The sequence below is a fragment of the Rossellomorea vietnamensis genome (assembly GCF_001305855.1).
Taxonomy (GTDB): Bacteria; Bacillota; Bacilli; order Bacillales; family Bacillaceae_B; genus Rossellomorea; species Rossellomorea vietnamensis_A.
In genome coordinates this window covers 173,015-288,357 of sequence record NZ_LIXZ01000001.1, presented here as the reverse complement: position 1 = coordinate 288,357, position 115,343 = coordinate 173,015, and the positions used below count along the sequence as shown (strand labels likewise).

The following is a 115,343-nucleotide window of genomic DNA, read 5'->3' as shown; positions in this document are numbered from 1 at the left end:
TTATTAATTGCCCTACTTCAAGAAGGACACGTTCTATTGGAGAGTGTCCCCGGGACAGGTAAGACTTTGCTCGCCAAAACATTCAGTCACTGTATCGATGGAGCATTTAAAAGGATCCAATTCACACCGGATGTATTACCGAGTGATGTGACAGGTATACAGTTTTTTAATCCGAAAACACAGGAATTTGAACTAAGGACAGGACCCGTAGTCACGAACGTCCTCTTGGCAGATGAGATTAACAGGGCCACTCCGAGAACGCAGGCGAGTTTACTCGAAGTAATGGAAGAAAAACAAATCACCATAGACGGTGAAACCGTCCCATTAGAGCCACCGTTTATCGTGGTTGCCACTCAGAATCCGATTGAATCCCAGCAGGGAACTTTTCCTCTGCCTGCGGCTCAGCTGGACCGATTTTTATTGAAGATTCCGTTTACGTATCCTGATTTTGAAGAAGAAAGAGGAATATTAAATCGCTTTAAATCAGCCGAACCATTAAATACAGTCAACAAAGTGTTAAGTCTTGATGAGTTACAATCATTGACCCGCCAAGTTAAAGAAGTACATATATCCGAGGATATCGAAACATATATCCTTCAAATTACGAGGGGAACAAGGGAACATGAATGGGTGGAGGTAGGTGCAAGCCCACGAGCGAGCCTCGCACTTCTCAAGGCCTCTCAGGCTCAAGCATTCCTCGAAGGCAGGGATTTTGTAAGACCGCAGGATATTGTAGCCGTTGCCCCATATGTACTGCAACACCGGATCCAATTAACGATAGAGTCTTCCTTAACGAGAACGGCCGAAGAAGTGATCGAGCAAATTGTAGAAATGTCCGTTACTCCTGTAGAAGCGAGGCAAGCTTAGTGAAGTGGAAACGTGACATTGTCGAAGATCCCTATATATCCTTGACTCTGGTCCTGCTTGTCATCGTTGGGGCAGCAAGCTTTTATGTACATTCCTATGTAGGATTAGGTATTTTTTTGTTGATGATCCTCTATTTCAGGGTCCATCAATGGTATCTATTGAAAGTTGGTGAAGGCATCAGCATTGGAAGGACCACGAAGAGAATTAGGCTGCATTGCGATGAGGAGCAAAAGTGGGAATTTCAACTTCAAAACAAAGGCATGTCCATTTGGGGTGCGACGTTGAAAATCACATTTAAAGATATCGTCATCCCCACTATGCACCCCTACTCGTCAGGGGTGGAGGAAAAAATTGAAGTGTCCATCCCATTCTCCATCCGCAAAAATGATGAAGGAAGCATCTCCATACCAGTTCGAGGAAAAAGGAGGGGATTATGCAAGATTACCAATATGCAGTTAGAAATCCCCCACTTATTCGGAAGTGGTAAAGTACTCTTGGATTTACTCGATAATGTCCCGTCCACCATTATCGTATTCCCTGCAGATTCTCCCGTGAAAATGGCTGAGCAACAGCTCACATGGAAACAGGGGGACGTCCCCATCCAACATTCATTATTTCATGATGTCTTTCATCAGATAGGGACAAGGGATTACATCCAAGGAGACCGCTTTCAGGATGTTCACTGGAAGGCAACTGCCAGAACCGGCAGCCTTCAAACGAAGATCTATGCACCAGCTACCCAAAAAGAGTGGATGATCGCCATCAATCTATCTGATCGCTATGCCATCACAAACCAGCTCGAAGAAATCATACAATATGCCTCCTATATGATGAGGCTTGCGGTAGAACAAAATATCACTTTCTCCCTTGTCTTAAACGTGAGATCCCAGGGCGGGACCCCGTACTATTATCTTCCGCCCGGAATAGGAAGGGTTCACAGGCAGAGAGGGATGGAAATGCTTTCTACTCTATCGACAGATGAGTTTACAATCCCATTCCATATTGTTCTGAAGCATTTATACCTCAGACAATTGGTTCCTTCTGTATTTATTGCTGCAGGGGCACTGGGGGCACGTGAAGAAGCTTTATTGATAAAGATTGAGAAACAGAAAATCCAAGTTTACAAGTTGAATTCAGAACAAAAACAAGGAGTCGTCACACTATGGAAACGTTCGCTGAAAGTTCCTTCTTGATCAAACATAAACAAATGCTCATGGTGAAAATGGGGCTGCATGTCGGGATCGATATTTTATTCGCCCTATTAATGACCACATTCCTTTTTGCCAAAGAAGTACTATTAAGCACCTACGTCCCGGCCCTTTGTATGGTACTTGTCATAGTAATGACATTTCTCATACTAAGCACGATAAAACCATCCGTATATAAACTATTGTTAGGGGCACTCGCTATTTCTCTAGTTCTAAGCATCTACTTCTTCTCTGCCGCATGGTGGGTGATGTTAGCTGTATTGGTTTTTTTACATTGGAGAATCACGTCTTATTCCAAAAATAAAGATGCATCCATCGAAGTGAACAGTGGATCTGTCCTGATATTTTTATTTATCGCGTCGGTTTCATTATTGACAGGTTCCATAAGAGACATGGGAAATACGTATATCATCTACAGCCTATTATTCATCTTATTTTCAATCATCATCACGCTCACGCCGATTCAAAGAATGCTTGGCGATGTAAGAAACGGCCATAAAAGAGTGCTGTTGAAACCAATGGGACTCTGGTTCTTAGTAACATTGGCGGGAGGCCTGATAGCGGTATTCAGCTCGTTGGCCAGTAAAGGGATCTATTGGGGAGCAGAGAAGGTGTTTTGGGTATTTTCTTTCTTGGTGGATCCAATTTATCATCAGTTAATAAAATTAAGAGACATGTTCTTAAGTACGAGGGATGCTCAGGAGGGAGATGGAAGCGAAGTTCAAAAACAGGATTTCGGAGAGGCACAGAATTTTGAACTTAGTCAGGGATTATCATTTTCCTGGGTGAATGAAGTTCTGCTGGGATTACTGGTCATAGCAGTCATCATTTATTTAGTGAAGAAACGGAAATCCTCCTTTGACATGGCAAGGGAGGCAGAAAATTCTCCAACGATGATGACTCAAAAGATCGTAACCCCTGTCGAGGATGATGAAAGGGATCGAATTTCGTATTCAAAAGCAAGGGACGTAATCCGGCTATCGATGGAGAAGCTCGAGGGGGAAGCTCACATATGGGGAGCGGGAAGACAACAGAATGAGAACGTTCAATTATGGTTCAAACGAATCGGCCTCAGTGAATCTGAACGATTTTTCTCTCTTTATGAACGCGTTAGATACGGTCAATCCGTTCCAAGTCAGCAAGAAGTCGATTACTTCACAAATCAGATTGAACACCATATCGGTGAGTTGAAAGAACGGGAAGATCTATAGAAGAAGCCAGTGCTTACACGAGTCGTTTTTGTAAGCATTGGCTTCTTTAAATTCTGTTCGGTGGGGTATGATAGAGGAGAGGAGGAATCGTGTATGTTGTATGAATTAAGAGATGTGCATTATAAAGATATATTACAAATTAAGGAGATGGACATTTCTGAGCACCAGACGACCTGCCTTGTAGGGGAAAGCGGTGCCGGAAAATCTACTCTATTAAAATTGTTGAATAAAATGAATATACCAGATAGCGGTCATATCCGTTATAAAGGGAATTCCTTGAATAAGGTGGATCCGGTGGAGCATAGGAGAGAAGCGGTCATGATTTCTCAAACACCTCTTCTTTTTGGAGAAACAGTGGAAGAAAATCTTCAGAAAGGACTTGTCTTTTCAGAAAAGCACCTGGCAAACCGGGAGGAACTATTGAAGATATTGACCATTGTCAAGCTGGATAAACCATTGGATGCTCCTGCTGAACAGCTGTCTGGCGGCGAACGCCAGCGATTATCCCTCGGCAGGGTGTTAGCCATGAAACCTGCTGTCTATTTATTGGATGAACCCACGTCGGCTCTTGACGAAGAAACAGAGATCGAAGTGATGAAAAGCTTTATTACATGTGTAAAAGGGCATGGAGGGACCATCATCATGGTTACCCATTCGACAAATGTGGCCAAACAATACGGAGAAGAAATCATTACGATTTCAAAATAGCAAAAGGAGAGTTTGTCATTGGAAAAAGGAATTATCGATATAGAATTATGGAGATTTATTGCAGCGTATGTCTTTGTTCTTCTCTTGTTATTCATCGTGAAATGGAGGGGGATCTCCAGGGAAAAACAAATCATACTCGCTTCATTCCGGATGACCATTCAACTGATAATCGCTGGATATATCCTAACGTATATTTTTGATCATCCGAGCCCTTGGCTTACCTTGAGCATCATAGTCGTAATGGAAGCTTTTGCTATCAGGAATATATTCAAGCAGGTCAAGTATGAAATGGATCAAAAGCTGAAAGGGATTACAGCCTTATCTTTATGCGCAGGAACCCTGATCAGCTTGATTTATTTCAATATGGTCGTCATCCACTTCTCCCCATGGTATGAACCAAGATACTTCATTCCGATTGCAGGGATGATTGTGGGGAACGCGATGACGGGCATAACACTTGGAATCAATACCCTACTCGGGGGATTGATAGATCAGAGAGAAAAAGTAGAAGGTGCATTGATGCTGGGGGCAACCCCTAAAGCTGCCTCTAAGACCTATTTGGATAACGCATTTGATTCTGCCATCCTCCCCACTCTAAATAATATGCTTGGGATGGGCATCATTTTTCTGCCTGGAATGATGACAGGGCAAATTCTTTCAGGAGTTAGCCCCCTGGTGGCCATTGAATATCAAATTGCCATTCTGTTAGGCATTGTCGGAAGCGTTGCATTGACTGTCGTCCTATTTATTTTAATGGCATATAAGCGGCTATTTACAAAGGATGCCCAATTGAATATTTGATAGTTTTTCCCGTTCTAATCTAGTTTCCTCGGCATATGCTAGAGAAAGAATGATAGGAAGGGGAGGGTTCAATTTGAAATACGAAATAGAGCAGGCACTTCGGGTTAAAAGCCTTGCCATCGATGTGATGGAAGAACTGATGAAAGAAGACAGGAAGTATAGTGTACAAGAATTAAAGCAGCTGTCAGAATTATTCTCCCGATGTATTTGTGACTTGGTAAATGTATACTCAAATATCTCCGAAGATCATGAAATGACATTGAAAGGGACGGTCATAAAAGCAAAGATCGGCTATAACCTCATGAAGGCAGAAGTGGTTGAAAAAGAATAGTATGACAATGAAAAGACTGACTCATACTAAAGGCTCCATCTCCAATAGATATGGGGTCTTTAGAAGTCGTTTTTTCTTTGTGTTTTAAAATAAATCATCAAATTTTACATAATTAGGTTCATAACAGTGGCAAATTTATGAAATACTAAAAAAATCAAGCTTTACAATTGTGTATATGCTCATTGCATGCTATTCTTTTTTATTGAACAGCTTTATAGGAATATTGGATTAATCACTAGAAATAGTTGACGTTTTATTCATAATCCATTACTTTTATGAAGCAACTAAAAACAAGATAATTGAAGGAGTCGATTCACATGGCACAAAAAACATTTACAGTTACAGCTGAAACAGGAATTCATGCTCGTCCGGCAACTCTACTGGTTCAAACGGCAAGCAAATTCGACAGCGATGTACATCTAGAATACAAAGAAAAGAAAGTAAACTTAAAATCAATCATGGGTGTTATGTCTTTAGGTGTTGGTAAAGGTGCAGAAATCACAATCATTACTGAAGGTAGTGACGAGGAAGAAGCGTTAAACAGCTTACAGGAAACATTGAACAAAGAAGGTTTAGCTGAGTAATGTCCAGTCTCTTAAAAGGAATTGCGGCATCAAATGGTATTGCCATCGCGAAAGCGTATCGCTTAGTCGAACCTGACCTGAGCTTTGAAAAGAAGAGCGTAGACAATGCAGAACAGGAAGTTTCACGCTTCCGGGATGCCATTGCGACATCTAAATCAGAGCTTGAAGCGATCCGTGATAAAGCGAGAGTTGATTTAGGGGAAGACAAAGCTCAAATCTTTGAAGCGCATCTTCTTGTCTTAAGCGATCCAGAACTACTGACACCTATCGAAGACAAAGTAAAATCAGAAAATGTAAACGCTGAATTCGCCCTTAAAGAAACAGCGGATATGTTCGTAGCCATGTTTGAATCCATGGATAACGAGTATATGAAGGAACGTGCTGCGGATATCCGTGACGTGACGAAGCGTGTCCTATCACACCTCCTGGGCGTGCAGATTGCAAACCCTAGCATGGTAACAGAAGAAGTGATCGTGATTGCAGAGGATTTAACTCCTTCTGACACGGCACAATTAAATCGTGAATTCGTTAAAGGATTTACGACAGATATCGGTGGAAGAACATCACATTCGGCCATTATGGCCCGTTCAATGGAGATACCGGCTGTAGTGGGGACGAAATCCATTACTTCCTCTGTTGAAAATGGTGACATGATCATCGTTGACGGATTAAATGGAGAAGTACATATTAATCCGACACCGGAAGTCATCGAAGAGTACAAGAAAGAACATGCCCGTTATGAAGAGCAAAAGGCTGAATGGGCGAAGCTCGTTGACGAACCTACGGTTTCTAAAGATGGGGAGCATGTTGAACTTGCTGCCAATATCGGGACACCAAAGGATCTTGAAGGGGTAAAGAATCACGGCGGAGAAGGTGTAGGACTGTATCGTACAGAATTCCTATACATGGGTCGTGACGAATTACCGTCAGAAGAAGAGCAATATGAAGCTTATAAGGCTGTATTAGAAGGAATGGAAGGGAAACCCGTGGTGGTTCGTACCCTTGACATCGGTGGGGATAAAGAGCTTCCTTACTTAAATCTGCCGAAAGAAATGAACCCTTTCCTTGGGTATCGTGCAATCCGTCTTTGTTTAGATGAACAGGATATCTTCCGTACCCAGCTTAGAGCGTTATTGAAGGCAAGTCCATTCGGAAACTTGAAAATCATGTTCCCGATGATTTCAAATCTTCAAGAGTTCAGAGAAGCGAAAGCGATCCTGGAAGAAGAGAAAAAAGCCCTTCTTGAAAATGGGACAACAGTAGCTGATCACATTGAAGTGGGGATCATGGTGGAAATCCCTTCAACTGCTGTAATGGCGGATGTCTTTGCCAAGGAAGTTGATTTCTTCTCAATCGGGACAAATGATCTTATTCAGTACACAATGGCTGCCGACCGCATGAACGAGCGCGTTTCCTACTTATATCAACCGTATAACCCTGCCATCTTACGTCTTGTGAAAATGGTGATCGATGCGGCTCATAAAGAAGGAAAATGGGCAGGCATGTGTGGAGAAATGGCTGGAGATGAGATTGCAGTACCGATCTTACTTGGATTAGGTTTGGATGAGTTCTCAATGAGTGCAACGTCCATTTTGAAGGCACGGTCTCAAATCCGTCAGTTGAATCGTTCTGAAATGAAGGAACTGGCTGAACAGGCACTTCAATTAGACACCAATGATTCGGTTATTTCTGCAGTGAAAAAAGCGACATCAATGGAATAAATTTAGGTTTAGATGATGGAAATGAGGGTAATATATCTGTGAAGAATAAGGCACACACCCTTTGGGCCTTTTTATTCTCATTTCCCCCTTTCTTGTGGATTGAAGGAACGCTTGGTTCTTTCAATCCCTTTTTCTTTTTAAAAGGGGATTATACAAGTGGTTACCATTTTACAAACCACGTTCAAACTTCATTCCCGAATTCACTTGTTTATTATACTGTATGAAAGCGCTTTTTTAAAGTGTTTTACTAAAATAACTTTTTCGGGCACCGGTTGTGTTTGGAAGGTCCATAAAATAATTATTGAGCGGTGTTCCGCAAACAAAAAATTTTTTTTAAAAAAATAGAAAGATGGTTTATCATCTTTAAAAGCGGGTATTCTATAATTAAGCATGAAATTGGAGATTAATTTCTCACTAACACCCCCTTTTCCTTTTTTTATTGAACTAACTCAGTTAACTGTGTTGGTTCTTTTTTTTGGGAATTTGTCCATTGAATAGGACTTGAGGTGAAGATGAATAATAAGTAGGCTGATCTTTCAAATGGATTAGCAGATCATTAAAGGGGGAGATCATCAATGGCAAAAAGGACAAAGAAAAATGATCCACAGCAAAAAAACAAAAAAGGCTTTGATTCTTCAAAGATCAATGCTGAATTTGCCCATGAAATCGGGAGTGCAGCCACCAATAAAATCCACAACGACAAAGCGAAAAAAGAAAAAGCACCTAACAACAATGGTGAATATAAAGGGTAATGATAAAGAGGGACGGACCTTGATGCAAGGTCCGTCCCTCTCATTAGGATTGGATGAAGGATTGAAGCCGGTCGAGTCCTTCTGTCAGTTGATCCATGGAACAGGCGTAAGATAGACGGAAATAGCCTTCTCCAAGTGGGGAAAAGGCGTCCCCGGGAACGACAGCCACCTTTTTCTCCTGGGCCAGGGCCAGGGAGAAATCAAATGAGCTTAACAGTATGTTATCCGGTATTTTCACGAAAAAGTAAAAGGCGCCGTGGGGTTTGACGATTCCTTCAAATCCCATATCCACAAGTCTGTCGTATACATAATCCCTTCGTTTCTTATACTCTTCCTTCATATCTATAGCATCATCTTTTCCGGCTGTCAGAGCTTCATAAGCTGCTTTTTGGGAGATGGACGAAGCGCAGGACACATTATATTGGTGTACCTTCAATAGGTGCTTTGAAATGGCTTCAGGAGCGAAAATCAGGCCGATCCGCCAACCTGTCATACTATGTGACTTTGATAATCCATTCACGATGATCGTTTGCTCTCTTAAATACTCTGCAATGGAATGATGTGAACCATCAAAGGTAAGTTCACTATATATTTCATCAGCCAATACAAAAATGTCGCGGCTCTTGAGTATTTCGGCAATTTCCTTCAGTTCTTCCTTTGATAAGCTGACCCCTGTTGGGTTCGAGGGGTAAGGAAGGATGATGCATTTGGTTGAAGGGGTCAGGCTGCCCTCGATCAATGCTGCATCTAGTTTAAACTCATTCTGGGTAATATCGATGTGGACCGGATTGGCACCACATAGTTTGATGATGGGTTCATAACCGGGATATACGGGCCCTGGAAGGAGACAGTCGTCACCCTGGCAAAGAATCGTCCGAAGAATCACATCGATTCCCTGGGACGCACCATTTGTGACTATGACTTCTGTTGCAGGGTCATAGTCCACATGATATTTTTCTTTGACGAATGAAGCAGCCGCTTCACGTAATTCGATATATCCAGCATTGTGGGTATAAGAAGTGAAATCTCCATCAATGGCCGCTTTCCCTGCCTCTTTTATATGTTGAGGGGTAGGGAAGTCAGGTTGACCGATGGTAAGGGAGATCATATCGTCAATGTCTGACACCATGTTGAAAAATCGTCGTATACCAGAAATTTGTATATCCCTGACCCTGGGGTTAATATGCTGTTCCACTATGTACACCTACTTTGATCGTTTGATTCATATTTTAACATTAAATTGAATGGTTACGCAGGGATTTGTTTGAATGAAGGAGAAAAAGGGAAAGGATAAAAAATGAAAAAAGACAGTTAGGGAGAGCCTTATGATCCGAACAAGTATAATCATGGAAAACGGGGAAATCCAAAGTGATGTTCCTTTATCAAGAATAAAAGAAAAAGATGTAAAATGGTACTGGGTGGATTTCTCTGAGCCTTCGAGCAAGGACATCAGATTACTTAAGTTGTATTTTCGATTTCACCCCCTTGCGATCGAGGATTGTTTGGACGATTTCAGTCAACGTCCCAAGCTCGATTTCTATAATCAATACATCTTTGTACTCATGCACGGAATCAATTCAAAAACCCTTGATTCCCATGAGGTGAATATGTTTGTGAATTCAAGATTTATTGTTACGTTCCATAAAGAACCTGTCAGTCCATTAAATCAAATATGGGAGGAAATGAAAGAAGAAGGGGCCCAGCTCAGCCCGTTTAAAATCATGCACAGAATCGTTGACCGGCTCGTGGATGATTACTTCCCCCTTGTGTATAAGATAGAAGACCGCCTCAATACGATTGAAGACAACACGAATGAAGAAGCCGACAGTGACCTAATGGATGAGTTATTTGATATCCGACATGATATGTCAAAGCTCCGTCGCACCCTGGTGCCGATGAGGGATCTATTGTATCGCATCAGTAACTCGGGCAGATTGAATGCACTGAAGGAAGAGCAGCTGTATTTCAATGACGTATATGATCATTTGATAAAGCTTGTTGAAATGCTTGAATCTTATCGCGAATTCTCATCGGATATACGTGATAATTATTTATCGATCAATTCCGATAAAATGAATAACATCATGATGACATTGACAGTCATCACGACGATTTTCATGCCCCTTACCTTTATTGCAGGTTTATATGGGATGAACTTTGTCAACATGCCTGAACTCGATGAGCCCAATGCTTACTTCATCGTCCTCGGGGTCATGGGACTCATCGCACTGATCATGTTTGGCTTCTTTTTGAAAATAGGCTGGCTGCGTTTCGGCTCGAAAAAGAGAAGGAAGAGAAGAAGGCTCCTTCGTTTAAAATAGTCAGACAGCTGTTATTACGGTGATTTCTGAATAAATTGTTAGTGAAATGTAGATTTTTTTATGAAAAAACGTTATATTGGTTGAGGACAATAGAAGAAGAATTGGGATGAAGGACGACTCCCGAGAGGTTCTAGCACAACCCTCTATAAAAAACTAAGGAAAACGGCATCCTTAGGTGTCGTTATTTTTTGTTAGTGGCAATGTATTGCCGATATTATAGAGTCTTACAGAATCTCTTTCTTCTTTTCATGGCAAAAGAGCCTGTAGAAAAGAAAGGAGAACCATATATGAACACAGAGAAAGCGTTAGTCGTATTCAGCGGAGGTCAAGATAGTACAACGTGTTTATTTTGGGCAAAGAAAGCATTTAAAGAAGTAGAAGCAGTGACATTTAATTATGGTCAGAGACATGTTGCGGAACTGGACTGTGCACGAGAGATTGCAGAGGATTTGAATGTGCCTCACCATGTATTAGATATGAGTTTATTGAATCAACTGGCACCAAGTGCATTAACAAGAACGGATGAAGAAATCACACAAAAAGAAGGGGAATTGCCTTCTACTTTTGTTCCGGGAAGAAATCTATTATTCTTGTCATTTGCCGGGATTCTGGCAAAGCAGATCGGGGCGAAACATATCGTGACCGGTGTATGCGAAACAGATTTTAGCGGCTATCCTGACTGCCGGGATATTTTTGTGAAATCCTTGAATGTTTCCCTCAATCTTTCCATGGATGAACAGTTTGTCATTCATACTCCCCTTATGTGGATCAATAAGGCAGAGACGTGGGAAATGGCCGACGAATTAGGAGCGTTCCATTATATTCAGGAAAATACCCTTACATGTTATAACGGGTTGAAAGGGAGCGGGTGCGGGGAATGCCCGGCTTGTGAACTTAGACAAAAGGGATTAGATGAATATATAAATGAAAAAAAAGGAGGAGAGGGTCTATGATTCAACAGATCTATCCGACTCCCGACCATCCTTATGAATTTGAATTAAATAAAGATATGCATTTTGCAGCTGCCCATTACATTCCACATGCTGATGCGGGAAGTTGTCAGGAAGTGCATGGTCATACTTACTTCGCCAATATCACGATTGGGGGAGACCAACTCGATGATTCTGGATTCCTTATTAATTTCCAGCACATAAAAAAACTGATCCATAAACGATTTGATCATACCATCATCAATCAGGATGAAAGGTTTTCTTCTGAGAAAGGGATGGAATTTCCTACAACTGAAGTGGTGGCAAAGGTGATGTGGGAAATCATTCAGGATCATTTAGACACACTTCCTCACAGGCCACAGTGTCTTCAAGTATTTTTAAGGGAAACTCCTACCAGCTATTGTATTTACAGACCAAAGGGGAAACGCTCATGAAGAAAATTCCCGTTCTGGAAGTGTTCGGTCCAACCATCCAAGGGGAAGGGATGGTCATCGGCCAAAAAACAATGTTTGTCAGGACTGCCGGGTGTGATTACAGCTGTGCCTGGTGTGACTCAGCCTTTACGTGGGATGGGTCTGCCAAAGAAGATATCGTGCTCATGACAGCACAGGATATTTGGCATCGCTTGCTTGAAATAGGAGGAGATCGATTCTCCCATGTAACGATTTCAGGTGGGAATCCTGCTCTATTGGCCAGCTTGAAGGAACTTATTGACATTTTCAAAGAAAATGGGATAGATTCAGCCCTAGAAACACAGGGAAGCCGGTGGCAGGATTGGTTTTATGATATCAGTGATCTGACCATATCTCCCAAGCCTCCAAGTTCAGGCATGGTGACGGAATTTGAGAAACTTGATGAAATCGTTCATCGATTAAAAGAGAATCGTTCACAGTTCAGTTTAAAAGTGGTGGTGTTTGACGATTTCGATTTAGAATATGCCACTCGCATCCATCATCGCTACCCCGGTGTACCGTTTTATATCCAAACAGGCAATCCTGCCGTTACAGAAGGTGACACAGCCAAGCTCGTTTCAGATTTGCTGTTGGATTATGAAACACTTATAGATAAAGTGTGTGAAAGAGCAGATTTAAATAATGTTCGTGTGCTACCTCAACTCCATACGTTGGTATGGGGGAACAAGCGAGGGGTATAGAAATGAAAAGCGATTGATGGACTTCCATACAATCGCTTTTTTCTATTGTGTCGAGCCAATCAAGGTCGGGGATCTTCATCCGACTCATTCCTGCGCTTTTGTCCTTCAATATAAGACAGTTCATCCGGTTCATCCTTGCCTTCTGAATTCTTCCCGAGAGCAATCAAGGGAAGATTGTTCTGTGCAGGCAGAATATGGTCAGTAATATCATCAAAATCAGGCAGGCCACTATCTTCATAACCTCTACGATCCCTCATAACAACACCTCCTGTTCATAGTATGGATCCGGAATTCATTACTAGTCAGTTATTTTTCTTGTCCGCATGTAAAGAAGTTCCTGGTTTGTTCGATATAAGTAGGGAGGGCAATAATGTATGGAAGGACGAAAATCATTGAATCAATCAAACGGAATACTTCTCGAAAGCGGTACAAATGAACTTGAAATCGTTGAATTCGAGGTTCAAAACAATAAATTTGGGATTAATGTCATAAAAGTGAAGGAAATCATCCAGCCTGCTGCGGTGACACCGATTCCCCACTCACACCCCCATGTGAAGGGACTTGTTCAATTAAGAGGTGAAGTGCTGCCGGTCGTTGACATGGCCAGGGTGCTTGGGGTGGAAGAAGAAGAAACACCGAAGTCAAAATATATTGTAGCTGAATTCAATCAGCAGAAAGTCATCTTTCATGTTCATAACGTCACTCAGATTCATCGCATTTCATGGAATCAAATCGAGAAACCTTCAGACATGTATTCAGGTGTCCATTCGGGAATAATCGGGGTGATCAAGCGGGAAGACACCATGATCCTTCTTTTGGATTTTGAGAGCATCATGCTCGAGATCAATCCTGAAACAGGAATCCGTGTAGATCAAGTGAAAAAATTAGGTCCAAGAGAGAGAAGGAACAAGAAAATAATTGCAGCTGAGGATTCCCCATTACTTCGGAAGCTGTTGAACGACACCTTGAAAGAAGCGGGATATGAGGATGTAGAGTTCTTTGAAAATGGTGCCGATGCATTTCAATACTTAGAATCCATTGTGGATGGAAACCAGGACGTGAAAGAAAGCGTACATCTTGTACTGACGGACATTGAAATGCCACAGATGGATGGACATCATTTGACCAAAAGAATCAAAAATCATCCGAAGCTTAATACACTCCCGGTCATCATATTTTCATCTCTGATTACAAACGATTTAAAGCATAAAGGCGAGATGGTAGGGGCGGAATATCAGATCAGCAAACCCGAAATCGCTGAGCTTATTTTAAAAATCGATCAGTATATTCTGTAATCCCACTATAAAAGGGTTTTGACAATTGTCAAAACCCTTTAGAGGATATATGCGTTACTGTACTAAAATCAGTGGGTATTAAAAGAAGCTGTCGCCCAATTTTTTGAATACAGGCTTTTGATATTGATTCTTTCCCGTCTTTCGGATCTGATCGGTATGATCTGACATGCCTGTATACTTTTCCAGAATCCCTTTTGCCTGTTGCAATCCCATTTTACATTTCGGGTTTCGCAGGCTTTGGTCGAGGGATCCCAAATGTGGAAGCTCTTTGAAATCTTCCTTTGCAGGAGGGAGATGAAACGTATATTCTCCGCAATCAATCAAGACATCCGATTGTTGTTGACTGTTCTTAGGGTTTTTAGAGAAGTGAAGTCCCACTTTTTTGGCCTTGCCTTCCCTGATCATTTTTATTAAGGCTCGTTTTTTTAATGAATATAAGTATTTTGGGTTACCTGCTGTTTTCGCATGACGATTCACAGTGAAAATAGCTTGAGAGAGGGTGATGACAGATGTGGAAGAAGGGGTGGATTTACTAGTGTTTCTCAAGTTATTGGCTCCTTTCTAGTGTATTCTTCTCTATTATACCCCCTTTCCCTATGATTGGAAAGGCTACCGAGGGGAGTTTATTGTTTAAAGTCTCAGGGACGTGCGGTGGGGAGAACTGAGAGGAAGTGCAATGAAGGCTCTGCCTAAACAATGTAAGGTTAGGCGAGCCCTCTGATTATCGTCCGGGGTATATATTAATATTCTCAGTAAAGTTATTCGGTGAAGATTGGAAACTGTTGACACCATAGGGTTGTGGATAGCCGGGATAAGCATACCCTCCGTAAGGCGGATAAGGCGGGTAGCAACCATAGCAAGGTCTGTTGAAAAGCAAAGGACTGATGGCCAATCCTGCTAAACCTCCTGCTAAGAATGGTAATCCAAAGAATGGGAAGAAACGCTGATCGCCACCTCTGTAAGGCGAATAGCTTGGATGTGGGTAATATGCATATTGGTACATAATTAAAGAAACCTCCTCTCTCTAATCATTCTATGGTTCATGATCAACCTGTGCGCCTGTCCCTTATAGATTGGGCTGATACTGTGCACTTTCGGGGGAATACAACGAATATTCTTACAGTAATGTAGGGAAATCAAGAGCGAACTAGTAAAATGGAATCAGGATGCATGATACAGATAAAAACATAAGCATAAAAGGATGAAGAATCCATGAAATGGAAAGATATTACCACCACCATCAGTCAAGCACAAGCACAGAAGTGTATCGACACAGTCTTGAAGGAATTAATATTAGACCATATACACGATATGATTTTCATTATGAAGGTAGAAGAAGGGAACATTTTCAGGTACGCCTATGTCAATGAATCTGCTAAGAGGTACACATCCATCCAACAGGAGGATATGGGGCGCTTATTGGAGGAAGTTATGCCTTTGGAAGTGGCACTCGACTTACAGAAGAGATATACGGAATTAGTGGAGACTGGTGAAAGTATTACCTATCAGGACTCATTTAATGCAATGGATGGAAATCAAGTAGTGAATGAGTCCATCCTGACACCAATTACGAATGAAAGTGGACAAGTGGAATATGTCGTTTCCATTACAAGGGATATTACGCCTTCAATAGAAGAAAAGATGAAATTGAAGAAAGCAAAGGAACGATACAAATCCATCATAGAACATAATCTAGACGCGATTTTTATGTTGGATGCACAAGGAATCATTAAGGATTCGAATAGAGCAGGATGTTCACTATCTGGATATTCAAAAGAGGCACTCACCAACATGAATATCTTTGATTTAATGAAGGCTCAGAATCGCAAGGTATTGGATGATGCCCTTATACGAACGTTATCTGGGAATCCATCTTCCATAGATTATTGTCTTTTTTTGAATGAAAGAAGCGAAGAAAGAATCACCCAATTGAAATTGGTCCCCATCGTCGTAAACCAAAAATGTGACGGATGTTATATCATCGTGAAAGATATCACCAAGCATCATGAACAAAGTGAAATGATCCATTATATGGCCCTTCATGACCAACTAACGGGAATATGGAACAGGAAGGCATTGGATGATCATATCCCTTTGATCATTCACAATATGGAAGAAAGGGGAGTAGAACTTTCCCTTTTATACCTGGATCTGGACCGGTTTAAATTTGTGAATGACACATTGGGGTTAAAGGGGGGCGACCGTTTTCTGAAAAGGATCACAGAGCGACTGATCACTCTCACCAATGAGGATTGCTTACTGTACAGGCAAGGTGGAGATGAATTCATCTTCCTCTTGAAAAATAGCAGCTTTGAAATTACAAAGACGAAAGCAAAAGAGATTCTTGCATTATTTATCGACCCTTTTACAATCGACAGTCAGGAATTTTATATATCCCCCTCCATCGGCATTAGTCGTTATCCCGCAGACGGCTATGATTCCAATTCCCTCATTCAAAAAGCCGCCCAGGCTCTGTTTGAGGTGAAAGAAAAAGGAAGGGCACATTATCGTTTTTACCAAACCCATATGAAATCAAGTTTTCCAAACTATATCATTATGGAATCTCATTTGAGAAAAGCGATAGAAAAAGGAGAGTTATATGTCCATTATCAGCCACAAGTAAATTTATCGACTGGAAGCATCGACAGTTTCGAAGCTTTGATTCGCTGGAATAATCGTAAATTTGGATTCGTGTCACCTGCCCAATTCATTCCGCTTGCTGAAGAAACAGGTCTGATTCATCAAATTGGCGAATGGGTGTTGGAGCAGGTTTGTATCCAGTTACAAAAGTGGAGGGTCAAGGGATACAGGTCGGTGCGGGTGGCCATCAACATTTCCCCGAAGCAATTTTTGCAGGAGCAGTTAGTGGAAACCATCGACTTCTATTTATCCACGTATAGTATCCCCGCTTACTGCATAGAAATTGAAATTACGGAGGGAGCTATGCAAGATACCCAGCAAACCTTGAAAATGCTGAAAAAACTGAAAGACCTTGGAGTATTCATATCTGTGGACGACTTCGGCACGGGTTACTCTTCCCTTCATTATTTAAAGCGATTTCCCATTGACGTATTAAAGATCGATCAATCGTTCGTCAAGGAAATTGGGATGAATCATAAGGACTCAGCTATCACGACAACGATCATCCATCTTGCCCACAGTCTGGGTCTTGAAGTCATAGCAGAGGGAGTGGAGCGTGAGGGTCAAGTCGACTTTTTGAAGAAGGCAAATTGTCAGAAGGCTCAAGGGTATTTTTTTAGTAAGCCGATAGGGCCAAAAGAAATTGAGCAGCAGCAATTCGTCCTCATGTAAATCTATAAGGTCTTAAAGATAATCCAGAGTATCACCTTAAATGTTTGACAGAGTAATTCCTATGACTTATTTTAAAGTGAGGAGAGTAATAGGTTCATAGAAGGATAAGGGAAGGATCCCCATTCGATTGAATCACGGTTCCTAATGCTTTATGAAGGAGAGGGATTATGAAAAAGACAAAACGCATGGAAATCCTCTTTCTCCCTACCGAAAGAGGAACGATCAGAGTGTATGTATACGGATTTAAATCTCCTCGATCTTTAGGTCAGGTAGTTGTTTCATATAATGATGTTTCAGTTGAAGCAAAAGGATATAAGCGAAATAAGACAATCATTAAAGCACTTGCCCAATTACACGAGCTCATCGTAAATAATCCGGATGGTTAGCACTAAGACTGATTTTTAAGAAAAAGATATTTTCTTAAAAATCAGTCTTTTTTTTACGGTAATCGTGGTTGCAGAGTATTGTTGTATGGTAAAATATGAGTGAGTATTCATTCATTAATAGGGGGAGTTACATATGGGAGAAGAACAAGTTGTCATCGTAACAGGCGGTTCGAATGGTATGGGGAAATATATGGCAAAGCACTTCGTAGAAACAGGTGCAAGTGTCGTTGTCACGGGGAGGAATGAGGAGAGGCTTCAATCTGTGAAGGAGGAGTTCTCATCTCTCAAAGGGAAAATTGAAGTTTTTCAAATGGATGTAAGGGAGCAGGAACATGTGAAGGCCATGGTCGAGTTTACGGCAGAAAAATTCGGCAAAATTGATGTTCTTATCAATAATGCAGCGGGAAACTTTATATGTCCTGTAGAAAAGCTCACTCCAAATGGGTGGAAGTCCGTCATTGATATTGTTTTGAATGGAACATTCCTATGTTCCCATGCTGTCGGGAACTATTGGATCGAACATGATCAAAAGGGATCGATCATCAATATGGTTGCAACATATGCCTGGAATGCAGGTGCTGGAGTCGCTCATTCAGCAGCGGCTAAAGCGGGTGTTTTATCGTTGACAAGAACCTTGGCCGTTGAGTGGGGTCATAAGTATGGTATCCGCACGAATGCGATTGCACCGGGACCTATCGAACGTACCGGAGGAGCAGAGAAGCTGTGGATCTCAGAAGAAGCTGCCAAAAGGGCCATCGACAGTGTACCATTAAAACGTTTGGGAACACCGGAAGAAATTGCAGGACTTGCCTTTTTCCTTGCCTCTGACAAAGCGGCCTATATTAATGGAGAATGCATCACGATGGATGGAGGCCAATGGCTGAACCCGTTTCCATTTTGATCTCTCATGTTCATAAAGAGCGCTCATCCTAAAAAGCTTTCCCCCTTCTTGTTCAAGTGACAGGAAAGGGAAAGCTTTTTGGGTTCTTCTTTTTTAATTCATCTGAATAGTTGTGTTATAATTATGCAAAAAAATATGAGTGATGGTGGGGGAGTGCTGAATGGACGCATTAGAGATATTATCCAATATAGAGAAAGTAATTCCGTACTTTCAACCGATCTTCAGTGCAGATGAACATAAAATCATCGGTTACGAGGTATTTGGAAGAATGGATATGGGGAATGAAGAAGTCGAAAGTCTTGGCCCATTCTTCGGTGACGATGAGATACCCGATGAATATAAAATTGAGGTCGATGAACGGGTCACACGGTCTGCCCTGGAAAAATTTTCAGCAGAGAAACAAGAGGGGTACATATTCTTGAACCGGGATGCCAGGTTACTTATGCTCGATCACGGAGAGTCCTTCCTTGAGCTTCTTCTGGAATATGAAAAGAAGGGTTTGGACTTAAACCGGACAGTGATCGAATTGTCAGAAAAAACGTTTGTAGGCGACTTTGATCAATTGGTCCATCTTCTCCTCTATTACAAAACATATGGAATAAAAATTGCCATCGATAATATCGGCGGTAACAGCGGTCAATTGGATCGGCTATCACAGTATTCGCCGGATATACTGAAAGTGGATCTATATCAACTTCGTAATGATGCGGGGAATAAAGTGTATAAAGATATTTTATATAGCTTATCGATGCTGGCGAGAAAGATCGGGGCATCCCTGTTGTTCGAAAATATCGAAATCAACTACCAGCTCCAATTTGCCTGGCTGAATGGGGGCAGGTATTACCAGGGCTTTTATTTAAAGCATCCTTCCGACTCCTTTCTCCAACCGGATCTGTTAAAAGAAAAGCTGAAAGAAAAATGCCAGGACTATATCCGCTATGAAAAGAAACATCTGGAAGCAGGCTATGAATTCGCTGACGTTCTGCATAAAGAAATCAGTCAAACATTGATGGCGTTGAAGAAACAGACGTTTGAGTTCGATGATCTTTTATTTGAGTTGGCCAGGCATTTTTCGGATAAATGCTTCCGGTTATATATCTGCGATGAAAATGGATTCCAAGTCACGAGTAATGTCGTGAAAACCGATCAAAAATGGAAGATTGAACCAAGGTACAAAGGAAAAAATTGGAGCTGGCGCCCGTACTTCCTGGAAAATATCATTCGGATGAGAATCGATAAAAAAGGTTTGCTTTCCGATATTTATAGTGACATCGATTCAGGGGAGTCCATCCGCACGTATTCCTATCCATTCGGAAATGGACTTTATCTCTTCATGGACCTCTCGTATGAATTTTTATTTGAAGAAGAGGGTTTGCTTTTTTAGGTGTCCAGCTCCTTTTCTAGAATAGGCACCTTCCTGTTGGGACAAATTATTCTAAAGGACAATTTGTAAGGAGGGGCTGTATTGAGTATATTTATGATTGTGCTTGCGTTGATTGTTTTGGCGCTTGCTGGTTATTCACTTGTGTATACTTTTAGACTGGCGGGGCAGGAAAAACGGTTGAAGGGTGACTTTGACACAGACATTCCCGACGTCGTGAAAGAGCACCCATTCATCCGTAATCCCGTGTTTTTATCCATTTTGATTGGTACCATTCTGATTACATTATTCATCATTTACTGGTCGATACGCTATTTATCATAATAAGTGAAGGATGCTGCATGAAGATCATGCGGCATCCTTTTTTGGTTAAATGTACCAACAATATATGTGTTTGAGCGCACCGGACAGGGGGAATTTTACAATCAAACCAAAAAATATGTCAGTCATTGTTAGGATTTAACGAATGAATGGTATCCCATCGACATTTTTCTATTGCTACAATAATTTCATCTACTAAGAATAGGAGTGAAAATACATGGGTAAGAAAAAATTATCGCTATTATTTTTCATTTTAGTCCTCGTAACAGCAGCTTGTGGACAAGCCAGTCAAATACAGGCATCCGGGTTCACGAAGGAGAATGCATTATCCCTTGTTAAGGAAGCTTTTCAAACTCAAGTATCCTTGAGTGAAAAACCACAACCGAAGAATCAAATTGAGGATAAGCTGTCAAAGTATCTTACAAGTAGCCTTACAGCAGGTTTTATGAGTGAAAACGTATATGAGGTAGACGGTGGGTACATAACATTCGGCTCTGATTTCGCCTCGCACTATGTACCATATTTTCATTATGATGATTCGACCAAGGCACAATACATAGATGGGAAATGGTATGTCTGGGAAGAAAGAACAAAAGAAGAGGAAGGACCTGTTTCCAGCATAAACGGCATCGAAGCCGTGGTGTTGAGTGAAGAAGAAGGAACATGGAAGGTTTCCTCGATCACGTATGAATTACCGGAAACAGTTCAACGATCACACTGATAGGGTAAGGTGGCCCCGGGATGCTTTGAGGAAATGAAAAGCATCCCGGGGCCACCTTTTTAATGAAATGAATTATTTGTTTAAGGCAGCAGACAGGGCTTCCAGGTTGAAGCCTGAAATTACTTCCGAATCAATGGTGACGGTAGGGGTGGAGTACGAATTCAATTGATTGATAAGATAGTTTCTTGCCTGCTCATCTTTTTTTATGTTGATTTCTTTATAGTTCACATTATGTTCTTTCAAGAACATTTTGACCACTTCACAGGGTGGGCATTCGGGTTGAGAGTACAGTGTGACTTCCTTCATGATGAACGGTCACCTTTTTGTTGTTTTATGAAATAATCTACGATCCCCATTGCAGAAACGTTCATATCCAACTCCAACAATGAGTAAATAGGGTTGTTTGGATCGATCCCTTTTTGAGCCAATTCCCTTCCTGTAAGTTCGATTAGCAGGGAGGTGATGGTTCTTACGTTCTCCTCTATTGTAACACTGGAGGAGTATTGTTCCTCACTCTTTTTTACGAGTAAATCCAGCCATTTTTCTACTTCGGTAAGGGCAAAAGACACTTCCTCGCTTACGCCGTAATGACCAAAATACAACCGGTCGAGATGAAGACTTCTATACAGGCGAATGGAATCCTTCATTTTCTCAGGATCAAATTGATTGGGAGAGGTGGAAGGGAAATAAAAACGCTTCGACCCTATGGTGTATTGAATCCCACACGTATCGCCTGTGAACATCCCGTTTGAAGTGGAATCCAAGATGCTGAGGTGATGATCGGCGTGTCCCGGGGTATGATAAAACGTTAGCGTGCACGTATCACTGAGTCTCAGCTTTTCTTCATGGGCCATCACGAGGATTCTCTCTTCAGGAATCGGTACAATCGGATCGAATAGTTCATCGAATTTTTTACCGTAAACCGCTCTGGCCCCTGAAATCAATCGCGTGGGATCGGTGAGATGACGCTTTCCTTTCGGGTGGACTATGATACTCGCATTAGGGCACTCTTTTAGAAAAAGACCTGCGCCTCCAGCATGATCAAGATGGATATGGGTTAAAATTATGTATTGAATATCTTCAGGATTAATGTTTAACTTAGAGAGACCTTTTTTTAGATGAGGGATAGAAGGACTGGCGGATGTTTCGATTATGGTCAGTGCCTCTTCGTTTATTATATAACTGCCTGTACGTTCCTTTAAGGATAAATCCATTAGATCAACTAATGATATTCGGGAATCAATACGGTAAATACTCATCGAATCAATCCTTTCATTGAGAGAAGATAGTAATCACCTTTCATTATAAAGGAATTTAAGCGGAAAAAGGACAAAACATTAGATTTCACAGGATAGAATCTGGTACAATGCAAAAGCTATGACCAAGAATTAGATCAGGAAAGGAGAGAGTGATTATGTCTCAGCTTCTTGGAATTATACAAAGATTAAAATCATTACAAGAGCAAGGTGAACAAGGGGAAACTCAACAACGATTTTTTGAATACAATGGTAAGAAAATCTGTGAGGTGAAGTATCTTCCCAAGCAGGATACATTCGAGATTGAAGTAATGAATGAAAAAGGAAACAGCTTTCCTTTTGATAACATAGACATTACAGCCATTGAAATTTTCGAACTTCTACAGGAAGCCCAACAAGATTAAACACTCAAAAGGTAACCATCCGGTTATCTTTTTTAGTCTTTTAACCAATCGTTTTAACATACATTTTTCTTCCAATGTGTTAAAATGGATGGTGTCAGTTTCTTTTGTCTGTAAGCGTCACGCAAATTCTTATTGATTAAATGAGGGGTTATACATGATTTCATTGAGTAGCAAGGAGTTATTAGAAACGAATATTAAGGATTTCATTATTCCTTCTGAGAAGGTCGCTCATGTTCAAATGGGGAATTCCCTGGAGCATGCGTTACTATTACTCACAAAGAGCGGTTACTCAGCCATCCCTGTCCTTGATCCAACGTTCCGTTTCCAAGGGTTGATCAGTTCAAGTTTAATTACCGATTCGATTCTGGGTCTCGAACGTTTTGAGTTTGAAAAACTTGAAGCAAAAAAGGTAGAGGAAGTCATGACAACAGATTTTCCGATTATCTCTTTACAAGCAGATTTCAAGAAGGCTTTGGAATTATTAGTCGACCACCCATTCTTATGCGTGGTGTCCGACGATGGCTATTTTGAAGGGATCATGACAAGAAGAGTCGTGTTAAAGCAGCTTCAACGACAGCTGTTTAGAAGGGATTAAATCCTTTATAGCAGTTACATACTGAAAAAATTTTAGAGGATGGCACATTTGTCATCCTCTTTGTTCTTTCATTAGATAAGATAAACCCTTCAGCTTTATTGCTGTCCTGTTCTATCGCCCAATCCTTAAAACAACAGGTTCTTCCCGAGCTGCAGGATGAGAATGAACGTCAAAATGTTTAAAAGCATCCCGAGGTGTTTCATAGAGAGCCTTGATGCCAGTCTTACGGCCAACTGAGCTCCTATGAGTGCACCCAATGCAAATGGAACGGCGACACCCCACTCAACATGACCATTGTGAAAATAGACAGTGAATGCCCCTAAACAACTGACAAACGTTTGAAAACGGGTAAGGGCCACCGATTTTAAATACGACAGTCCATGAAATAAATGTGTGTACATTAGCATAGTTGCCTGCCCTGGTCCGAATAATCCGTCGTACGTACTGATGAAATACAGAAGCCCGTAGACTCTGTAGTGTTTCTGTGTCCTTTCCTTTGGCTTGAATCCCTTTAGAAGGCTTAATGCCAGGGCAAAGAGAAGGAAGAAGAAAGCCATCCATTCAAGGAGGGAAGGTGGGATCTTATCCGATAGAAAGGCCCCTGTCAGCCCACCTGCGAGTGCAATGGGAAGGATGGGCAAACATTCCTTCCATGTGACTTTCCGGTCCCTCAAAAGATAAGTGAAACTCGAAAATGAACTGATAATATTCGAAAATTTAGCTGTTGCAATCGCTGTATGAATCGGTAACCCCAACAGAAGCATGACGGGCATACCGATCAGGCCGCCGCTTCCAGCCAGCGTACCTATAAGGGCCACAATCACACCTGTGAAAAATAATATCACTTCCATTTGTCACACCTCTTTTCTGTCTACTCTCAGTGTATTCGAATTCAGCTAATAATGAAATTTTATATAATTTAAGATATAATATAAGAAAAACTTATGAAGGTGAACACAATGGCATTTTCGGAATATCAGCTGCTCCATGTACTTGCCCAGGAAATGAATATGAGAAAAGCGGCTGAACGGTTATTTGTATCTCAGCCAGCTTTGTCCCAGAGACTCCAGACCATTGAAAAGGAATGGGGGACGAAATTATTCATCCGTTCCCAAAAAGGCCTTTCACTGACTCCGGCTGGAGAACTTGTCGTGAAACTTGCAGATGAGATGCTGCAGAAGGAAGAAAGTGTGAGGGAGAGGATCCAGGCCCTTGAGTTTGAAGTTCACGGAACGTTGAAAATTGCCTGTGCCTCGATCGTAGGGCAGAATTGGCTTCCGAAGGTTCTTAAGCGCTTTGTGGAAACCTATCCACATGCGAAGATTTCTTTGATGACCGGATGGAGCAGTGAAATTCTTAAAGCTATCTATGAAGACGAAGTGCATATCGGGATCATCCGGGGCACACCGGATTGGAAAGGGCCGAAACACCATTTATTTCAGGATACACTGTACTTGGTGGATAGAGAAATCCAATCCATAGAGGAAGTCATGAAAACGGATCGTCCCTTTATCCAATTTAAAAGTGATTCGAATTATTATCAGGAAATACAAGACTGGTGGCATCGCCAATTCCAGACCACGCCCAGGCGGACGATTGTGGTGGATCAAATTGAAACGTGTAAGCAGATGACTTTAAACGGAATCGGCTATGCCATCCTGCCAGCCATCACGTTGGACGGCATGGAAGAAAATATTTATAAAATCCCCCTCATCGATGAGCATGATTCACTCATCCATCGTGATACATGGTTACTTGGTTACGAGTCTGCCTTTCAATTACGGCAGGTGGAAGCATTTGTGGAAGTTGTAAACGAATTCATCCATGAAAACTCATAGGATTCAACCTTATGGGTTGTCTTCCACCCTTTAATCTGATAAAGTAATTCAAGAAACGAATTCTGAATTTATACATAATTACGGAGGGAATTCTTATGAACATGATGGATGCAAACGAAATTATTTCTTTTATTCAAAATAGTACTAAATCGACTCCAGTAAAGGTTTATGTAAAAGGAAATCTTGATGGGATCAACTTCGGTTCTGCCCAAACGTTCCTGCAAGGAACTTCAGGGGTGGTTTTCGGAGAGTGGAGTGAGCTTTCTACAATTCTTGAAGAAAATAAAGATAAAATCGAAGACTATGTAGTGGAAAATGATCGCCGGAATTCTGCGATTCCTCTTCTTGACCTTAAAGGAGTGAAGGCCCGGATCGAGCCAGGTGCCATTATTCGTGACCAGGTCGAAATCGGTGACAATGCTGTCATCATGATGGGGGCGATGATCAACATAGGTTCTGTAGTAGGCGCAGGAACGATGATCGATATGAATGTTGTACTCGGTGGACGTGCAACAGTAGGAAAGAATTGTCATATCGGGGCAGGGGCAGTGCTTGCAGGAGTCATCGAACCACCATCTGCAAAGCCCGTGGTTATTGAAGATGATGTCGTCATTGGTGCCAATGCCGTTGTCCTCGAAGGTGTAACGGTTGGAAAAGGGGCTGTTGTGGCAGCTGGAGCGATTGTCGTGGATGATGTTGCTCCATACACGGTTGTGGCAGGTACCCCTGCAAAGAAATTGAAAGATATTGATGACAAAACAAAATCAAAGACAGAAATCAAACAAGAATTACGTCAACTGTAATCCAGCCAATCATAGAAGATAGAAGATAGAAGAAAGAACGGACGGCTATCGTCTGTTCTTTTCTTGTAGAATCCAGTTTTTACAATCCAACATTCTGTTTATAAGGAGGATTCCCATGTCAACAGTAGATTTTAAATCGATCAGGAGAGATCTCCATCAAATTCCGGAACTTGGGTTTCAAGAGTTTAAAACTCAAGCATACTTAATGAACTATATGAACACTCTTCCAGCTGACAGGTTAGAGATCAAGACTTGGAAAACCGGCCTTTTTGTTAAGGTTCATGGCACGAGACCTAAAAGGATGATCGGGTACCGTGGGGACATTGATGGACTGCCGATCCAGGAAGAAACGGAGCTTGAATTCCCTTCTTCACATGAAGGCAGGATGCATGCCTGTGGACATGATTTTCACATGACGATTGAATTGGGAGTGCTTACACATTTTGTTCACCATCCAATAGAAGATGATCTTCTCTTCATTTTCCAACCGGCAGAGGAAGGACCAGGCGGGGCGCAACCAATGCTACAAAGTGAAATCATGAAGGAATGGAAGCCCGATTGTATATTTGCCCTCCACATCGCCCCGGAATATGAAGTCGGGACGGTTGCCGTTAAAGAGGGGCTGCTGTTTGCCAATACGTCTGAACTATTCATAGACTTTAAAGGGAAAGGAGGACATGCTGCCTACCCCCATCATACCAAGGATATGATTGTCGCTGCTTCTTCCTTTGTCACCCAAATGCAGTCGATCGTCTCCAGGAATGTTGATCCATTAGACAGTGCCGTCATCACTGTCGGGAAAATGGAAAGCGGTACGGTCCAGAATATCATTGCAGAAACGGCACGATTGGAAGGGACCATCCGTACCCTGTCACCTCAGTCGATGCTGAGTGTGAAAGAGCGGCTGGAAGCATTGATCGAAGGAATGAGAATCAGCTACGACTGTGAAATTGAAGTGAGTTATGGCAGCATGTACCGGCAGGTGTTTAATGATCCAAAATGGACAAACCATTTTATGTCTTTCCTGCGGGAAACCAACCGGGATCTTGTCATCTGTAAAGAAGCGATGACTGGAGAAGACTTTGGTTATATGCTTGAGGCAATACCGGGCTTTATGTTCTGGCTCGGTGTCGACTCCCCATACGGCCTCCATCATTCTAAATTAAACCCGAATGAAGATGCCATTGACTTTGCCATCACCCTTCTTACGGATTATATCGGTTCATTAAAATAATCCATCACTATTGCGGAACGTATCCTGGATACGTTCCGTGATTTTTTTGGTTTCAATAGATCCAAAGAAAAAAGAGAAGGCAGCGCCTTCCCTTTTCCCATTTCATCAGTCTTCTTTTTTCTCAATGTAAACCTGATGAGGATAAGGAATTTCGATTCCATTTTGATCGAGGGCTTCTTTTAATGCTTTACGAAGCTTTCGTTCCACTCCCCATTGCTCCATGTTCTTTGTTTTACATAACACCCTGAGAACTACATCAGAGGCACCAAGCGTCTGCACACCGAGCACGTTCGGACCATCGACAATGTTATCATCTTCCTGTGCAATGGTATCACATACCTGTTGAAGTACGACCATTGCCTTATCGATGTCATCATCATACGAAATACCGATATCGACAAGTGCCCTCATGTTTCCACGTGAGTGATTGCTGACACTCGTGATTTCCCTGTTCGGTACGTAGTTTAGGGTCCCATCGAATCCGCGGATATGCGTCGTCCGTAATCCGACCTCTTCCACAATTCCTGAGAAGCTTCCAGTCGTCACATAATCACCCACGTCAACTTGCTTCTCAAGTAGAATGAAGAACCCTGTAACGACGTCACTTACCAATCCTTGTGCACCGAATCCGACGGCCAAGCCGATAATCCCGGCACCGGCAAGGATCGCTGTTACCTGGATGCCGAAGATTTGCAGGATCGTGACAAAGAAAACGAATATCAGGATATAGCCGATAATGTTTTTTGAAAGGGACTGCAATGTCTGCGCGCGACCATCTGATACATCATTTCTCTTTCGATATTTGTCAAAGATCCTTTCGATCACTTTATTCGCCGCACCTTTTACAATGATAAAAGCGATCCAAATCGCTAAAATTTGCAGTGCACCTATTCCAATTGTCACTAATAGACCGCCCCAATTGAAATTGGATAGTCGATCACTTAAAACAGTTAAACCAAATATGTAACCCAAACCAAAACATCCTTTCCTATTAAATAATGACCATTCTAGTATACACAATACTCCATAGGTTATGTCAAAGGAGATATCCCCTTAAAATGCATACTGGTTTATTCCCTGGTTGATACATGATAAACTTAACTGTGGAAATAGTAGAGTAAATAACATAGAAATTGGGAATAACAACTAAGGGATGATGGAAATTAATTATAATTATTATAATATTACATTAATTATAATTGACTAAAAAAATCCAATCCTATATAATGAAAATTGTGAGTTGAAATGGACAGGCTTATAATGCCATCCTTTCACAGACATGATTTCATCAAACATTCATTGGAGGGATTTATTCATGGCAGAACGCATGGTTGGTAAACAGGCTCCACGTTTTGAAATGGACGCTGTAATGCCAAATAAAGAATTCGGTAAAGTATCTTTAGAGGAAAATATGAAAAACGATAAGTGGACAGTATTATTCTTCTACCCAATGGACTTCACGTTTGTTTGTCCGACAGAAATTACAGCAATGTCAGACCGTTACGATGAGTTTGAAGACTTAGATGCAGAAGTCATCGGTGTCTCTACAGACACGATCCATACACACTTAGCATGGATCAACACCGATCGCAATGCAAATGGAATTGGAGAATTAAACTATCCATTAGCGGCAGATACAAACCACTCTATATCCCGTGAGTATGGTGTTCTGATTGAAGAAGAGGGTGTGGCTCTTCGTGGCCTTTACATCATCAACCCTGAAGGAGAACTTCAATACCAGGCTGTCTTCCATAACAATATCGGCCGTGACGTTGAAGAAACATTACGTGTGCTTCAAGCACTTCAAACCGGTGGACTTTGCCCGGCGAACTGGAAGCCAGGTCAAAAAACTTTATAATTTTAAAATGAATAGAGGCCTAACCGTTTGTTAGGTCTTTTTTTTACACATAAATGGACAAAGTCATCTTGCAGACAGAAAATATCGAGACTGATTGAAGGAGGCAATATAAATGAAACTGCGTTCACCTATGCCGGAACTGACAGGAGCAACCGAGTGGTTGAATGGAGAAGTGACAAAAAAGGATCTTGTTGGTGATAAGCCGACTCTTATCCACTTCTGGTCGATTTCCTGTCACCTCTGTAAAGAAGCGATGCCCCAGGTAAATGAATTTCGTGACCGATACAGTGATAAACTGAACGTAATGGCTGTTCATATGCCACGTTCAGAGGAAGATTTAAATCTGGACGAGATCAAAAAGGTGGCTGCGGAGCACGATATCACTCAACCGATCTTTGTGGACAGTGAGCATAAATTGACAGATGCATTTGAGAACCAATACGTCCCCGCTTATTATGTATTTGATAAAGATGGAAACCTTCGTCACTTCCAGGCAGGAGGAAGCGGTATGAAGATGCTTGAAAAGCGTGTGAACCGTGTCCTGGATGAAATGGAAAAAAGTGAATAGGGATCAAACATAATATGGAGGAGAGATCGGTCAAAAGACCGATCTTTTTTTGTGGTTTCATTTTTACAATATACATGAATAGTGAGATTTAAAGGAGAATTCACAAAAAGGAAAAAATTCTAAAAAAAGGGTAGATAATTATTTCGAAAGCCGATATATTTAGTAGTACGTTGTTTTTTTATAGAACACGGAGGGGAGAGGAATTATGGATACATTTAAAAAATTGAAAGCCTTTTACTTGCCTTATAAACGGCATTTTATCATTTCAATGATTTTTTTGATTTTTGTTACAGGTATTACCGTGGTATATCCAATCATCTTACAAATTACAATTGACGACGTTATTCTCCAAGGGGAATATAAGTGGATTCCGTACCTTGCATTCGGGTTTATCGGCATCATGGTCTTAAAAGGAATCGCCACATTCATTCAACAGTACAATGGGGATCTTTTTGGGATAACTTCGGTCTACCGACTGAGGAACGAATTGTATGAAAAGCTTCAATTCCTGCCGTTCAGTTATTATGATAACGCCAAAACAGGGGACTTGATGTCACGCTTGACGGCGGATGTTGAGGCATTCCGGTTCTTTTTATCATTTGGTTTCTCGGAATTGCTCCGGTTCTTCCTGCTGGTGACGGTCAGTTTTGGGGTGATGTTCTACTATTCACCTTCTTTGACTTTTGTCACCCTGGTTTCCTTGCCGTTTCTGGCCATTGCCGTATACAAATTCGATAAGGCGGTCCATCCGGCATTCCGCGGTATCCGTAAGTCCTTCGGAAAGCTGAACACGAATGTACAAGAAAACATCTCCGGGATCAATACGGTGAAATCACTTTCCCGTGAAGATTTTCAAATCAATAAATTCAACCGTTCCAATGGTGATTACAAAGATAAGTACCTTTTCACATCGGACATTTGGGCTAAATATTTCCCCCTTATGGAGTTCTTGGGGAATGTGAGTGTCGTGACACTCCTTGCATACGGCGGATATCTTGTGATGAATGGAAACCTTCAACCAGGGGAGCTTGTCGCCTTTTACAGTTTGGTCTGGTATATCATCTGGCCGATCATGAACCTTGGATTTACTATCAACCTTTTTTCCCAATCCAAGGCATCGGGAGAGCGATTACTGGAAATTCTGGAAGTGGATGAGAAGATAAAGGATCACAATGAGGTCATTTATGTTGATCGACTGAAAGGCGACGTGGAGTTCAAGCACGTATCACTGAATTACACGGTCCATGACGAAGCGGCTCTTGAGGATATTTCCTTTAAGGCAGAACCCGGCAAGGTCATTGGTCTAATCGGAGGCACAGGATCAGGGAAAACGAGTATCACCCAGCTGATCACACGTTTTTATGAACCGGATGAAGGAGAAATCCTCATTGATGGAAGGGATGTAAAAGATTATTCGTTAAAATCACTCCGTCAAAATATTGGATTCGTCCTCCAGGAGTCATTCTTATTCTCCTCCACCATCAAAGCCAATATCTCATATGGCCGTCCGGAAGCCTCCATGGAAGAAATCATCGAAGCAGCCAGACGTGCCGAGGCACATGATTTCATCTCGGAATTGCCCGATGGCTACGACACAAGGCTGGGAGAAAGGGGATTGGGTCTTTCAGGCGGTCAGAAACAACGGATCGCCATCGCACGCGCGATTTGCACCGACCCGTCGATCCTCATTCTTGATGATGCTACGAGCGCCGTGGACATGGAAACGGAATTCAGGATACAGAGAGCGCTGAAAGAAGTAATGTCCGATCGCACGACCTTCATCATCGCCCACCGGATTTCATCCCTTAAGCATGCAGACGAAATCATCGTCCTGGAAAACGGGAAAGTGGTTGAACGGGGGGTTCACGATTTCTTACTGAAAAATAACGGACCATATCAGCGAATCTATGATATTCAATACCAAGACCAAAAAAAAATATTACAAACTCAGGAAGGGTAGGTGATAGGGTTTGAATGAAAAAAAGAAAGTGAATAAAAACATTCTGAGCAGGTTCCATTACTCAACCGATCAAGTGATCGATAAGCCATTCAACTGGGAACAGCTTTATCGGTTACTGACGTATTTAAAACCATATTCAAAAAAACTGTTGCCTTTGTCCATCATCACCGTTCTGATTACAACGGCTGTCAGGCTGATCATCCCGATCCTGATCGGTGTGTACACACTCGATAAAGCGATCAGGCAAAAAGATGAGAATCTTCTCTTTACCCTTGTGGGAGTCATAGCGGGGCTATATGTTTTGAATTATATAGCCAATGTCCTCAGAATAAAGTGGATGAATCAATTGGGTCAGGGGGTCATCTATGACCTGAGAAAACATCTATTCAGTCATGTACAGTGGCTTTCCCATCGTTTCTTTGATCAGCGTTCAGCAGGATCCATCCTTGTCAGGATCATGAATGACATCAACTCCCTGCAGGAGCTTTTCACGAATGGTGTCATCAACCTGTTAATGGACATCATTCTGCTAATCGGAATCATCGTCATACTCTTTACGTTAAGTCCGGAACTGACGCTTGCCGTCATGGTCATTTTGCCGATCATGTTCTTCATTTCAACAAGCTTGCGCAAAAAAATACGCAAATCCTGGCAAGTGGTAAGGCTCAAGCAATCGAAACTAAACTCCCATTTGAATGAAAGCATTCAGGGAATCCGGGTGACCCAATCATTCACCCAGGAAAAAGAAAATATGGCCTTCTTTGATGGAGTCAACACAGAGACCTTCGATAGTTGGAGAACGGCCACAAAGAAGAATGCCATGTTCCGTCCACTCGTGGAATTAACGAATGCCATTGGAACTGCTGTACTTATTTGGTTTGGTGCCCATCTGATTCAAAATGGTTCACTGGAACTTGGTGAATTCGTCTCATTCGCATTCTATCTGGGCATGTTCTGGGAGCCGATATCAAGGCTCGGGCAGGTATATAATCAGCTGTTGATCGGGATGGCTTCATCAGAGCGAATCTTTGAATTCCTGGATGAACAACCGATCGTAAACGAAAAGAAGAATGCCTTGAATCTGAACGATATCAAGGGAAGAATTCAATTCGAACATGTGGAATTCTCTTATGATGACAAACGTAAAGCACTCAGGGACATCAATTTGGAAATGAAAGCCGGGCAAACCGTAGCCCTCGTCGGACATACAGGATCAGGAAAAACGACAATTGCGAATCTTATCAGCCGATTTTACGATCCGACAAACGGCGTGGTGAAGATTGACGGAGTTGACTTAAGGGATGCATCTGTTTCAAGTTTACGAAGTCAAATCAGCATCGTCCTGCAGGATACATTCATCTTCTCAGGAACGATCATGGATAATATCCGATTCGGACGCCCGGGTGCATCCGATGAAGAGGTCTTAAAGGCAGCTGAAGCCATCGGTGCAAACGAGTTCATCGAAAAGCTCTCCAATGGCTACGAAACGGAAGTCGAAGAACGGGGTAATGTGTTATCTGTCGGTGAAAGACAATTATTGTCCTTCGCACGTGCCCTATTGGCGAATCCACGAATCATCATCCTGGATGAAGCGACAGCATCCATCGATACAGAAACAGAAGTTAAGATCCAAAACGCATTGAAGAAGTTACTGAACGGCCGTACCGCGATCATCATCGCCCACCGCTTATCCACAATACGTGAGTCCGACAATATTTTTGTTCTTGAAAATGGCAGAATCAAAGAGTCCGGAAACCACGACGAATTGATGGAACAAGAAGGAGACTATTTTGCACTGGTGAAATCGCAGTTCAGGATGTTGGATGCGATGTGAGTTTTGTTGGGAGCCCCGCACTGGTGTGTGGGGTTTTTTGTGTGTTGTGGAGGCTGTCATATTTGAATGGCAGATAAGCTATTCAAAATGGAAGATTCTTAAGGAGGAAACTTTGTGAAAAATGTCACAAAATATTCATGTTCAATACTTCACAAACTTACCCGCAGGTTTTATAATGAACAATAAGTGATAAACAGTAGGAAAGAGCTGTTTACGATAAAAAGTAATTCGGTAGGGGGAGTAATGAATGGTTTTGGATAGTGTGATTTTGAGCAGGATGCTCACGTCGACAACCCTTGCATTCCATATTATTTTTGCAACGATTGGGGTAGGGGTTCCGGTTATGATTTCCATAGCCGAGTTCATGGGGATCAAACGAAATGATCCTCATTACCTTTTGCTTGCACGGAGATGGGCGAGGGGATTTACGATTACGGTGGCTGTCGGGGTTGTGACCGGAACTGCGATTGGGCTTCAGTTGTCCTTGTTATGGCCATCGTTTATGCAGGTGGCCGGGCAGGTGATTGCCCTGCCTTTATTTATGGAAACTTTTGCGTTTTTCTTTGAAGCCATCTTTTTGGGGATTTACCTTTATACGTGGGATCGATTTAAGAATAAATGGATTCACTGGCTGCTTACGATACCGGTGATGATCGGTTCTTCGGCTTCCGCCCTTTTCATTACGACGGTTAATGCGTTTATGAATACGCCGCAGGGATTCGAATTGGAAGATGGAAAGGCGATTAATATCGATCCGATTGCAGCGATGCTAAATCCCGCGACACCAACCAAAGTATTTCACGTGCTGACGACGGCATACTTAACTTCTGCCCTCATACTGGCAGCCATCACAGCATTTGCGATCCTCCGTAAAAAGGGAGGGGACTATCATAAGAAAGCCCTTCGTTTAACGATGGTATCTGCATTGATTTTCGCTTTTGGTTCTGCTCTGGCAGGAGATTTATCGGCTAAGTTCCTGGCTGAATATCAGCCTGAGAAACTTGCGGCGGCAGAGTGGCATTTTGAGTCGGAAGAGAATGCCGATTTAATCGTTTTCGGGACGCTTGATGAAAATAACGAAGTCCATAATGAGATTCGATTACCAGGATTCTTGAGCTTTCTTGCTGGAAGTTCATTTGATACAGAGGTTATCGGGTTGAATGAATTTCCTGAAGACGAGCGGCCGCCTTTATGGGTACACTATTTATTTGATTTGATGGTGTCGATCGGATTTTACAGTATCTTCATTGCTGGGGCATTTATCTTATTCTGGAAGTGGAAAAAACGAAATGAATGGAATAAAGGATTGCTTTGGGGGATCGTGGCCAGTGGACCGCTTGCGATGCTTGCAATTGAATTTGGCTGGATATACGCGGAGGTTGGGCGGCAGCCATGGATTTTGCGTGGATATATGAAGGTCGCAGAGGCAGCAACAAAGGCAGACGGGGTTGGCCTTACGTTCGCACTCTTTGTAGGTCTATATATACTTCTTGGCGTACTGTGTGTCATTGTATTAATTAAAATGTTTAAAAATAAGCCGGCAGAGGCTGAATTGGAACAACGATTTCCTAAAAAAGCGAGTTAGCTTGTGATGCTCCTAATAGAGGGGCCAACTGATTTTGTTAAGAGGGAGGAATGGGTATGAGTTTGGAAATCGTGGGGATCACGGTCCTGTGGATTTTCCTATATGGTTATCTGATAGTGGCTTCGATTGATTTTGGAGCCGGCTTTTTCGCCTTTTACGGTAGAATGAAAGGGAAAGAGCATACTTTAAATGTATTGATCAGTCGATATCTTTCTCCGGTATGGGAAGTAACGAACGTCTTTTTTGTCTTCTTTTTTGTCGGTTTGGTCGGCTTTTTTCCTGATGCAGCTTATTATTATGGGACGGCATTATTGCTTCCAGGGAGTATCGCGATCATCCTGCTTGCCATCAGGGGAAGCTTTTATGCTTTTGGAAATTATGGCTCAAAAGACAATATCATCTACTTGTTTTTATATGGAGCCACGGGGTTATTGATTCCAGCTTCATTATCAACGGCATTGACCATATCAGAGGGCGGTTTTTTGGAGGAGCAGGGTGATAAGGTCGTTTTCCTGGCCCGTGAGCTGTTCACGAGTCCTTATTCATGGAGCGTAGTCGTCCTGTCGATCGTATCAGTTTTATTTATCAGCGCGACATTTTTGACTTATTATGCGAATCGCGCAGGGGATATGGATTCGAGGGAGGAACTGAGGAAGTTTTCACTGTTCTGGAGCCCTCCTACGATCTTAGCGAGTTTACTGGTGTTCGTGTCTTTAAGGGAGCATAATCCCGAGCATTTCAATAGCGCCATTGAAATATGGTGGATGTTCGGATTATCCCTCGTGTGCTTTCTTGGCGCTTCATTTTTTATCTATAGGAGAAAGAGCTTTGGCCTGGCCTTCATCCTGGTCATGCTGCAATTCTTCTTTGCTTTCTTCGGCTATGGGGCATCGCATTTACCATACATCCTCAAGCCGTTCATCACGATTGAAACGGGTGTCACGAACCCGACGATGGGGATGGCATTGGTCATTGTGTTTATTGCCGGTTTGCTGTTACTGATCCCTTCACTTTATCTATTAATGAGGCTATTCTTGTTCGATGCCGATTATGTGAAAGGAAACAAGTAGCGCGAATTGGACTCGAATGAAATACAGAAAAGAAAAGGGAGAAATTTCATTTTCTCCTTTTTTTTATGCTAAAATATAGTCATAGAGAGTGCGGGGGGATACATGGTGAAAAAAGAGTTTGTAGTTATAGGCTTGGGCCGGTTTGGCGGCAGTATCGTTCGATCATTGACGGATCAAGGCATGGAGGTTATGGCAATCGATAATGACGAGGACAAAGTGAATGAATTTTCTTCCATCGCTTCACACGCCGTTGTGGCGGATTCGACCGATGAATCCGTATTGAAGAGCCTCGGGATCCGTAATTTCGATCATGTAATTGTCGCGATCGGAGATGATATCCAGTCCAGTGTGCTGACGACATTGATGTTAAAGGAAATCGGCGTCAAGAAGATTACCGTGAAAGCACAGAATGATTATCATGAAAAGGTGCTCCGTAAAATTGGGGCGAACCAGGTCGTTCATCCGGAGAGGGATATGGGAAGAAGGATTGCTCATAATATCATTTCAAATAACGTGCTGGATTATCTGGAGTTGTCAGATGAACATTCCATCGTGGAGATCGTTGCCAATGAACACCTCAGTGGAAACTCCCTGATCGATTTAGATATCCGTGCTCAGTTCGGAATCAACATCGTGGCGATCAAAAGGGAAAAAGATATCATCGTTTCCCCACAAGCCGATGAACAAATCCGCGTAGGGGACATTCTCATTGTCATTGGGGCCGATACGGATATTAACCGATTTGAGAAAAAGGTATTGTAAAACGAAAGAAGAGGCTGACCCATTTGGGCCAGCCTCTTCTTTCGTTATTATACTTCCATGATGATTGGTAGGATCATCGGGCGACGTTTCGTTTTTTCATATAAGAATGGAGCAAGTGTATCAGTGATTTCATTCTTGATTTCTGACCATTGGGACGTTCTTCTTTCAAGCACTTTGTTCAAGTGTTTAGAAATGAGCGTTTGCGCTTCATTAATAAGGTCGCCTGATTCACGCATGTAGACGAATCCTCTTGAAATAAGGTCCGGGCCGGAAGCGATCTTGAAATCCTTCATGTCGATGCTGACAACGACAATCACAAGGCCTTCTTCTGAAAGAATACGGCGGTCACGAAGGACGATATTACCGATGTCACCAATACCGCTTCCATCGATATAGACGTTTCCAGAAGGGATTTTCCCGGCTACCTGTGCTGAATCATTGCTTAATGCGAGTACTTCACCGTTATCCATGATGAAGCAGTTTTCCTCTTGCACTCCGCAATCGACACCAAGCTGAGCGTGCATCTTCTGCATACGGAATTCTCCGTGAATCGGCATAAAGAAGGTTGGATTCATCAAACGAAGCATCAGCTTCATTTCTTGTTGTCCACCATGACCAGATGTATGGATATCACTTAATGGTCCATGGACGACTTCTGCACCGGCACGATATAAAAGGTTGATCGTACGGTTGACACTGATTGTATTCCCCGGGATTGGTGAAGAAGAGAATACAACAGTATCACCAGGCTGGATCTGGATCTGACGGTGGGTACCGTTTGCAATCCTTGATAATGCTGCCATCGGTTCACCTTGGGAACCTGTACACAGAATAGCCACTTCATTCGCTGGAAGGCGATTGATTTGATTATGTTCAATGAATGTATCTTTAGGAGCGTTAATATATCCTAATTCTTGTCCAATCGTGATGGCTGCTTCCATGCTTCTTCCGAAAACAGCAACCTTTCTATTATGGAACACTGCTGCTTCAACCACTTGTTGAAGACGGTGAATATTCGAAGCGAAGGTAGCAAAGATGACTCTTCCGTCCACTTTACGGAAAATATCATTGATGCTTTCTCCGACTTTACGTTCTGACATAGTGAAGTTTGGAACTTCAGCGTTAGTACTGTCAGACAGAAGACAAAGAACGCCTTCTTTTCCGATTTCAGCCATTTTGGTTAAGTTCGCGGGTTCACCAACCGGCGTGAAATCGAATTTGAAGTCACCTGTGTGCACAACATTTCCAGGTGGTGTTTTGACAACGATTCCGTAAGAATCCGGAATACTGTGTGTCGTTCTGAAGAAGGTTACAGATGTTTTGCGGAATTTCACAACATCATCTTCCTGGATGACATTTAATTTCGCATTACGTAATAATCCGTGTTCTTCAAGTTTGTTCTTGATAAGTGCCAGCGCAAGCTTCCCACCGTATATTGGGATATTTAACTCGCGAAGTAAATAGGGGATTCCTCCGATATGGTCTTCATGGCCGTGAGTGACGAACAGCCCCTTGATCTTATCTGCATTCTTCACGAGATACGTGTAATCAGGGATCACGTAATCGATACCGAGCAGTTCGTCCTCAGGGAATTTGATTCCTGCATCGATCAGGATAATTTCGTCTTGGAATTGTACGCCGTATGTGTTTTTACCGATTTCACCTAAACCGCCAAGGGCAAATACAGCGGTTTGGTCATTCTTTACAAATTTCATGAATTATTGCTCCATCTCGAAAGAATGGTGGTTTTTTTCATACTCTAAAAAAGCGCCCTCAAGCTTTTGTACGAATTCGATGTTATACGGTTTGTCTTTTAAATTCAGGCGTACTTCACGTTCTGAATCAGCTTCCATGTAAAGAGATTGAGTGCATTCGCGAACAGGCACTTCTGCTTTACTTTCTTGATAAAATACTTTAAAAATCATTTTTCTCTCTCCTTATCCGTTTTCAAAAAATCTAACTTTCATCTATGATAAAAAAGTTATCAACTACATTTACATTAACTTATATAATAGCCTATCATTTCTATAGGAACGAATCATCTAGTTTATGTATGAATTAAATTATAAAGGATTTTCCCGTGTAAATAAAGTTTTTGAATAATCCTGTACTGAATCATGACAAAGATAGAAGAGGGACCAATGCCAATGGAGGAAAAGCTCACTAGTGGCGTCAGTCCCTTATTCATTGTGCAATTGTATGTCAGTATGTCCGATTGGCATGCATTTTAATAGCGTTTCCCCTTAAATCGTTTCCTGAGAAACAGAGGGATTATGCAATCGTTTTTTTTCTAAGCAATTCTTTCCACTGTTTTAAAAGCTTTTTCCTGAGCTTCTTTAACATGGTGGATCACTCCTTATTAATAGTTTACCGAGATTTTCCTGTGAAGTAAAGGAACAATAATACGGACGTCTCTGTTGTGTTACTTATATTGTACGGAATTTATGGAATCTCTTACATGGTTAAGTTTGGTAAATGGTACTGTCCGGCTGTCTCCATTGACATTTTCTTTGTAAAGGATTACCTTAAACAACGGGTAAAATAGAACCGCAACTGAATATTTCTGAAAAGGAGAACGATCATGTCTAAAATAGTTTTCTTTGATATAGACGGCACACTGCTTGATCACGATAAAAAACTGCCACAGGCCACAAAAGAATCCATCCAAACACTGCAGGCAAACGGAACGTATGTTGCAATTGCGACTGGAAGGGCCCCATTTATGTATGAAAGTTTAAGAGAAGAATTGGGAATCGAGTCCTTCGTATCTTTTAATGGGCAGTATGTGGTTTTTGAAAATGAAGTGATATACACGAATCCTCTGCAAGTTGAAACATTGGAAGAATTATTAGAGGATACGTATATAAAGGAGCACCCTGTTGTTCATTTAAATCATGAAACGATGAAATCGAACCATAAGCACCATGAATATATCGAGAAGAGTATGAACAGCTTGAAGTTTCCTCACCCGGGATTTGCCCCGGATTTTTATAAAGGAAGAGACATCTACCAATCCCTGCTATTCTGCACAAAGGAAGAAGAGGGTTTTTACCGGGAGAAATACACAGATTTCACGTTTATCCGCTGGCATCAATACTCCATGGATATTCTTCCGAAAGGCGGTTCAAAAGCAGAGGGGATCAAAAAGATGATCGCGAAGCTCGGATTCAATATGGAAGATGTCTATGCATTCGGGGACGGCTTGAATGATATTGAGATGATCCAATCCGTCGGCACCGGTGTTGCAATGGGTAATGCCGTACAAGAAGTCCAAAAACACGCAAATTTGATTACAAAGCACGTGGATGATGATGGAATCTACCACGGATTAAAGGAACTTGAATTGATCTAGGACATTCAAAAAAAGCCTCCCACTTGATATCTGTGGGAGTCTTTTTTGGGTTTATCGTTCAATGGCAATGGCATCAGGGATAGGCTCAAATGGATTAGAAGGATTGATATGATCATAGAACATGATACCATTCAGGTGGTCGATTTCATGTTGAAAGACGATGGCCGGCAGACCTTTAAGACGAAGCTTTACTTCATTGCCGTCCACATCCCAGCCTCTTACAGTCACTCTTGCATATCGGGGTACGAAACCCGGTACATTCCGATCGACGGATAAACAACCTTCCCCGGAAGTTAAATAAGCTTTCTCTATGGAATGGCTGATGATTTTCGGATTGAATAAAGCATAGCTGTATAATTTCCCTTGATTGTCTGTAACGTTTACAGCGAGCATCCGTTTTGAAACATTGATTTGAGGTGCTGCCAGGCCGATGCCGGGTCTCAATCCATATTTGGCAGCCGTTTCAGGATCTTGGCTGTTAATTACATATTCTAATAAGCTTCTCAGGGTTTCCTGGTCTTCTTCGGATGGCGGGATGGGCACTTCCTTAGCTACCATGGTTAATGTGGGGTGACCCTCACGGATGATGTCATTCATCGTAATCATTGTTTTTCCTCCTAGGATACATAGAGATAGAGACAGCAGGCCAAGTTCATTCAGAACACAAAAAAGACAGGGCCATCCAAATTGATCCCTTCTCTACTTTACGTATTAAGATAATCTATTATGTATGGTAATAGTTTATCATTTTCCTTTGAAAAAGTTAATGAATGAGATTCGGTATTTACAGGAATACCCGGTGGCAAATAGTCATAATGATTTTAATAGGGAGAATAGTCCAATCGACATTTTTTTCCACAGTTGTAAATCCCTATTGTCAAAAGATGTAGACATAGATATAGTAGAAGGTGGTAAATAGTTAAGGGGGATCTTGTTGTGTCGAAATTTCGTTTTGCTTTCATTTTAGGAGCCGCTATTTTTGTATTAATGGGTTGCGTCGGTGGTTCTTCACCTGAAGAGAATGTGTATAAGGTTCTTGAAGAGACCGTAGCCAAAGAAAGTCAATATGTTAAAGTTCAGAAGCCTCTTCAAGAGTTGGAAGAAAAGGAACAGGAAATCTATACGAAAATCATGGATCTTGGAATGAAAGAATTTGACCAGATTGTAAAGCTTTCGGATGAAGCTCTGGACAACATCGATAAGAGAAAAGAGAAAATCGAAAAAGAACGTGACTCCATGAGTGAAGCAAAGAAGGAGTTTGCCAAAGCAGACGACTATATTGATGAGATAGAAAGTGATGACCTTAAAAAAGATGCGAAAAAGCTGGAAGATACGATGGAAGAACGGTATCAGCTCCATGAAAAGCTAACTACTTCTTACTTAAAGGCGCTTTCTCTTGATAAAGAACTTTATAATATGTTCAAAAAGAAAGACCTCACGATGGAAGAGCTTGAGAAGCAAATTTCCTCCATTAATGAGCAATACGAGAAAATAGTAAAGTTCAATGGGGACTATAATACAAAAACAGAGGAATTCAACAAACTTAAACAAGAATTTTACTCAAAGGCAGAACTTGATGTCAAAGAGTCTGAATAATCGGTTACATATAAGATGAAGGAGGGTGTAAAGCCCTCCTTCATCTTTTTTTTAGGTTCGAAAGCTGCTTTCCGTTGGTTTCTTACTCTATAACAGAAGAGTCACACCTGAATGTTTATATATAACAGTGTGTTTATAGGTATTAATACAGTTTTGAAAATTTATGGTAGATCGTTTCAAAAAGATTGAGAAGAAACATGAATTAATAATACTTTGTCGTTGACTAACTGATTTTTAATATTGTAAACTAGGATAGGTATTCATGAATTGTATCAGTCGATAATGATTTCTGACTGATACAGATAAACTCGAATGTAATTTCGGGTTTTCTTTCTTGGTATTTGTGGAAAACTACTTATAGTGTGTGTTTATCCGCAGGTATTGTGGTAGGTCATACTGAATTTGGGTAATCTAAACTATGTATGTAAAAAAACCAAAATAAATGTATAAAGAAAGGATAGGTGACTTCGATGGCTTCTAAATCAAAGAAGGCACAATTCGATGCAGTTAAGACGCTCGAGCAAATTGAAGACAAGTTTGAAATGTTCCAAATTTTGAACGAAGAAGGCGAAGTAGTAAACGAAGATGCTATGCCGGAGATCTCTGATGAGGATCTTCAGGAATTAATGCGTCGCATGGTTTACACTCGTATTCTAGATCAACGTTCAATCTCATTGAACCGTCAGGGACGATTAGGTTTCTATGCACCAACAGCTGGACAGGAGGCATCTCAGATCGCTTCTCACTTCGCGCTTGAGAAGGAAGATTGGATTCTTCCTGGATACCGTGATGTTCCACAAATCATCTGGCACGGTCTTCCACTGGCTAAAGCCTTCTTATTCTCACGCGGGCATTTCCAAGGTAATCAGGCTCCTGAAGGTGTAAATGTATTATCACCACAAATCATCATCGGTGCTCAATACATCCAAACTGCCGGAGTGGCACTTGGACTTAAGAAGCGTGGCAAGAAAGCTGTCGCCATCACATATACAGGAGACGGTGGATCTTCACAAGGTGATTTCTATGAAGGAATCAACTTTGCAGGTTCTTATGCAGCTCCTGCGATTTTCGTTGTACAAAACAACCAATTCGCAATTTCTACTCCTCGTGATAAGCAAACTGCAGGCCGTACAATTGCTCAAAAAGCGGTTGCAGCAGGTATCCCTGGAATCTTAGTCGATGGTATGGATCCGTTAGCGGTTTATTCTGCTACATTAGAAGCACGTAACCGTGCAGTGAATGGTGAAGGTCCTTCACTGATCGAAACACTTTGCTATCGCTATGGTCCACATACAATGGCTGGTGATGATCCAACTCGTTACCGTACTTCAGAAATGGATACGGGTTGGGAAAAGAAAGATCCACTAGTGCGTTTCCGTAAATTCCTTGAAGGTAAAGGACTATGGAGCGAAGAGAAAGAAAACGAAGTAATCGAAGAGGCAAAAGAAGATATTAAAAAAGCAATCAAGGAAGCAGACTCAGCTCCTAAACAAAAAGTGACTGACTTCATCAACAACATGTATGAAGAACTTCCTTATAACTTAAAAGAACAATTAGAAATCTACAAAGAAAAGGAGTCGAAATAAGCCATGGCGCAAATGACAATGATTCAAGCGATCACTGATGCACTGCGCACAGAACTACGCAACAACGAAGACGTTTTAGTTTTTGGTGAAGACGTAGGTCTTAACGGTGGTGTATTCCGTGCAACGGAAGGACTTCAGAAAGAATTCGGTGAAGACCGTGTATTCGATACTCCACTAGCAGAATCAGGAATCGGTGGTTTAGCAATCGGTTTAGCATTAGAAGGGTACCGTCCAGTACCGGAAATCCAATTCTTCGGTTTCGTATACGAAGTAATGGATTCAGTAAGCGGACAAATGGCACGTATGCGTTACCGTTCAGGTGGTACGTATACATCACCAATCACAATCCGTTCCCCATTCGGTGGTGGAGTACATACTCCAGAACTTCATGCGGACAGCTTAGAAGGATTGATGGCTCAACAACCAGGTCTTAAAGTGGTCATTCCATCGACTCCTTATGACGCGAAAGGTCTATTGATTTCATCCATCCGTGATAATGACCCTGTCATTTTCTTGGAGCATATGAAATTATACCGTTCATTCCGTCAAGAGGTTCCTGAAGAGGAATACACAATTGAACTTGGTAAAGCAGATGTTAAACGTGAAGGTACAGACCTTACAATCATCTCTTACGGAGCAATGGTACACGAATCACTGAAAGCTGCAGATGAACTTGAAAAAGAAGGTCATTCAGTTGAAGTAATCGATCTTCGTACTGTAAGTCCACTGGACATTGACACAATCATGGCATCTGTTGAGAAAACAAACCGTGCCATCGTGGTTCAAGAAGCTCAAAAGCAAGCAGGAATCGCAGCCAACGTTGTGGCTGAAATCAATGACCGTGCGATCCTTAGCCTGGAAGCACCAGTTCTTCGTGTAACGGCACCGGATACAGTATTCTCTTTCTCTCAAGCAGAGCCTATCTGGTTACCAAACCACAAAGACGTTATCGAAACGGCGAAAAAAGTACTTAATTTCTAATTGGAAGGAGCTAAAAGGCTCCTCCGTTGATAAATAAATGAAAACAGAAGGGCACGCCACCCTTCTCTTTTCCAATTATAGATATATAAGAATCAGAGACAGATATAACCTAACATTCATCTATATACTCATTATTCAATACAGGAGGTCGAGTCCATGTCATTCGAATTCAAATTACCAGACATTGGTGAAGGTATTCATGAAGGTGAAATCGTCAAGTGGTTTGTAAAACCTGGCGATAAAGTGGAAGAAGACGATGTACTATGTGAAGTGCAAAACGATAAAGCTGTTGTTGAGATTCCTTCCCCGGTAGCAGGAACGGTTGAAGAGCTTCTTGTTGACGAAGGAACTGTAGCCGTTGTAGGAGATACTCTTATCAGGTTTGATGCACCAGGTTATGAGGACCTGCAATTCAAAGGTGGAGAAGAAGACAAGAAAGAAGAAAAAGCCGAAGAGAAGACGGAAGGTCAAGTTCAAGCAACTGCAGAACAAGGCCAGGATGTGAAGAAAGAAGCTTCTCCAGAAGCTGCTGAAGAGAAATCCGATGCAGAAGTTGATCCTAATAAACGGGTTATCGCTATGCCTTCAGTGCGTAAATACGCGAGAGAGAACAGCGTTGAAATTCGCCAAGTTTCCGGTTCTGGTAAGAACGGACGTGTTGTAAAAGAAGACATCGATGCTTTCTTAAGTGGAGATTCTAAGCCTGCTGAAACGAACGAAGAAGCAAAAGCAGAAGAAAAAGCGCCGGCAGCAGATTCTAAAGCGGCAGCACCTAAAGCTCCTGAAGGCGAATATCCAGAAACCCGTGAGAAAATGAGTGGAATGCGTAAAGCAATTGCGAAAGCAATGGTGAACTCTAAACATACTGCTCCTCACGTAACGTTAATGGACGAAATCGATGTAACGAAACTTTGGGCACACCGCAAGAAATTCAAAGAAGTTGCAGCTGAAAAAGGTGTTAAATTAACATTCTTACCATACATCGTAAAAGCTTTGACAAGTGCATTACGTGAATACCCGGTTCTGAATACTTCAATTGACGATGCAACGAGCGAAATCGTTCAAAAACATTATTACAATATCGGTATCGCTGCGGATACTGACAAAGGTCTATTAGTACCGGTTGTAAAAAATGCAGATCGCAAATCAATGTTCTCGATTTCAAATGAAATCAATGAACTTGCAGGTAAAGCCCGTGACGGTAAACTTTCAGGCGACGAAATGAAAGGTGCATCTTGTACAATCACGAATATTGGTTCTGCCGGTGGACAATGGTTCACTCCGGTCATCAACCACCCAGAGGTTGCTATCCTTGGTGTTGGCCGCATTGCAGAAAAACCTGTGGTTAAAAATGGTGAAATTGTAGCGGCACCTGTGTTAGCATTATCATTGAGCTTCGATCACCGCATGATCGACGGAGCTACTGCTCAACATGCACTTAACCACATCAAGCGTTTGTTGAACGATCCAGAATTATTATTAATGGAGGCGTAATACAATGGTAGTAGGAGATTTCCCAATCGAAACAGATACAATCGTAGTCGGTTCAGGTCCCGGAGGATATGTAGCTGCAATCCGTGCAGCTCAACTCGGGCAAAAAGTGACAATCATCGAAAAAGAAAACATGGGTGGCGTATGCTTAAACGTTGGTTGTATCCCATCTAAAGCTCTAATTACAGCGGGACACCGTTTCCATCAGGCACAACACTCTGATGACATGGGTATCGTTGCTGAAAATGTAAAAGTGAATTTCGATAAAGTTCAAGAGTGGAAAGCTGGAGTTGTAAAGAAATTAACCGGCGGTGTTGAAGGACTTCTTAAAGGGAATAAAGCTGAAATCGTTCGCGGTGAAGCTTACCTGGTAGATGCCAATACACTTCGTGTCATGGACGAGAACTCTGCTCAAACATACAAGTTCAACAATTTGATTCTTGCAACTGGTTCACGTCCAATTGAAATCCCAAGCTTCAAATTCTCTAAACGCGTGCTTGATTCTACAGGCGCACTTGCTTTAGAAGAAATTCCAAGCAAGCTTGTTGTAATCGGTGGAGGTTATATCGGAACCGAGCTTGGTACTGCATATGCCAATCTTGGATCAGAAGTAACGATTTTGGAAGGTGCCGACGATATCCTTAGCGGATTCGAAAAGCAAATGACATCTGTCGTGAAAAAAGAACTTAAGAAAAAAGGCGTTGAAGTTGTAACGAAAGCTATGGCTAAAGGCGTTGAAGAAAGTGACAACGGAGTCGTTGTGAAATACGATGTGAAGGGCGAAGAGAAATCGGTTGAAGCTGATTACGTTCTAGTAACGGTTGGCCGTCGTCCAAATACCGACGAAATCGGTCTTGAAGAAGTTGGAATCGAAATGACAGACCGCGGAGTTATCAAAATTGATAAACAGTGCCGCACGAACATCCCGAATATCTTCGCGATCGGTGATATCGTTGATGGACCGCCACTTGCTCATAAAGCTTCTTACGAAGGTAAAATTGCTGCCGAGGTCATCTCAGGTGAATCGGCAGAGATTGACTACCTAGGAATCCCGGCTGTGTGCTTCACAGACCCTGAATTAGCAACAGTGGGTTATTCTGAAGCGGAAGCGAAAGAAGAAGGCATTGAAGTAACTGCTGCTAAATTCCCATTTGCAGCAAATGGACGTGCGTTGGCTCTTAATGCAAGTGATGGCTTTATGAAGCTTGTCACCCGTAAAGAAGACGGTTTAATTATCGGGGCACAAATTGTTGGTTCTGGTGCATCTGACATGATCGCTGAATTAGGACTTGCAATTGAATCCGGAATGACAGCTGAAGATGTTGCCATGACGATTCATGCTCACCCGACTTTAGGTGAGATTTCCATGGAAGCAGCAGAAGTTGCTATGGGAAGTCCGATTCACATTATCAAATAATAGTCATGGACGAAGGATGATCCCTGTGGAGGGATCATCCTTTTTTTAATGAAAAGAAAAAGGGGACGAAGCGTATAAGGCTTCGTCCCCTAAAAATGATCTCATGTGTTAATGTTCCCAGGTTTGAATGGCTCTGGAAACAGGCTTTATTATATTTTCTTTAGAATTATGCCCTTCCACTTTACATATGATCTGATTGTTCTCTACCACAACGATGGCTGGAGAGGAGGGTGGAGTATCAGCAAAATCATTAGTTGTTTTCGTGTTTAAACTGACAACTTTTAGCCGCTTAAAGTGATCGGGGTATTGTTTTTTAAGCTCAATGATGGCATCGTAGTATGGTATTTCCCTCGAAACATTACTTTCATCCGTGAAAAAAATCACCTGTTTTTCTATAAATTGATCTTGTGCCAAAACCACTTTATTGGATGAGATGTCATCACACGAAGTCAAAATCAGCATAGTGGAAGTGAGTATTGCAAAAGCTAATATATGTTTCATACATCATCCTCTTTTCTTAAACGATGCTATGAATATGGATTGTGAATTTGTAAACGAATTACTCTTTAACGTATCTTATGTCACATTTTATCATAGGGAAAAATGAAAAAGCGCCAAGTCATAAAAATGTTACAAAATTGAAAAGTCATACATAATGAAAATCATATTAAAAGAATATACTATGTTAATACAATGATCTTGATTGTGAAAAATATATAAGAGCCATCGAAGAGTTTTTATTGAATTGGGACGGGTAAATGTAAATAAATCGATTAAAGGATGTTTTATCATGAAATCGTACATCGCTTTTTTGGTCCAAATGATTTTATGGAGCGTGTTTTCAATAGCTGAATGGATTTCTGAAAAAGATCATGTAGAATATAAATGGATTATGTTCGTCCTGTTTTTTTACCTTGCCTTTATGGCTGCAAGGAAGATTGTTCAATCAAGAAAGCTTACGTTATTTATCACTTCATTTAGTCTGACATGCTTTTTTGTTTTTAAGATGGCGTTTGAAAATATAATGGAAATATTTTAATTCTTTCCCAGTTTCTCTTTGGAATATGTTAAAATATTCAAAGTGAATACGGAAAGGTGAGAGACATGAAAAAGATTTTAGCATCCGGGTTAACCATCCTGCTCCTGACTGCTTGCGGAAGTGAACAAACGGGGACCAGCCTCGAAGCCGAAAAATCCGACCAGACTGAAGTGAAAGAAGTGGATCAGAAGCAGAGTGAAGGCCCTGAAACGGAAGTGTCAGAAAGTGAAACAAAAGAAAAAGAAGATCCTTCAAAAGAAGTGGTACAGACCAAGGATTATAAGATAAATGAGGCTAATTGGAGCATTGAACCAATTGGTGACGCCAATCCTAAAGTGGTACTCCTGACGATCGATGATGCACCCGATCAACATGCACTGCAAATGGCTAAAGACCTGAAAGAATTGAAAGCACCAGCCATTTTCTTTGTAAATGGTCATTTTCTTGATACGCCTGAGGAAAAAGAAACGTTAAAAAAGATTCATGATCTTGGGTTTATGATTGGGAATCATACATATAGTCACAGCAGTTTAAGAAATCTTTCACCGGAAGAGCAAAGAGAGGAAATCCTCTCTGTCAGCGACCTTGTGGAATCCGTCACGGGAGAGAGACCGCAATTTTTCAGGGCACCTTTCGGCCAAAATACCGATTACAGCCGCGAGTTTGCAGCCGAAGAAAAGATGTCCTTGATGAATTGGACTTACGGATATGATTGGGAAAAGCAATATCAAAATAAAGCAGCGATTACGGATATCATGGTAAACAGTCCATATTTGATTGACGGAGCGAATCTGCTCATGCATGATCGTACATGGACGAGTGAAGCGTTGACGGACATTGTGAAAGGCCTTCGTGCAAAGGGGTATGAAACACTGGATCCCCACCGCATTAAAACAATAGAATAATGATGAAAGATGCATAAATGAGTCACTTCATTTATGCATCTTTTTATTTGAACTCTACATATTCGTGAATACCCTTACATACACTCTTATAATTAAAAGTATGATTGATTTAGAGGATAAAAAGTTAAATATGTCATACAATTTAGGCTTGATATTTTAAATGTGTTATATTATTATAGAGACAGATAAGATAAAGCGTTTACAAAACCACTTAAAGGAGAGGAAAAAAGATGGGAACAATTGTATGTCAATCATGCCTGGGTACTATTGAGCATTATGAAGATGAGAAGGTTTCTGTTTTATTCTCTAATTGCTGTGACTGCAACGACGACAAAGAATTAGACGATTAATGCCTGCTTTGGGGAGCGGGTGAAAGTAGCGTCTTAAGGGGTTCTTATAAATAAAAAGGATGAAGAAGGTGAGACCTTCTTCATCCTTTTTTTGTTCATCGAATGGCACGATGCTCTTTGATGACTCTTAAATGTCGTAAATCATAGTCTTCAGGCCCTTGTACAGGGAGACCTGCTTCTATATTTGTTTTGATATAAGTGATGTTTTCCTGAGTGATGATTTCCCCTGGAATAAAAATGGGGATTCCGGGAGGATAGACCATGATGAATTCTGCGATCGTCCTTCCAACGGATTCTTCAATCGGAATGACTTCGGTATCAGCATAAAAAGCATCCCTCGGTGTAATGGAAAGAACAGGAATATCAGGCAGCATGACTTTAACGGGGGCCATCTCTCCTTGGTTCTTCAGGCTGGTAACCAGTTCTTTTAAAGCGTTAACCAATTGAGTTCCTTCATATTCTGTGTCACCAGGTGTGATGATGCAAAGGATATTATAAAGGTCAGACATTTCGACCTCGATATTATGAGCCTCTCTTAACCACTTTTCCGCATCGAAACCGCTGATTCCAAGATCCTTCACGGATACAATCAGCTTTGTCGGATCATAGGCATAGGTGGCTTTTGTTCCAAGAATTTCTTCCCCTACACAGTATAAACCGTCAATCTCGTTGATTTGTTTCCTCATATTCTGTGAGAGTTCGATCGTTTTGGAGATGAGCTCCCGCCCTTCAGTAGCAAGCCGTTTTCTTGCAACATCAAGGGATGCAAGAAGTAAGTAGGACGTGGAAGTCGTCGTAAGCATGCTTAAAATAGTCTGTACACGCTTAGCAGAGACAAGTCCTTCTTTCATATTGAGTACTGAGCTTTGAGTCATGGATCCCCCTAGCTTATGAACACTCGTAGCTGCTAAGTCAGCACCTGCCTGCATGGCTGACAGGGGAAGTTCATCATGGAAGTGGATATGAACACCATGAGCTTCATCGACCAGTACCGGAACATGATAAGAGTGGGCAATTTCCACGATTTTCTTCAAGTCTGCCGAAATCCCGAAGTAGGTCGGATTGATGACCAGTACACCTTTAGCATCAGGGTTTTGTTCCAAAGCCTTGGCAACTGCGTCTGTCGTGATACCGTGAGAGATTCCAAGATCCTCATCAATATCTGGATGGATAAAGACAGGGGTGGCCCCTGAGAAAACAATCGCAGACATAACGGATTTATGCACGTTTCTTGGAACAATGATCTTGTCCCCAGGTCCGCACACACTCATGACCATCGTCATGATCGCCCCGCTCGTTCCTTGAACAGAGAAGAAAGTATGATCGGCACCGAATGCCTCGGCAGCCAAATCCTGTGCTTCCTTGATCATTCCTTTAGGTTGATGCAAATCATCTAAAGGACCGATATTAATCAAATCAATGGAAAGCGCATTATCTCCTATAAATTCCTTAAAGGCAGGATCCATACCTGCACCTTTCTTATGACCGGGAATATGAAACTGGACGGGATTTTTTTTACTATGTTCAATTAAGCCGGTAAACAACGGCGTTTCATTTTGAGACAATTCATTCAACACCTCTTTATATTCTTCATTAACCAATATGCATGCTAAAGATATCATTATAAAGGATTCAAACCATAATTTCATACATTCTTACGATATTTTCAACAAACAAAAGAATTATAGCACTTAAGAAAATCTTTGCATAGTGACATACGCCCATGAAGATGGATTTTTTTTCATAGCACAAACAAAAGAAGTCATACTCCTGATTTTTGGCTCATTTCCGTCCTGTGTGAGAGTGACCGCCAGATCAAGCGAGCTTGGTCTGGCGGTCACTCTCACACAGGACGACCTTTCAGTTTTGGCTCATTCGGGTGAAACATCCGTTTCACCCGAATGAGCCAAAAATCTACACAGCCTATCAATAAAATACCTAAGCCTTCTCATCTAAGACTCACCCTATTTCTTATTAATATACAACACACTAAAGAAAAGGATTTCTCACCATCCATCGAGAATAAATGAATGTATGGAGGGATTCAAATGAATTGGAAAACACGCGTAACAGAATTATTGAACATTCAATATCCAATCATACAAGGTGGGCTCGCCCACCTGGCATATGCAGAACTGGCTGCGGCGGTTTCGAATGCAGGGGGCCTTGGCCAAATCACTGCCATGTCACTCGACAACCCTGAACAGCTTCGTCAGGAAATCAAAAAGGTAAGGTCATTAACAGATCAACCGTTTGGAGTGAATTTTGCCATCGGGCAACATGGACGCCCATTCAGCGATTTTGTTGATATAGCCATTGAAGAAAAAGTGCCGGTCATCTCCGTTACAGGGGGTAACCCGACTCCCTTGTTCCAACAAATTGAAGGGGAGGATATGGTGAAGCTTGTATTGGTCGCATCAAAAAGGCAAGCTCTGAAGGCTGAAGAGCTTGGTGCGGATGCCGTCATGGTCGTCGGACAAGAAGGCGGAGGTCACCTGGGAAAGGATGACATCGGGACATTCGTCCTGATTCCTCGTGTCGTGGACGCAGTTTCCATCCCTGTCATCGCTTCAGGAGGAATTGGGGACGGACGTGGTTTAATGGCAGCCCTCAGCTTCGGCGCAGAGGGAGTCGAGATGGGGACGAGATTCATAGCGACAAAAGAGTGCGTCCACGCCTCAGACGTATATAAGCGTGCCTTGATTGAGGGGGATGAGAGTGGTACAGTAGTCATCAAACGATCTTTAGGAGCCCCGGCAAGAGCGATATCAAATTCTTGGACAAACCAAATCCTGACTGCCGAAACATCAAATCCGGGATATGAAGGATTAAAATCATACATAAGCGGCGAGGCGAATAAACGATATATCTACGATGGTGAAGTAGACGGAGGCTTTGCATGGGCAGGGCAGGTGATGGGGTTGATCGAGGACATCCCTTCGGTTAAAGATCTCATCGAGCGAATGGTTTCACAAGGTGAAACCATTCGGAGAAAGTGGAAATAATACATCATCAAAGGAGTAGTGTTGCAAAATGGAATATCAATACCCATTCGATATAGACTGGTCAACGGAAGAAGTCATCGACGTCATAGCCTTTTTTGAAGCAGTTGAAAAGGCATATGAAAAAGGTGTTTCAAGAGAGGACCTGATGAATCGATATAAGCGATTTAAAGAAATTGTCCCTGGTAAAGCAGAAGAGAAAAGGATCTGCAATGAATTTGAAGAATCCAGCGGTTATTCTTCCTATCGTGTAGTGGAAAAAATGAAAGAACAGCAGGATGCTGCAAAAATATCGATGAATTAACAGAACGACTGCCGCTTCCGGCAGTCGTTCTTTCTGCATTATTCCCTACAGTTATATGGTTTAGTTCATTTTATAAAGGGGTAAAAGTGTTTCAAAGGCACTTTCAACTTCCTGGATTAATTCATCCCCATTCATCTTAATGACAGTGTCACGATCCAGATGAAGTCCGCATAGAAGTTCTGCTTTTTTTACATTTTGAACTCTTTTAGTTAAAGCAATGAATTCATCTTGTGACAGAGAGGAGAATGGTGCAGCATCCGGTTTAGTATGATCTCCGGACCAAACAAAATGACCGGGAATCAATGACCTTATCTTATCTGCATTTTCTTCGACTAATTTGCCGAATTCAACTTTATTTGGAGCTTCATAGATCATTGCAAACCAAATAAACACATGGGTTTCCCATAATCCAATCTGGAAATGAGGATGTTTTTTGTAACCGCGTTTGTTGTTTGCAAAAGCAACCCAGGTGTCATCTGGGGGATTCACTGAGCGCCTTGCATGTTTCGCCACATGGTAAAACATCTCATCACCGGTCAGGGCACTTAAGGTCGGGGTGAAATGTTCACCCAGATAGTCCAGTTTTGGCCTGACCCGTTCTGCGATGGCCGTCATCCGGTCATCGAGACCATCAATCTTAAAAACATTGAAATCATCTTTGGTGAAACCGTTAAATGTCATGTTGTAACCTCCTTATTTCCACCAATATCTTACCATAAAGAGGTACAAGCTTGTAGCCAAATGAATTATCTATAGGTGTCTGCACATTTTAGTTACAAGATGCGTTGGTATTTCATAACATGTAGTAAATATTATCAGAACAATCAGATAAATCGAAAACTCGGAAGGGGTGTATGGCCATGAAACAAGTAATGAACACTTCTAAAAAACGTGATGTCCAACAGCAAAGAATGAATGTATTGAGACTTGAAATGGATTATGAATTAGCCGTATTGTTCGAAGCAATTCAAACGAAGAATACAGAAACCCAGACCAAGTCCAAGCAGAAACTTATGAGTATCAGAGAAGAACTAATGAAAATGAAGGCTTTATAAAGCCATAGACATTCAATGGTTTAATGTATGCTGATAACAAAATCAACTTTTGAACGCGAGCTCATAGTGGTTGGAGAGTTCGCTTTTTTATGGGGAAATGACCTTGCTTGATGAAGCCTATTTTCTTGAATGAAATGGATCTAGGAGTTAAGATTATCTGATAAGACCATATTAGTAATGACTACACTTTTCGCTAAGCACATTGGAGGCTAATAATACATGACAAATTGGACTGAACTAGATCAAAATGTTAGAACATGGATACATGAAGCCGGTGAGAGGATTCGTCAGTCATTTAAAACCGAACTGAACATTAAAACGAAATCGAACCGAAATGACTTGGTCACCGATATGGACGAAGCGACTGAGCGATACTTTACTGAAAACATACGAACCAATTATCCCGACCATCAAATCTTGGGTGAAGAAGGATATGGGGATGATTTTAAAGAGTTATCTGGAATAACATGGATCATCGACCCAATCGATGGCACGATGAATTTTGTCCATCAGCAGAGAAACTTTGCCATTTCTATCGGGATTTATGATGGAGATGAGGGGAAGTTAGGATACATATATGACGTAGTGCATGACGAGCTTTACTTTGCGAGTAAAGGCAGGGGTGTCTATATGAATGATGTGAAGCTTCCGAAGCTTGACCCCGTTCCTGTCGAAGATGCAATTGTCGCATTGAATGCACTATGGGTAACAAATAACAAGCGTATTGATTCTTCCATTCTGGCTCCACTCGTCCAAGATGTAAGAGGGACGAGGTCTTATGGTTCAGCTGCCATGGAGCTTGCTTACGTGGCTTCAGGGAGGCTTGACGCATATCTGACAATGCGACTGGCCCCGTGGGATTTCGCTGCCGGAAAGATTATGATCGAAGAGCTTGGTGGAGTGGTGACGGACCTTGATGGAAACCCCTTGAATCCATTAAACAAAAGCTCTGTCTTTGTCGGGAAGCCTGGCCTGCATGAAACCATTCTGACTGACTATCTTCATAGAAATAAGTAAATGAAAAAGGAGCGGGGCCGATGAATGGCCCCCGCTCCTTTTTTGCGTACTACAATCTTCCTTCTTCTCTGTATTTTTTCTTTGTTTTAAAACCGAACCCCATCACAATGAATAAACAGATGATACTTACAGCTGCAAGCAATATACTTTGTAAACTGATTGAAATGGCAATGCCCATCAGTGATACGGCCGCTAATATCGAAAAAAGGACAAAGATCCATTTAATGTTTGCCATCTTGTAACCCCCAATATTGATAAACGATGATTCTTTACGTAACAGATTGTAACGGCAGCTTCGTGTGCTGCTCTTATTAAATTTTACCTATCAATTCAATAAATCGCAATGGGTTTCGGAGACAAAAAAGCAGAAGATTCGAGTCAATAAGGAAACTTTCAGCAAGAATGAAGGGTGGATATGAAATAATTATTAGGGCTTTTGTCAATGCTGTGATATAATGGTCTAGTTGAACTGAAAAATATTATCTTTACACTATAAAGAAATCCAATATTCAGGAGTGGAAATATGAAATTAAGAAATGACCTTAGAAATATTGCTATTATTGCTCACGTTGACCATGGGAAAACGACATTAGTTGATGAGCTTTTAAAGCAATCTGGAATCTTCCGCGAAAACGAAACTGTTTCGGAACGTGCGATGGATTCAAATGATTTAGAAAGAGAACGCGGTATTACAATCCTTGCGAAAAATACGGCGATTCAATATAAAGATTCCCGAATCAATATCCTTGATACCCCGGGGCATGCTGACTTCGGTGGGGAAGTAGAACGTATCATGAAAATGGTAGATGGTGTTTTACTTGTAGTGGATGCGTATGAAGGTTGTATGCCACAGACTCGTTTCGTTCTTAAGAAAGCACTTGAACAAAACCTTACACCCATCGTGGTTGTAAACAAAATCGACAAACCTTCAGCTCGTCCTGAAGAAGTAATCGATGAAGTACTGGAGTTATTCATTGAGCTGGATGCAAATGATGAGCAGCTTGAATTCCCGGTTGTTTATGCTTCTGCAATCAATGGTACAGCAAGTACAGATCCGGATCCTGAGAAACAGGATGAAAACATGCAGTGTTTATATGATTCCATCATTGAGAACATTCCTGCACCTGTCGACAACTCTGAAGATCCCCTTCAATTCCAAGTTGCACTGCTTGATTACAATGATTACGTAGGGCGTATCGGAATCGGTCGTGTGTTCAGAGGAACGATGAAAGTTGGTCAACAGGTAGCGCTTATGAAGCTTGACGGCTCTGTTAAACAATTCCGTGTAACAAAGATCTTTGGTTTCTTCGGATTAAAGCGTGAAGAAATTCAGGAAGCAAAAGCGGGTGATTTAATCGCTGTTTCCGGAATGGAAGATATCAACGTCGGTGAAACGGTTTGTCCGGTTGAACATCAGGATCAACTTCCGGTTCTTCGCATTGACGAGCCTACACTACAGATGACTTTCCTTGTGAACAACAGTCCATTTGCCGGTAGAGAAGGTAAATTTGTTACGTCAAGAAAGATTGAAGAGCGTTTAATGGCTCAGCTGCAAACCGATGTAAGTTTGCGTGTTGAACCAACGGATTCACCTGATGCATGGACAGTTTCCGGCCGTGGAGAGCTTCATCTTTCCATCCTGATCGAAAACATGCGTCGTGAAGGATACGAGTTACAAGTATCGAAGCCGCAGGTTATCATCAAAGAAGTCGATGGTGTGAAAAGTGAGCCTGTAGAACGTGTTCAAATTGATATCCCTGAAGAGTATATGGGAGGCGTAATCGAATCACTTGGTCAACGTAAAGGCGAAATGCTTGACATGGTAAATAACGGTAACGGACAGGTCCGTTTAATGTTTATGGTACCTGCGCGTGGACTAATCGGTTATTCTACGGAGTTTATGACTCTTACTCGTGGATATGGTATCATCAACCACACATTCGAAGGCTATCAACCACTGCAGAAAGGCCGCGTAGGCGGACGTCGTCAAGGTGTGCTTGTTTCCATGGAGACTGGTAAAGCGTCCCAATACGGTATCATGCAGGTGGAAGACCGCGGTATCATCTTCGTTGAATCCGGCACAGAAATTTATGGTGGAATGATCGTTGGAGAACATACAAGAGAAAATGATATTACTGTTAATATCACGAAGCTGAAACAGGCGACTAACGTACGTTCTGCCAATAAGGATCAAACTGTTACGATCAAAAAGGCAAGAATCATGACATTGGAAGAGTCATTGGAATATTTAAATGACGATGAATATTGTGAAGTAACACCTGAATCGATCCGTCTTCGTAAAAAAATTCTTGATAAGAATGAACGTGAAAGAGCAGAAAAGAAAAATAAGGTTACTCAATAAACTAAGTGAAGGGGGAGTAGGAAATGGATGTAACAGAACGTTTGTCCTTTTTCGCATCCCTTTACCGGGTTGACCAGAACGCGGAAATGGGTATGTGGTTGCTTTATATAACCATAGTTGGGCTCTCGATCTTAGTTTATAAGCTCGGTTTTGCGAAAAAGCTGCCAGTCATGAAATCGATTCTGATTTATACCTTTCTCATCCTCGGTTGTACAGTGCTGACGTTTCTCGGCATCTTTCTTCCGGTTGCTGAAGGGTTGGTCGTTGCGGCTTTAATCTTGGTAATTTATAAGATCCGCCTGACGAATGAAAAGAAAAAAGGCACGTTTTAAGCACGAAAAAGCTGTAGTCCATATTCAAAGGACTACAGCTTTTTTTTATTTTGGATTTGCCTTCGCAAAAAAATGATATAGTGGCGGAAGGCTTAGTCCATATAGAAGATGTCCAATTGCCCAAAAGGTGAGGGCCGTACCATCGAAGAAGCCGGGTACATCCTGTACAGCCAGATAAGAAAGGGGGAAGAATAGAAAGACAGTGGGGAAAGTCAGCAGCAGGGAGAGAAGCCATGCTCCCCTCTCAGATACATTCAGCTTTTCAATCAGATACACAAATAACAAACCGATCACGCATGAAATAAGTAAATGGAAAGAGAACTCCAGCCATTCAGGCAATGTGGATGCGAACAGCGGGATGAAGTCAACATTCAATAACAATACATATACTTTGATGCCGGTCACTCCCTGTATCCACTTGAGGAATATACCTAATATTGTGCCTGAGATAATTCCAATGGCCAAACCTATTTGTTTAAAAGTCATCTTCGACTTGGGGAGAACGATAAAAACGGAAATTCCCCGTCGACACACGTTCTTCTGTCTTCTCTTTAATGCGATCATGACATTTTTCACACATATACGTGTGGATGGGTCTGTTACGCAGCTTTTTCGCCTGAAGGGAATAATCATCAATATTTTCAATTACTTCGCATAAAGCACATTTTACTCTCATTTCGCACACCTCTACTTGTTCTAATCATAACTCTGGTCATATTAGTATATCATGTAGTGAGGTGGAACGCTTTATTTAACATTCTATTATCTTTATCAATGGAGTTTGGTATAGTAGAATCAAGATAATAACATTTGAATAAAGAAGTAGAGACAAAACGTCACCAGGGGGGATTGTATGGCTAATCAAGTAGAATCCAGCTTAATTCCTGCATTGTTTGAGGAACTGCAATCAGAGCGATTCGTTACACTTGCTACCGTGGATCATGAAACGCATGGTCCCAATGTCAGTGCAATATCGTGGATCTTTGCCAAAGACGAACATACGCTAATGTTTGCCGTGGATCAACGCTCAAGAATCGTCGAGAATATTAAGGGGAATCCGCTGGTTGTGGTGAACTTAATTGCAAATGAATCAACGTATTCGATTTGCGGGAAGGCTTCAGAATACCATGAGAAGCTTTCTGGAGTACCTTTGAAGCTGACCCTTATTCAACTTTCCATTAATGAAGTAAGAGATGTCATGTTCTATGGATCGAAAATTTCCACAGAGCCCGTTTATGAGAAGACTTATGACAAAACGGCTGCAGACCGCTTGGACCGTCAAGTAATAGAAGCCATGAAAAAAGCTTAGCATCCTAAGCTTTTTCATGGTTTTTTCTCATTTTGAATAAGGCTATACAATCAATCGATTTTATCGTACGTTTGATCTTCTTGTTTTTTTCTAAGCTGTTTTTCTTTTGCGTTATTCATTTTTTTCTTAGGTTCGTTCGGGGCATTTTCGGGATTGGTCTGTTTTAAAGACTTAGGGATTTCAGGCATCAATCTACCCGATATGTCAGACAATTCATTCATGATGCCCTGAACCGGTTCGCCTCTTTGGATGTCTTTACTGATTTCCTTCAATCGGGCATACAGGTCCGGATCAGCAATGACCATTGCCTCTGCACCGTATGGGTCATTTTGAAGTGCTTCTGCAACAGAATATTTTATAGAACCGACTTGGGAACGCTCGATATCGGAATCGATATCGATTCCGACAAATGCGTATTTACCAATGACTACAGCCGTTGCATCTTTTACATCCGGTACACTTGTGGTCAGGTCGACCAGATGCTTTGAAATTTGTTGTCCTGTCTTGCGTTGGACCTGTTGAATATTACTATCCTGGACAGTGATTGGCTTATTATTTTTTCTGTTTGCATCATTGTTATACCCGACCTCATTTTTGGTGGCGCAAGCTCCAAGGATGATGGTAACCATAAAGAGAGAGATGAGCTTAAACATGTGAATACCTCCCGATTTAGAATCAATATCTTTTCTTATTGTGTAATTTTCTTCTATCTTTATACGTTTATTCATATATTTTAAGAAACGGGCCGTCCTATTTGAGTAGCTGGGAATAACCGGAACATCATAGGCTACATACAATAGTAATAAGAAATCAGGAGCAGGAGGCATCGATTTGAATAAAATTTATGTATTAGATACCAATGTCTTATTACAAGATCCACAAGCCATCTTTTCTTTCCAGGATAATGAGGTGGTTATACCTGCAGTCGTTTTAGAAGAAGTGGACTCCAAAAAGCGTTATATGGATGAAATCGGAAGAAACGCAAGACATGTATCGAAACTGATAGATAATTTACGGCAAGAAGGAAAGCTCCATGAAAAAATTCCACTTTATACAGGTGGTTCTTTACGGATTGAACTAAATCACCGCTCCTTTCAGCAGCTTCAAGATATATTTGTCGAGAAAACAAACGATAATCGGATCATCGCCGTAGCTAAAAATCTTTCACTCGAGGAAGAAGCTAAAAAGGATGGGAAATCGGTTATCCTTGTCAGTAAAGATACCCTGGTCAGGGTCAAGGCAGATGCTTTGGGTTTGCAAGCTGAGGACTTCCTGAGTGACAGGGTCATCGAAGTGAATGATATTTATACCGGATTTATCGAATTATATACGGAGAGAGAATTTCTCAATACATTTTATGATAAAGGGGAACTGACCCTTACGGATATAACGAAACAACGATTTTATTCCCATCAATTCCTCATTATGAAAGATGCACTGGGAAGTTCTGCATCTGCGCTGGGAATGGTGGATTCAACCGGTCTCAAGGTGAAGAAACTGGTCTATGACCAAGAACATATGTGGGGAATTAAAGCGAGGAATGTACAGCAAACGATGGCAACGGAGTTACTATTGCGGGATGATATTTCCTTAGTGACCATGATAGGGAAAGCCGGGACCGGTAAAACGCTCTTAGCACTGGCTGCCGGACTTTTACAGACGGAAGACTTTAATAAATTCAATAAATTACTCGTTGCCCGCCCAATTGTTCCGGTTGGCAAAGATATTGGCTATCTTCCAGGTGAAAAGCAAGAAAAGCTGAGACCTTGGATGCAGCCAATTTATGACAACCTCGAATACCTGTTCAATACAAAAAAGCCGGGTGAACTGGATGATATCCTTGCCGGGATGGGATCCATCGAGGTGGAAGCATTGACGTATATACGAGGAAGAAGCATTCCTGATCAATATATCATCATAGATGAAGCTCAGAACCTGACGAAGCATGAGGTAAAAACAATTCTGACACGTGTTGGGGAGCGGAGTAAAATTGTCTTGATGGGAGATCCGGCTCAAATCGATCACCCATATCTTGATGAATATAATAATGGGCTGACATATGTAGTCGAGAAATTCAAAGATCAAAAATTAGCCGGGCATGTGAAGCTTATGAAGGGTGAAAGATCGGGATTAGCACAGCTTGCTGCGGATATATTGTAAGCATCTAAAATCACACAATTATAATGTATGAAAAAACCGGTTCAGATGTTACTGAACCGGTTTTTTCGTGCGTTATGATTATTCCACTCGAAATGCCTTGACATCGGTAATCGGCTTGTCCCTGTTCGAACCATCCATAAAATAAACGTGAACGGGTCCGTCTTCCCTGAGTGGCTTGCCTTCTTTAGAAAATCCGATCAACAGTTGATCAGCCTGGTTTAAATCCAGACAGTGATCCCCGGTTTCGGTTTCAATCACGATGGACACCCCTTCAGGAAGTGGTTCTGCATTTTTTAAAAAAGGTGCAAAAGGGATGGCGAATGTCCCGTTAAGAATCTTTTCTTTCTCATATCTCTTCTCTGTTTTCAAAGTTGGCGGATAGGTTGCACCTTCTTGAATCTCCCTGGACCAGTGCTTTGAAACGGCCTTTGTATATTCTTCCAACTCATCTGCTTTTTCTGTTGTATCGTCAAAATATGTAGTTAAATCCACTTTACGATCATCAAATATCCAAACTCCCGCATCCAATGTAATTGGAAATTTCACTTTCCCTTTTATCGGTATGATACTTTCCACTTCTGACTCCTCCTCTCGCTGATAGTATCAGTATATATGTTAAGAGAAGGTTTGTCACATTCTGATGAAAGCATTTTCAGCGTTTTCAATGAATGAAAATAGGGAAATGATAAGTAGGACAAAAGGAGCTGTTGGATATATGGTAAACACTCAGGAATGGTTGGAAGGATTAGTTGAAAAGGCGAGACCCTTCGCATCTGAAGGAAAAGTTGCAGAGTACATACCCGCACTTAAGGATCAAAATCCCCATGATCTGGCAATCAGCATTTACACATTGGATAATAACTCCTGTTATGCCGGGGATCATTTAAAGAAATTCACACTTCAAAGCATTTCAAAGGTTATCACCCTTGCACTCGTGCTAATGGACTATGGGGAAGAGTACGTTTTTTCCAAGGTTGGAATGGAACCTACAGGAGATCCATTCAACTCCATAGCGAAGCTCGAAACCCACAAGCCGTCAAAGCCCCTTAATCCCATGATCAATGCAGGGGCACTGGCTGTAACAAATATGATCAAGGGCAACACAGGTATGGAGAAATGGCAACGCTTAATCGAATTCATAAATCATATGACGGGTGAAACGGTCTCATATAATGAAGATGTTGCATATTCAGAATTGCAAACGGCCAATCTGAACCGATCCCTTTGCTATTTCATGAAGCAGCATGGAGTGATCACGGGAAATGTCGAAGATCTACTCGTCCTTTACACGAAGCAATGTGCAGTGGAGATGAACTGTGTGGACCTTGCAAAGATGGGAGCGGTATTCGCCAATGATGGAATCGATCCGGAGAGCGGCCGCCAATTGATTACGAGGGATGTGGCAAGAGTATGTAAAACATTCATGGTGACATGCGGGATGTATAATACCTCCGGGGAGTTTGCCATTAAGGTGGGGATTCCCGCGAAAAGTGGCGTATCCGGCGGCATCATGGGCTCGGTTCCCGGTAAATGCGGAATAGGGATCTTCGGTCCGGCACTCGATGATGTAGGAAATAGCATCGCCGGGCTGAAGCTTCTCGAAATGCTCAGTGATGAACACTCATGGAGTATATTTTGACCTGTAAAAATGGTTCATACCGTAAATAAAAGAGGGCGCATTACGCGATGGGAACGCCCCTATTTCCCATTTGAAAATTGTTCGAAATTCTGTCATTGAATCCCGAGGAAAACACTTATTTTTCTTGCAATTTATGCGATTTAACGATAAAATTTTAAGACAGGAAGGTTATTTGTTCGGAATGGGGGGATCACTGTGGCGTCAGAAATGACAATCAATCATCGGGAAAAAGCCTATGAACTATTAAAGGCCGACGCAGAAAAGATATTACAACTTATTAAAGTGCAAATGGATAATTTAACGATGCCCCAATGTCCTCTATATGAGGAAGTATTGGATACCCAAATGTTCGGATTATCTCGTGAAATAGAATTTGCGGTCCGCTTAGGGCTTGTAGATGATCAAGATGGAAAAGATCTGATTGATTCTTTGGAAAGACAACTTTCTGCCCTTCATGAAGCATCTACAAAAAAGTAAAATAGTCATGACAACTCAAACAATACATAGATCTGTTGTTTGAGTTTTTTTGTTAAGGAATGAATGATCTTAAAAGATGAAAATGATATAAGAGAAAAAGGATTGAAATGTCATGATTAAAAAAATAGCAAAATCCTACGATTATTCGTTAATCGCTGTGTATGTATTCCTTTGTTTATTTGGCCTTGTCATGATTTATAGTGCCAGTATGGTCATGGCGGTAGAACGGTTTGGCTGGGACAGCGACCATTTCTACAAAAAGCAGATGGTTAACATTATTATAGGATTCAGTGTTTTCACCATCGCTGCCTGGTTTCCTTACAAAGCTTTTCAGTTTGGGAAGATTATTAAAAGTTTAATGATCGTGATTATAGGGTTATTATTGGCAGTCCATCTTTTTGGATATGAGGTGAATAATGCGAAAAGCTGGATTAATTTAGGGTTTATGCCCATACAACCTTCAGAATTCGCAAAACTGGCTGTCATCATTTACCTTGGCTCTGTTTACTCCAAGAAGCAGGCATACATAGACAATCTTAATAAGGGACTGGCACCACCTCTTGTATTTTTAGTGTTCATTTGCTTTTTGGTGTTTTTGGAGCCGGACTTTGGTACCGCAGCTATTATTTTCGCGATTGGTTCCATTGTTATTATGTGCTCAGGTATCAATTACAAAACTTTCTTCAAATTAGCGGGCATTGCAACGGGTGGCTTGGTAATATTAGCACCGATCATCTATCTGGCACGGGATTTTATCTTCACCAAAGAGAGATTAAGCCGGATCGATGCCTATCTATCTCCTTTTAATGACGCTCAAGGAGAGGGATATCAACTGGTTAATTCCTATCTTGCTATCGGTGGCGGAGGAGTGAAAGGACTTGGATTGGGACAAAGTGTTCAGAAGCTGGGCTATTTGCCAGAACCCCAGACTGACTTTATCATTGCGATTATTGCTGAAGAGTTAGGGGTCATCGGAGTGAGCTTGGTCATCCTTGGCCTTGCTTATATTGTACTCAGGGGGATCTATACCGGGGTGAAATGCCAGGATCCTTTCGGCACTATGCTTGCGATAGGAATCTCCAGCATGATTGGGATCCAGGCATTTATCAATCTGGGTGGTGCTTCGGGATTACTCCCGATCACAGGGGTTCCGCTCCCTTTCATCAGTTACGGTGGGTCGTCCCTGTTGGTGCTATCTTTGTCGATGGGTGTCCTCGTAAATGTGTCGATGTTTGTAAAATATGAAGAAAAATATAAAACAAAGAAGGAAAATGACTATCCTTTGGAGAATAAGGATAATAGCAAAAAAATATATGGTGTAAAAATGTAGGTCACTTTGATAGAGTATCTAAAACTCTAAGTCTAGGGTCTGCCCCCTAAGATACTTCTTAATTATCTTCGGGGTCAGCCCTTTTTTAATAGACTTCAATAGGTAGAATTTCAATCATGAATAGCCAAAAGGAGAGAGTGTATTGAAACGAATTAAAAAAGTACTGGTAGCAAACCGCGGAGAAATTGCCATCCGTGTGTTCCGTGCATGTACGGAACTGAATATTAGGACCGTAGCAATCTATAGTAAAGAAGATTCAGGGTCATATCACCGTTATAAAGCAGATGAAGCCTACTTAATAGGTGAGGGGAAAAAACCTATTGATGCTTATCTGGATATAGAAGGGATCATCCGAATTGCAAAGACTGCAGATGTGGATGCCATCCACCCGGGATATGGCTTCCTGTCTGAAAATATCCATTTTGCCAGACGTTGTGAAGAAGAAGGAATCACCTTTGTTGGACCTCATTCTGAGCACTTGAATATGTTTGGTGACAAGGTTAAGGCGCGTCATCAGGCCCAACTTGCTAATATTCCGGTCATTCCGGGCACAGATGGTCCTGTAGATACACTGGAAGAAGTCATCAGCTTTGGAAAGGAAAATGGTTTCCCGATCATCATTAAAGCCTCATTGGGCGGCGGTGGACGCGGAATGCGTATCGTACGAAACCTTGAAAGCTTAAAAGAAGCCTATGAGCGGGCGAAATCAGAAGCCAAGGCAGCGTTTGGGAACGATGAAATTTATGTGGAGAAGTTTGTTGAAAATCCGAAGCATATTGAAGTCCAGATTCTTGGAGATCATGACGGAAATATCGTTCACTTATATGAGCGTGATTGTTCCATTCAGAGGCGTCATCAAAAGGTAGTGGAAATTGCGCCATCCGTTTCCTTGAGTGAACAACTGAGAGAAGATATCTGCGTCGCAGCCGTACGGTTAATGGATAATGTGAAGTACGTGAACGCCGGGACCGTTGAATTCCTGGTAGCGAATGATCAGTTCTACTTCATCGAAGTAAATCCACGTGTGCAAGTGGAACATACCATTACGGAAATGGTGACAGGAGTGGATATTGTACAATCACAATTGATGATTGCGGAAGGTTATGCCCTGCACAGCGACAAGCTTGGTATCCCTCTTCAGGATGACATCAGGACAAATGGATTTGCTATTCAATCCCGTGTGACAACGGAGGACCCGTTGAACAACTTTATGCCTGATACCGGGAAAATCATGGCGTACCGGTCAGGTGGGGGATTCGGGGTCCGTCTCGATGCAGGGAATGGATTCCAGGGTGCGGTCATTACACCTTATTACGATTCCCTTCTGGTGAAGCTTTCCACGTGGGCTCTTACATTCGAACAAGCTGCGTCCAAAATGGTCAGAAATCTTCAAGAATTTAGAATACGGGGGATCAAGACGAATATCCCGTTTTTGGAAAATGTCGTGAAACATGAAAATTTTATTACAGGGAAGTATGATACTTCGTTTATCGATACGACTCCTGAACTATTCATTTTTCCGAAAAGGAAAGACCGTGGAACGAAAATGCTTTCGTATATCGGAAACGTAACCGTTAATGGCTTCCCGGGAGTAGAGAAAAAGAAAAAACCTGTTTTCCAAAAACCCCGGGTACCGACCCTTGATGTAAAGAAAGAGTTTCAACCCGGAACTAAGCAAATCCTGGATCAGCACGGGGCGGACGGACTGGTGAATTGGGTCAGAGAACAGAATGCTGTACTCCTCACTGATACAACATTCCGTGACGCCCATCAATCATTACTGGCGACCCGTGTCAGAACCAATGATCTGAAGCAAATAGCGGAACCGACATCGAAGTTACTGCCGGATATGTTCTCATATGAAATGTGGGGAGGGGCAACATTCGATGTAGCTTACCGTTTTCTTAAGGAAGACCCATGGAATCGATTATTGACACTGAGAGAGCGTATCCCAAATGTATTATTCCAAATGCTCCTTAGAGCATCCAATGCGGTAGGGTATAAGAACTATCCTGATAATGTGATAAGGGAATTCGTCGAAAAGTCAGCGTTTGCCGGGATCGACGTCTTCAGGATCTTTGACAGCTTAAACTGGGTCAAAGGAATGGAAGTGGCGATCGATGCCGTGAGACAAAGCGGAAAAATCGCAGAAGCGGCCATTTGCTACACCGGTGATATAGATGACCCGACACGTACAAAATATAATATCGATTACTATAAGAATATGGCCAAAGAACTCGAAGCGAGTGGTGCACATATTCTGGCAATCAAAGATATGGCGGGACTGTTGAAGCCACAGTCAGCCTACCGCTTGATTTCCGAACTGAAAGACACAGTCAGCCTGCCTATTCACCTGCATACACACGATACGAGCGGGAACGGGATCTACACATACGCAAGAGCCGTCGAAGCCGGTGTCGACATTGTCGATACGGCCCTTAGCACCATGTCCGGCCTGACGTCCCAACCGAGTGCCAATACGTTGTATTATGCATTAAAGGGTACGGAAAGAGAACCGAATGTAAACATCGATTCCCTGGAAACCCTCTCCCACTATTGGGAAGATGTCCGGAAATATTATACAGATTTTGAGAGCGGGATGATGTCGCCGCATTCAGAAGTTTACAAACATGAGATGCCCGGTGGACAATACAGCAATCTGCAGCAGCAGGCAAAAGCAGTTGGGCTCGGCCACCGCTGGGAAGAAGTAAAAGACATGTATGCAAGGGTCAACCATCTCTTCGGGGACATAGTCAAGGTGACTCCTTCTTCTAAAGTCGTCGGAGACATGGCTTTGTTCATGGTTCAAAACGATTTGTCCGAAACAGACGTACTTGAAAAAGGTGAGAAAATCGATTTCCCTGATTCAGTGGTTGAATTATTTGAAGGGTCCCTGGGGCAGCCTCATGGAGGCTTTCCGAAGGAATTACAGAACGTGATTTTGAAAGGGCGCAATCCGCTGACCGTTCGACCTGGAGAACTGCTGGATGATGTGGACTTCTCAGCCCTGAAAGAAAAACTCTTTGAAGACCTCGAGCGTCCGGTCACGAGTTTTGATGCCCTTGGATATGCCCTATATCCGAAAGTATTCATGGAATACGCGCAAACTATGGATCAATTCGGAGATATCTCAGTCCTTGATACCCCTACATTCTTGTTTGGGATGAGACTGGGTGAAGAAATAGAAGTGGAAATCGAAACCGGGAAGACACTCATTGTGAAGCTTGTCTCGATTGGCCAGGCTCAGGCAGATGGTACGCGTATTGTTTACTTCGAACTTAATGGTCAGGCCCGTGAAGTGGTCATTAAGGACGAAAGTATTAAATCTACTGTGGCGGCCAAAATGAAGGCTGATGTGAAAAATGAAAATCATATCGGGGCTTCTATGCCTGGAACCGTTATAAGGGTCATCGCAGGAAAAGGAGAAGCGGTTGAAAAGGGTGATCATCTAATGATTACTGAAGCCATGAAGATGGAAACAACCGTTCAGGCACCTTTTGCAGGAGTAGTTAAAGATATCTATGTGCAAAACGGGGATGCCATCAGCCCGGGAGATTTATTGATCGAAGTGAATAAAGCATAATGAAAAAAGGATTCCGGTATATGAACCCGGAATCCTTTTTTCTATTGCTTTCGTTTACTTCTTGAAGCAAGAAGATTGAAATAACATAATAATCCAAACAGACAAGAAATAATCAAAGCATGCATTAAGGCAATCGAGAGATTCAGTCTTGTGAACACTACTAGTGCACCACTTATTACTTGAAGACAAACCAGGGTAAAAGCAATGACCCATCCCCAGTAGATCACTTTCTGATGCTTATGCTCTTTAACGGCAATGTACGTGATATAGGCAATCCATAAGAAAATGAAGCCAGCTGCTGCCCTGTGTCCCATTTGAATCCATTCGTAAAGGTTAGCGGGGAGGCTTGGGGAGGAGTTGACGCATAATGGCCAATCCTTGCACACCAGGCTGGACTCCGTATGCCTTACAAGAGCGCCGGTATAAACAACAAGATAACTATAAATCGTCACACCAACCGTATGAAATCGCATCCGTTTGTTGATGACCAATGAATTCGCATCAAATTTCTGGTCGACTTCAAAAATCAGCAGTGTTAATAATAATATGGAAGCAAAAGAAATAAGGGAAATTCCAAAGTGGATGGCCAGGACGAAATCGGATTGCCCCCATAATACAGCTGCAGCGCCGATTAGTCCCTGCAATACAAGAAAGAAGAAAGAAAGGGCTGCAAGGAATTTTGTTTCCCGTTTATAACCAATTGATCTCCATGACCAGATCGATAAAGCCAGAACCAATAATCCCACACCGCCTGATACAACACGGTGTGCTAATTCTATAACAAGCTCAAATGTAATATCACTTGGAATGAACTGTCCGTTACAAAGGGGCCAAGATCGCCCGCAGCCCATTCCGGATTCCGTTTTCGTCACCAGGGCTCCACCTAACAACACGAATAACATTCCCAGAGTGGTTAGAACAGCAAGCCACTTTAATCCTTTGTGAACACCTTTTTGCAATCTATTCACCTTCTTAATTAAGAGACTCTACACACTTTCTATAAATAAATATAGTAGAAAAATATATATGCCTCTACGATATTACATAATAGGTATGAAAAACTCAACCGATAAAATGTTACAGAATTATGAGCATTTATCTTGGAAGAATAGAGAATAGTAATAGTAGGGAAGGACTAATTTCCGTAAAAACAAAATCTGTAAGCGCTTAGCGAAGTTTTATGATATGATGGGATTAAAATGTTTGTAGAAATATGAAGAACCTTCTGCGTCTTTCTTTCTTCACAATTTCTTCACATAATTGTCTAATTCTCCCCCAAAAAGGAAAAAATATATGGTTTAATATAATATTGATAGCATATATACTATTTCTTATCTGTGGATGAATTTATAGATGAATATAGAAATAGTTAATCATTTCCTATATAGTATAGAGGTGGCAACAAACCTCTTGCCTTTTATAGAGAGGAGAGAGAAAATGTCTAACAGTCAAATAGTGACAGACGTTGAAAAAGCAGATGTGACAGCTTCAACTGCTTGGAAGGATTTTTTAGCGCTCATTAAAATTGGGATCGTTAATTCCAATTTAATTACAACCTTTACAGGTATGTGGTTAGCCTTTTATTTTACGAATACACACTTTCTAAATTCCCTGGATATCATGTTTCTTACGTTGATAGGTTCTTCCCTTATTATTGCGGGGTCCTGCTCCATCAACAATGTATATGATCGGGATATCGATCATCTGATGGAAAGAACGAAGGAACGTCCAACCGTTACCGGCAAGATCAATGGACCAAAGGCATTGACCCTTGGGTTTATCATGATTGTGGTCGGTCTCATCATGTTATTCATGACCACCATCACTGCGGGGGTCATTGGGTTGATCGGGGTATTTAGTTACGTTGTATTATATACAATGTGGTCAAAAAGAAAATATGTAAGCAACACAATCGTTGGAAGTATCTCAGGTGCGGTTCCGCCGCTAATCGGCTGGGCAGCTGTAGATGCAAACCTGGATGTAATTGCCTGGGTGCTGTTTCTTATGATGTTTATCTGGCAGCCTCCTCATTTCTACGCGTTAGCGATGAAAAGAGTGGAGGAATATAGAGCAGCTAATATACCGATGCTTCCAGTAGTGAAAGGATTCGCTACAACCAAGCACCATATCGTAGCATGGGTTGCGGCCCTTTTACCCCTTCCTTTCTTCTTGATGGATCTCGGAATGTTCTTCTTTATTCTGGCAACGGCCTTTAACATCGGCTGGCTCGCACTTGGTCTTGCGGGGTATAAGATGAAAGACGATATTAAGTGGTCAAAGCTTATGTTTGTCTATTCATTAAATTACTTGACTATCTTGTTCGTAGCGATGGTCATCGTTACGGTACTTTAAGATTAGTGGGAATTCTTTCTGTTAAGAAATCCAAATAGATATTTTTATGGGTCCTTGTTTTATTCAAAGTACATTACATGAAAGAGGGGTTTGATTAAGCTATGAAAGCAAGGCTATCTAAGTGGCGCTTATTTTCAATTGTAGCAATGTTAGCGCTAGTTCTTTCTGGCTGTGGAGAGCCATTTCTCTCCACACTGCAGCCAGCTGGTGAAGTAGCACAGACACAATATGATTTGATGATACTTGCTACATTAATTATGGTATTGGTCATCATTGTAGTCATGGTTGTCTATATGGTTGCGATCATTCGTTTCCGTAGAAAGAAAGGGGATACAAAAATCCCTAAGCAGGTAGAAGGCAGTCACACACTTGAAATTGTGTGGACCGTTATCCCGATCATCCTACTTCTTATCCTTGCTGTCCCGACTGTTACAGCAACGTTCCAGTTAGCGGATACAAAGGCGATGGATAAAAAGGATAAAGACGGAAATCGTGACGCATTGGTCGTAAATGTACGTGCCAACCTTTACTGGTGGGAGTTCGAGTATCCTGATGAAAAGATCATTACATCTCAAGACTTAGTTGTCCCGACTGATCAAAAAGTATATTTCAATGTGACAGCATCAGATGTAAAACATTCATTCTGGATTCCTGCAGCAGGGGGTAAGATTGATACAAACGTAGATGGTGTGAACAAATTCTTCCTTGAATTCGATGGGGATAAGGCTAAAGAAGCAGGCGGATTATTCTACGGAAAATGTGCTGAGTTATGCGGTCCTTCCCACGCTTTAATGGACTTCAAAGTTAAAGCGCTTCCCAAAGAAGAGTTTACAGCATGGGTTGAAGATATGAAAAATGCAGGAGAACCGAAACCGACTTCTGATCTGGCCCAACAAGGACAAGAAATCTTCAGCAAAAAATGCTTAAGCTGTCACGCAGTATCACCACAGGATGGAAGACCTGAATCTGCTCGACTTGCTCCTAACTTATCTAACTTCGGTGAGCGTTCACGTATCGCTGGTGTTTTAGATCATAATAAAGAAGAGTTGAAAAATTGGATTTCAGATCCTGAGCAGTACAAACCAGGTAATAAAATGACAGGTACATATGGTAACCTGCAGGAAGATGAAATTGATGCACTTGCAGAGTATTTAATGGGCTTAAAGGTTCAAGATTAATTGGGGATTAGTAAAAGGGAGGTTTAATCGTGAGTAGCTATTCACAGAAAAAAGGCTTCGGCGCGACTGTATGGGACTATATGACAACAGTGGACCATAAGAAGATCGCCATCCTTTACCTAATGGCAGGGGGATTTTTCTTCCTTGTCGGTGGTTTGGAAGCTCTTATCATTCGTATACAACTTGCCGTTCCTAACAATGACTTTGTTAGCGCTGGTTTATACAACGAATTATTAACGATGCACGGTACGACGATGATATTCCTGGCTGCCATGCCGCTAATATTTGCATTTATGAATGCCGTTGTACCATTGCAGATCGGTGCCCGTGACGTTGCGTTTCCTTTCGTAAACTCATTGGGGTTCTGGCTATTCTTCTTAGGAGGAGTATTCCTGAATCTATCATGGTTCATGGGAGGGGCACCTGATGCAGGATGGACATCTTATGCATCTCTTTCCTTGGCATCACCGGGTCATGGGATTGACTTCTATGTACTAGGTTTACAAATTGCCGGTGCGGGGACATTGATAGGTGGTATCAACTTCCTTGTAACGATCATAAATATGCGCGCTCCAGGGATGACATATATGCGTATGCCACTTTTCACCTGGACAGTGTTTGTAACATCGGCACTTATTCTATTCGCGTTTCCTGCCTTGACGGTAGGGTTGTTCTTAATGTTGTTCGATCGTATGTTCGGTGCGAATTTCTTCGATGTGGCCAATGGAGGGAACACGATTATCTGGGAACACTTCTTCTGGATCTTCGGTCACCCTGAGGTATACATCCTTGTACTGCCAGCGTTTGGTATATTCTCGGAGATCATTCCACACTTCTCCAGAAAACGCTTATTCGGATACTCATCCATGGTGTTTGCGACCGTATTGATCGGTTTCTTAGGATTCATGGTTTGGGCCCACCATATGTTCACAGTGGGTCTGGGACCAATCGCGAATGCAATCTTCGCCGTTGCAACAATGGCCATTGCGGTTCCAACGGGTATCAAGATCTTTAACTGGCTCCTGACCATGTGGGGAGGAAGTCTGAGATTCACGACTCCAATGCTTTATGCTGTAGCATTCATCCCTACATTCGTAGCAGGAGGGGTAACGGGCATCATGCTGGCTTCTGCCGCAGCGGATTATCAGTTCCATGATACGTATTTCGTTGTTGCCCATTTCCATTATGTTATCGTAGGTGGTGTAGTATTTGCCCTATTAGCAGGTACTCACTATTACTGGCCAAAAATGTTCGGAACGATGTTGAATGATTTCTTAGGAAAGATCGCTTTCTGGTTATTCTTTATCGGATTCCACTTAACGTTCTTTATCCAGCATTTCCTTGGACTTATGGGAATGCCGCGCCGTGTCTGGACATTCTTGCCTGGTCAAGGATTCGAAACGGCTAATTTAATCAGCTCCATCGGTGCAGGATTCATGGGTGTAGCTGTAATCGTTTATATAATCAATATCATTTCAACACAGGTTAAAGGTGTGAAAGTAGCCAATGACCCTTGGGGAGACGGACGTACCATTGAATGGGCAATCCCGTCACCACCACCGTTCTATAACTTTAAGCAAACACCACTAATCCGTGGGTTGGACGCTTATTGGTTAGAGAAAATGGAAGGCAATAAAGGATTGACTCCAGCTGAACCTATCGGGGATATCCATATGCCTAATAATTCCATTTTACCTTTCTTTATCTCACTGGGATTATTCATTGCGGCATTCGGAGCGATGTATCACGTTGATGATAAAGCATGGGCACTGCCTGTACTCATCATCGGAATGCTCATCACATTGGGATCCATGTTCCTTCGTTCTGTTGTAGATGACCACGGTTATCATGTGCATAAAGAAGATTTAATGGACGACGATAAAGGGGGTAAGGCATAATGCACGCTGAAGAAAAATTCACGCCAAAGACCTGGCCGGCCTCCCCTGAAAAGGCGACCCTTGAGGGGAAAAATAAATTTATGGGATTCTGGTTTTTCCTTGGTGGGGAAACGGTCCTTTTCGGCTCTCTTTTTGCAACGTATCTAGCTCTTAAAAACAGAGTTCCTAGTGATAGCCATGCTCTCACTACTGATCTTTTTGATTTACCGCTTTCCTTTTTAGCAACGATGCTGCTTTTAACAAGCTCGCTGACAAGTGTTTATGCGATGTACCATATGAAAAATTATAATTTCCAACGGATGCAGGCCTGGTTGTTGATCACTGTGCTTTTAGGGGCAGGCTTCCTTGGATTAGAGATTTATGAGTTTAATCATTACGTACATGAATATGGGCATACTTTTACTAGCAGTGCCTTTGGTTCAGCTTTTTACACACTTGTAGGATTCCACGGGGGACACGTTGCATTCGGTCTTCTATGGATCGTCAGCTTGATGCTTCGTAATGCTAAACGTGGTTTGAATCTGTACAATGCTCCGAAGTTCTACTTAGCTTCACTATACTGGCACTTCATCGACGTTGTATGGGTATTTATCTTTACAGTAGTATACTTAATGGGAATGGTGGGATAAACTGATGGCGAATCAACAATCAACTTCAGGTAACCCAAGTGTAGATTACGAATATCGTCGTAAGAAGAATGCAGAAGACATGAAAATGCAGTTAACATCCTTCATGTTAATGATTTTCTTAACATTGGTTGCGTTTATCGCTGTAGCAGGGGACTTCGATAAGTACTTTGTTGTACCGTTCATTCTCCTACTGGCAGTCGTTCAGCTGGTGTTTCAACTGTATTACTTCATGCATATGAGTCATAAGGGTCATGAAGCACCTTCATTGTTCCTGTATTCTGGTGCACTTGTTGCATTTATCACAGTGTTAACATTTTTAACAATTGTATGGCTCTAAAAGAAAAGTCAGCCGATAGGCTGGCTTTTTTTGTGTTTCCGCTTTTCATTGTCTAGCTTCAGCTCCTAGCCCCTCGAGGTCATAAGTCAAATCAACCAAAATGGCAAAGGACGCCATTCCGGTTGATTCGCCTTATGCTTGTCGGGGCTGTTCAAGGCGCTTCCGCTTTCCATTGTCCAGCTCCGCCTCCTTGTCCCTCGAGGTCATAAGCTAAATGGTCCAAGAAGGCAAAGAGCGCCTTCCCGGCCCATTCATCTTATGCTTGTCGGGCCAGAACAGTCGGCTCCGCTTTTCATTGTCCAGCTCCGCCTCCTTGTCCCTCGAGGTCATAAGCTAAATGGTCCAAGAAGGCAAAGAGCGCCTTCCCGGCCCATTCATCTTATGCTTGTCGGGCCAGAACAGTCGCCTCCGCTTTTCTAATGTTCAAGAACTTGTCATTACATTACGTTGAAGTGGGGGAGGGTTGTCAGTATAATGGGGGTAGGTGTTAATTGTGAAATGAGGTGGGAAGATGCATTTGGCTATTTTTGGTTTTATGGCGTTATGGAGCCCTTTTTTTCTCATGACGTTGGTGTTTTTGTCTGTACTCTACTTTTTGATCACGATCAAGTGGAGGGACAGCTTTAAGGATAATAGAAAATTGACGGGGAAAGAAGCCGCATTTTTCCTTGTCTCGATGGTTCTGTTATATGCCATCAAAGGTTCGCCTGTGGAGGTTCTGAGCGGGATATTGTTTTCTGCACATATGACACAGATGGCATTTTTATATCTAGTCTTCACCCCATTATTGATTCTCGGAATTCCGGATTGGGTTTGGAAGGCATCGATCGAATTGCCCGTCGTCAAACAAATTTTCAGCTTTATGACCAAGCCGCTGATTTCCTTATTGTCATTCAATCTGGTTTTTTCAATTTATCATATCCCGTTAATCTTTGATAATGTGCGTACGGATGTCACTCTACACGCATTGACCACGTTCATTCTCTTCATCCTTGCGGTATTTATGTGGTGGCCATTGATTAATCCAATTGATGAAGATATTGAACTGAGTGGTTTAAAACGAATCGGATATATACTGGGAAGTGCCGTCTTGTTGACGCCGGCATGCGGATTGATCATCTTCGCTGAAAACCCAATGTATGCTACCTATTACGATCCAAACGAATGGCTTCAAGCGTTATCTCTTTGTGTACCTGTGAATACACTCCAAGGTTTGACACTGACCGGACCGGAATTATTTACGTCGATGTCAACTCTGAATGATCAACAGCTCGGAGGAGTCTTGATGAAGATTATTCAGGAAATCGTGTTTGGTGTCGTTCTATTTAATTTGTTCTTTCAATGGTATAGAAAGGATCAGGAGCAGCAGAAGAAGCTTTCATATGATCCGGTTGCAGATTCAACTCTGAGAGAACAATAAAAGCTTATACAGGAATTTCGGGGATTTTTGTAATTCCTGTATGTACATAGGTATCCTGCAAATATCTCCCCGAGTGAAAAATGCTGGTTAGAATACTTTAGAAAAGAGAGGAAACGAGATGGATTTACCTATTTTACCTACCATTAGCACGAGTTTCATCGTGTTAAGTGCTGTTACTGTGGCGATAGGCTGGTGGCAGATTAAACAAAGAAAGATCGAAAAGCATCAGAAAACGATGACCGTTGCAGGAATCTTCGCCCTTATCTTTTTCGTAATCTATTTAAGCAGGACGATTTTTGTCGGGAACACTTCATTTGGCGGTCCTGATAACATTAAGATCTATTATACGATCTTCCTGGTCTTTCATATTACTCTTGCGACCACAGGCGCCGTATTTGGCATCTTGAGCCTTTGGACAGGCTATAAAGATCGCCTGAAGGTCCATCGGAAGCTTGGTCCGATTACAAGCTTCATCTGGTTCTTCACCGCCATCACAGGGGTAGCCGTATATCTTCTGCTTTACGTTTTCTATAAAGGTGGAGAGACTACCTCCGTTATAAGGGCAATACTCGGTTATTAATAAAAACCGCTATGTGTTTTCACGTAGCGGTTTTTTTATGGGGGAATTTAAAAAGGCAAATCCCGGACAGTGGGATTTGCCTTTTTATACTTTGAAATTGGTTTTAATGATGCCCGCTTCTTTTGCTGAATTAAACACGATGAGAAGCAGAGGGCCGATAATGAATCCTAATACCCCGAATAGTTTAAGCCCTAGATACATGGCGATGAGCGTAGCCAGAGGGGACAATCCGATATGGCTTCCCATTACCTTTGGTTCTACAGTTCTTCTGATGATCAACAGTATGGCAGCCAGCACCGCTAATTGGCTTCCGAGCGCGATATTGCCGGTCAACAGATGGAAGATTGCCCATGGTCCCAAAACAACGATTGAACCGATCAGGGGGATGAAATCAATCACCCAGATGATGATGGACATGACAAGCGCAACTTCAGGAGCTATGAATAGAAGTCCGATCAAGGAAACGACAAAGATGATGATACTGACCAGAAATTGTGCTTTAAAGAATCCAAAAATGACGTAGGTAAGTCTCGAGGTCATAAAGGTTACTTTCTCGGCTGTTCTTTCTTTCAGATGACCATAGATGGATTTCTTGATCCTGGGCAGGTCCAGCATGAATAAAAATAGTGCGATTAGGTAGACGAGAAAACTCACCAGATAATTGGGGATGTAAGACAAAAACACGCTTATTCTTTCGATGTTGAATGAATTAAGAATCTTGGTCTTGCTGCTCTCTAAAAAGCTCTGGACGTCATCACTGAAGCTCTGCACCAATTCATCAGGAAGATCCTCCGTTGCATTCAACAATCTATCTTCATAATCCAGCCAGATATCGCTTAATTGATTAACGTATTTGGGCGCATCTTCAATAAGCTTGATTCCTTCACCAACCACTTTTGTGGTGATGAAAAACGAGGAGACGCTGATAAGGAGTAGAAACAGAATGAAAACGGAAAGGACCGCGAATCTCCGTTTTGTTGAAAAACGTTTTTGGATAAAACCTACAGCAGGCTCGAGAAAAAGAGCGGTAATAATCGCCATAATCAATGTGACGGATACCGGCAGAATAAAAAATGCAATTAATGCTATCAGTAAGATGACCAATGCAGTCATCAATACTTTTTTAGTGAAAAACTTGGACAATGGTGTACCCCTTTCTAACAGGAACCTCTTACTTTTATTATATTAGAGTCAAAGAAGAATGAACAGAGGGAAGAAAGTGAAATTTTGAAGGTTTTGTATCCATTTGGAACAGGCATGACGAAGTATCTTTCGTGAAAGAAAACCATATAGAAAAGACTGTCCATAAGTCAGACAGTCTTTTTTAAAAGTGTATTACCATGCAAAGTTCGATGCATCTTTTTTAACATCAGCTAAGAGCTTTTCACAAGAAGTGACAAGATGTTTAGGGAACTCTTCCCCTTCACCATATTCCACTCCGTGCGGGTAGTAATGTTTCCCTAGTAGAGGTGTCATCAATTGGATAACAGCGTCATGCTTTCCGACATCCCCTTCGACTGCAAGACCCTGGATCCGTAAATAGAAAATACCTTCTCTAATTTCAAATTTACGGTCATAGGTTACGCGCTCATAATCCCATTGACCTGCACGGACCAGTCCGTGAGATTCCATGATTTCGTCCAATCGGTTTAAATCGACTTTTAAGCTTTCAAATTCAGTTGCTTCAAAACGCATAATAATTTCCTCCTATATTGGCTTGCATGCGAATAGCAGATATTTTGTATCCCCATGCTTTCCGTATGGTAGAAGCATTTATATCGGTGTATGTACATTGATACTAAATGCGGTATTTCTCATTCTTAATAATAGTGGAAAAAACTTTATCTTGCAATGTCTTGAATCATTTGAATTGGGTGATTTTTAAAAAGATGAATATCTTTCAAGAGTAAGCTGGAAAATAGGAGAGAAAAAGTTTTATAAAAAGGAGGATGAAGATGACCGTAATCAAGGATATCATGACGAAGGATGTTGAGACTTGTTCACTACTCGACAACGTTTATGAGGTCGCTCTGAAAATGAAAGAATATAATATTGGTTCCATTCCCATTCTGGATGGAGATAAAATAGTGGGAGTGATGACGGACCGGGATATTGTTCTCCGATGTATTGCTGAAAAGCATCCAGCTTCATCTAAGGTTGAGGATATTATGAGTAAACACCTGATTACGACGGGACCGGAAACTTCAGTCGAGGAAGCTGCCCGTATGATGGCTGAAAACCAGATCAGGAGACTTCCTGTAGTTGAAGGGGAGAGATTGATTGGAATGATATCCTTAGGCGATCTTGCCATAAGGGAATCGTTGGGTAAAGAAGCGTATGTGGCACTTGAAAATATTTCGGAATCGGACTTCAGTAATAAACCATTTTAGTCTAAAGGATGATCATGTTGACAAACATGATCATCCTTATTTTTACGGAAAAAAGGATCGCAGGAGTACGTCAGTTTTAGAACGAGTAAAAATATGCTATTCTTTAATGTAGACACCATTTTTATAAACAGCATTAGTGTATACTGTTCATAGTAACGTTGACCTATTTCTTTATGGGGAGAAGAGAGGAGGGGAAATCCTGAGAACGGTTTTACGTGTTTTGATCATTTTTGTCATTATATTAATTATTGGTATTTATCAAGGTCAAAAGCAGGAAAACAAACCATTAAAAGGACCAAAAACCCAAACTCTTAAGGAAGACAAAGAGAACCAGGTGAATCAAACAATTGAGACACCAGGGGAAAGACCGGCTTCAGGCTTATCTACCTGGATAGGCAAAGATACGAAAAAGGTAAAGGAAGCATTTGGGGAACCGGAAAGAGTCGAACCCAGTCCGTACGGGTACGAATGGTGGGTTTACCCGATTTCAACTAAACAATACATACAGATGGGCGTTCTGAACCAAAAAGTGGTTACCCTCTATGCCATCGGGAATCAAGTGGATGTCGCCCCTTATAAGCTTGGACAGAGTTTGGAAGATATTTATCGTTTTACCATTGTCGAATCTGAAATTGTTGTGAACGATGATTCAGGCTCCTATCAATTCGAACTGAATGAAGAAGATTTGAATACCCGACTTCTCGTACCACTAGGAAATATCTATGCCCAGCTTTACTTGGACAAAATCACAAGCCAGCTGACGAGTATACGATTCCTGGATAGCCGCACATTGATCGAGATGCATCCTTATGAAATGATGTATCGGGGTGAATTGGCTGAGGAAACGGAACCGAGTGAAGACGAATGGGATAAGGTCAATACTGCCAGTGAACGGCAGATATTTGATATTACGAATGTAATCAGACATCAATTTGGTGAAGATACACTGAAGTGGGATGAGGAAACGGCCCAAATAGCACGGGGGCATAGTAAAGAAATGTTTGAAAAAGACTACTTCTCCCATGATTCACCTACCCTTGGGGATCTATCTCAGCGTTTAGAACAAGGGGATGTGCGTTTTAAGGCAGCAGGGGAAAACATCGCATCCCAGTATACGGATGCTCCGGAAGCCGTCCATGGCTGGCTCAATTCAGAAGGTCACAGGAAGATCCTGCTGGAGCAGAATTTCACGCATCTTGGCGTAGGGGTTTACAAACGATTTTATACCCAGAATTTCATAGAGAAAATGGAAGATGAGGAATGAAAAAGGGGATTCTCCGATTTTGAATGGAGAATCCACCTTTTTTATTGTTTCTTTTTGAAAATAAAAAAAGATCCTGTTGAGTGAGCGACGATTTTTCCTTCAGAACTTACCACTTTACCGTCCACTACAATCGTTTTGCTTCCTTGGTGGACGACTGTTGCATGTGCAGTGAGACGTTCACCTATACCCGGTGCCAAGTAATGGACATTTAAGTTTGTCGTTACTGCGCCATAACCTTCTGGAAGCATCATATTCGCTAAGGTACCCATCGCTGTATCCACCAGGGTAGCGGTTACACCACCATGTACAATGTCCAGGGAGTTATGTGTAACGGGAGTGATCGGGATGCTCACCTCTAAGTTACCGTCCTCCATTTTCCTGTCCATTGCGAATATCCCGCCGATGATCGATTCATTTTCGCTGTATTTCTTCCGTTGTATTCCTTCGAGGAGCTGTTTCATAATCAGGAGATCCTCATCAGCCGCCTCGGTCATGCATTCATTAAATAATTTTTGTACCTCTTCTCTCATGTTTAAACATCCTTTTAAAGTATTCACAGTCAGCACATCAAGTACTGAATCGTTGCGAATGCGTAATTACAAGTAAATATTACTACAAAAAGGAATGTATCACCATTCTTTTAACCTTTTCATAAAGTGTAGTAGGTAGAAGCCTGTAATGGAGGTGTTCATGTTATGGGGAAATCATTACACCCTAAAGTCAAAGAATTTAAAGGTTTTGTGAAAAAGCATCCGAAAATCATAAAGGATGTCCGAAATGGCGATGCTAATTGGCAGGATCTCTTTGAAGACTGGTATTTGCTTGGGGAAGACGACACAAGATGGGATAAGTATAGGACAGAATCAGGGAAAGAAAGCGAAAAGAAGTCCACCAATTCCGAAAGTAAAGGAGGGTGGATGGATCAGGTGGGAGAAATGGTGAAGAAAATGGACGCTAATCAATTGCAGCAGCATATTAACAGCTTAAGTGAAGCACTTGGGACAGTTCAGGGAGTGCTCAGTCAATTTCAATCAGGTAACAATAGGGGATCTGGGACAGCGACCAAAACGGAAGCGCCATCCAAGCCTTCCCATCCTTTTTCTTTCCGAAAAGATTAGGGGGGTAAAATATGAGAACGGATGTCATTGAATATATTTATGGCAAGGAAGATCTGAAGTTATTCCTTAGGGATCAACCCGAGTGGTACCGCACACTTTCCCGAAATCCCAATGAATTAGAAAAGTTTGAGATCGCATCCATTAATCATTTTCAAAAAACGATTCCGCATAGGGTTCAAAAATTTTCGAATGGAGTCCAGATGGCTTCCATGATGATCAGTATGTTTCAATCAATGAATAGTGCCGACAATTAGGGTGCTATTTTTTTGTCTTCAATTGGAGGATCGATATTTGAGTAAAAAAGGAATCGATAGGGCAAGGCTATAGGTAAGGAGTGGTGTAAACGATGAAGAAAATGATCATGTTAGCCATCGCTTTACTAATATTAAGCGGTTGTAAGGAAAAAATGCCTGAGCCGGAAAGCTTCTCGTTCACTAAAAAAGTGGAGGCTGCCAATTCAGGACAAAAGCCTGTTTCCATCAAACATATGGTTCAAGGGAATCAAGTGTATATTGAATGCATTGTACCAGGTGTTACATTCACAACAGAAAAAAAAGGTGCGAAAAAGGGAAAAATCATTGTCCGGTCCAATACAGGAAATTTGTATAAAGAATATCATACGGCCGCCTTTGTCATTAAAGGATTACCCAAAGGTGTACATCTACTGAATATTGAAATTGTCGGGAAAAACAATCAATCATTTGGGATGAAGGAACAATTTTATGTGACAATTCAATAAAGCGTTTAAACCTTCACCGCCGTGCTTTCGGCGGTGATTATTTTTGGTCATGAACATTGAAATTGAAATATCGAACCTGCCTATTCGCATACTTCCGTGAAACATGTTAAAATATCGATACGGAGGTGGGCGTTATGCTTGCTACTATTGAAAGAATGGAAATATTGGATTCAGCTGACGAATTATCTCAGTGGATACTGGAATCCGATGTGGCAGAGAATTATCGTAAGTCTTTATATAAACTGCGTAACAACTCTGAAACCCAGCGAAAGGTCCAAACCTTTTCACGGATGAAAGAGAGTTACGAAGAAGTACAGCGCTTTGGAAGATACCATCCTGACTACAAAACCATCATGAAAGAAATCCGGGAAGTAAAGAGAGAAATGGATCTTGATGAGAATGTGGCAGAATTCCGCAGAGCTGAAAACGAGCTGCAGGATCTCCTTGATCATGTGAGCCTGGTGATTGGACATTCCGTCTCAAAAAATGTGAAGGTTCCTTCAGGGAATCCTTTCTTCTCAAGCGGCGGATCCTGTGGAGGAGGCTGCGGTTCAGGGGGAAGCTGCGGTTGTTCGGCGTAAACAAAAAAGAAAGAGCGGACTGAAAATGTCCGCACTTTCTTTTTTTATGGTTACCGCCTATTGTTTTAACCGGACACAATCTACACAGAGATTCCCACAGCAAAACATTTTTTCCTGGGGAACAAAGAATCGGTGGCGATAGACATATAATGATTCCTCTTTCCTGAAAAAAATAGTATCAGAATGCAGTCTTTTTCCACGCATGGCTTTAGCCGACCATTTCTTGATGGAATATTCAATGTCACTTTTCGTTTTCCCTGATCGAATATAGATGAACGGAATGCCGGCACTCCATTTTACTTGTGCTTCTTCAATTCCGTCTTCTTCCTTCAGGTGTTCGATGAAATAGTCCCATATCACATTCAAGTCCATGTGGGCCCTCCATTCTCTCGATATGCCATATTTACTTTACACTCCATTTAAGGAAAGATCATACCATTACTTATTGCTTACCCACACGCTGTTATGCTAGACTTAAAAAAAAGTGATTCCTAGAGGGGAAACTATATGTTAACAGAAAGACAAGGGTTAGTTGTTTGGTTACATAGCTTGAAGCATGCCAAGTCCCTTAGGCGATTTGGAAATGTTCACTATGTATCGAAGAAAATGAAATATGTTGTGCTTTATTGCAATCAGGACGAAATTGACTCTGTGATGGAAAGAATTTCTGCTTATTCATACGTGAAAAGAGTCGATCCTTCCTTTAAGCCATTTATCAAGTCCGTTTTTGAAAATTCACGACCTGATAAAGCGAAGGAATATGATTACAAAATGGGATTTTAAGAATGGCTGCCAAAGAATGTTGTTTTGGCAGCTTTTTTCATTGGCATTTTAATCAATCCGTTTGAGCAGCAAGACGATGGCTATTGCAAAGGCAGTATATAATGATTCAACCTCAAGATGGCGATTAAATGCTGATAATACAGGGCATTTTCCGGAAATAGTGTCGAGGGCTTAACATCCATCTGAATGATGACCCTGCCAAGCTTCTCAGCAGCTTCCTCAAATAGTGAGTAGCGCTGGTTCGGTGTAATATTCGGGTTTGGAATTCCTTCCCTGCAAATATAAATGGCTTGGAATTTCCCTTGTTCCGTCGGTTTCATCACAAGGGCCAAAGAAGTGACAGCACGGTCCTTCACAATTGTATGAAATGCCAGCATATGCTCTAGGCGTTCTTCATTCGCTTTCGCAAGCTCCAAAAGCTCATAAATATCTGAATATCCTTCTCCTAATTCTATAAATCGTTGAATCATTGTATTATTCCCCTTTTCTTACCAAGTTCATCAATTCCTTATTATTTCAAAACTAAACACATAAGTAAAGATGGTAATTATGTTCATTTCAATAGGCTTTTTATTGAAAATATGGTCTTTTCATAAATATGTACCACTATTATCCTTATACTTCTGCTATTCTTTAAGTAGTAAACGGAGGTAATGGCATAGTATGAAACGATTTGTATTCACTTTTGGTTTTTTGATGATTCTGGTAAGTTCCGGTATTCTCTTTTTCCAGTGGATGGGGTTTACGACAGAGAGTGCAGGTGAATCGAGTGTTGTGGAGGTAAGTCAATCCTATTCCATCATTCATAAAGAAGATGAGTTTCAGGTTACTCAGACGATCCACTTCCCATCAACCATTCCCTCTGACCCACTCCTTTTTAAATGGCCGGCGGGGGCAGAGAACTTCACCTGTAAAGATAAAGAAGAAAACAAATGTTTAACGAAAGAAAACGGTGAATTTTATGTAAGTACCTTGAATCAGGATCCTCAGGAAATCACCATAACCTATTCATTAAAGCAGTCGACGAAAGCTGAGAGTGTGCCATTAAGGAATTGGTATCCTGTCCTATCTGGGATTTCAACCCTCAAAACAGATATTCAGTTAACGGAAAAGAGTTCACGAAACGGAAAATGGATAGCGGGATACCCATCTTCAAACCATAAAAAACTGGATTATATCGATTATTATTTCTTCAGTGGCAGAGGGGAGCCTTCGGATTTAGTCTGGACAAAAGAATCATGGAAAGAGAGTGGATCGGCGACTGTAAAGGTTTTGACCGAGGAAGGGGGGCCAGCCGGATTTGATGGGCTGGATTCACTCGAATCCGCTGACGGTTTTGTGACAATCCTTATTACGGATAATATCAAACCTTTTAAGTCCCCTCATCTGATCGTGATCAATGATGCTTACGGGGAACAGTTGAAAAGTATAAGACAAAGCCTGTTGTATCAGACTTTGTCTTCTAGTGATGAAGATGCGTGGTTGAAGGAATTGGCTGTCAGTATCCTGCTTAATGAGACTCCATACTCTCCCAAACCGGCATGGGCATACAAACAGCTGAAAGACGGTCTCAGCACCTCCCAGTGGGATGATCTTAGACAAAAGATAAAGAATCAATCCGTAGACCGTGTTATGTTCGATGAAGCAGTCAGTAGAGTGACAGGGTTTAAATGCTCTTATTTCGCTGAAGGTGTGAAAGGGAATGAGCATCCTCTGCTTATCCTTAAGGCGAATAAGCCAATGAAGGTCAATCGAAAATCGATTCAGATACCATACATTTCATATCAACAAAAGGAATATATTCAATTTCCTGAGGCGGTCGAGGCCTTAGGCATTGAAATGAAAGAACTGCAGCCAGGCGTATACTTCACTTCCGTAAAGGGGAATACATTAAGGTTCTATATAGATGAAGATTATTTCATTTATAATGAAGAAAATTATGGATTACTGGGGAAGCCGGTTCAAATGATTGGGGATACCATCTTTATGGACATCCACTGGTATGAAAAATTGTTCGATGTGGAAGTGAAGAACGAGGAAAATGCCATCAAGATTTTAAAGGAAATGTAAAAAGCCCTGCAGAACTTTCTGCAGGGTCCTTCTATATCCATCTCTGGAAAGAAGGCAAAGGGAGAGGAGAAACCGGAGGAAGAACTTATGGGGAATCGTAAGTCTTCTCCGCGGTTGGCAACAACATCAGTTAGGATGTTGTTACATTCATTATCACCTATCAAAATGATTTTATACATTTTTGGAGCAAATTCTGAATGTGGCGATATGTGTCGAGATATGATAGGATAGGGAGGAAAAAATACATATATGGTGGATGATTATGAGAGTCATATCAGGTACGTTAAAGGGCAGGCCGCTAAAGGCTGTTCCTGGAAGTGGAACACGGCCCACAACAGATAAGGTGAAAGAATCGATATTCAATATGTTAGGTCCCTATTTTGAAGGCGGGACAGGATTGGATCTGTTTGCAGGAAGCGGCGGACTGGGCATTGAAGCGTTAAGCCGCGGACTCGATTCTGTCATTTTCGTAGATAGGGATCAAAAGGCGTTTCAAACGGTAAAGGCCAATCTTAAAGACTGTGATTTGATGGATCAAAGTGAAGTATACCGAAATGAAGCTACGAGAGCGTTAAAGGCAATATTAAAAAGAGAAATAGTCTTTGACTATATATTTCTGGATCCCCCATACAAACAGCAAAAGCTTCAACAACTGCTGGAATTCATCGATGAACACAATCTTCTAAATGAAAGCGGTTTCGTCATGTGTGAGCATGGATCGGAAATGACATTGGAAGATAGAGTGGGAAGCTTGAAGAAGGTAAGGGAAGAGACCTATGGAATCATCAGAATATCGATATTTTCCAGAGGAGAATGATTGAGGATTACGATAAAGAGCGGGAGGTAAGGTAATGCCAAGTATAGCAGTTTGTCCGGGAAGCTTTGATCCCATTACATACGGACATTTGGATATTATTACACGGGGTGCTAAGGTTTTTGATGAAATGTATGTGGTGGTATTAAATAATTCTTCTAAAAAACCACTTTTTTCGGTGGAAGAACGAATCGAATTGATAAGGGAAGTCACCAGGGATATACCAAATGTAGTAGTCGATTCATTTCAAGGTTTGTTGGTCGATTATGCGAAGAGTGTGAATGCAAAAGCGATCATCAGGGGATTAAGGGCGGTATCGGACTTTGAATATGAAATGCAGATCACGTCTATGAACCGGGTACTGGATGATGAGATAGAGACGTTCTTTATTATGACGAATAACCAGTATTCTTTCTTAAGTTCGAGTATTGTCAAAGAAGTGGCTAAATACGGAGGCGATATCTCTGAGCTTGTACCGAAACGTGTAGAAGAATCGTTAAAGACGAAATATCAACGTGACTAACCATAAAGGGTTGATCCAACTATAGACCTTATATTCACTAACTGTGATAGTGGTCTAAGGGGATCAACCCTGCTTTTTCAATCATTCACATGTTTTCGTGCATATAGAATACTGTATACGATCAGACTTGAAATTGTGATGACGGGACCGGCAGTCTTGAACCAATAAAGCATGTCAGTCCAAAATGCGTCGTTGTGCCTGGCGAACACCGGGATGGCGTTGGATAGCTGTTCATCGGAAAATCTTTCATAGATGGGCTTCCAAATGAGAATGGTAGTAACAGATGCTGCAATTCCGTGAACAAAGCGGGCGTAGAAGAAAGGTTTAAATCGAATATCCGTATCTGCAAGGATACTTGCTACCTGTGCCTGTACGCTGAAACCACTGAAGCCCAATATAAAGCTTGTGATGATCGCTTGATGGAGGAGGGTGGCTTCAGTTACACCGCTAGTGAGTTTTGAGCCCAATGTGATTTCAAAGAGTCCTGAAATAAATGGGATGCTTAACTGGTCGGGTAATTGCAGAAGTATAAATAAAGCCGATAGACCCTCGGCAAAAAAGGTCGTAATGTGCATGTGATACAGCATTTTATTAATAACAGAAAATAAGATGATGAATCCACCAATCATTAATAAAGTCTGAATGGATGAAGTGACGGCATCCCCCAATAGTTTGCCGATGGGGCGTTTGTCCTGCAGTCTTGTCTGGTGAAGTGCCGAGAAAGCTTCCCGGAGGATGAATCCTTTCCTTTTTGTTGGGCTGCTGCTTCTGATTTCTTCCTTCTCTTTGACTCCATAGAATCTCATGACGACTCCAACACAAATATTCCCGATATAATGAGCGGCTGCCAAAACAATGCCAAGCGTAGCGTTTTGGAAGAAACCGACGGATACTGCTCCGAATATAAATAACGGGTTGGACGAGTTAGTGAATGAAACGAGTCGTTCCGCTTCCAACTTCGAAATTTGTTCTTCCTGACGCAACCTGGCCGTCAATTTAGCTCCTGCGGGAAAACCCGATGCCATCCCCATCGCCCACACAAACCCGCCTACTCCCGGGACCCGGAATAATGGTCTCATCAAGGGCTCCAGCATTACTCCTATAAACCTGACTACCCCAAATCCGATCAGCATTTCAGATACAATAAAAAATGGCAATAAGGATGGAAAGACGATTTCCCACCACATGTCCAAACCTCTGATGGATGCCTCCAACGATTCCCCGGGCATCAAGATAAGAGATGTGGCAAATACCGTCACACTTATGGATAAAGCCAAGGTTTTGATTTTGGATTTGAACAACAGGACTTCCTCCCCTAAGAAAATAGTTCCTTCTATTTCAATTCCTTGTGAAATGGGAAAAGAATGATAAAATGAGATTAATTCAACTTGTCCTCATATTATTCAATATACTCATACATAATTGAAATAGACCATATGATGAATAGACCGATTACTCGGGAAAAGGGGGAAGGGCATGGATAGACCAAAGATCGGATTAGCCCTTGGCTCGGGTGGCGCAAGGGGTTTTGCTCATTTAGGCGTCTTGAAAGCCTTTGATGATGCTGACATACCGATTGATATGATTGCAGGCAGCAGCATGGGGGCACTTGTCGGCTGCTTCTATGGGGTCGGCCACAAGATGGAAGACCTATACAAGCTTTCCACTACCTTCAGAAGAAAGTATTACTTGGACTTTACCGTTCCGAAAATGGGCTTCATATCTGGTAAAAGAATAAAAGAGTTCATTCAGCTTTTTACTCATAATAAAAATATTGAAGATTTAAATATCCCTGTAAGTGTTGTGGCTACTGACATTACCAATGGAGAAAAAGTCATATTCACAACCGGTCCAATAGCCAGCGCTGTAAGGGCAAGTATCGCCATACCGGGTATTTTTGTGCCGGAAAGGATAAATGGCCGTCTATTGGTGGACGGGGGCGTCATCGACCGTGTCCCGGTTTCAGTGGTGAAAGAAATGGGAGCGGATATTGTGATCGGGGTCGATGTGTCTCATGTGAAACGCAATGCAGAAATCACCACCATATATGACGTGATCATGCAAAGCATTGATATCCTTCAACTGGAAATCGTCGCTCACCGTGAATTTGCTTCTGATTTCATGATCAGACCACATGTAGAAATGTACAGCACCAGAGCTTTTAAAAACATTGAAGAAATCATTGATATGGGAGAAGAAGAAGCAAAGAAGGCTATTCCTTCCATCAAGGAAGCTTTGGACAATTGGAAGGAGTAAACATATGAAAACGAAAACGCTGATAAGAATCCTGCTCATTATGACCATCGTTATGGTCGCCACTTCTTTTTATTATCTGCCTTTCTATGTAACGAAACCCGGAAGTGCACATGAACTGGATCCGATCGTCCACGTCGAGAATGGATATGAAGACGATGGGGAACTGATGCTGACGACCGTCAGAATGGGAAGGGCGAATATATATGCCTATCTAATGGCGAGCATAAGGAAGTATGAATATATCTTTCCAGTAGAGGAGATCAGGAGCCCCCATGAAAGTGATGAAGAATACAATCTTCGCCAACTTCAGCTCATGAATAACTCCCAAAGCCATGCCATTGAGGTTGCTTACAGCAAAGCAGGCAAACCGTATGAATATAAGTATAAAGGGATTTATGTATTGAATATATATCCGGACATGCCGGCTGAAAAGGTCTTGAAACCGGGCGATCGGATCACAGCAATCGACGGTCAAACGTTTCAGTCGTCACAAGAATTCATTGATTACGTAAGTGGGAAAACAAAAGGGGACAAAGTGGACATCACGTTCGTCCGTGATAAAGAGGAAAGGGTTGAAGCGATTCCACTGGAAGCATTCCCCGATGTCCCTGATAAGATTGGCCTCGGCATCACATTAAGCGATGATAAAGAAATTATTACTGATCCACCCGTAAAGCTTGAGACCGAGGAAATAGGGGGTCCTTCTGCCGGATTGATGTTCAGTTTGGAAATCTATGATCAACTTACCGAGGGAGACCTTGCAAAAGGGCACAGGATTGCCGGGACCGGGACGATCTCAGAAGATGGAACAGTCGGGCGTATCGGTGGCATTGAACAAAAAATCATTGCTGCTGACAAAGCGGATGCCGAATATTTCCTTGCACCGGATGAAACCATTACGAAAGAAATGAAGAAAAAATACCCTGATCTTGAATCCAACTATACCGCTGCGAAAAGAACTGCTGAAGACATCGGTACGGATATGAAAGTGATACCAGTGAAAACATTTGATGAAGCACTTTCCTTCCTCAAATCGATCAAAAACTGAACAAAGAGACTGCCTTCAATAGAGGGGCAGTCTCTTTGTTTGAATCACATTGTCTTCATGATAGGCGGTTGAGACCACTCTTTTCGAAGCAGTCTTTTTCGTGCATCTGGATCCTGCAGTCCCAATGAATAGATTTCGGCGGCCTTGACATCTAGATGTACTTCGTGTTGGTTCGCACTGGACAGCTTGCTGATCAAAGGAAGGGAGAGGTTCTTTTTACGGGAACGGATATATTCCCTCCCCTTTTCATTCATCCCTAAAAGGCGGATATAACTTGGGGAGTCATGCCGGCTCCGCATCTCTTCTTTATGGGTATCGGTTAATACGTGAAGGAGCATTCTTTGAAGGCGTGTCCACGTATACCGCTTCGTCTTAAGCTTCGTCATGAATTCTTCAAAGGACAAGGAAGTCTTCGCATACTCTACCATCCGGTTTTCTATTCCCTCTTCTACTTCATATATATCCTTCAACTCACCTTTTGAAGAGGAGAGAAGCTTGTATTGAAGCAAGGTCCAATAATTCTCCCACCTGTGGAACCCTCCATACTCGCTTTTGTACCTATCCAGTTCCTGCACAGAACCGGCAGGAAGATAAGATCCGATCTCTTGATCCCCTCTCGTACTGAATATGCTTTTTCGAATGCTGGTTGCACTGGCAATGGAAGGGGAAGAGAAATGTTCATCATGGTAACCGGCTGATTCCCGCATAATGGTATACGCTTTTAACGAAGAACAAAGTTGGTTCCTTGCTTCCAAATAGTGAAATCCCAAAATATTGTTGGGTTTACTTAAATCGATGATATCGTCCTGATGGCCCAATTTCCGAAAGGCACCGGCCAGTGCTGAAGGATAGCTCATCCCTTCCTGGATAAATTCTTTTATGTAGGTATCGTATTGTTCCTGGTTGGTTTGGATGAAACGAATCGTGTTGAGGAAAGCATCCATATCACCATCTTCGCTACCGAAACAGAAACTTCCACAGCCTAAACGATCAAGGAGAGAAATGGCACCTTTGGAAAAAATCTCCGCATGCTGAGTCGCAAAACAATATGGAAGCTCTATGACAACATCCACTCCCGCTTCCAATGCCATCCTGGTACGTGCCCATTTGGAAACGAGTGCAGGCTCCCCGCGCTGGAGGAAGTGCCCACTCATCACGGCAACGACAATATCCGCCCCTGTAGCAGCCCTCGTCTCCCTCAAATGATGTAAATGCCCATTATGAAATGGATTATACTCCACAACTACCCCTGTCGCCCTCATAAAATCCACACAACCTTTCCCAAATCAGTCTCATATTCTTTATAGTAGAAAATAAAAGTACTCAAATATCATATTTTATTGAATCTAACTAAATATAACATATTTTATGATTCTGCCTTTCCGTTAGATTGGAAAGACTATTCTTTAGAATCAAAGAGTGGATCGTAGCGGAAGCCACTTGACTCCTGCGGGAAATAGAGGAAAAGTCAAGACCCCGCAGGGCAACAGCCCGAGGAGGCTTGACTTCCTCCCCGAGGAAAGCAAGTGGCTGCAGCGGAGAGGAACGGTCTCTGTTTTAAAACGAGCCATTTATGCATCTCAATAGTAAATCATAACGAATATCATAAAATATTTGAAAGTCCTTATATTTAAACGTTATAATTACAACACTATGGATATAAAGAGTGTAAAGAAAAAATATTGACAAACGGTATTATGAAAGCTATAATTACCTTTGTTGCCTTGAGGTGATTACATTGAAATGGTCAATAATCCAATTACAAAAATTTAGAGACAAGGGACTTTCCATAGACGAAACGATTAATTTGGACGACCTGAAAGAAGTCGATCCCCAAATTATAGAAGTCTCGCCTATTCGGGTGTCTGGAAAGGCAGATATTGGTTCAAACCGTGTCACTTTCCATCTTCATATAGAAGGGAAGTTAGTCCTGCCTTGCTCAAGAACCCTTGTGGATGTCGATTTACCAGTTGACATCAATACGATTGAGACGTATCTTCTTAATGAAGCTGATTATGATCAGTATGAGGAAGAGGAAGTACATCGTATACAAGGTGATGTTATTGATTTAAAACCGGCTATTAGAGAATTGCTGTTACTTGAGATTCCGATGCAAGTAATCAGTGATGAAGCGAGAGAACAAGATGAGATGCCTTCCGGTAAGAACTGGGAAGTGATGACCGAAGAACAGGCTCGTCAAGTCGAACAAGAGGAAGAGAAGAAAGTAGATCCTCGACTCGCTGACTTAGCAAAACTTCTTGATCAAAACAAGAACTCTTAAAAGCGAAGTACCAGCTCGACTGGCTTCATAATGAGTATGAATCTCTTTTAAGGAGGTGGGAAGAATGGCAGTACCTTTTAGAAGAACTTCTAAAACAGCAAAAAGACAACGTCGTACACACATCAAACTAAGTGTACCTGGTATGGTAGCATGCCCAAACTGTGGTGAAATGAAATTGGCACACCGTGTTTGTAAAGAGTGCGGAACGTATAAAGGAAAAGAAGTTGTAAACAAATAATCGTTTACACTTCAAGAAAAGCGTGAAGAGACCATGGCTCTTCACGCTTTTTGTTGTTGTATATAGAGAAAAGGTCTGTTCATCCCATCGGGAAAACCATACACTATAAGTAAAATAGGAAGGGGCTTTTGAAAATGGGAGAATATGCAATACATATGAACAATGAAGGGATATTAGAGTTTATCATCGACCGACCAGATAAACGAAACGCTGTGAGCTATGACATCATGAATGGGCTTCGGAAGGCAATGGATGAGACCGTTCAAAACGATCAAGTGAAAGCGCTCCTCATAACCGGAAGTGGAGATCAGGCTTTTTGTTCCGGGGGAGACTTGTCACAGTTCCACAATCTGAAAACAGAAAGTCAAAGCTACGAAATGCTTAGTAAAATGGGTAGCCTTCTTACGAGACTAGCCTTTCTTCCGAAACCTACCATTGCCTTCATCAATGGAACAGCTATTGGCGGGGGATGTGAAATCGCCACTGCATGTGACTTCAGAGTTTCAAGAAGAACCGCAAAAATGGGATTCGTGCAAGGGAATCTCGCCATCACCACCGGGTGGGGAGGAGGGACCCTGCTCCTTGAAAGGCTGCCTGCTTCCAAAGCCCTTTCTCTTTTAATGACTGCGCGTCTGGACCAGGCAGAAGCCCTTTTTCAAATGGGGTTCGTAGATGAAGTGGTGGATGAAAAGATACCTGTACATGAAGTGCCATTTATTAAAATGATTTCATCTAAATCTGCAGGGGTTTTGAAGGCATATAAGAGACAACTTCTAAACCGATGGAATACAGAGAGGATAGAAGCGAATATCGTTGAGGAAATCAAACAATGTTCCAAACTTTGGGCACAAGATGAGCACCACATGGCAGTAGAACAATTTTTATCTAAATAGGCAGATGACCAAAAGGAGCAGGCGAAAGCCGGTTCCTTTTTTGTATATTAAAAAATAGTGATGCTGATTCTATCTTCTCTAGTAAGAGCATATGTATGGAGAAACTGACGAATTAGGGGGGATGGAAATGTCTTCAAATAGACAGGATGCCTGGAGCCAGGATGAAGATGTATTGTTAGCGGAAGTGGTATTGCGCCATATACGCGAAGGTGGTACTCAGCTGCAAGCGTTTGAAGAAGTAGGAAAAAAACTATCAAGGACATCCGCGGCATGCGGTTTTCGTTGGAATTCATTTGTTCGTAAACAATATAAATCCGGAATCGAACTGGCAAAGAAACAGAGAAAGCAATCTAAGAAACACTCTCCGTTAAAGAGACCGTTTGAAGAACAGCAGGAAATCCCGACGGCTGAAAGTACGTCGGAGTCTCCGGAAGCATTTTCGATGGGAAGTATGATACAGTACCTTCAAAAGGCTGAGGAAGCCGTCCGTAATGAGGAGAAGGTACGAAATGAAAACAATCAACTTCAAGAACAAATCTCACAACTGCAGGAAAAGCTTAAAGAAACAGAAGAAGAGTTGAAAGAGTTCCAAGAAAAATTCAATCTCCTTGAAGAAGATCATAAATCTTTATTAGCTATCTTTGAAAAAGCGAGGAAAATGGCTCTGCTACAAGGAAATGAAGACAAAGTGAAATTTCAAATGGATAAGAACGGTAATTTACAAAGATTGAATAAATGAATAGAAAAAGGCTGACTCAAGTTACTTGAGCAAGCCTTTTTTGTGTATTAACTGATCTTCTGTTCTTTGACCCCTTCAGGGAACCATACGTATGGATTTTCACCTAAGTCTCTTTCTACTTCGTATGTTACGGCTTCAAACCCCATTTTCTCCCAAAATCCTTGAGACTTGATACGGGAGTTTGTCTTGATTGGCAATCCGAAGTCCTTGGCGAATTCCACTAACTCTTTTCCGTAGCTTTTATTCTGATACTTTGGCAATACTTCAAGCTTCCAAAGCTCCAGGTAATTCTGGGGAGGATCGAAGTATTGATCAAAACGGGCATTGCGCTGGTAGAGACTCATTCTGGCAACCAGGGTATCCCCGAAGTATATTCCGTAAAATGGAGATTCACTATCGTTTTCAATAATATTCGCCTGAAGGTCCTCAAGCATGGATAATTCCTGTACACCATATTCTTTAAATTTCTTAAACTCCTCTAGAGTTTTATAGTTTACTTTTAATTTTTCCACTTTCACTGCCATAGTATGACCTCCTAAAATGCTGAAAAATGATTCTTTGGAAACATGAAGAATGTTGTATGCGGTTGCAATTCATTTAATAATTAGAACATGTATTTACTATTATTATATAACAAAATAACAAAAAATTCTGCACTTAATTAAGAAAACGTTTACAATGGAGAAGAAGGATTTCGACGATTTTTGTAGAATTCGTATTATGAACAGGTGTGTTCTATGAAGAAAGGGGAGAGATTGTGCAGAAGATATTAATTGCAAACAGGGGAGAAATCGCTTCAAGAATCATCAAAACATGTAAACAATTAAACATTCAAACAGTCGCGGTTTATTCAGATGCAGATCAGGATATGCCCTTTGTGAAAGAAGCGGATGCTGCATTCCGCATAGGTGAATCACAAGTGAACCGTTCATACTTGGTAGTGGACAATATACTGGATGTTGCAAAGAAAGAAAACGTGGATGGAATCCACCCTGGTTACGGCCTGCTATCAGAGAATGCTGACTTCGCGAAGAGGGTGACGGAAGAGGGCTTTATTTTTATTGGTCCTGCCCATGACATCATTGAGAAAATGGGAGATAAGGTAGAGGCGAGGAGAGTAATGCAGGAAGCGTCTGTCCCTGTAGTACCAGGGAGCGACGGAGGAGTCGCTACCATTGAGGCTGCTAAAAAGGTTGCACAGGAAATCGGCTATCCCGTTATGTTGAAGGCAAGTGGCGGAGGCGGGGGGATAGGAATGATCCGCTGTGAAAATGAGCAAGCGCTCGTTCAAAGCTTCGACTCTACCAAAAACCGTGCTAAAGCTTATTTCGGGAAAGAGGAAGTCTTTCTTGAGAAGTGTATAGAAAATGCGAGACATGTAGAAGTACAAATCTTCGGTGATCATCATGGCAATCTCGTGCATCTATTCGAACGAAATTGTTCAGTACAACGAAGAAACCAGAAAGTGATAGAAGAATCACCTTCTCCTTCCCTTTCTCAAGAAACGAAGGAAAAGATGTTCACAGCTGCCATTCAGGCTGGAAGGGCAGTGAATTACACGAATGCAGGGACAGTAGAATTTATCGTTGATAAAGAAGAGAATTTTTACTTCCTTGAAATGAATACCCGCCTTCAGGTAGAGCATCCGGTCACTGAAACGGTCACAGGGCTCGATCTTGTGAAATGGCAGCTGCTTGTCGCGGGCGGAGAGCCTCTGCCTCTTTGCAGGCAGGAGGAAATCCGGAATACCGGGCATGCGATTGAGTTCAGGGTATACGCAGAAGATCCAAAGACGTTTTACCCTTCTCCAGGAAAGCTGACAGAATTGACATGGGGCGAAGGGGAAGGCGTCCGCATTGACAGCGGATACGAAAAGGGGAACAATGTGACTCCATTCTATGATCCGATGATATCTAAATGTATCATCAAAGGAAATGACCGCCAGGATGCACTGAATAAAGCAAAGGATTTCTTTGCAGGTGTGGCGATTGAAGGGGTCAAGACGAATGTCGGTCTTTTCAGGGATATCATTGAAGACAGCGGCTTTATAGAAGGATCCTATACGACAAAATGGCTTCAGGACTTTTTGACAGCCAACCGTACGTAATGCGCTGCGGAATGCTCCGCACCTAAATCAAACATTAGAAGACAAAATGGAGGAATCAATCATGAAGGAAATCACATCAACAATGGCAGGAACGGTATTAAATGTATTAGTGGAACAAGGTGGAGAGGTGTCTACCGGGGATACGGTTCTAATGCTTGAATCTATGAAAATGGAAATTCCCGTTGAAGCTGAAGCGGGAGGGAAAGTGACAGAGATTAAAGTAAGTGTAGGGGACTTCGTGAATGAAGGGGATGTATTACTTACGATCGAAGGATAATCATGGTAAAACAATGAGCCGGAAATCAATGGCGATTTCTGGCTTGTCTGTGAGCCATTCTTGTATAGTTACATAAAACGACGGAGGGGATAGTATGTCGACATCTAAAACGATCATCAATACTCTTGAAGAGACGAGAGAAAGAATTGCATCCGGTGGTCAGACTAAATATCATGAGAAATTGAAAGAACAGAAAAAGATGTTTGTCCGGGATCGTCTGCAACAATTATTTGATAATGGGGATTATCAGGAAGATGGGATGTTTGCCAACAACAAGGCTGAAGATTTACCGGCTGATGGTGTTGTGACGGCGATCGGTAAAGTAGGAGGTCAGACTGTGTGCGTCATGGCCAATGATTCCACGGTCAAAGCCGGATCCTGGGGTGCGAGGACGGTAGAGAAAATCATCCGGATCCAAGAAACGGCACTCAATTTAAAAGTGCCTATCTTCTATCTAGTGGACTCGGCAGGCGCACGTATCACCGATCAGTTAGATATGTTCCCGAATCGGCGGGGGGCAGGTAAAATATTTCATAACCAAGTGAAGATGTCCGGGATGGTTCCACAAATTTGCGTCCTTTTTGGACCATCGGCAGCTGGGGGAGCCTATATTCCGGCCTTCTGTGACATTGTCATCATGGTAGATGGCAATGCGTCCATGTATCTTGGGTCGCCTCGAATGGCGGAAAAAGTCATCGGGGAGAAAGTGACCCTTGAAGAAATGGGTGGTGCAAGAATGCACTGTACAGTCAGTGGATGTGGTGACCTGCTTGCTGTATCCGAAGAGGAAGCGATTGAAGAAGCGAAGAGGTACTTAAGTTATTTCCCGGCAAATTATCAGCACAAGTCAAAAGTATTGGATGGACTTGCACCTAAACATGATAAACTGCTGGAAGACATCATCCCTGAACATCAAAATGCTCCTTTCAATATGTATGATTGCATCGATACATTGGTTGATGAAGGAAGCTTCTTTGAAATGAAAAAGCTGTTCGCTCCTGAATTGATCACTGGTTTCGGCCGACTTGACGGAAAGGTAGTGGGCATCATTGCCAATCAACCGAAAGTGAAGGGTGGAGTCCTTTTCCATGATTCTGCGGATAAAGGGGCTAAATTCATTCAATTATGTGATGCTTTCCATATTCCTTTATTGTTCCTGGCTGATGTACCTGGATTCATGATCGGGACGAAAGTGGAAAGAGCGGGGATTATCCGACACGGAGCAAAATTGATAGCTGCCATGAGTTCTGCAACGGTAACGAAAATTTCAGTGATTGTAAGGAAAGCTTATGGAGCAGGTTTATATGCCATGGCTGGTCCTGCATTCGACCCGGATGTGTGTATTGCTCTTCCTACGGCGCAAATCGCCGTAATGGGTCCTGAGGCTGCGGTGAATGCCGTCTATTCCAACAAGATCCAGGCTATCGAAGATCCGAAAGAAAGAATTCAGTACGTCCAGGAAAAACAGAAGGAATATAAAGAACATATCGATATTTATAAACTGGCTTCTGAATTAATTGTAGATGAAATCACCGCACCGAATGAATTACGTTCCGTATTGATCCAACGTTATAAGCTTTATGAAACAAAGGATGTCAAGTTCAGTGACAGAAAACATCCAGTTTATCCTGTATAGGGCTATATTAAAGCAGGGCTCGTTCCTTTGGGACGGGCCTTTTCTTTACAACAGGAATTGATTCTTTCTGCCTATAACCGTTTTCTCACTGAGAAAAATTTGGTAAAATGTTCATAAATGATGAAAAAGAAGGAGTTTGTATGAAAATTGGAATCGTAGGAGGAGGAGCGGTCGGCCTTTTATTTGCCGGTTATCTGGGCAGGTTATTTGATGTTACCCTTATCGTGAGGAGAGAGTCTCAAGTCCGCTCACTGTTGGAAAATGGAGTTACCATACTTAAAAAAGGGTCGGCAATTACAACCAAAGTCGGAGCAGTCCAAGAATTCGAAGTCCAGAAGGAATTAGACCTTGTCATTGTGGCTGTGAAGGAATATGATCTCCCGTTTCTTAGAAAGGAACTTGTGGAACTCGGTCCTCAACTGCCTCTGATGTTTATTCAAAACGGGATAGGTCATGTTGAATGGGTGAAAGCATTACCCCATCATCACTTGATCGCGGGCTCGGTGGAACATGGAGCAATGAAGGAAAATGATGTCACCGTCCATCATTTAGGGGAAGCAGGGACGAATATTGCGTTAATTAGAGGGAATTGGCGTGTTATAGAAGAATTAGTATCAAAGAGCCCTGCTTCCTTCCCATTTTCAATCCAGCACGACTTCGAGAAAATGTTGCTGAGTAAATTATTCGTCAATGTATTAATCAACCCCCTGACAGCTTTAACGGGTGTGACGAACGGGAAGCTTGTTGACAACCCGTATTTCCAAGGACTGCAGAAGGATCTATTCAACGAGATGCTACTCTTATTTCCCCAAATGGAAGAGGATATCTCCTACGAAAAAGTAGTCGAGATCTGCCGGAATACATATCAAAACAGATCATCCATGTTAAAAGACATAGAATCACAAAGAAGGACGGAAATTGAATCGATCATGGGCGTCCTTCTGCAAAAAGCGCAAAAAGAACACCATTTTGTACCCATCATGAATCTACTTTACCCATTAGTTAAAGGAATAGAAAGAGAAGGTTTGGGGGGATAAAATGGCTTCCATTTTTTCAACGATCATTGCCATTTTCGTTATGATTCCATTTCTGGGTTATTTCATTAGCTTCATTCTTGCCAAGGAAATCTTAAAAAGTCATCGGAGAGCTGTTCATATCGCCATTGACATTACGACATTTCTCTTGATTGTATCTGTTCACTTTATTGTCCTCGCCATTTGGAAGACATCATACCTGTGGCTCATTTTTATTGTGGTCTGTTCAATCGGGGTTTTGTTTGCCATTATGTACTGGAAAGCAAAAGGGGAGATCGATTATCCTAAAGTACTTAGGGGCTTCTGGCGGGTGAACTTCCTTTTATTTTTCACTGCCTATATCACATTAATGATCACAGGTCTCATCCTCCGAATTCTAGAGTTGTATTAAAAATTAGCAGGCAAGTTTTTTCCTTTTCCTTAAGTGGAATGATATACTCATCGTTAGGATATCAAGAGCTAGAAAAGGAGTAATTCATATGGAATTGGAAAGCTTAAACATTCCAGCAATAAATCAGTTTGCGTCTAAATACTTAAAACAAGAAGAGCCTGTCACTTCTTTTTTTCACTATAATATCAACAGATCATCCGTTTACGAGGAACGGATGGAGGATTTAAGTTCCCGTCGTTTCCCTCGGGAAGGTCTCTCAGAGTGTATCTCTTCCTATATGAAAGGGCTGCCTACTTCCGATAAAGTAGAAGAGTCACTTGAGAAACTGAGGAATAATGCGGTAACCGTCGTGGCCGGTCAACAGGCAGGTCTTTTGACAGGGCCTCTTTATACCATACATAAAATCATTTCAGTCATACAATTGGCCAGGCAGCAGGAAGCGAAACTTCGGCATCCTGTTGTACCGGTTTTTTGGATTGCAGGAGAAGACCACGATTATCAGGAAGTCAATCATATTTACGTTGAAAAAGGATCAAAGCTTGAAAAGGTCGGGTATCCTGAGAGAGTATTGGAAAAAAAGATGACCTCTCACATAACGTATTCCAACTCAGTAATGAAGAAATGGCTTGATGACATTCTGGTTGCTTTAGGGGAAACGGAATACTCAAAACAGCTTTCAGTGGAGCTTCATCAAATGATCGATGAGGAAGAATCAATCGTACGCTTATTTGCCCATATCGTGATGAGTTTATTCAAGGAATTTGGATTACTGGTCATTGATTCATCCCACCCGCCACTTAGAAAACTTGAAGCGGCCAATTTCCGGCATTTGATTGAAAACAGCCAGTCGATAACGGATGCGGTCCTTCTGCAACAGCGCGACATCCGGGAAAGTGGTTTTCAAACTCAGCTGGAGATCTCTCCCTCTGCAGCCAATCTTTTTCTTCAAATTCAGAATGAAAGAGCTTTATTAGATCGGGATGGGGATATGTTTTACGAGAAAAATAGCGGGAAAACATTTTCTTCCGTAGAGTTATTAACGATGTTGGAGAAAAGCCCTGAATCATTCAGCAATAATGTCGTCACAAGGCCGATGATGCAGGAATGGTTATTCCCGAACCTGGCGTTTATTGCAGGACCCGGTGAAATAGCCTACTGGGGAGAATTGAAAAGAGCGTTTGAATATGTAGATTTGAAGATGCCTCCCGTCGTGCCACGATTAAATATCACCATTGTGGAAAGGGAGATAAACAAGAGGATCCAAGACCTCCAATTATCCATTCACGGAGTGATTACTGAAGGGGTAACAACTGCCAGGGATGCCTTTTGGAAATCCCTTGAACGTCCAGGGTTAGAAAAGGAAATGAAGAGCATTCAGGATGATCTCGATCGCCGCTATGAGGAAATCCGTAAACAGGCCGTCTCAATTGATCAGGGATTAAATCCGATTCTTGATAAGAATCTTGAATTCCATCATGGTCAGTTCGATTATTTACGCAAAAAAATTGACAAAGCGTTAAAAGATAAGCATTCATTAGTCTTCACTCAGTTCATGAAAGTGGAAAACAGTATCAGACCGAATGAAGGGCCACAGGAAAGAACCTGGAATGTCCTCCACTTCATGAACAAATACGGCCCCACTTTTGTAAGGGACCTGACCCTGTTGGATTATTCCTTTGATGGCACCCATAAAGTGATATATATCTGAACGGTCAATATAAAAAAGGACCCAATTCGTTTTTATATGCGAATTGGGTCCTTTTTCTGTTGTTTACAGACAAAATTCAACCAGGGAAATTTGTCTGTAAAAGCAGGAAAAACACTAATGAAAAATAGAGGGAATATTTTGCAAGAAAAGAATATAGAAAAGTGTGGAGAAAAGTGGGGGGATGTGGTACATTTGTGATAGAAAGTGGGGGCAGTGCATATGTTCATGGGCGAATATCAACATAACATTGATAATAAAGGCCGTTTAATCGTACCTGCCAAGTTCCGTGATCATCTCGGGGATTCATTTGTCATCACCCGGGGACTTGATCAGTGCTTATTTGGTTACCCCATGGATGAGTGGCGATCCTTAGAGGAAAAGCTTAAAGCCCTGCCGCTTACTAAAAAAGATGCCCGTGCCTTCACTCGGTTCTTCTTCTCGGGGGCAACCGAGAGTGAACTGGATAAAACGGGCAGGGTGAATATTCCTGCTACACTTGTGAATTATGCACAATTGGATAAAGAATGCATTATTTTGGGAGTTTCCAATCGAATTGAGATTTGGAGTAAATCATTATGGGAAGACTATTTCACACAGTCTGAAGATTCATTTGCCGAGCTTGCAGAGAATATGGTGGGATTTGATATTTAGACCACCACAAAACGTTCGATTGGAAAGGTGAAGTCAACATGTTTAAACATACAACCGTATTATTGAAAGAAACTGTAGATGGACTGGAAATCAAGGAAGATGGAGTCTATGTGGATTGTACATTAGGCGGGGCAGGCCATAGCGAGTATCTTGCCAGTCAGCTTTCATCCGAAGGGCATCTTTATTGCTTCGATCAGGATGAAACGGCCATCAACCATGCGAAAGAAAAGCTTGCAGCATATCAGGACAGGGTAACATTCGTTCAATCAAATTTCCGACATATCAAGGAAGAACTTGAACATCTCGGAGTACATAGTGTGGATGGGATTCTATACGATCTGGGTGTGTCATCTCCTCAGCTGGATACTCCAGAAAGAGGCTTTAGTTATCACCACGATGCGCCTCTCGATATGAGAATGGACTTACAAGGTGAAGTAAGTGCTTATGATGTCGTCAACCACTGGTCGTTTGAAGATCTGGTCCGGATTTTTTACCGGTATGGGGAAGAGAAGTTTTCGAAGCAGATTGCAAGGAAGATTGAAGCCGCACGCGAAGTGAAAGCTATTGAAACAACAGGTGAATTAGTCGAACTGATCAAGGATGGGATTCCGGCACCTGCAAGACGAAAGGGTGGTCATCCTGCCAAAAGGGTCTTTCAAGCGATCCGCATTGCCGTCAATGATGAGCTTGGGGCCTTCGAGGATTCATTGGAACAAGCCATAGGGCTTCTGCATAAGGGTGGAAGAGTGAGTGTCATTACGTTCCATTCGTTGGAAGACCGGATTTGTAAAACGATGTTCAAAGAAAAGGCATCAGGACCGGACCTGCCACCGGGATTACCTATCATCCCGGAAGGATATGAAGCAGAACTTAAACTTGTTACGAGAAAACCGATCCTGCCGAGTGAAGAAGAGTTGGAAGAAAATAATCGAGCCAGGTCGGCTAAATTGAGAATCGCAGAAAAAAATATATAAAAAAAGAAGGAAACAGGAGGGAGAATTTTGAGTAACTTAGCCAGAAATTATGAGCAGCAAAATGTTGAGAAATCCTATCAGTCCGTTCAAGCCAAACCCCAAAGACTAAATGAGGAAAGAAGGTATGGGATCACTCCTGGTGAAAAGATCCTGGTAGCTATCTTTGCAATGGTATTTTGTTTCCTCGCCGTTCAAATTGTATCGACTCAGGCTGCCATCTATGATGCCAATAAAGAAGTTCAGCAAGTAGAAACGACGATTGAAAAGCAGGAAAAGTTGAATACTGACCTGAAACTTCAAGTAAGTGAGCTTAGTACGTACGAGCGTATTCTTGAAAAAGCAAAGGAACTTGGACTCAACTTAAAAGAAAAGAATGTTAAGGTTGTTGAACAATAATGAAAAAAAGACCAAGTATGAACATAGGGGCAGCCATCCTTTTCGGGATTTTCGGCTTGCTCTTTTTTGTATTAATGGTGCGATTTGTCACAATTCAGGTCACGGGGGAAGCAGATGGAAAGGTCCTCGCTTCACAAGCAGCGAAAAAATACATTAAAAGTCATATTTTAGAAGCGCACAGAGGAACGATCTTTGACGGGAAAGGGGAAGTCATTGCAGAGGATACGTCCGCTTATACACTGGTTGCGATATTAGATCCAAGTATTACGAGCGATCCCAAAAAACCGAAGCATGTGACAGACCCGGAAAAGACCGCCAAAGTCCTCTCCAAATATCTTAATATGAAGGAAAGTGCAATTTACGACCGGTTAACCAAAAAAGGTCAAAACAATAAACTTCCGTATCAAGTGGAATTTGGTGCTCCAGGTAGAGATTTATCCCATCAGATGATGCTCGAAATCAAAGAAGAAGATATTCCTGGTGTTACATTCAGGAAGGAAGCGAAGCGATTCTATCCTAACGGCTCCTTCGCCTCACATCTTATCGGGTTCGCGCAGAAAACAACGGACGACGATGGGGATTCTACAACAGTGGGTAAAATGGGAGTGGAAGCAAGCTTCAATGATGTATTGAAAGGCAAGGATGGCTCTGTTGCATATAAGAGTGATGTGTGGGGCTATCTACTACCAAATTCAGACGAACATGTTACTCCACCGAAGGACGGGGATGACCTTTATCTGACCATCGATAAGAAAATTCAAACCTTCCTTGAAGAAGCAATGAATGAAGTCCAGAAAAAATACAAGCCCAAGAAAATGTTTGCGATTGTTTCTGACCCGAAAACAGGGAAGATTCTTGCCATGAGTCAAAGACCTACCTTTCACCCGGATACACGGGAGGGGCTTTTGGATAACTGGACGAATATCATCGTAGAAGATACATATGAACCGGGATCCACGATGAAGTCTTTCTCCCTAGCAGCTGCAGTGAATGAAGGGAAATTCAATCCGAATGAAACGTATGAATCTGGTAAGTATTATGTGGAAAATGTTCCAAATCCGATCCGGGATCATAATGGAGGAGAAGGCTGGGGAACGATTACATTCCTTGAAGGCGTTCAAAGGTCTTCCAATGTTGCATTTGCGAATCTGCTGGATAAAATCGGGTTTAAGAAATATGAAAACTATTTACATGACTTTGGTTTTGGAGAAGCGACAGACGTAGGGTTACCAAATGAGGCATCGGGTTCGATCCTTTACCATTACCCGATTGAAAAATACACGACCATCTTCGGTCAAGGTACGACCGTCACACCGCTTCAAATGGTTCAGGCGGAGTCGGCGATTGCCAATGATGGGAAAATGATGAAGCCTTATGTCATTTCAAAGATCGTCGATCCGAATACAAAGAAAGTCATCAAAGAGACGAAGCCTGAAGTTTCAGGAAGCCCCATTTCGAAAGAAACGGCGATCAAGACCAGGGAGTACCTGGAGACGACCGTCACATCTGAACATGGTACAGGACAGAAGTTTGCGATAGAAGGATATCGTGTCGGAGGTAAATCGGGTTCGGGTCAGATTCCTGATCCATCAAATGGTCGTTATATGGTAGGGAAAGAAAATTATCTTTTCTCCTTCATGGGTATGGCGCCCATCGACGATCCTCAGTTAATCGTGTATGTCGGGGTCCAACAGCCTGAATTGGAACCGACTGAAATCGGATCGGATCCGGTCTCGGCCGTCTTCAATCCTGTTATGCAAAACAGCTTAAAATACCTGAACATCAAGCCTCAGGAAAAAGTGAGCCTGAAGAAACAATCACTCCCTGAAACGAGGGAGATGAGCGTGGAAGAAGCGAAAAAAGAGCTGGAGAAAGCAGGGGTCACTCCTATCGTGGTCGGAAATGGTTCAGAAGTGGTCAAACAGCTTCCTCAAGGAGGAAACCCTATGCTTGAAGGTGAAAGAGTTGTGATCAAAACCGATGGAGACATTACCATTCCGGATATGAAAGGATGGTCTGTAAGGGATGTCTTTAAAGTAGCCAATATCGCCGGTCTAAAGATCAATATGGTTGGAAATGGATATGCTTTCAGCCAGAATATACAGCCTGGGATAAAGGTCAATAAAGATGAGCCACTCGTCGTCAACTTTAAGACCCCTGAAGAAGCAGCTGCACCAAAAGAAGAGGAAGAACAACAATTAAATTAGCATAAAAGGGATGACTCTAAAACCGGAGTCATCCCTTTTTGTCCATCCTTACACAAAACGGTATTCCGCTTAAAGCAGCCATTTAGTCTTTCACTGAATTCAAACATACCACCATAAGTCCAAGCATATAATGGAACGAGCCATAGAAGGGGAGGTTCCATTTGTGAAAAGAGTATCCAATGTAACAGTAAGGAAGAGATTGGCAGTAGCGCTTGTAGTAGGGGTCCTTATTTTCTCCATCATAGATATCAGGCTGGGGTATGTTCAGTTTTTTAAAGGGGACTGGCTTACCGGTTTGGCAAAAGACTCCTGGAGTCGAAATATCCCATTTCAACCTGAGAGAGGGAAAATAGTAGACCGAAATGGAGTGGAACTCGCCGGGAATCAAAGTGCACCGACGATATTTGTCGTTCCGCGGCAAATTACGGATCCTCAGGGGACAGCGGATAAACTGGCGGCGGTTCTTAATATTTCAGTGGAGTCTGCATATAAATATGTAACACAGAAAGCCAATATGGTGTTGATAAAGGAAGCAAGGAAGATCTCGTATGAGAAAGCGAAAGAAGTAAGGGATTTAAACTTAAAGGGTGTGTATTTAGGGGAGGATTCTAAGCGTTATTATCCATATGGAAGTTATTTATCCCATGTACTCGGCTTCGCCGGAATCGATAATCAAGGGCTTATGGGGCTGGAACTTTCGTATGATGAAGAGCTTAGTGGAGATAAGGGGTATGTGAAATTTTTCTCCGATGCCAAAGGAAAGAGAATGCCTGATATGGCAGATGACTTTGAAAAACCCGAGAATGGGCTGGATTTAAAGTTAACGATCGATACCAAGGTACAGACAATCGTTGAGCGTGAATTGGATATCGCAGAGGCGACGTATAATCCGGATGGCATCATTGCCATAGCCATGAACCCTAAGAATGGTGAAATACTGGCCATGTCGAGCAGACCAACATTCGATCCGGCTAACTTCCGCAATGTACCACAGGAGATCTATAATCGGAATCTACCAATTTGGAGCACGTATGAACCGGGTTCTACCTTCAAGATCATTACTCTTGCAGCCGCCCTTGAAGAAAAGAAGGTGGATCTTTATAAAGAGACATTTCATGACCCCGGGCATATCGAAGTGGCGGGGTCGACTCTCCACTGCTGGAAGCGTGGGGGACACGGGACGCAAACATTCCTGGAAGTGGTTCAGAACTCATGTAACCCCGGATTTGTCGAACTGGGTCAAAGGTTGGGGAAAGAAAAATTATTCAGTTATATCCATGATTTTGGATTTGGTGAAAAGACGGGAATTGATCTACAAGGGGAAGGGAAGGGGATTCTCTTTAACCTCGACCGTGTGGGGCCTGTAGAGCAGGCGACAACCGCATTTGGCCAGGGGGTGGCCGTCACCCCAATTCAACAGGTCGCAGCAGTGTCAGCGGCAGTCAACGGAGGAGTACTCTATCAGCCTTATATCGCAAAAGAGCTTATCGACCCTTCAACCGGAGAAGTGGTCATGAGAAAGAGCCCTCAGATTAAGAAAAGGGTCATTTCCGAAGAAACGTCAAAGCAGATTCGTGAAGCGTTGGAGAGTGTCGTGGCCAAAGGAAGCGGAAAGAAAGCGTTTGTTGATGGTTACCGGGTAGGTGGGAAAACGGGGACAGCGCAAAAGGCAAAGGATGGTAAGTACCTGGAAAACAATCATATCGTTTCCTTTATGGGAGTTGCTCCTGCAGATGATCCTCAGATTGTAGTGTATGTCGCTGTCGATAATCCGAAGGGCACGATTCAATTCGGTGGGGTCGTAGCAGCCCCGATCGGAGGAAGTATCATAGGGGATAGTCTGGAGGCCATGGGGGTACCGAAGCGTAAGGGTCAAATTGAAAAAGAGATGACCTGGACCGACACCCCATTGGTTGAAACCCCGGACCTGGTCGGATTGACAAAGAATGAACTGCAGGAACAACTTGTTAATCTGGACCTGGACGTAAGCGGAAGCGGAGAAAAAGTGGTAAGTCAGTCTCCGGACCCGGGAGTGAAAATCAAACAGGGTTCAAAGGTAAGGGTTTATCTATCTGAAGAATAATAGAGGAGCAGGTCTACACAATACTCATTTCATGATATACTTTTTATTTGTGCCGGGGATTTGGATCATTGAATCCCCGGGGTATAAAGTGTCACCACTCGTGACGTTAAAAAGATACCGAACTAAGTTAAAAGGTTGATAGCTTTCATTCATTTTTTTTTGTAAAATATAAAAAGGTTGCTTTCTGCCTGTGAGGAGTTGAAAAGATGAGATTGCACACTTTGCTGGAAGTACTACCGTTTTTCTCAGTACAGGGTGAAGGGAATCCAGCTATTTCAAACATCGCGAACCACCATAAGAAAGTAAAGAATGGTGATTTATTTATCTGTATTAATGGATTGGAGATCGATAGCCACTCTCTTGCGGGAGTGGCCGAGAAGAATGGAGCGGCAGCGATCCTTGCAGAAAGGAAACTGGACGCAGGCGTGCCTGTCATTATTGTTCCAGACACAAAGAAAGCGATGGCTATACTTTCGGACCATTTTTATAAACAGCCTTCCCATCAACTGCTCCTGGTCGGTGTGACGGGGACAAATGGCAAAACAACGACGACACACCTCATCGATCACGTTTTCACCCAGAGTGGGATGAAGACAGGGTTGATTGGAACTCTGCATATCAAAGTGGGGGAGGAGTTGGAGGTCAGTCATAATACGACGCCTGACAGTTTAATCCTTCAGCAGACATTCAGACGATTTTGCGATAAAGGGGTGCGGTCCGCCATCATGGAAGTTTCTTCACATGCTTTGGATCAAGGTCGTGTGCACGGCTGTGACTATGATATTGCTGTGTTTACGAATCTGACACAGGATCATCTTGATTATCACAAAACAATGGAAAACTACCGTAATGCAAAGGGCTTATTGTTTTCTCAATTAGGGAATACTTATTTTAAGAAATCCCCTAAGTATGCCATTATTAATAAGGACGATGATGCAGCGGATTATTTCATCAAATCAACAGCCGCCCATGTCATTACATATGGACTGTCTCCATCAGCTGACTTCCATGCAAAAGATGTGGTGCTTAGGGCAACAGAGTCGGTCTTCACCCTTGTCTCTCCATTTGGGGAACGGGAACTCGTTTTAAAGTATGCAGGGAAGTTTAATGTATACAACGCACTGGCTGCAATAGCCACAGCGTTTGCTGCGGGTATACCAATTGATGAAAGTATAAAGAGTCTTGAAAAAGCCAAAGGGGTCAGGGGACGGTTTGAAACAATTTCAGAAGGTCAGCCCTTTTCGGTCATCGTCGACTATGCCCATACCCCGGATGGCTTGAAAAATGTATTAGAGACCATCCGGACGATTACAAATGGCCAGGTAATAGTAGTGGTCGGGTGTGGAGGGGACAGGGACAGGATCAAGAGGCCGATAATGGCAGAAATAGCCTGTGATTACGGCGATTATGCCATCTTCACTTCTGATAATCCGAGGACAGAAGATCCTGTGGCTATCCTGAAGGATATGAAAGCAGGAGTGGTCGGCAAACAATATCAATTGATCGTTGATCGCAAAGAGGCGATCAAAGAAGCCTTGAGCATTGCGAAACCGGAAGATGTCGTCCTGATTGCCGGGAAAGGACATGAAACCTATCAAATCATAGGTAATCATGTATACGATTTTGATGATCGGGAAGTGGCGAGACACTTCATCAGGGGGATGTAGGAATGCTTCTTTATGATGAAGTTAGAAAAAAGTTTCCTGAAACCAAAGGAATCCGTTTGCCGGGTTTACCCTTTTTAGTAGTTTCAAATTCAACTAGGATGGGAATGGAGAAGGGACTATATATACCTGTCGGTGATGAAGTGGACCTTTTTAGGAGCATTGAAAAAGGAGCGATTGCTTCCCTTTGGCCCAAGGGTGAAGAAATCCCGTCTTATGTCCCCAATCACTTTCCGTTATTCATAGTTGAGGATGTGTACAGGGCATATTTAGACTTACAAGAGAGTTACAAACAAAATTACAATCAAGAAAAGTGGGAAATTATGACGAAGTTTATTTTTAGCAATGAATCTGAACAAAATCAAACAAATGATGTATCTATGAAGGGATCTCTACAGGATCCAACCGATGGAATGGGAGGGGAATGACGATGATGGAACAAGTGATCTTTTTTACCATCATAATGGCGTTTCTCATAACCGTATTGCTTGCCCCCTTGTTCATCCCTTTCCTTAGAAGGTTGAAGTTTGGACAAAGCATCCGGGATGAAGGTCCCGAGTCGCACCAAAAAAAGACCGGTACCCCCACGATGGGCGGGATCGTGTTCTTAGTATCCATTGTCATCACCACATTTGTGATGACCGGTAAATACTCAGAACCTGGTCCTGAAACGTATTTAATGATCCTCGTGACGGTCGGATTTGGTTTATTGGGTTTCCTTGATGATTTTATTAAAGTCGTGATGAAAAGGAATCTGGGTTTGACCTCCAAGCAGAAGCTGCTGGGACAGATTGTCATATCGGTGATATTTTATCTTATCTTTAAACAGAACGACTTTCCGACCACGGTTTCGATACCGTTAACGGATATCTCGTTTGAATTAGGCTGGTTTTATTGCTTATTCATTATTTTTTGGCTTGTTGGATTTTCAAACGCCGTCAATTTGACGGATGGTCTCGATGGTTTGGTGTCCGGAACGAGTGCCATTGCATTTGGTGCACTGGCTGTACTTGCGTGGAGCCAATCCCAGTATGATGTTGCCATCTTCGGAGTAGCCGTGGTGGGGGCGGTTCTTGGCTTCCTCGTCTTCAATGCCCATCCAGCCAAAGTATTCATGGGTGATACCGGCTCACTTGCACTCGGAGGCGCGATCGCTACGATTGCTATTTTAACCAAGCTTGAAATCATTTTAATCCTTATCGGGGGAGTATTCGTCATTGAGACTCTTTCTGTCATCCTACAGGTGGCAAGCTTCAAAACAACCGGAAAACGCATTTTCAAAATGAGCCCATTGCACCACCATTATGAGTTGGTCGGATGGTCGGAGTGGCGTGTCGTCGTCACTTTTTGGACTGTGGGATTACTTTTTGCCGTTTTAGGAATCTATATCGAGGTGTGGTTATAAGTGAAAAACATTACGAAATTCAAACATAAAAAAGTACTGGTATTAGGGCTGGCAAAAAGTGGGGTAAGTGCTGCCTCTCTCCTACATAAGTTAGAAGCATTCGTTACGGTCAATGACCAAAAGCCTTTGTCGGAAAATCCCGAAGCACAGGGTCTTCTTCAGGAAGGGATTAAAGTCATATGCGGAAGTCATCCCATCGAGCTTCTGGATGAAGGTTTTCAATATGTCGTTAAGAATCCGGGTATCCCCTATCATAACCCATTGATAAAAAAAGCAATGGAGAAGAATATACCCGTTTTAACAGAAGTCGAGCTCGCTTATTTAATTTCCGAAGCGGAAATGATCGGGATCACGGGAACCAATGGAAAAACAACCACCACGACACTGTTATTCGAAATGTTAAAAGAGGATAATCAGAAGCCTCTTATCGCGGGAAATATCGGAACCGTTGCTTCTGAAGTAGCCCAGAATGCGAAAGAGGATGAAAAGATGGTAGTGGAACTTTCTTCTTTCCAGCTGATGGGGGTAGAGGACTTCGCTCCGCACATTGCCATTATTACAAATTTATATGATGCCCATCTTGATTACCATGGGGACTTGAGCGAATACTGGAAAGCGAAATCCAATATTACAAAAAATCAAACGGAAAATGACTATTTAATCATTAACGGAGATCAAGAGCATGTTCAGGAGGCGGTCAGCTTTACAAAAGCCCAGGTAATTCGCTTCTCAACCGAAAAGGAAATAGAAGGCGGTGCCTATATTAAGGATCGTGCGATTTATTTCAAGGACGAAAAAGTGGTTGAATTATCCTCCATCGTCCTTCCGGGTGCTCATAATCTTGAAAATATCCTATGTGCCGTTGCTGCCTGTAAATTATATGGAGTTTCAAATGATAGCATCAGAAAGGTATTGAGTACGTTTGGGGGAGTGAAGCATCGTACTCAATTCGTTCGGGAATTGAATGGGATTAAATTTTACAATGATTCTAAAGCAACGAACAGCCTGGCCACCAAAAGTGCGCTTAAAGCATTTGAATCCCCTACTATATTGCTTGCAGGAGGTTTGGATCGTGGAAATGAGTTTGATGACCTGATTCCATTTCTCGTAAACGTCAAAACATTGATCACCTTTGGAGAAACATCTGAGAAGTTCGTGGAAACAGGGAAAAAGGCAGGGATACAAACGATTATACCTGTCGATAATGTAGAAAAGGCGGTTCCGGCTGCTTATGAGCATGCACAGGAAGGGGATATCGTTTTATTGTCCCCTGCATGTGCAAGTTGGGATCAATACCGTACTTTTGAACAACGCGGTGACATTTTTATCGAGGCCGTGCATAAGCTTTAATAAGGGCTTGTCCATATAGAGCATCCATACTTACACAACCAGTCATTCAATCCGGGATCAGTAGTTTTCTTTGCTCGAACGGCTCTAAATTTGTCTATTCGAGGTGTTTAGGATTGCCTTTAAAAAAATCGACTCCCGATTTTATACTCATTGTGGTTACACTCACTTTGCTTGCGATTGGACTGGTCATGGTATACAGTGCGAGTGCTGTATGGGCAGATTACAAATTTAATGACTCCTTTTTCTTTGCAAAAAGACAGGTGCTCTTTGCGGGTGTAGGGCTGTTCGCGATGTTTTTCATTATGAACGTAGAGTACTGGACGTGGAGAAATTGGTCAAAGATCATCATCATCATTTGCTTCGTCCTCCTTGTACTCGTTCTAATACCCGGGATAGGGGTGCTCCGGAATGGTTCAAGGAGCTGGATCGGAGTAGGCGCCTTTTCAATTCAGCCTTCGGAGTTTATGAAACTCGCCATGATCGCTTTTCTATCAAAGTATTTATCTGAGAACCAAAAGTATATTACTTCTTTTAGAAAAGGAGTCCTTCCGGCACTTTTACTGGTGTTTACAGCATTTGGAATGATCATGCTTCAGCCGGACTTGGGGACGGGTACCGTCATGGTGGGGACTTCTGTTGTGATGATCTTTATATCGGGCGCACGGATTAAACATTTCGTAGGGCTCGGCATGATCGGTTTATTGGGATTTGTAGGACTCGTCATTTCTGCGCCTTACCGGATTAAACGGATTACATCCTTTTTAGATCCCTGGCAGGATCCGCTCAATAGCGGTTTTCAAATCATTCAGTCCCTGTATGCCATCGGGCCTGGTGGATTATTCGGATTAGGTCTCGGACAGAGCAGACAGAAGTTCTTTTATTTACCGGAACCTCAAAACGACTTTATATTTGCTATTTTAGCAGAGGAACTTGGATTTATAGGGGGAACCCTGGTGTTGATCCTGTTTTCATTGATTTTGTGGAGAGGGATCAGGATCGCATTGGGTGCACCTGATTTATTTGGAAGCTTCCTGGCTTTAGGGATCGTTTCCATGATTGCGATCCAGGTGATGATCAATGTAGGGGTAGTGACGGGGCTTATGCCCGTAACCGGGATTACACTTCCATTCTTGAGCTACGGGGGATCTTCTTTGACCCTCATGCTGATGGCTGTAGGGGTCTTGTTGAATATAAGCCGCTATTCAAGGAATTAATGATTCATAATAAGAGATTGACATAAGAAAAATGGCAGGAAGAGAATGGTGAACAAGGATCTCACCACTTCTTCCCATTTTCTCAGTCGGTCTCTTTTTTTTTGAAATAAAACCAAGAAAAACCTTCTGTTATATGAAATAAGGATAGGATATTTGCGTTTTCGATGTTACAATAAATTACATATACGTAATTCATTTTTATCATACCTTTTCAAAATAAAGGAGAGTTTGTTACTTTTGTTAACCAAAACTTTTACAATTCAATGACATGCATTCATAATGCATCAATTGTTGTTTAAAATAGGGTTCAAGAGTGAAATACATAGGATGGCCATTCTTTTGGAAAGTGAATGAAAGTACATATACGAAAAGCGGTATGGACAATCCATCATAGGGTGACAGTAGGTCAATTCTCCAAAAATAGGCCATTAACCCTGCATCACTCATTTTTTTTGCCTTCAAAAAGGCATATGGCAGAAAATAACGTTCTGTTCCTCTTTTAACATGTTATTCCTTCGTATAGAATAGAAGGTATCCCAATGTAAAGAGTACTTTCATTATAAGACATGACGAGTTCAACTCACTCATGACATAATGAATTCAAAGTGAAATTGAGGAGAACGAAATGAAAAAAGAAAATGTTGTTTCCCTTGAAGATCGTATTCCTAAACTAAAACAACACCGAAAAAAGAAAGCAAACCGCAGGCTCCTGTTTTTACTTTCTTTATTCTTTCTGATGATACTGTCGGTTGTATACTTTCAATCGCCTTTGAGTCATGTAAACACAGTGTCCGTTCACGGGAATGAACTTATATCAAATAAGACGGTTCTTCAAAAAAGTGGAATTGACAAAGGTATGAATGTATGGAGTGTAAGCAAAGAGAAAACGGTCGAGCAATTAAAGAAGCTTCCTGAAGTAAAGGATGCGAAAGTGAAATTATCCTTTCCGAATTCATTCGAAATAACGGTTCAAGAATTTGATAAGAAAGCGTATCTCTCAAAAGGGAATAAATTTTTTGTCATTTTGGAAAATGGGAAGGTCTTGGATAAAGGGACCGGATCGATTCCTGTGGATGCACCTTTATTGAGGGGATTCGAAGAGGACAAGGTCCTGGTCAAAATGGTGAACGAATTAGAAGAACTTCCGAAAGAAGTGCAGCATCTCATCTCAGAGATCAACCTGGTTCCGAAGAAAACAGACAAATATCACTTGACGCTATTTATGAATGATGGGTTCGAAGTGAGTGCAACCATTCGAAGCTTCTCAGAAAAGATGGTGCATTATCCTTCGATCGTCAGCCAATTGGACCCTTCAGTAAAAGGGGTCATTGACTTAGAGGTCGGTTCTTATTTCAGAGCATACGAAACGGAAGGTGAACAAACGAATGAAGAGGATGAAGGTGAGAGGTAAGCACGTGGTCCTCTCTCTTGTATGTCTGGTTTTGGGTTTCATCCTTGCTTTTTCATTCAGTCTGGCCAATACAGAACAAAAAGAGCTCGGGAGCCGGACAAACGGGCAGTGGAAACAGGAAGAAACGTTAAGAGATCAAATCCTCGAGTACCAGCAGAAGAATAATCGTCTGCAGGAAAAACTTTATGAGAAACAGGAGAAGGTCGGCAATATGGAGAAGGAATTCTCCAAAGAAAAGCAAATTTATTTCAACCTGGCAGAGGATGCTGAGAAGTACCGTATGTACTTAGGTAAAACGAAAGTGAAGGGCCCGGGGGTAACGGTCACGTTGTCCGATGAGAAATATGACCCGGAGGAAGAAAACGCAAATAATTATATTGTCCATGAACACCATGTCTTTAAGGTGATTAATGAATTATATATAGCAGGTGCCTCTGCGGTTGCCATCAACGGACAAAGACTTAAGCATGATTCATACATACTGTGTAACGGTCCGGTCATCCAGATTGATGGCATCGAGTACCCTGCCCCGTTCAAAATTACGGCAATCGGAGATCCGGAAGTGTTGTCCTCCGCCATGAATATCACAGGAGGGGTGAAGGATCAGTTGGTGAATGAAAATATCATATTTGAGATGAAAAAAGAAAATTCGGTCATCCTCGAACCCACCATTGGCGAATCATGAGCCTGCTCCCATTGAAATAATCGATACAGGCGAGGGTCAGG

Annotated in this window: 121 protein-coding genes and 1 riboswitch (1 of these 122 cut by a window edge); of the genes, 94 read left to right on the top strand and 27 right to left on the bottom strand. The window is 42.0% G+C overall.

Annotated elements, in window-relative coordinates; all coding sequences use genetic code 11:
• The 9 genes from AM506_RS01440 to AM506_RS22920 all read left to right on the top strand — a co-directional run.
• Window positions 1-867, top strand: partial view of an AAA family ATPase gene (locus AM506_RS01440; protein WP_060670076.1) — the 3' portion only. Its footprint begins 72 nt before the window's first position; the window shows 867 of its 939 coding nt (coding positions 73-939); its start codon lies beyond the left edge, outside the window; its stop codon occupies window positions 865-867.
• Window positions 867-2,060: a DUF58 domain-containing protein gene (locus AM506_RS01435; RefSeq protein ID WP_060670074.1), complete on the top strand. Its 1,194-nt coding sequence runs from the start codon at window positions 867-869 to the stop codon at window positions 2,058-2,060. Before AM506_RS01440 ends, AM506_RS01435 begins: the two co-directional genes overlap by 1 nt.
• A complete protein-coding gene (locus AM506_RS01430) occupies window positions 2,030-3,286 on the top strand; it encodes a hypothetical protein (protein ID WP_060670072.1) in 1,257 nt (418 codons plus the stop codon). Before AM506_RS01435 ends, AM506_RS01430 begins: the two co-directional genes overlap by 31 nt.
• A 93-nt stretch (window positions 3,287-3,379) precedes the next feature.
• Window positions 3,380-3,994 (top strand): ABC transporter ATP-binding protein, encoded by a 615-nt coding sequence (locus AM506_RS01425; RefSeq protein ID WP_235576016.1) that lies wholly within the window; start codon window positions 3,380-3,382, stop codon window positions 3,992-3,994.
• A gap of 18 nt (window positions 3,995-4,012) precedes the next feature.
• Window positions 4,013-4,795: an ABC transporter permease gene (locus AM506_RS01420; protein ID WP_060670070.1), complete on the top strand. Its 783-nt coding sequence runs from the start codon at window positions 4,013-4,015 to the stop codon at window positions 4,793-4,795.
• 73 nt (window positions 4,796-4,868) lie between these two features.
• Window positions 4,869-5,126, top strand: coding sequence for a hypothetical protein (locus tag AM506_RS01415; RefSeq protein ID WP_060670068.1), 258 nt, complete (start codon window positions 4,869-4,871; stop codon window positions 5,124-5,126).
• Window positions 5,127-5,443: 317 nt separating this feature from the next.
• Window positions 5,444-5,710: a phosphocarrier protein HPr gene (locus AM506_RS01410; protein ID WP_034756145.1), complete on the top strand. Its 267-nt coding sequence runs from the start codon at window positions 5,444-5,446 to the stop codon at window positions 5,708-5,710.
• Window positions 5,710-7,431, top strand: a complete 1,722-nt coding sequence (ptsP, locus tag AM506_RS01405) for a phosphoenolpyruvate--protein phosphotransferase (protein ID WP_060670066.1) — start codon at window positions 5,710-5,712, stop codon at window positions 7,429-7,431. The genes AM506_RS01410 and ptsP overlap by 1 nt, the downstream gene beginning before the upstream one ends.
• 575 nt (window positions 7,432-8,006) lie before the next feature.
• Complete coding sequence (locus AM506_RS22920) at window positions 8,007-8,183, top strand: hypothetical protein (protein ID WP_200908399.1); 177 nt, start codon at window positions 8,007-8,009, stop codon at window positions 8,181-8,183.
• 43 nt (window positions 8,184-8,226) lie between these two features.
• Here AM506_RS22920 and AM506_RS01395 read toward each other — a convergent pair whose 3' ends face one another.
• Window positions 8,227-9,378, bottom strand: a complete 1,152-nt coding sequence (locus tag AM506_RS01395) for an aminotransferase A (RefSeq protein ID WP_060670062.1) — start codon at window positions 9,376-9,378, stop codon at window positions 8,227-8,229.
• 130 nt (window positions 9,379-9,508) lie between these two features.
• Here AM506_RS01395 and corA point away from each other — a divergent pair, with 130 nt between their 5' ends.
• The 4 genes from corA (at window position 9,509) to queE (ending at window position 12,607) form a co-directional block, all read left to right on the top strand.
• Window positions 9,509-10,504, top strand: coding sequence for a magnesium/cobalt transporter CorA (corA, locus tag AM506_RS01390; RefSeq protein WP_060670060.1), 996 nt, complete (start codon window positions 9,509-9,511; stop codon window positions 10,502-10,504).
• A gap of 118 nt (window positions 10,505-10,622) precedes the next feature.
• A riboswitch (PreQ1 riboswitch) is annotated at window positions 10,623-10,667 on the top strand.
• Window positions 10,668-10,791: 124 nt separating this feature from the next.
• Entirely contained in the window at window positions 10,792-11,457 is a 666-nt protein-coding gene (queC, locus tag AM506_RS01385) for a 7-cyano-7-deazaguanine synthase QueC (protein ID WP_060670058.1), read from the top strand.
• Complete coding sequence (queD, locus tag AM506_RS01380; RefSeq protein ID WP_060670056.1) at window positions 11,454-11,888, top strand: 6-carboxytetrahydropterin synthase QueD; 435 nt, start codon at window positions 11,454-11,456, stop codon at window positions 11,886-11,888. The genes queC and queD overlap by 4 nt, the downstream gene beginning before the upstream one ends.
• Complete coding sequence (gene queE / locus AM506_RS01375; protein ID WP_060670054.1) at window positions 11,885-12,607, top strand: 7-carboxy-7-deazaguanine synthase QueE; 723 nt, start codon at window positions 11,885-11,887, stop codon at window positions 12,605-12,607. The genes queD and queE overlap by 4 nt, the downstream gene beginning before the upstream one ends.
• Window positions 12,608-12,666: 59 nt before the next feature.
• On the opposite strand, the gene AM506_RS01370 is transcribed toward queE, so the two are convergent.
• Complete coding sequence (locus tag AM506_RS01370; protein ID WP_060670052.1) at window positions 12,667-12,864, bottom strand: hypothetical protein; 198 nt, start codon at window positions 12,862-12,864, stop codon at window positions 12,667-12,669.
• A 117-nt stretch (window positions 12,865-12,981) separates the two neighbouring features.
• Here AM506_RS01370 and AM506_RS01365 point away from each other — a divergent pair, with 117 nt between their 5' ends.
• Window positions 12,982-13,902 carry a chemotaxis protein gene (locus AM506_RS01365; protein ID WP_060670050.1) on the top strand — a complete coding sequence of 307 codons (921 nt, stop codon included), beginning with the start codon at window positions 12,982-12,984 and terminating at the stop codon, window positions 13,900-13,902.
• A gap of 78 nt (window positions 13,903-13,980) precedes the next feature.
• On the opposite strand, the gene AM506_RS01360 is transcribed toward AM506_RS01365, so the two are convergent.
• On the bottom strand, window positions 13,981-14,448 hold the full coding sequence (locus tag AM506_RS01360) for a YkyB family protein (RefSeq protein ID WP_060670048.1): 468 nt from the start codon (window positions 14,446-14,448) through the stop codon (window positions 13,981-13,983).
• Window positions 14,449-15,114: 666 nt separating this feature from the next.
• Between AM506_RS01360 and AM506_RS01355 the strand changes: the two genes are divergently transcribed.
• The 6 genes from AM506_RS01355 to AM506_RS01330 all read left to right on the top strand — a co-directional run bounded on the left by AM506_RS01355 (window position 15,115) and on the right by AM506_RS01330 (window position 20,924).
• Entirely contained in the window at window positions 15,115-17,214 is a 2,100-nt protein-coding gene (locus AM506_RS01355) for a sensor domain-containing protein (RefSeq protein ID WP_082386189.1), read from the top strand.
• Window positions 17,215-17,381: 167 nt separating this feature from the next.
• A complete protein-coding gene (locus AM506_RS01350; protein WP_060670046.1) occupies window positions 17,382-17,600 on the top strand; it encodes a hypothetical protein in 219 nt (72 codons plus the stop codon).
• A 133-nt stretch (window positions 17,601-17,733) separates the two neighbouring features.
• Entirely contained in the window at window positions 17,734-18,501 is a 768-nt protein-coding gene (gene fadH / locus AM506_RS01345; RefSeq protein ID WP_060670044.1) for a 2,4-dienoyl-CoA reductase, read from the top strand.
• Between the two features lie 160 nt (window positions 18,502-18,661).
• Window positions 18,662-19,885 (top strand): EAL domain-containing protein, encoded by a 1,224-nt coding sequence (locus AM506_RS01340; protein ID WP_060670042.1) that lies wholly within the window; start codon window positions 18,662-18,664, stop codon window positions 19,883-19,885.
• An 81-nt stretch (window positions 19,886-19,966) separates the two neighbouring features.
• The gene (locus tag AM506_RS01335; protein ID WP_235576015.1) at window positions 19,967-20,206 is read left to right on the top strand and encodes a hypothetical protein; all 240 of its coding nucleotides are present in this window, start codon (window positions 19,967-19,969) and stop codon (window positions 20,204-20,206) included.
• Window positions 20,207-20,420: 214 nt separating this feature from the next.
• Window positions 20,421-20,924 (top strand): DUF3993 domain-containing protein, encoded by a 504-nt coding sequence (locus tag AM506_RS01330; RefSeq protein WP_060670040.1) that lies wholly within the window; start codon window positions 20,421-20,423, stop codon window positions 20,922-20,924.
• A 72-nt stretch (window positions 20,925-20,996) separates the two neighbouring features.
• Here the strand turns inward: AM506_RS01330 and AM506_RS01325 are convergent, their stop codons facing one another.
• Together AM506_RS01325 and AM506_RS01320 are read right to left on the bottom strand one after the other, a co-directional pair.
• Window positions 20,997-21,230 (bottom strand): glutaredoxin domain-containing protein, encoded by a 234-nt coding sequence (locus tag AM506_RS01325; RefSeq protein ID WP_060670038.1) that lies wholly within the window; start codon window positions 21,228-21,230, stop codon window positions 20,997-20,999.
• The gene (locus AM506_RS01320) at window positions 21,227-22,183 is read right to left on the bottom strand and encodes an MBL fold metallo-hydrolase (RefSeq protein WP_060670036.1); all 957 of its coding nucleotides are present in this window, start codon (window positions 22,181-22,183) and stop codon (window positions 21,227-21,229) included. The genes AM506_RS01325 and AM506_RS01320 overlap by 4 nt, the downstream gene beginning before the upstream one ends.
• Before the next feature lie 155 nt (window positions 22,184-22,338).
• Between AM506_RS01320 and AM506_RS01315 the strand changes: the two genes are divergently transcribed.
• Together AM506_RS01315 and cbpB are read left to right on the top strand one after the other, a co-directional pair.
• Window positions 22,339-22,584, top strand: coding sequence for a YkuJ family protein (locus AM506_RS01315; protein ID WP_034756109.1), 246 nt, complete (start codon window positions 22,339-22,341; stop codon window positions 22,582-22,584).
• A gap of 154 nt (window positions 22,585-22,738) precedes the next feature.
• Entirely contained in the window at window positions 22,739-23,179 is a 441-nt protein-coding gene (gene cbpB / locus AM506_RS01310; protein WP_060670034.1) for a cyclic-di-AMP-binding protein CbpB, read from the top strand.
• 125 nt (window positions 23,180-23,304) lie between these two features.
• Here cbpB and AM506_RS01305 read toward each other — a convergent pair whose 3' ends face one another.
• A complete protein-coding gene (locus tag AM506_RS01305) occupies window positions 23,305-24,030 on the bottom strand; it encodes a sulfite exporter TauE/SafE family protein (RefSeq protein ID WP_060670032.1) in 726 nt (241 codons plus the stop codon).
• 108 nt (window positions 24,031-24,138) lie between these two features.
• Between AM506_RS01305 and AM506_RS01300 the strand changes: the two genes are divergently transcribed.
• From AM506_RS01300 to AM506_RS01290, 3 genes are all read left to right on the top strand, one after another.
• On the top strand, window positions 24,139-25,017 hold the full coding sequence (locus AM506_RS01300) for a LysR family transcriptional regulator (RefSeq protein ID WP_060670030.1): 879 nt from the start codon (window positions 24,139-24,141) through the stop codon (window positions 25,015-25,017).
• A gap of 95 nt (window positions 25,018-25,112) precedes the next feature.
• On the top strand, window positions 25,113-25,820 hold the full coding sequence (gene dapD, locus AM506_RS01295) for a 2,3,4,5-tetrahydropyridine-2,6-dicarboxylate N-acetyltransferase (protein WP_060670028.1): 708 nt from the start codon (window positions 25,113-25,115) through the stop codon (window positions 25,818-25,820).
• A gap of 115 nt (window positions 25,821-25,935) precedes the next feature.
• The gene (locus tag AM506_RS01290; RefSeq protein WP_060670026.1) at window positions 25,936-27,054 is read left to right on the top strand and encodes an N-acetyldiaminopimelate deacetylase; all 1,119 of its coding nucleotides are present in this window, start codon (window positions 25,936-25,938) and stop codon (window positions 27,052-27,054) included.
• A gap of 105 nt (window positions 27,055-27,159) precedes the next feature.
• On the opposite strand, the gene AM506_RS01285 is transcribed toward AM506_RS01290, so the two are convergent.
• Entirely contained in the window at window positions 27,160-28,026 is an 867-nt protein-coding gene (locus AM506_RS01285; RefSeq protein WP_060670024.1) for a mechanosensitive ion channel family protein, read from the bottom strand.
• Window positions 28,027-28,369: 343 nt separating this feature from the next.
• Here AM506_RS01285 and AM506_RS01280 point away from each other — a divergent pair, with 343 nt between their 5' ends.
• The 7 genes from AM506_RS01280 (at window position 28,370) to AM506_RS01250 (ending at window position 36,691) form a co-directional block, all read left to right on the top strand.
• Entirely contained in the window at window positions 28,370-28,912 is a 543-nt protein-coding gene (locus tag AM506_RS01280; RefSeq protein ID WP_060670023.1) for a peroxiredoxin, read from the top strand.
• A gap of 112 nt (window positions 28,913-29,024) precedes the next feature.
• Window positions 29,025-29,480 (top strand): TlpA family protein disulfide reductase, encoded by a 456-nt coding sequence (locus AM506_RS01275; RefSeq protein WP_060670021.1) that lies wholly within the window; start codon window positions 29,025-29,027, stop codon window positions 29,478-29,480.
• A 205-nt stretch (window positions 29,481-29,685) separates the two neighbouring features.
• Window positions 29,686-31,440 carry an ABC transporter ATP-binding protein gene (locus AM506_RS01270; RefSeq protein ID WP_060670019.1) on the top strand — a complete coding sequence of 585 codons (1,755 nt, stop codon included), beginning with the start codon at window positions 29,686-29,688 and terminating at the stop codon, window positions 31,438-31,440.
• 10 nt (window positions 31,441-31,450) lie between these two features.
• Window positions 31,451-33,274 (top strand): ABC transporter ATP-binding protein, encoded by a 1,824-nt coding sequence (locus AM506_RS01265; RefSeq protein WP_060670017.1) that lies wholly within the window; start codon window positions 31,451-31,453, stop codon window positions 33,272-33,274.
• 247 nt (window positions 33,275-33,521) lie between these two features.
• On the top strand, window positions 33,522-34,859 hold the full coding sequence (locus AM506_RS01260; protein WP_060670015.1) for a cytochrome ubiquinol oxidase subunit I: 1,338 nt from the start codon (window positions 33,522-33,524) through the stop codon (window positions 34,857-34,859).
• A 56-nt stretch (window positions 34,860-34,915) separates the two neighbouring features.
• A complete protein-coding gene (locus AM506_RS01255; RefSeq protein WP_060670013.1) occupies window positions 34,916-35,929 on the top strand; it encodes a cytochrome d ubiquinol oxidase subunit II in 1,014 nt (337 codons plus the stop codon).
• Between the two features lie 105 nt (window positions 35,930-36,034).
• Complete coding sequence (locus tag AM506_RS01250; RefSeq protein ID WP_060670678.1) at window positions 36,035-36,691, top strand: potassium channel family protein; 657 nt, start codon at window positions 36,035-36,037, stop codon at window positions 36,689-36,691.
• Window positions 36,692-36,738: 47 nt separating this feature from the next.
• Here the strand turns inward: AM506_RS01250 and rnjA are convergent, their stop codons facing one another.
• On the bottom strand, window positions 36,739-38,406 hold the full coding sequence (gene rnjA / locus AM506_RS01245) for a ribonuclease J1 (RefSeq protein ID WP_060670011.1): 1,668 nt from the start codon (window positions 38,404-38,406) through the stop codon (window positions 36,739-36,741).
• 3 nt (window positions 38,407-38,409) lie between these two features.
• Window positions 38,410-38,616 carry a DNA-dependent RNA polymerase subunit epsilon gene (locus AM506_RS01240; RefSeq protein ID WP_060670009.1) on the bottom strand — a complete coding sequence of 69 codons (207 nt, stop codon included), beginning with the start codon at window positions 38,614-38,616 and terminating at the stop codon, window positions 38,410-38,412.
• A 653-nt stretch (window positions 38,617-39,269) separates the two neighbouring features.
• Between AM506_RS01240 and AM506_RS01235 the strand changes: the two genes are divergently transcribed.
• On the top strand, window positions 39,270-40,043 hold the full coding sequence (locus tag AM506_RS01235) for a Cof-type HAD-IIB family hydrolase (RefSeq protein ID WP_200908404.1): 774 nt from the start codon (window positions 39,270-39,272) through the stop codon (window positions 40,041-40,043).
• Between the two features lie 51 nt (window positions 40,044-40,094).
• Here AM506_RS01235 and def read toward each other — a convergent pair whose 3' ends face one another.
• The gene (gene def / locus AM506_RS01230) at window positions 40,095-40,649 is read right to left on the bottom strand and encodes a peptide deformylase (RefSeq protein WP_060670005.1); all 555 of its coding nucleotides are present in this window, start codon (window positions 40,647-40,649) and stop codon (window positions 40,095-40,097) included.
• A gap of 330 nt (window positions 40,650-40,979) precedes the next feature.
• Between def and AM506_RS01225 the strand changes: the two genes are divergently transcribed.
• From AM506_RS01225 to lpdA, 5 genes are all read left to right on the top strand, one after another.
• Complete coding sequence (locus AM506_RS01225; RefSeq protein WP_235576014.1) at window positions 40,980-41,639, top strand: YkyA family protein; 660 nt, start codon at window positions 40,980-40,982, stop codon at window positions 41,637-41,639.
• Window positions 41,640-42,109: 470 nt separating this feature from the next.
• A complete protein-coding gene (gene pdhA, locus AM506_RS01220; protein WP_060670003.1) occupies window positions 42,110-43,225 on the top strand; it encodes a pyruvate dehydrogenase (acetyl-transferring) E1 component subunit alpha in 1,116 nt (371 codons plus the stop codon).
• A 3-nt stretch (window positions 43,226-43,228) separates the two neighbouring features.
• A complete protein-coding gene (locus AM506_RS01215; protein WP_060670002.1) occupies window positions 43,229-44,206 on the top strand; it encodes an alpha-ketoacid dehydrogenase subunit beta in 978 nt (325 codons plus the stop codon).
• Between the two features lie 156 nt (window positions 44,207-44,362).
• Complete coding sequence (locus AM506_RS01210) at window positions 44,363-45,700, top strand: dihydrolipoamide acetyltransferase family protein (protein WP_060670000.1); 1,338 nt, start codon at window positions 44,363-44,365, stop codon at window positions 45,698-45,700.
• A 4-nt stretch (window positions 45,701-45,704) separates the two neighbouring features.
• A complete protein-coding gene (gene lpdA / locus AM506_RS01205) occupies window positions 45,705-47,114 on the top strand; it encodes a dihydrolipoyl dehydrogenase (protein WP_060669998.1) in 1,410 nt (469 codons plus the stop codon).
• Between the two features lie 108 nt (window positions 47,115-47,222).
• On the opposite strand, the gene AM506_RS01200 is transcribed toward lpdA, so the two are convergent.
• Window positions 47,223-47,615, bottom strand: coding sequence for a hypothetical protein (locus AM506_RS01200; protein WP_060669996.1), 393 nt, complete (start codon window positions 47,613-47,615; stop codon window positions 47,223-47,225).
• 289 nt (window positions 47,616-47,904) lie between these two features.
• Here AM506_RS01200 and AM506_RS01195 point away from each other — a divergent pair, with 289 nt between their 5' ends.
• From AM506_RS01195 to AM506_RS21965, 3 genes are all read left to right on the top strand, one after another.
• Window positions 47,905-48,153, top strand: a complete 249-nt coding sequence (locus AM506_RS01195; RefSeq protein ID WP_060669994.1) for a hypothetical protein — start codon at window positions 47,905-47,907, stop codon at window positions 48,151-48,153.
• A 65-nt stretch (window positions 48,154-48,218) separates the two neighbouring features.
• Window positions 48,219-49,058, top strand: coding sequence for a polysaccharide deacetylase family protein (locus tag AM506_RS01190; protein ID WP_060669992.1), 840 nt, complete (start codon window positions 48,219-48,221; stop codon window positions 49,056-49,058).
• 230 nt (window positions 49,059-49,288) lie between these two features.
• Entirely contained in the window at window positions 49,289-49,408 is a 120-nt protein-coding gene (locus AM506_RS21965; RefSeq protein WP_082051137.1) for a GapA-binding peptide SR1P, read from the top strand.
• 95 nt (window positions 49,409-49,503) lie between these two features.
• Here the strand turns inward: AM506_RS21965 and AM506_RS01185 are convergent, their stop codons facing one another.
• Window positions 49,504-50,973, bottom strand: a complete 1,470-nt coding sequence (locus AM506_RS01185) for an aminotransferase class I/II-fold pyridoxal phosphate-dependent enzyme (RefSeq protein WP_060669990.1) — start codon at window positions 50,971-50,973, stop codon at window positions 49,504-49,506.
• 483 nt (window positions 50,974-51,456) lie between these two features.
• On the opposite strand from AM506_RS01185, the gene AM506_RS01180 reads away from it, so the two are divergent.
• On the top strand, window positions 51,457-52,413 hold the full coding sequence (locus tag AM506_RS01180) for an NAD(P)H-dependent flavin oxidoreductase (RefSeq protein ID WP_060669988.1): 957 nt from the start codon (window positions 51,457-51,459) through the stop codon (window positions 52,411-52,413).
• Window positions 52,414-52,441: 28 nt separating this feature from the next.
• Window positions 52,442-52,714: a UPF0223 family protein gene (locus AM506_RS01175; protein WP_060669986.1), complete on the top strand. Its 273-nt coding sequence runs from the start codon at window positions 52,442-52,444 to the stop codon at window positions 52,712-52,714.
• A 60-nt stretch (window positions 52,715-52,774) separates the two neighbouring features.
• Here the strand turns inward: AM506_RS01175 and AM506_RS01170 are convergent, their stop codons facing one another.
• Entirely contained in the window at window positions 52,775-53,395 is a 621-nt protein-coding gene (locus tag AM506_RS01170; RefSeq protein WP_060669984.1) for a YktB family protein, read from the bottom strand.
• Between the two features lie 179 nt (window positions 53,396-53,574).
• On the opposite strand from AM506_RS01170, the gene AM506_RS01165 reads away from it, so the two are divergent.
• Entirely contained in the window at window positions 53,575-53,769 is a 195-nt protein-coding gene (locus AM506_RS01165) for a hypothetical protein (RefSeq protein ID WP_034756016.1), read from the top strand.
• Window positions 53,770-53,988: 219 nt separating this feature from the next.
• Window positions 53,989-54,786: an inositol monophosphatase family protein gene (locus tag AM506_RS01160; protein WP_060669982.1), complete on the top strand. Its 798-nt coding sequence runs from the start codon at window positions 53,989-53,991 to the stop codon at window positions 54,784-54,786.
• Between the two features lie 49 nt (window positions 54,787-54,835).
• Here AM506_RS01160 and AM506_RS01155 read toward each other — a convergent pair whose 3' ends face one another.
• On the bottom strand, window positions 54,836-55,021 hold the full coding sequence (locus AM506_RS01155) for a YlaF family protein (protein ID WP_060669980.1): 186 nt from the start codon (window positions 55,019-55,021) through the stop codon (window positions 54,836-54,838).
• Between the two features lie 288 nt (window positions 55,022-55,309).
• Between AM506_RS01155 and typA the strand changes: the two genes are divergently transcribed.
• Both typA and AM506_RS01145 read left to right on the top strand, forming a co-directional pair.
• Entirely contained in the window at window positions 55,310-57,148 is a 1,839-nt protein-coding gene (gene typA, locus AM506_RS01150) for a translational GTPase TypA (protein WP_060669978.1), read from the top strand.
• Window positions 57,149-57,171: 23 nt separating this feature from the next.
• A complete protein-coding gene (locus tag AM506_RS01145; protein ID WP_034755992.1) occupies window positions 57,172-57,480 on the top strand; it encodes a YlaH-like family protein in 309 nt (102 codons plus the stop codon).
• A gap of 45 nt (window positions 57,481-57,525) precedes the next feature.
• Here the strand turns inward: AM506_RS01145 and AM506_RS01140 are convergent, their stop codons facing one another.
• Window positions 57,526-57,885 carry a hypothetical protein gene (locus AM506_RS01140; protein ID WP_235576013.1) on the bottom strand — a complete coding sequence of 120 codons (360 nt, stop codon included), beginning with the start codon at window positions 57,883-57,885 and terminating at the stop codon, window positions 57,526-57,528.
• Between the two features lie 70 nt (window positions 57,886-57,955).
• On the bottom strand, window positions 57,956-58,156 hold the full coding sequence (locus AM506_RS01135; RefSeq protein ID WP_060669973.1) for a YlaI family protein: 201 nt from the start codon (window positions 58,154-58,156) through the stop codon (window positions 57,956-57,958).
• Window positions 58,157-58,333: 177 nt separating this feature from the next.
• On the opposite strand from AM506_RS01135, the gene AM506_RS01130 reads away from it, so the two are divergent.
• Window positions 58,334-58,789, top strand: coding sequence for a pyridoxamine 5'-phosphate oxidase family protein (locus tag AM506_RS01130; RefSeq protein WP_060669971.1), 456 nt, complete (start codon window positions 58,334-58,336; stop codon window positions 58,787-58,789).
• Between the two features lie 50 nt (window positions 58,790-58,839).
• On the opposite strand, the gene AM506_RS01125 is transcribed toward AM506_RS01130, so the two are convergent.
• A complete protein-coding gene (locus AM506_RS01125; RefSeq protein ID WP_060669969.1) occupies window positions 58,840-59,442 on the bottom strand; it encodes a YhcN/YlaJ family sporulation lipoprotein in 603 nt (200 codons plus the stop codon).
• A 178-nt stretch (window positions 59,443-59,620) separates the two neighbouring features.
• Here AM506_RS01125 and AM506_RS01120 point away from each other — a divergent pair, with 178 nt between their 5' ends.
• Entirely contained in the window at window positions 59,621-60,949 is a 1,329-nt protein-coding gene (locus AM506_RS01120) for a PhoH family protein (protein ID WP_060669967.1), read from the top strand.
• Between the two features lie 78 nt (window positions 60,950-61,027).
• On the opposite strand, the gene AM506_RS01115 is transcribed toward AM506_RS01120, so the two are convergent.
• Window positions 61,028-61,525: a hypothetical protein gene (locus tag AM506_RS01115; RefSeq protein WP_060669966.1), complete on the bottom strand. Its 498-nt coding sequence runs from the start codon at window positions 61,523-61,525 to the stop codon at window positions 61,028-61,030.
• Window positions 61,526-61,664: 139 nt separating this feature from the next.
• On the opposite strand from AM506_RS01115, the gene glsA reads away from it, so the two are divergent.
• The 4 genes from glsA (at window position 61,665) to pyc (ending at window position 67,978) form a co-directional block, all read left to right on the top strand.
• Window positions 61,665-62,588, top strand: coding sequence for a glutaminase A (gene glsA / locus AM506_RS01110; RefSeq protein ID WP_060670674.1), 924 nt, complete (start codon window positions 61,665-61,667; stop codon window positions 62,586-62,588).
• A gap of 195 nt (window positions 62,589-62,783) precedes the next feature.
• Entirely contained in the window at window positions 62,784-63,065 is a 282-nt protein-coding gene (locus AM506_RS01105) for a YlaN family protein (protein ID WP_034755973.1), read from the top strand.
• Window positions 63,066-63,177: 112 nt separating this feature from the next.
• Complete coding sequence (gene ftsW / locus AM506_RS01100) at window positions 63,178-64,395, top strand: putative lipid II flippase FtsW (RefSeq protein ID WP_060669964.1); 1,218 nt, start codon at window positions 63,178-63,180, stop codon at window positions 64,393-64,395.
• A gap of 142 nt (window positions 64,396-64,537) precedes the next feature.
• Window positions 64,538-67,978 carry a pyruvate carboxylase gene (gene pyc, locus AM506_RS01095; protein ID WP_060669962.1) on the top strand — a complete coding sequence of 1,147 codons (3,441 nt, stop codon included), beginning with the start codon at window positions 64,538-64,540 and terminating at the stop codon, window positions 67,976-67,978.
• A 41-nt stretch (window positions 67,979-68,019) separates the two neighbouring features.
• Here the strand turns inward: pyc and AM506_RS01090 are convergent, their stop codons facing one another.
• Complete coding sequence (locus AM506_RS01090) at window positions 68,020-68,937, bottom strand: COX15/CtaA family protein (RefSeq protein WP_268788363.1); 918 nt, start codon at window positions 68,935-68,937, stop codon at window positions 68,020-68,022.
• A gap of 478 nt (window positions 68,938-69,415) precedes the next feature.
• On the opposite strand from AM506_RS01090, the gene cyoE reads away from it, so the two are divergent.
• From cyoE to AM506_RS01055, 7 genes are all read left to right on the top strand, one after another.
• Complete coding sequence (cyoE, locus tag AM506_RS01085; RefSeq protein ID WP_060669960.1) at window positions 69,416-70,330, top strand: heme o synthase; 915 nt, start codon at window positions 69,416-69,418, stop codon at window positions 70,328-70,330.
• Window positions 70,331-70,431: 101 nt separating this feature from the next.
• The gene (gene coxB / locus AM506_RS01080) at window positions 70,432-71,508 is read left to right on the top strand and encodes a cytochrome c oxidase subunit II (protein WP_060669958.1); all 1,077 of its coding nucleotides are present in this window, start codon (window positions 70,432-70,434) and stop codon (window positions 71,506-71,508) included.
• Between the two features lie 29 nt (window positions 71,509-71,537).
• Window positions 71,538-73,406 (top strand): cytochrome c oxidase subunit I, encoded by a 1,869-nt coding sequence (gene ctaD / locus AM506_RS01075; protein WP_060669955.1) that lies wholly within the window; start codon window positions 71,538-71,540, stop codon window positions 73,404-73,406.
• Window positions 73,406-74,035: a cytochrome (ubi)quinol oxidase subunit III gene (locus tag AM506_RS01070; protein ID WP_034755953.1), complete on the top strand. Its 630-nt coding sequence runs from the start codon at window positions 73,406-73,408 to the stop codon at window positions 74,033-74,035. The genes ctaD and AM506_RS01070 overlap by 1 nt, the downstream gene beginning before the upstream one ends.
• Before the next feature lie 4 nt (window positions 74,036-74,039).
• Window positions 74,040-74,372, top strand: coding sequence for a cytochrome c oxidase subunit IVB (gene ctaF, locus AM506_RS01065; protein WP_060669953.1), 333 nt, complete (start codon window positions 74,040-74,042; stop codon window positions 74,370-74,372).
• A 511-nt stretch (window positions 74,373-74,883) separates the two neighbouring features.
• Window positions 74,884-75,792 (top strand): cytochrome c oxidase assembly factor CtaG, encoded by a 909-nt coding sequence (gene ctaG, locus AM506_RS01060; RefSeq protein WP_060669952.1) that lies wholly within the window; start codon window positions 74,884-74,886, stop codon window positions 75,790-75,792.
• Between the two features lie 118 nt (window positions 75,793-75,910).
• Window positions 75,911-76,372, top strand: coding sequence for a DUF420 domain-containing protein (locus AM506_RS01055; RefSeq protein WP_060669950.1), 462 nt, complete (start codon window positions 75,911-75,913; stop codon window positions 76,370-76,372).
• Window positions 76,373-76,456: 84 nt separating this feature from the next.
• Here AM506_RS01055 and ytvI read toward each other — a convergent pair whose 3' ends face one another.
• Together ytvI and AM506_RS01045 are read right to left on the bottom strand one after the other, a co-directional pair.
• Window positions 76,457-77,515, bottom strand: a complete 1,059-nt coding sequence (gene ytvI / locus AM506_RS01050; protein WP_060669949.1) for a sporulation integral membrane protein YtvI — start codon at window positions 77,513-77,515, stop codon at window positions 76,457-76,459.
• A gap of 192 nt (window positions 77,516-77,707) precedes the next feature.
• Window positions 77,708-78,067, bottom strand: coding sequence for a YugN family protein (locus AM506_RS01045; RefSeq protein ID WP_060669947.1), 360 nt, complete (start codon window positions 78,065-78,067; stop codon window positions 77,708-77,710).
• Window positions 78,068-78,327: 260 nt separating this feature from the next.
• On the opposite strand from AM506_RS01045, the gene AM506_RS01040 reads away from it, so the two are divergent.
• Window positions 78,328-78,762 (top strand): CBS domain-containing protein, encoded by a 435-nt coding sequence (locus AM506_RS01040; protein WP_060669945.1) that lies wholly within the window; start codon window positions 78,328-78,330, stop codon window positions 78,760-78,762.
• A 334-nt stretch (window positions 78,763-79,096) separates the two neighbouring features.
• Complete coding sequence (locus tag AM506_RS01035; RefSeq protein WP_060670670.1) at window positions 79,097-80,026, top strand: CAP domain-containing protein; 930 nt, start codon at window positions 79,097-79,099, stop codon at window positions 80,024-80,026.
• A 41-nt stretch (window positions 80,027-80,067) separates the two neighbouring features.
• Here the strand turns inward: AM506_RS01035 and AM506_RS01030 are convergent, their stop codons facing one another.
• Window positions 80,068-80,556 (bottom strand): PaaI family thioesterase, encoded by a 489-nt coding sequence (locus tag AM506_RS01030; RefSeq protein WP_060669944.1) that lies wholly within the window; start codon window positions 80,554-80,556, stop codon window positions 80,068-80,070.
• A 165-nt stretch (window positions 80,557-80,721) separates the two neighbouring features.
• Here AM506_RS01030 and AM506_RS01025 point away from each other — a divergent pair, with 165 nt between their 5' ends.
• The 4 genes from AM506_RS01025 to AM506_RS01010 all read left to right on the top strand — a co-directional run bounded on the left by AM506_RS01025 (window position 80,722) and on the right by AM506_RS01010 (window position 82,464).
• Window positions 80,722-81,144, top strand: coding sequence for a YlbD family protein (locus AM506_RS01025; protein ID WP_060669942.1), 423 nt, complete (start codon window positions 80,722-80,724; stop codon window positions 81,142-81,144).
• An 11-nt stretch (window positions 81,145-81,155) separates the two neighbouring features.
• On the top strand, window positions 81,156-81,398 hold the full coding sequence (locus tag AM506_RS01020; RefSeq protein WP_060669940.1) for a YlbE-like family protein: 243 nt from the start codon (window positions 81,156-81,158) through the stop codon (window positions 81,396-81,398).
• A gap of 92 nt (window positions 81,399-81,490) precedes the next feature.
• Window positions 81,491-81,883, top strand: a complete 393-nt coding sequence (locus AM506_RS01015; RefSeq protein WP_060669939.1) for a membrane lipoprotein lipid attachment site-containing protein — start codon at window positions 81,491-81,493, stop codon at window positions 81,881-81,883.
• Between the two features lie 134 nt (window positions 81,884-82,017).
• The gene (locus AM506_RS01010) at window positions 82,018-82,464 is read left to right on the top strand and encodes a YlbF family regulator (RefSeq protein ID WP_060669938.1); all 447 of its coding nucleotides are present in this window, start codon (window positions 82,018-82,020) and stop codon (window positions 82,462-82,464) included.
• A 57-nt stretch (window positions 82,465-82,521) separates the two neighbouring features.
• Here AM506_RS01010 and AM506_RS01005 read toward each other — a convergent pair whose 3' ends face one another.
• Entirely contained in the window at window positions 82,522-82,836 is a 315-nt protein-coding gene (locus tag AM506_RS01005; RefSeq protein ID WP_060669936.1) for a hypothetical protein, read from the bottom strand.
• Between the two features lie 135 nt (window positions 82,837-82,971).
• On the opposite strand from AM506_RS01005, the gene AM506_RS01000 reads away from it, so the two are divergent.
• Window positions 82,972-83,247, top strand: a complete 276-nt coding sequence (locus tag AM506_RS01000) for a YlbG family protein (protein WP_060669934.1) — start codon at window positions 82,972-82,974, stop codon at window positions 83,245-83,247.
• An 80-nt stretch (window positions 83,248-83,327) separates the two neighbouring features.
• On the opposite strand, the gene AM506_RS00995 is transcribed toward AM506_RS01000, so the two are convergent.
• A complete protein-coding gene (locus AM506_RS00995; protein ID WP_060669932.1) occupies window positions 83,328-83,717 on the bottom strand; it encodes a DUF7147 family protein in 390 nt (129 codons plus the stop codon).
• 193 nt (window positions 83,718-83,910) lie between these two features.
• On the opposite strand from AM506_RS00995, the gene AM506_RS00990 reads away from it, so the two are divergent.
• The 3 genes from AM506_RS00990 to coaD all read left to right on the top strand — a co-directional run bounded on the left by AM506_RS00990 (window position 83,911) and on the right by coaD (window position 86,654).
• Window positions 83,911-85,317, top strand: coding sequence for a hypothetical protein (locus AM506_RS00990; protein WP_060669930.1), 1,407 nt, complete (start codon window positions 83,911-83,913; stop codon window positions 85,315-85,317).
• 262 nt (window positions 85,318-85,579) lie between these two features.
• The gene (rsmD, locus tag AM506_RS00985) at window positions 85,580-86,134 is read left to right on the top strand and encodes a 16S rRNA (guanine(966)-N(2))-methyltransferase RsmD (protein ID WP_060669928.1); all 555 of its coding nucleotides are present in this window, start codon (window positions 85,580-85,582) and stop codon (window positions 86,132-86,134) included.
• Window positions 86,135-86,168: 34 nt separating this feature from the next.
• Window positions 86,169-86,654 carry a pantetheine-phosphate adenylyltransferase gene (gene coaD, locus AM506_RS00980; protein WP_060669926.1) on the top strand — a complete coding sequence of 162 codons (486 nt, stop codon included), beginning with the start codon at window positions 86,169-86,171 and terminating at the stop codon, window positions 86,652-86,654.
• Between the two features lie 77 nt (window positions 86,655-86,731).
• Here the strand turns inward: coaD and ylbJ are convergent, their stop codons facing one another.
• Window positions 86,732-87,955, bottom strand: a complete 1,224-nt coding sequence (gene ylbJ, locus AM506_RS00975) for a sporulation integral membrane protein YlbJ (protein WP_060669924.1) — start codon at window positions 87,953-87,955, stop codon at window positions 86,732-86,734.
• Window positions 87,956-88,130: 175 nt separating this feature from the next.
• Here ylbJ and AM506_RS00970 point away from each other — a divergent pair, with 175 nt between their 5' ends.
• Together AM506_RS00970 and AM506_RS00965 are read left to right on the top strand one after the other, a co-directional pair.
• The gene (locus AM506_RS00970; protein WP_060669922.1) at window positions 88,131-88,910 is read left to right on the top strand and encodes a patatin-like phospholipase family protein; all 780 of its coding nucleotides are present in this window, start codon (window positions 88,131-88,133) and stop codon (window positions 88,908-88,910) included.
• Window positions 88,911-88,914: 4 nt separating this feature from the next.
• Window positions 88,915-89,958: a SepM family pheromone-processing serine protease gene (locus AM506_RS00965; protein ID WP_060669920.1), complete on the top strand. Its 1,044-nt coding sequence runs from the start codon at window positions 88,915-88,917 to the stop codon at window positions 89,956-89,958.
• Window positions 89,959-90,002: 44 nt separating this feature from the next.
• On the opposite strand, the gene AM506_RS00960 is transcribed toward AM506_RS00965, so the two are convergent.
• Window positions 90,003-91,220 carry a nucleotidyltransferase gene (locus AM506_RS00960; RefSeq protein ID WP_060669919.1) on the bottom strand — a complete coding sequence of 406 codons (1,218 nt, stop codon included), beginning with the start codon at window positions 91,218-91,220 and terminating at the stop codon, window positions 90,003-90,005.
• Between the two features lie 476 nt (window positions 91,221-91,696).
• Here AM506_RS00960 and AM506_RS00955 point away from each other — a divergent pair, with 476 nt between their 5' ends.
• From AM506_RS00955 to AM506_RS00940, 4 genes are all read left to right on the top strand, one after another.
• Entirely contained in the window at window positions 91,697-92,239 is a 543-nt protein-coding gene (locus AM506_RS00955; protein ID WP_060669917.1) for a YceD family protein, read from the top strand.
• A gap of 64 nt (window positions 92,240-92,303) precedes the next feature.
• On the top strand, window positions 92,304-92,477 hold the full coding sequence (rpmF, locus tag AM506_RS00950) for a 50S ribosomal protein L32 (RefSeq protein WP_060669915.1): 174 nt from the start codon (window positions 92,304-92,306) through the stop codon (window positions 92,475-92,477).
• A 134-nt stretch (window positions 92,478-92,611) separates the two neighbouring features.
• Entirely contained in the window at window positions 92,612-93,370 is a 759-nt protein-coding gene (locus AM506_RS00945) for an enoyl-CoA hydratase/isomerase family protein (protein WP_060669913.1), read from the top strand.
• 127 nt (window positions 93,371-93,497) lie between these two features.
• Window positions 93,498-94,109, top strand: a complete 612-nt coding sequence (locus tag AM506_RS00940) for an RsfA family transcriptional regulator (RefSeq protein ID WP_060669911.1) — start codon at window positions 93,498-93,500, stop codon at window positions 94,107-94,109.
• 47 nt (window positions 94,110-94,156) lie between these two features.
• Here AM506_RS00940 and AM506_RS00935 read toward each other — a convergent pair whose 3' ends face one another.
• Entirely contained in the window at window positions 94,157-94,633 is a 477-nt protein-coding gene (locus AM506_RS00935) for an N-acetyltransferase (protein WP_060669909.1), read from the bottom strand.
• 233 nt (window positions 94,634-94,866) lie between these two features.
• On the opposite strand from AM506_RS00935, the gene AM506_RS00930 reads away from it, so the two are divergent.
• The 18 genes from AM506_RS00930 (at window position 94,867) to AM506_RS00845 (ending at window position 115,302) form a co-directional block, all read left to right on the top strand.
• Window positions 94,867-96,216, top strand: coding sequence for an acetyl-CoA carboxylase biotin carboxylase subunit (locus AM506_RS00930; RefSeq protein ID WP_060669908.1), 1,350 nt, complete (start codon window positions 94,867-94,869; stop codon window positions 96,214-96,216).
• Window positions 96,217-96,277: 61 nt separating this feature from the next.
• Window positions 96,278-96,493: a biotin/lipoyl-binding carrier protein gene (locus AM506_RS00925; protein WP_060669906.1), complete on the top strand. Its 216-nt coding sequence runs from the start codon at window positions 96,278-96,280 to the stop codon at window positions 96,491-96,493.
• Window positions 96,494-96,587: 94 nt separating this feature from the next.
• A complete protein-coding gene (locus AM506_RS00920) occupies window positions 96,588-98,129 on the top strand; it encodes an acyl-CoA carboxylase subunit beta (RefSeq protein WP_060669899.1) in 1,542 nt (513 codons plus the stop codon).
• A 140-nt stretch (window positions 98,130-98,269) separates the two neighbouring features.
• On the top strand, window positions 98,270-99,166 hold the full coding sequence (locus AM506_RS00915) for a 2-dehydropantoate 2-reductase (RefSeq protein WP_060669897.1): 897 nt from the start codon (window positions 98,270-98,272) through the stop codon (window positions 99,164-99,166).
• Window position 99,167: 1 nt separating this feature from the next.
• The gene (locus AM506_RS00910; RefSeq protein ID WP_060669895.1) at window positions 99,168-99,554 is read left to right on the top strand and encodes a DUF3397 domain-containing protein; all 387 of its coding nucleotides are present in this window, start codon (window positions 99,168-99,170) and stop codon (window positions 99,552-99,554) included.
• Between the two features lie 88 nt (window positions 99,555-99,642).
• Window positions 99,643-101,262, top strand: a complete 1,620-nt coding sequence (bshC, locus tag AM506_RS00905; protein ID WP_060669893.1) for a bacillithiol biosynthesis cysteine-adding enzyme BshC — start codon at window positions 99,643-99,645, stop codon at window positions 101,260-101,262.
• Window positions 101,263-101,481: 219 nt separating this feature from the next.
• The gene (gene mraZ, locus AM506_RS00900; RefSeq protein WP_034755875.1) at window positions 101,482-101,913 is read left to right on the top strand and encodes a division/cell wall cluster transcriptional repressor MraZ; all 432 of its coding nucleotides are present in this window, start codon (window positions 101,482-101,484) and stop codon (window positions 101,911-101,913) included.
• Window positions 101,914-101,951: 38 nt separating this feature from the next.
• On the top strand, window positions 101,952-102,887 hold the full coding sequence (rsmH, locus tag AM506_RS00895; protein WP_060669891.1) for a 16S rRNA (cytosine(1402)-N(4))-methyltransferase RsmH: 936 nt from the start codon (window positions 101,952-101,954) through the stop codon (window positions 102,885-102,887).
• A 27-nt stretch (window positions 102,888-102,914) separates the two neighbouring features.
• Window positions 102,915-103,283: a cell division protein FtsL gene (ftsL, locus tag AM506_RS00890; RefSeq protein ID WP_060669889.1), complete on the top strand. Its 369-nt coding sequence runs from the start codon at window positions 102,915-102,917 to the stop codon at window positions 103,281-103,283.
• Entirely contained in the window at window positions 103,283-105,490 is a 2,208-nt protein-coding gene (locus AM506_RS00885; protein ID WP_060669887.1) for a penicillin-binding protein, read from the top strand. Before ftsL ends, AM506_RS00885 begins: the two co-directional genes overlap by 1 nt.
• A gap of 163 nt (window positions 105,491-105,653) precedes the next feature.
• Window positions 105,654-107,573, top strand: coding sequence for a stage V sporulation protein D (locus tag AM506_RS00880; protein WP_235576012.1), 1,920 nt, complete (start codon window positions 105,654-105,656; stop codon window positions 107,571-107,573).
• 206 nt (window positions 107,574-107,779) lie between these two features.
• Window positions 107,780-109,240 carry a UDP-N-acetylmuramoyl-L-alanyl-D-glutamate--2,6-diaminopimelate ligase gene (locus AM506_RS00875; protein WP_060669883.1) on the top strand — a complete coding sequence of 487 codons (1,461 nt, stop codon included), beginning with the start codon at window positions 107,780-107,782 and terminating at the stop codon, window positions 109,238-109,240.
• 2 nt (window positions 109,241-109,242) lie between these two features.
• Complete coding sequence (locus tag AM506_RS00870; protein WP_060669881.1) at window positions 109,243-109,665, top strand: hypothetical protein; 423 nt, start codon at window positions 109,243-109,245, stop codon at window positions 109,663-109,665.
• Window positions 109,666-109,667: 2 nt separating this feature from the next.
• Window positions 109,668-110,642, top strand: a complete 975-nt coding sequence (gene mraY, locus AM506_RS00865; protein WP_034755857.1) for a phospho-N-acetylmuramoyl-pentapeptide-transferase — start codon at window positions 109,668-109,670, stop codon at window positions 110,640-110,642.
• On the top strand, window positions 110,643-111,992 hold the full coding sequence (murD, locus tag AM506_RS00860) for a UDP-N-acetylmuramoyl-L-alanine--D-glutamate ligase (protein WP_060669879.1): 1,350 nt from the start codon (window positions 110,643-110,645) through the stop codon (window positions 111,990-111,992).
• A 113-nt stretch (window positions 111,993-112,105) separates the two neighbouring features.
• Entirely contained in the window at window positions 112,106-113,206 is a 1,101-nt protein-coding gene (gene spoVE / locus AM506_RS00855) for a stage V sporulation protein E (RefSeq protein ID WP_060669878.1), read from the top strand.
• A gap of 625 nt (window positions 113,207-113,831) precedes the next feature.
• Window positions 113,832-114,617: a cell division protein FtsQ/DivIB gene (locus AM506_RS00850; RefSeq protein WP_060669876.1), complete on the top strand. Its 786-nt coding sequence runs from the start codon at window positions 113,832-113,834 to the stop codon at window positions 114,615-114,617.
• Window positions 114,592-115,302, top strand: coding sequence for a DUF881 domain-containing protein (locus AM506_RS00845; protein WP_060669874.1), 711 nt, complete (start codon window positions 114,592-114,594; stop codon window positions 115,300-115,302). The genes AM506_RS00850 and AM506_RS00845 overlap by 26 nt, the downstream gene beginning before the upstream one ends.
• The last annotated feature ends 41 nt before the right edge of the window (window positions 115,303-115,343 follow it).

What these genes read in the sequence shown, in the direction of transcription:
- AM506_RS01325 (WP_060670038.1), bottom strand. Translation starts at nt 21,230, where the DNA reads ATGAAGGAAGTCACACTGTACTCTCAACCCGAATGCCCACCCTGTGAA.
- ctaG (WP_060669952.1), top strand. Translation starts at nt 74,884, where the DNA reads ATGCATTTGGCTATTTTTGGTTTTATGGCGTTATGGAGCCCTTTTTTT.
- AM506_RS01270 (WP_060670019.1), top strand. Translation starts at nt 29,686, where the DNA reads ATGGATACATTTAAAAAATTGAAAGCCTTTTACTTGCCTTATAAACGG.
- AM506_RS01330 (WP_060670040.1), top strand. Translation starts at nt 20,421, where the DNA reads ATGGGTAAGAAAAAATTATCGCTATTATTTTTCATTTTAGTCCTCGTA.
- AM506_RS01410 (WP_034756145.1), top strand. Translation starts at nt 5,444, where the DNA reads ATGGCACAAAAAACATTTACAGTTACAGCTGAAACAGGAATTCATGCT.
- AM506_RS00940 (WP_060669911.1), top strand. Translation starts at nt 93,498, where the DNA reads ATGTCTTCAAATAGACAGGATGCCTGGAGCCAGGATGAAGATGTATTG.
- mraZ (WP_034755875.1), top strand. Translation starts at nt 101,482, where the DNA reads ATGTTCATGGGCGAATATCAACATAACATTGATAATAAAGGCCGTTTA.
- bshC (WP_060669893.1), top strand. Translation starts at nt 99,643, where the DNA reads ATGGAATTGGAAAGCTTAAACATTCCAGCAATAAATCAGTTTGCGTCT.
- AM506_RS22920 (WP_200908399.1), top strand. Translation starts at nt 8,007, where the DNA reads ATGGCAAAAAGGACAAAGAAAAATGATCCACAGCAAAAAAACAAAAAA.
- AM506_RS01305 (WP_060670032.1), bottom strand. Translation starts at nt 24,030, where the DNA reads ATGGAAGTGATATTATTTTTCACAGGTGTGATTGTGGCCCTTATAGGT.
- corA (WP_060670060.1), top strand. Translation starts at nt 9,509, where the DNA reads ATGATCCGAACAAGTATAATCATGGAAAACGGGGAAATCCAAAGTGAT.
- AM506_RS01290 (WP_060670026.1), top strand. Translation starts at nt 25,936, where the DNA reads ATGTCAACAGTAGATTTTAAATCGATCAGGAGAGATCTCCATCAAATT.
- typA (WP_060669978.1), top strand. Translation starts at nt 55,310, where the DNA reads ATGAAATTAAGAAATGACCTTAGAAATATTGCTATTATTGCTCACGTT.
- ctaF (WP_060669953.1), top strand. Translation starts at nt 74,040, where the DNA reads ATGGCGAATCAACAATCAACTTCAGGTAACCCAAGTGTAGATTACGAA.
- AM506_RS01165 (WP_034756016.1), top strand. Translation starts at nt 53,575, where the DNA reads ATGAAACAAGTAATGAACACTTCTAAAAAACGTGATGTCCAACAGCAA.
- AM506_RS01280 (WP_060670023.1), top strand. Translation starts at nt 28,370, where the DNA reads ATGGCAGAACGCATGGTTGGTAAACAGGCTCCACGTTTTGAAATGGAC.
- AM506_RS01260 (WP_060670015.1), top strand. Translation starts at nt 33,522, where the DNA reads ATGGTTTTGGATAGTGTGATTTTGAGCAGGATGCTCACGTCGACAACC.
- AM506_RS00850 (WP_060669876.1), top strand. Translation starts at nt 113,832, where the DNA reads ATGAAAAAAGAAAATGTTGTTTCCCTTGAAGATCGTATTCCTAAACTA.
- AM506_RS01300 (WP_060670030.1), top strand. Translation starts at nt 24,139, where the DNA reads ATGGCATTTTCGGAATATCAGCTGCTCCATGTACTTGCCCAGGAAATG.
- queD (WP_060670056.1), top strand. Translation starts at nt 11,454, where the DNA reads ATGATTCAACAGATCTATCCGACTCCCGACCATCCTTATGAATTTGAA.
- AM506_RS01430 (WP_060670072.1), top strand. Translation starts at nt 2,030, where the DNA reads ATGGAAACGTTCGCTGAAAGTTCCTTCTTGATCAAACATAAACAAATG.
- AM506_RS01190 (WP_060669992.1), top strand. Translation starts at nt 48,219, where the DNA reads ATGAAAAAGATTTTAGCATCCGGGTTAACCATCCTGCTCCTGACTGCT.
- AM506_RS01125 (WP_060669969.1), bottom strand. Translation starts at nt 59,442, where the DNA reads ATGTTTAAGCTCATCTCTCTCTTTATGGTTACCATCATCCTTGGAGCT.
- coxB (WP_060669958.1), top strand. Translation starts at nt 70,432, where the DNA reads ATGAAAGCAAGGCTATCTAAGTGGCGCTTATTTTCAATTGTAGCAATG.
- def (WP_060670005.1), bottom strand. Translation starts at nt 40,649, where the DNA reads ATGATTACGATGAATGACATCATCCGTGAGGGTCACCCCACATTAACC.
- pdhA (WP_060670003.1), top strand. Translation starts at nt 42,110, where the DNA reads ATGGCTTCTAAATCAAAGAAGGCACAATTCGATGCAGTTAAGACGCTC.
- mraY (WP_034755857.1), top strand. Translation starts at nt 109,668, where the DNA reads ATGATGGAACAAGTGATCTTTTTTACCATCATAATGGCGTTTCTCATA.
- AM506_RS01045 (WP_060669947.1), bottom strand. Translation starts at nt 78,067, where the DNA reads ATGCGTTTTGAAGCAACTGAATTTGAAAGCTTAAAAGTCGATTTAAAC.
- AM506_RS01255 (WP_060670013.1), top strand. Translation starts at nt 34,916, where the DNA reads ATGAGTTTGGAAATCGTGGGGATCACGGTCCTGTGGATTTTCCTATAT.
- AM506_RS01155 (WP_060669980.1), bottom strand. Translation starts at nt 55,021, where the DNA reads ATGGCAAACATTAAATGGATCTTTGTCCTTTTTTCGATATTAGCGGCC.
- rnjA (WP_060670011.1), bottom strand. Translation starts at nt 38,406, where the DNA reads ATGAAATTTGTAAAGAATGACCAAACCGCTGTATTTGCCCTTGGCGGT.
- fadH (WP_060670044.1), top strand. Translation starts at nt 17,734, where the DNA reads ATGGGAGAAGAACAAGTTGTCATCGTAACAGGCGGTTCGAATGGTATG.
- AM506_RS21965 (WP_082051137.1), top strand. Translation starts at nt 49,289, where the DNA reads ATGGGAACAATTGTATGTCAATCATGCCTGGGTACTATTGAGCATTAT.
- AM506_RS01355 (WP_082386189.1), top strand. Translation starts at nt 15,115, where the DNA reads ATGAAATGGAAAGATATTACCACCACCATCAGTCAAGCACAAGCACAG.
- AM506_RS01425 (WP_235576016.1), top strand. Translation starts at nt 3,380, where the DNA reads ATGTTGTATGAATTAAGAGATGTGCATTATAAAGATATATTACAAATT.
- AM506_RS01040 (WP_060669945.1), top strand. Translation starts at nt 78,328, where the DNA reads ATGACCGTAATCAAGGATATCATGACGAAGGATGTTGAGACTTGTTCA.
- AM506_RS01240 (WP_060670009.1), bottom strand. Translation starts at nt 38,616, where the DNA reads ATGATTTTTAAAGTATTTTATCAAGAAAGTAAAGCAGAAGTGCCTGTT.
- AM506_RS01015 (WP_060669939.1), top strand. Translation starts at nt 81,491, where the DNA reads ATGAAGAAAATGATCATGTTAGCCATCGCTTTACTAATATTAAGCGGT.
- AM506_RS01200 (WP_060669996.1), bottom strand. Translation starts at nt 47,615, where the DNA reads ATGAAACATATATTAGCTTTTGCAATACTCACTTCCACTATGCTGATT.
- AM506_RS01350 (WP_060670046.1), top strand. Translation starts at nt 17,382, where the DNA reads ATGAAAAAGACAAAACGCATGGAAATCCTCTTTCTCCCTACCGAAAGA.
- AM506_RS01055 (WP_060669950.1), top strand. Translation starts at nt 75,911, where the DNA reads ATGGATTTACCTATTTTACCTACCATTAGCACGAGTTTCATCGTGTTA.
- rsmH (WP_060669891.1), top strand. Translation starts at nt 101,952, where the DNA reads ATGTTTAAACATACAACCGTATTATTGAAAGAAACTGTAGATGGACTG.
- AM506_RS00875 (WP_060669883.1), top strand. Translation starts at nt 107,780, where the DNA reads ATGAGATTGCACACTTTGCTGGAAGTACTACCGTTTTTCTCAGTACAG.
- glsA (WP_060670674.1), top strand. Translation starts at nt 61,665, where the DNA reads ATGGTAAACACTCAGGAATGGTTGGAAGGATTAGTTGAAAAGGCGAGA.
- AM506_RS01175 (WP_060669986.1), top strand. Translation starts at nt 52,442, where the DNA reads ATGGAATATCAATACCCATTCGATATAGACTGGTCAACGGAAGAAGTC.
- queE (WP_060670054.1), top strand. Translation starts at nt 11,885, where the DNA reads ATGAAGAAAATTCCCGTTCTGGAAGTGTTCGGTCCAACCATCCAAGGG.
- AM506_RS01275 (WP_060670021.1), top strand. Translation starts at nt 29,025, where the DNA reads ATGAAACTGCGTTCACCTATGCCGGAACTGACAGGAGCAACCGAGTGG.
- queC (WP_060670058.1), top strand. Translation starts at nt 10,792, where the DNA reads ATGAACACAGAGAAAGCGTTAGTCGTATTCAGCGGAGGTCAAGATAGT.
- AM506_RS01145 (WP_034755992.1), top strand. Translation starts at nt 57,172, where the DNA reads ATGGATGTAACAGAACGTTTGTCCTTTTTCGCATCCCTTTACCGGGTT.
- lpdA (WP_060669998.1), top strand. Translation starts at nt 45,705, where the DNA reads ATGGTAGTAGGAGATTTCCCAATCGAAACAGATACAATCGTAGTCGGT.
- AM506_RS00990 (WP_060669930.1), top strand. Translation starts at nt 83,911, where the DNA reads ATGAAACGATTTGTATTCACTTTTGGTTTTTTGATGATTCTGGTAAGT.
- AM506_RS00970 (WP_060669922.1), top strand. Translation starts at nt 88,131, where the DNA reads ATGGATAGACCAAAGATCGGATTAGCCCTTGGCTCGGGTGGCGCAAGG.
- AM506_RS01005 (WP_060669936.1), bottom strand. Translation starts at nt 82,836, where the DNA reads ATGGACTTGAATGTGATATGGGACTATTTCATCGAACACCTGAAGGAA.
- AM506_RS01030 (WP_060669944.1), bottom strand. Translation starts at nt 80,556, where the DNA reads ATGAGAGAAGAGGTACAAAAATTATTTAATGAATGCATGACCGAGGCG.
- rsmD (WP_060669928.1), top strand. Translation starts at nt 85,580, where the DNA reads ATGAGAGTCATATCAGGTACGTTAAAGGGCAGGCCGCTAAAGGCTGTT.
- ftsW (WP_060669964.1), top strand. Translation starts at nt 63,178, where the DNA reads ATGATTAAAAAAATAGCAAAATCCTACGATTATTCGTTAATCGCTGTG.
- AM506_RS00960 (WP_060669919.1), bottom strand. Translation starts at nt 91,220, where the DNA reads ATGAGGGCGACAGGGGTAGTTGTGGAGTATAATCCATTTCATAATGGG.
- AM506_RS00870 (WP_060669881.1), top strand. Translation starts at nt 109,243, where the DNA reads ATGCTTCTTTATGATGAAGTTAGAAAAAAGTTTCCTGAAACCAAAGGA.
- AM506_RS01020 (WP_060669940.1), top strand. Translation starts at nt 81,156, where the DNA reads ATGAGAACGGATGTCATTGAATATATTTATGGCAAGGAAGATCTGAAG.
- AM506_RS01365 (WP_060670050.1), top strand. Translation starts at nt 12,982, where the DNA reads ATGGAAGGACGAAAATCATTGAATCAATCAAACGGAATACTTCTCGAA.
- AM506_RS00945 (WP_060669913.1), top strand. Translation starts at nt 92,612, where the DNA reads ATGGGAGAATATGCAATACATATGAACAATGAAGGGATATTAGAGTTT.
- AM506_RS01180 (WP_060669988.1), top strand. Translation starts at nt 51,457, where the DNA reads ATGAATTGGAAAACACGCGTAACAGAATTATTGAACATTCAATATCCA.
- AM506_RS00965 (WP_060669920.1), top strand. Translation starts at nt 88,915, where the DNA reads ATGAAAACGAAAACGCTGATAAGAATCCTGCTCATTATGACCATCGTT.
- AM506_RS01000 (WP_060669934.1), top strand. Translation starts at nt 82,972, where the DNA reads ATGTTAACAGAAAGACAAGGGTTAGTTGTTTGGTTACATAGCTTGAAG.
- AM506_RS00925 (WP_060669906.1), top strand. Translation starts at nt 96,278, where the DNA reads ATGAAGGAAATCACATCAACAATGGCAGGAACGGTATTAAATGTATTA.
- dapD (WP_060670028.1), top strand. Translation starts at nt 25,113, where the DNA reads ATGAACATGATGGATGCAAACGAAATTATTTCTTTTATTCAAAATAGT.
- AM506_RS01130 (WP_060669971.1), top strand. Translation starts at nt 58,334, where the DNA reads ATGGCTAATCAAGTAGAATCCAGCTTAATTCCTGCATTGTTTGAGGAA.
- AM506_RS01320 (WP_060670036.1), bottom strand. Translation starts at nt 22,183, where the DNA reads ATGAGTATTTACCGTATTGATTCCCGAATATCATTAGTTGATCTAATG.
- AM506_RS01135 (WP_060669973.1), bottom strand. Translation starts at nt 58,156, where the DNA reads ATGAGAGTAAAATGTGCTTTATGCGAAGTAATTGAAAATATTGATGAT.
- AM506_RS00915 (WP_060669897.1), top strand. Translation starts at nt 98,270, where the DNA reads ATGAAAATTGGAATCGTAGGAGGAGGAGCGGTCGGCCTTTTATTTGCC.
- AM506_RS00995 (WP_060669932.1), bottom strand. Translation starts at nt 83,717, where the DNA reads ATGATTCAACGATTTATAGAATTAGGAGAAGGATATTCAGATATTTAT.
- cbpB (WP_060670034.1), top strand. Translation starts at nt 22,739, where the DNA reads ATGATTTCATTGAGTAGCAAGGAGTTATTAGAAACGAATATTAAGGAT.
- ptsP (WP_060670066.1), top strand. Translation starts at nt 5,710, where the DNA reads ATGTCCAGTCTCTTAAAAGGAATTGCGGCATCAAATGGTATTGCCATC.
- coaD (WP_060669926.1), top strand. Translation starts at nt 86,169, where the DNA reads ATGCCAAGTATAGCAGTTTGTCCGGGAAGCTTTGATCCCATTACATAC.
- AM506_RS00885 (WP_060669887.1), top strand. Translation starts at nt 103,283, where the DNA reads ATGAAAAAAAGACCAAGTATGAACATAGGGGCAGCCATCCTTTTCGGG.
- AM506_RS01315 (WP_034756109.1), top strand. Translation starts at nt 22,339, where the DNA reads ATGTCTCAGCTTCTTGGAATTATACAAAGATTAAAATCATTACAAGAG.
- AM506_RS01010 (WP_060669938.1), top strand. Translation starts at nt 82,018, where the DNA reads ATGCTTGCTACTATTGAAAGAATGGAAATATTGGATTCAGCTGACGAA.
- AM506_RS00845 (WP_060669874.1), top strand. Translation starts at nt 114,592, where the DNA reads ATGAAGAGGATGAAGGTGAGAGGTAAGCACGTGGTCCTCTCTCTTGTA.
- rpmF (WP_060669915.1), top strand. Translation starts at nt 92,304, where the DNA reads ATGGCAGTACCTTTTAGAAGAACTTCTAAAACAGCAAAAAGACAACGT.
- AM506_RS01025 (WP_060669942.1), top strand. Translation starts at nt 80,722, where the DNA reads ATGGGGAAATCATTACACCCTAAAGTCAAAGAATTTAAAGGTTTTGTG.
- AM506_RS01160 (WP_060669982.1), top strand. Translation starts at nt 53,989, where the DNA reads ATGACAAATTGGACTGAACTAGATCAAAATGTTAGAACATGGATACAT.
- AM506_RS01195 (WP_060669994.1), top strand. Translation starts at nt 47,905, where the DNA reads ATGAAATCGTACATCGCTTTTTTGGTCCAAATGATTTTATGGAGCGTG.
- AM506_RS01170 (WP_060669984.1), bottom strand. Translation starts at nt 53,395, where the DNA reads ATGACATTTAACGGTTTCACCAAAGATGATTTCAATGTTTTTAAGATT.
- AM506_RS01340 (WP_060670042.1), top strand. Translation starts at nt 18,662, where the DNA reads ATGGACGCATTAGAGATATTATCCAATATAGAGAAAGTAATTCCGTAC.
- AM506_RS00910 (WP_060669895.1), top strand. Translation starts at nt 99,168, where the DNA reads ATGGCTTCCATTTTTTCAACGATCATTGCCATTTTCGTTATGATTCCA.
- AM506_RS01070 (WP_034755953.1), top strand. Translation starts at nt 73,406, where the DNA reads ATGCACGCTGAAGAAAAATTCACGCCAAAGACCTGGCCGGCCTCCCCT.
- AM506_RS00935 (WP_060669909.1), bottom strand. Translation starts at nt 94,633, where the DNA reads ATGGCAGTGAAAGTGGAAAAATTAAAAGTAAACTATAAAACTCTAGAG.
- AM506_RS01215 (WP_060670002.1), top strand. Translation starts at nt 43,229, where the DNA reads ATGGCGCAAATGACAATGATTCAAGCGATCACTGATGCACTGCGCACA.
- AM506_RS01370 (WP_060670052.1), bottom strand. Translation starts at nt 12,864, where the DNA reads ATGAGGGATCGTAGAGGTTATGAAGATAGTGGCCTGCCTGATTTTGAT.
- AM506_RS00920 (WP_060669899.1), top strand. Translation starts at nt 96,588, where the DNA reads ATGTCGACATCTAAAACGATCATCAATACTCTTGAAGAGACGAGAGAA.
- cyoE (WP_060669960.1), top strand. Translation starts at nt 69,416, where the DNA reads ATGTCTAACAGTCAAATAGTGACAGACGTTGAAAAAGCAGATGTGACA.
- AM506_RS01210 (WP_060670000.1), top strand. Translation starts at nt 44,363, where the DNA reads ATGTCATTCGAATTCAAATTACCAGACATTGGTGAAGGTATTCATGAA.